General features: G+C 39.5%; 117 protein-coding genes, 1 tRNA gene, 15 pseudogenes and 1 riboswitch (2 of these 134 running past the window's edge). Of the genes and pseudogenes, 25 read left to right on the forward strand and 108 right to left on the reverse strand.

Features of this window, described 5'->3' with window-relative positions; genetic code table 11:
• On the forward strand, positions 1 to 2,104 hold the 3' portion of the coding sequence (locus MFLO_RS00580; RefSeq protein WP_036095587.1) for a CDP-glycerol glycerophosphotransferase family protein. 233 nt of this gene lie to the left of the window's left edge; only the last 2,104 of its 2,337 coding nucleotides appear in the window; its start codon lies beyond the left edge, outside the window; it ends in the stop codon at positions 2,102 to 2,104.
• 15 nt (positions 2,105 to 2,119) lie between these two features.
• A complete protein-coding gene (locus MFLO_RS00585) occupies positions 2,120 to 3,124 on the forward strand; it encodes an XcbB/CpsF family capsular polysaccharide biosynthesis protein (RefSeq protein WP_036095590.1) in 1,005 nt (334 codons plus the stop codon).
• 652 nt (positions 3,125 to 3,776) lie between these two features.
• Here the strand turns inward: MFLO_RS00585 and MFLO_RS00590 are convergent.
• The 21 genes from MFLO_RS00590 to MFLO_RS00685 form a co-directional block, all read right to left on the reverse strand.
• Positions 3,777 to 4,346, reverse strand: coding sequence for a GNAT family N-acetyltransferase (locus MFLO_RS00590; RefSeq protein WP_241433500.1), 570 nt, complete (start codon positions 4,344 to 4,346; stop codon positions 3,777 to 3,779).
• Between the two features lie 20 nt (positions 4,347 to 4,366).
• Positions 4,367 to 4,849: a LysR substrate-binding domain-containing protein gene (locus MFLO_RS00595; RefSeq protein ID WP_077913106.1), complete on the reverse strand. Its 483-nt coding sequence runs from the start codon at positions 4,847 to 4,849 to the stop codon at positions 4,367 to 4,369.
• Positions 4,833 to 5,264 carry a LysR family transcriptional regulator gene (locus tag MFLO_RS00600; RefSeq protein WP_162148127.1) on the reverse strand — a complete coding sequence of 144 codons (432 nt, stop codon included), beginning with the start codon at positions 5,262 to 5,264 and terminating at the stop codon, positions 4,833 to 4,835. The genes MFLO_RS00595 and MFLO_RS00600 overlap by 17 nt, the downstream gene beginning before the upstream one ends.
• 91 nt (positions 5,265 to 5,355) lie before the next feature.
• Complete coding sequence (locus tag MFLO_RS00605; protein ID WP_036095600.1) at positions 5,356 to 6,465, reverse strand: alpha/beta fold hydrolase; 1,110 nt, start codon at positions 6,463 to 6,465, stop codon at positions 5,356 to 5,358.
• 1 nt (position 6,466) lies between these two features.
• Positions 6,467 to 7,669, reverse strand: coding sequence for an MFS transporter (locus tag MFLO_RS00610; RefSeq protein WP_036095602.1), 1,203 nt, complete (start codon positions 7,667 to 7,669; stop codon positions 6,467 to 6,469).
• On the reverse strand, positions 7,670 to 7,876 hold the full coding sequence (locus MFLO_RS16120) for a hypothetical protein (RefSeq protein WP_241433480.1): 207 nt from the start codon (positions 7,874 to 7,876) through the stop codon (positions 7,670 to 7,672).
• Between the two features lie 56 nt (positions 7,877 to 7,932).
• Positions 7,933 to 9,288, reverse strand: coding sequence for a CoA-transferase (locus MFLO_RS00615; RefSeq protein ID WP_241433481.1), 1,356 nt, complete (start codon positions 9,286 to 9,288; stop codon positions 7,933 to 7,935).
• Positions 9,289 to 9,303: 15 nt separating this feature from the next.
• Complete coding sequence (locus MFLO_RS00620; RefSeq protein ID WP_036095605.1) at positions 9,304 to 10,512, reverse strand: thiolase family protein; 1,209 nt, start codon at positions 10,510 to 10,512, stop codon at positions 9,304 to 9,306.
• A gap of 11 nt (positions 10,513 to 10,523) precedes the next feature.
• Positions 10,524 to 11,246, reverse strand: a complete 723-nt coding sequence (gene fabG / locus MFLO_RS00625; protein ID WP_036095608.1) for a 3-oxoacyl-ACP reductase FabG — start codon at positions 11,244 to 11,246, stop codon at positions 10,524 to 10,526.
• Positions 11,247 to 11,427: 181 nt separating this feature from the next.
• On the reverse strand, positions 11,428 to 11,754 hold the full coding sequence (locus tag MFLO_RS00630; RefSeq protein WP_051993354.1) for a hypothetical protein: 327 nt from the start codon (positions 11,752 to 11,754) through the stop codon (positions 11,428 to 11,430).
• A 214-nt stretch (positions 11,755 to 11,968) separates the two neighbouring features.
• The gene (locus MFLO_RS00635) at positions 11,969 to 13,030 is read right to left on the reverse strand and encodes a threonine aldolase family protein (RefSeq protein WP_036095977.1); all 1,062 of its coding nucleotides are present in this window, start codon (positions 13,028 to 13,030) and stop codon (positions 11,969 to 11,971) included.
• A 14-nt stretch (positions 13,031 to 13,044) separates the two neighbouring features.
• Positions 13,045 to 13,383, reverse strand: coding sequence for a nucleotide pyrophosphohydrolase (locus tag MFLO_RS00640; protein ID WP_206538289.1), 339 nt, complete (start codon positions 13,381 to 13,383; stop codon positions 13,045 to 13,047).
• A gap of 116 nt (positions 13,384 to 13,499) precedes the next feature.
• On the reverse strand, positions 13,500 to 14,051 hold the full coding sequence (locus tag MFLO_RS00645; RefSeq protein WP_036095609.1) for an NADPH-dependent FMN reductase: 552 nt from the start codon (positions 14,049 to 14,051) through the stop codon (positions 13,500 to 13,502).
• Between the two features lie 77 nt (positions 14,052 to 14,128).
• Positions 14,129 to 14,896, reverse strand: coding sequence for an alpha/beta fold hydrolase (locus MFLO_RS00650; RefSeq protein WP_036095611.1), 768 nt, complete (start codon positions 14,894 to 14,896; stop codon positions 14,129 to 14,131).
• Positions 14,897 to 15,015: 119 nt separating this feature from the next.
• Positions 15,016 to 15,471: a hypothetical protein gene (locus MFLO_RS00655; RefSeq protein WP_036095613.1), complete on the reverse strand. Its 456-nt coding sequence runs from the start codon at positions 15,469 to 15,471 to the stop codon at positions 15,016 to 15,018.
• Positions 15,472 to 15,689: 218 nt separating this feature from the next.
• Complete coding sequence (locus MFLO_RS00660) at positions 15,690 to 16,310, reverse strand: hydrolase (protein ID WP_036095615.1); 621 nt, start codon at positions 16,308 to 16,310, stop codon at positions 15,690 to 15,692.
• 13 nt (positions 16,311 to 16,323) lie between these two features.
• Positions 16,324 to 16,533 carry a hypothetical protein gene (locus tag MFLO_RS15885; protein WP_036095616.1) on the reverse strand — a complete coding sequence of 70 codons (210 nt, stop codon included), beginning with the start codon at positions 16,531 to 16,533 and terminating at the stop codon, positions 16,324 to 16,326.
• Positions 16,502 to 16,669 (reverse strand): hypothetical protein, encoded by a 168-nt coding sequence (locus MFLO_RS15500; protein ID WP_156065798.1) that lies wholly within the window; start codon positions 16,667 to 16,669, stop codon positions 16,502 to 16,504. Before MFLO_RS15500 ends, MFLO_RS15885 begins: the two co-directional genes overlap by 32 nt.
• Positions 16,670 to 17,043: 374 nt before the next feature.
• Positions 17,044 to 17,418: a (deoxy)nucleoside triphosphate pyrophosphohydrolase gene (locus MFLO_RS00675; protein ID WP_036095618.1), complete on the reverse strand. Its 375-nt coding sequence runs from the start codon at positions 17,416 to 17,418 to the stop codon at positions 17,044 to 17,046.
• Between the two features lie 40 nt (positions 17,419 to 17,458).
• Positions 17,459 to 18,454, reverse strand: coding sequence for an HNH endonuclease (locus MFLO_RS00680; RefSeq protein ID WP_051993356.1), 996 nt, complete (start codon positions 18,452 to 18,454; stop codon positions 17,459 to 17,461).
• 194 nt (positions 18,455 to 18,648) lie between these two features.
• Positions 18,649 to 19,008: an iron chaperone gene (locus tag MFLO_RS00685; protein WP_036095620.1), complete on the reverse strand. Its 360-nt coding sequence runs from the start codon at positions 19,006 to 19,008 to the stop codon at positions 18,649 to 18,651.
• A gap of 211 nt (positions 19,009 to 19,219) precedes the next feature.
• Here MFLO_RS00685 and MFLO_RS00690 point away from each other — a divergent pair.
• The 6 genes and pseudogenes from MFLO_RS00690 (at position 19,220) to MFLO_RS00715 (ending at position 24,679) form a co-directional block, all read left to right on the forward strand.
• Positions 19,220 to 19,520 (forward strand): annotated as a pseudogene (locus MFLO_RS00690) (PTS sugar transporter subunit IIB).
• A gap of 61 nt (positions 19,521 to 19,581) precedes the next feature.
• The gene (locus tag MFLO_RS00695; protein WP_036095622.1) at positions 19,582 to 20,817 is read left to right on the forward strand and encodes a PTS sugar transporter subunit IIC; all 1,236 of its coding nucleotides are present in this window, start codon (positions 19,582 to 19,584) and stop codon (positions 20,815 to 20,817) included.
• Between the two features lie 32 nt (positions 20,818 to 20,849).
• On the forward strand, positions 20,850 to 21,185 hold the full coding sequence (locus MFLO_RS00700; protein ID WP_036095623.1) for a PTS lactose/cellobiose transporter subunit IIA: 336 nt from the start codon (positions 20,850 to 20,852) through the stop codon (positions 21,183 to 21,185).
• Positions 21,182 to 22,632: pseudogene (locus MFLO_RS00705) on the forward strand (glycoside hydrolase family 1 protein). The gene MFLO_RS00700 and the pseudogene MFLO_RS00705 overlap by 4 nt, the downstream one beginning before the upstream one ends.
• 105 nt (positions 22,633 to 22,737) lie before the next feature.
• Positions 22,738 to 22,959, forward strand: a complete 222-nt coding sequence (locus MFLO_RS00710; RefSeq protein WP_036095624.1) for an HTH domain-containing protein — start codon at positions 22,738 to 22,740, stop codon at positions 22,957 to 22,959.
• Positions 22,928 to 24,679, forward strand: a complete 1,752-nt coding sequence (locus tag MFLO_RS00715) for a BglG family transcription antiterminator (protein WP_077913107.1) — start codon at positions 22,928 to 22,930, stop codon at positions 24,677 to 24,679. Before MFLO_RS00710 ends, MFLO_RS00715 begins: the two co-directional genes overlap by 32 nt.
• Before the next feature lie 26 nt (positions 24,680 to 24,705).
• On the opposite strand, the gene MFLO_RS14380 is transcribed toward MFLO_RS00715, so the two are convergent.
• From MFLO_RS14380 to MFLO_RS16125, 6 genes are all read right to left on the reverse strand, one after another.
• The gene (locus tag MFLO_RS14380; protein ID WP_051993357.1) at positions 24,706 to 24,957 is read right to left on the reverse strand and encodes a hypothetical protein; all 252 of its coding nucleotides are present in this window, start codon (positions 24,955 to 24,957) and stop codon (positions 24,706 to 24,708) included.
• Positions 24,944 to 25,261, reverse strand: a complete 318-nt coding sequence (locus tag MFLO_RS14385) for a hypothetical protein (protein ID WP_051993359.1) — start codon at positions 25,259 to 25,261, stop codon at positions 24,944 to 24,946. Before MFLO_RS14385 ends, MFLO_RS14380 begins: the two co-directional genes overlap by 14 nt.
• Positions 25,255 to 25,965, reverse strand: coding sequence for an MFS transporter (locus MFLO_RS14390; protein ID WP_051993360.1), 711 nt, complete (start codon positions 25,963 to 25,965; stop codon positions 25,255 to 25,257). The genes MFLO_RS14385 and MFLO_RS14390 overlap by 7 nt, the downstream gene beginning before the upstream one ends.
• A gap of 670 nt (positions 25,966 to 26,635) precedes the next feature.
• Positions 26,636 to 26,923: a DUF1905 domain-containing protein gene (locus tag MFLO_RS00725; protein WP_036095982.1), complete on the reverse strand. Its 288-nt coding sequence runs from the start codon at positions 26,921 to 26,923 to the stop codon at positions 26,636 to 26,638.
• Positions 26,924 to 26,953: 30 nt separating this feature from the next.
• Positions 26,954 to 27,352, reverse strand: a complete 399-nt coding sequence (locus tag MFLO_RS00730) for a hypothetical protein (protein WP_241433482.1) — start codon at positions 27,350 to 27,352, stop codon at positions 26,954 to 26,956.
• Positions 27,306 to 27,560, reverse strand: a complete 255-nt coding sequence (locus MFLO_RS16125; protein WP_241433483.1) for a TetR/AcrR family transcriptional regulator — start codon at positions 27,558 to 27,560, stop codon at positions 27,306 to 27,308. Before MFLO_RS16125 ends, MFLO_RS00730 begins: the two co-directional genes overlap by 47 nt.
• 255 nt (positions 27,561 to 27,815) lie before the next feature.
• Between MFLO_RS16125 and MFLO_RS00735 the strand changes: the two are divergent.
• Together MFLO_RS00735 and MFLO_RS00740 are read left to right on the forward strand one after the other, a co-directional pair.
• Positions 27,816 to 28,698, forward strand: a pseudogene (locus MFLO_RS00735) (ABC transporter ATP-binding protein).
• A 23-nt stretch (positions 28,699 to 28,721) separates the two neighbouring features.
• Positions 28,722 to 30,335, forward strand: a complete 1,614-nt coding sequence (locus MFLO_RS00740) for an ABC transporter permease (protein WP_036095628.1) — start codon at positions 28,722 to 28,724, stop codon at positions 30,333 to 30,335.
• Positions 30,336 to 30,476: 141 nt separating this feature from the next.
• Here the strand turns inward: MFLO_RS00740 and MFLO_RS00745 are convergent.
• The 4 genes and pseudogenes from MFLO_RS00745 to MFLO_RS00760 form a co-directional block, all read right to left on the reverse strand.
• Positions 30,477 to 30,860: pseudogene (locus tag MFLO_RS00745) on the reverse strand (hypothetical protein); the annotation flags it as partial.
• Positions 30,861 to 30,976: 116 nt separating this feature from the next.
• The gene (locus MFLO_RS00750; RefSeq protein ID WP_036095632.1) at positions 30,977 to 31,699 is read right to left on the reverse strand and encodes a hypothetical protein; all 723 of its coding nucleotides are present in this window, start codon (positions 31,697 to 31,699) and stop codon (positions 30,977 to 30,979) included.
• 20 nt (positions 31,700 to 31,719) lie between these two features.
• The gene (locus tag MFLO_RS14395) at positions 31,720 to 32,394 is read right to left on the reverse strand and encodes a TIR domain-containing protein (RefSeq protein WP_051993361.1); all 675 of its coding nucleotides are present in this window, start codon (positions 32,392 to 32,394) and stop codon (positions 31,720 to 31,722) included.
• Between the two features lie 76 nt (positions 32,395 to 32,470).
• Positions 32,471 to 32,710 carry a cyclophilin-like fold protein gene (locus MFLO_RS00760; protein WP_036095635.1) on the reverse strand — a complete coding sequence of 80 codons (240 nt, stop codon included), beginning with the start codon at positions 32,708 to 32,710 and terminating at the stop codon, positions 32,471 to 32,473.
• Positions 32,711 to 32,769: 59 nt separating this feature from the next.
• On the opposite strand from MFLO_RS00760, the gene MFLO_RS15505 reads away from it, so the two are divergent.
• The gene (locus MFLO_RS15505; protein WP_156065801.1) at positions 32,770 to 32,907 is read left to right on the forward strand and encodes a hypothetical protein; all 138 of its coding nucleotides are present in this window, start codon (positions 32,770 to 32,772) and stop codon (positions 32,905 to 32,907) included.
• 80 nt (positions 32,908 to 32,987) lie between these two features.
• On the opposite strand, the pseudogene MFLO_RS00765 reads toward MFLO_RS15505, so the two are convergent.
• From MFLO_RS00765 to rlmH, 12 genes and pseudogenes are all read right to left on the reverse strand, one after another.
• Positions 32,988 to 33,648: pseudogene (locus MFLO_RS00765) on the reverse strand (DUF998 domain-containing protein).
• A 93-nt stretch (positions 33,649 to 33,741) separates the two neighbouring features.
• A complete protein-coding gene (locus MFLO_RS00770) occupies positions 33,742 to 35,124 on the reverse strand; it encodes an MATE family efflux transporter (RefSeq protein ID WP_036095640.1) in 1,383 nt (460 codons plus the stop codon).
• Positions 35,125 to 35,304: 180 nt separating this feature from the next.
• Positions 35,305 to 35,637, reverse strand: a complete 333-nt coding sequence (locus MFLO_RS16130; protein WP_241433484.1) for a MarR family winged helix-turn-helix transcriptional regulator — start codon at positions 35,635 to 35,637, stop codon at positions 35,305 to 35,307.
• A 639-nt stretch (positions 35,638 to 36,276) separates the two neighbouring features.
• On the reverse strand, positions 36,277 to 36,420 hold the full coding sequence (locus MFLO_RS17320) for a hypothetical protein (RefSeq protein ID WP_479481399.1): 144 nt from the start codon (positions 36,418 to 36,420) through the stop codon (positions 36,277 to 36,279).
• 166 nt (positions 36,421 to 36,586) lie between these two features.
• Positions 36,587 to 36,736: a GIY-YIG nuclease family protein gene (locus MFLO_RS17090; RefSeq protein WP_077913123.1), complete on the reverse strand. Its 150-nt coding sequence runs from the start codon at positions 36,734 to 36,736 to the stop codon at positions 36,587 to 36,589.
• A 44-nt stretch (positions 36,737 to 36,780) separates the two neighbouring features.
• Positions 36,781 to 37,248, reverse strand: coding sequence for a hypothetical protein (locus tag MFLO_RS00780; RefSeq protein WP_162148129.1), 468 nt, complete (start codon positions 37,246 to 37,248; stop codon positions 36,781 to 36,783).
• Between the two features lie 287 nt (positions 37,249 to 37,535).
• Positions 37,536 to 38,360, reverse strand: a complete 825-nt coding sequence (locus tag MFLO_RS00790; protein ID WP_206538290.1) for a hypothetical protein — start codon at positions 38,358 to 38,360, stop codon at positions 37,536 to 37,538.
• Between the two features lie 200 nt (positions 38,361 to 38,560).
• The gene (locus MFLO_RS15895) at positions 38,561 to 38,986 is read right to left on the reverse strand and encodes an ATP-binding protein (RefSeq protein WP_206538291.1); all 426 of its coding nucleotides are present in this window, start codon (positions 38,984 to 38,986) and stop codon (positions 38,561 to 38,563) included.
• Between the two features lie 100 nt (positions 38,987 to 39,086).
• A complete protein-coding gene (locus tag MFLO_RS00795; protein ID WP_206538292.1) occupies positions 39,087 to 40,163 on the reverse strand; it encodes a helicase HerA domain-containing protein in 1,077 nt (358 codons plus the stop codon).
• A complete protein-coding gene (locus MFLO_RS15900) occupies positions 40,153 to 40,779 on the reverse strand; it encodes an SIR2 family protein (protein ID WP_051993362.1) in 627 nt (208 codons plus the stop codon). The genes MFLO_RS00795 and MFLO_RS15900 overlap by 11 nt, the downstream gene beginning before the upstream one ends.
• A 93-nt stretch (positions 40,780 to 40,872) precedes the next feature.
• Entirely contained in the window at positions 40,873 to 41,394 is a 522-nt protein-coding gene (locus MFLO_RS15905; RefSeq protein ID WP_206538293.1) for a hypothetical protein, read from the reverse strand.
• Positions 41,395 to 41,726: 332 nt separating this feature from the next.
• Entirely contained in the window at positions 41,727 to 42,206 is a 480-nt protein-coding gene (gene rlmH, locus MFLO_RS00805; protein ID WP_036095985.1) for a 23S rRNA (pseudouridine(1915)-N(3))-methyltransferase RlmH, read from the reverse strand.
• A gap of 801 nt (positions 42,207 to 43,007) precedes the next feature.
• Between rlmH and MFLO_RS00810 the strand changes: the two genes are divergently transcribed.
• The gene (locus tag MFLO_RS00810; protein ID WP_036095649.1) at positions 43,008 to 44,783 is read left to right on the forward strand and encodes a DUF2075 domain-containing protein; all 1,776 of its coding nucleotides are present in this window, start codon (positions 43,008 to 43,010) and stop codon (positions 44,781 to 44,783) included.
• 127 nt (positions 44,784 to 44,910) lie between these two features.
• Here MFLO_RS00810 and MFLO_RS00815 read toward each other — a convergent pair.
• The 8 genes and pseudogenes from MFLO_RS00815 to MFLO_RS00850 form a co-directional block, all read right to left on the reverse strand.
• Positions 44,911 to 46,453 (reverse strand): annotated as a pseudogene (locus tag MFLO_RS00815) (S1C family serine protease).
• A gap of 148 nt (positions 46,454 to 46,601) precedes the next feature.
• Positions 46,602 to 47,432 carry an MBL fold metallo-hydrolase gene (locus MFLO_RS00820; RefSeq protein WP_036095652.1) on the reverse strand — a complete coding sequence of 277 codons (831 nt, stop codon included), beginning with the start codon at positions 47,430 to 47,432 and terminating at the stop codon, positions 46,602 to 46,604.
• A gap of 137 nt (positions 47,433 to 47,569) precedes the next feature.
• Positions 47,570 to 48,430: a two-component system regulatory protein YycI gene (locus MFLO_RS00825; RefSeq protein WP_036095653.1), complete on the reverse strand. Its 861-nt coding sequence runs from the start codon at positions 48,428 to 48,430 to the stop codon at positions 47,570 to 47,572.
• A gap of 2 nt (positions 48,431 to 48,432) precedes the next feature.
• Complete coding sequence (gene yycH / locus MFLO_RS00830) at positions 48,433 to 49,746, reverse strand: two-component system activity regulator YycH (RefSeq protein ID WP_036095656.1); 1,314 nt, start codon at positions 49,744 to 49,746, stop codon at positions 48,433 to 48,435.
• Positions 49,743 to 51,576: pseudogene (walK, locus tag MFLO_RS00835) on the reverse strand (cell wall metabolism sensor histidine kinase WalK). Before walK ends, yycH begins: the two are co-directional and overlap by 4 nt.
• A gap of 182 nt (positions 51,577 to 51,758) precedes the next feature.
• Positions 51,759 to 52,472, reverse strand: a complete 714-nt coding sequence (gene yycF / locus MFLO_RS00840) for a response regulator YycF (protein ID WP_036095658.1) — start codon at positions 52,470 to 52,472, stop codon at positions 51,759 to 51,761.
• Positions 52,473 to 52,691: 219 nt separating this feature from the next.
• Positions 52,692 to 52,764: transfer RNA gene (locus tag MFLO_RS00845), tRNA-Asp, on the reverse strand.
• A 76-nt stretch (positions 52,765 to 52,840) separates the two neighbouring features.
• A pseudogene (locus tag MFLO_RS00850) lies at positions 52,841 to 54,023 on the reverse strand (aminotransferase class I/II-fold pyridoxal phosphate-dependent enzyme).
• A gap of 136 nt (positions 54,024 to 54,159) precedes the next feature.
• Positions 54,160 to 54,275, forward strand: a riboswitch (SAM riboswitch).
• Positions 54,276 to 54,364: 89 nt separating this feature from the next.
• Between MFLO_RS00850 and MFLO_RS00855 the strand changes: the two are divergent.
• The 4 genes and pseudogenes from MFLO_RS00855 (at position 54,365) to MFLO_RS00870 (ending at position 57,678) form a co-directional block, all read left to right on the forward strand.
• A complete protein-coding gene (locus tag MFLO_RS00855; RefSeq protein WP_036095661.1) occupies positions 54,365 to 55,183 on the forward strand; it encodes a MetQ/NlpA family ABC transporter substrate-binding protein in 819 nt (272 codons plus the stop codon).
• 11 nt (positions 55,184 to 55,194) lie between these two features.
• Positions 55,195 to 56,209 (forward strand): annotated as a pseudogene (locus MFLO_RS00860) (methionine ABC transporter ATP-binding protein).
• A gap of 63 nt (positions 56,210 to 56,272) precedes the next feature.
• Positions 56,273 to 56,867 (forward strand): annotated as a pseudogene (locus MFLO_RS00865) (methionine ABC transporter permease); the annotation flags it as partial.
• A gap of 31 nt (positions 56,868 to 56,898) precedes the next feature.
• Positions 56,899 to 57,678 carry a carbon-nitrogen family hydrolase gene (locus MFLO_RS00870; protein ID WP_036095663.1) on the forward strand — a complete coding sequence of 260 codons (780 nt, stop codon included), beginning with the start codon at positions 56,899 to 56,901 and terminating at the stop codon, positions 57,676 to 57,678.
• A 324-nt stretch (positions 57,679 to 58,002) separates the two neighbouring features.
• On the opposite strand, the gene MFLO_RS16690 is transcribed toward MFLO_RS00870, so the two are convergent.
• The 33 genes and pseudogenes from MFLO_RS16690 to nrdD form a co-directional block, all read right to left on the reverse strand.
• Positions 58,003 to 58,125 carry a hypothetical protein gene (locus MFLO_RS16690; protein WP_277619753.1) on the reverse strand — a complete coding sequence of 41 codons (123 nt, stop codon included), beginning with the start codon at positions 58,123 to 58,125 and terminating at the stop codon, positions 58,003 to 58,005.
• Between the two features lie 22 nt (positions 58,126 to 58,147).
• Complete coding sequence (locus MFLO_RS15910; RefSeq protein ID WP_206538294.1) at positions 58,148 to 58,333, reverse strand: hypothetical protein; 186 nt, start codon at positions 58,331 to 58,333, stop codon at positions 58,148 to 58,150.
• A gap of 695 nt (positions 58,334 to 59,028) precedes the next feature.
• Positions 59,029 to 59,316 carry a hypothetical protein gene (locus tag MFLO_RS00885; RefSeq protein WP_036095669.1) on the reverse strand — a complete coding sequence of 96 codons (288 nt, stop codon included), beginning with the start codon at positions 59,314 to 59,316 and terminating at the stop codon, positions 59,029 to 59,031.
• 32 nt (positions 59,317 to 59,348) lie between these two features.
• Entirely contained in the window at positions 59,349 to 59,828 is a 480-nt protein-coding gene (locus tag MFLO_RS00890; protein WP_036095672.1) for an Imm63 family immunity protein, read from the reverse strand.
• 11 nt (positions 59,829 to 59,839) lie between these two features.
• Positions 59,840 to 59,968 (reverse strand): glycohydrolase toxin TNT-related protein, encoded by a 129-nt coding sequence (locus MFLO_RS17095; RefSeq protein ID WP_077913109.1) that lies wholly within the window; start codon positions 59,966 to 59,968, stop codon positions 59,840 to 59,842.
• Positions 59,969 to 60,136: 168 nt separating this feature from the next.
• Positions 60,137 to 60,313 carry a hypothetical protein gene (locus MFLO_RS16135; RefSeq protein ID WP_241433485.1) on the reverse strand — a complete coding sequence of 59 codons (177 nt, stop codon included), beginning with the start codon at positions 60,311 to 60,313 and terminating at the stop codon, positions 60,137 to 60,139.
• A 125-nt stretch (positions 60,314 to 60,438) separates the two neighbouring features.
• Entirely contained in the window at positions 60,439 to 60,564 is a 126-nt protein-coding gene (locus MFLO_RS16140) for an SMI1/KNR4 family protein (RefSeq protein WP_241433486.1), read from the reverse strand.
• 6 nt (positions 60,565 to 60,570) lie between these two features.
• A complete protein-coding gene (locus tag MFLO_RS00900; protein WP_051993369.1) occupies positions 60,571 to 62,046 on the reverse strand; it encodes a T7SS effector LXG polymorphic toxin in 1,476 nt (491 codons plus the stop codon).
• Positions 62,043 to 62,411: a hypothetical protein gene (locus MFLO_RS00905; protein ID WP_036095677.1), complete on the reverse strand. Its 369-nt coding sequence runs from the start codon at positions 62,409 to 62,411 to the stop codon at positions 62,043 to 62,045. The genes MFLO_RS00900 and MFLO_RS00905 overlap by 4 nt, the downstream gene beginning before the upstream one ends.
• Positions 62,411 to 62,695, reverse strand: coding sequence for a DUF3130 family protein (locus MFLO_RS00910; RefSeq protein WP_051993372.1), 285 nt, complete (start codon positions 62,693 to 62,695; stop codon positions 62,411 to 62,413). Before MFLO_RS00910 ends, MFLO_RS00905 begins: the two co-directional genes overlap by 1 nt.
• Positions 62,696 to 62,932: 237 nt before the next feature.
• Positions 62,933 to 63,233: pseudogene (locus MFLO_RS00915) on the reverse strand (DUF4176 domain-containing protein).
• Positions 63,234 to 63,881 (reverse strand): DUF443 family protein, encoded by a 648-nt coding sequence (locus tag MFLO_RS00920; protein WP_241433487.1) that lies wholly within the window; start codon positions 63,879 to 63,881, stop codon positions 63,234 to 63,236.
• Positions 63,878 to 65,299 carry a T7SS effector LXG polymorphic toxin gene (locus MFLO_RS00925; protein ID WP_036095682.1) on the reverse strand — a complete coding sequence of 474 codons (1,422 nt, stop codon included), beginning with the start codon at positions 65,297 to 65,299 and terminating at the stop codon, positions 63,878 to 63,880. The genes MFLO_RS00920 and MFLO_RS00925 overlap by 4 nt, the downstream gene beginning before the upstream one ends.
• Positions 65,296 to 65,589 carry a DUF3958 family protein gene (locus MFLO_RS15635; RefSeq protein WP_241433502.1) on the reverse strand — a complete coding sequence of 98 codons (294 nt, stop codon included), beginning with the start codon at positions 65,587 to 65,589 and terminating at the stop codon, positions 65,296 to 65,298. The genes MFLO_RS00925 and MFLO_RS15635 overlap by 4 nt, the downstream gene beginning before the upstream one ends.
• Before the next feature lie 57 nt (positions 65,590 to 65,646).
• Entirely contained in the window at positions 65,647 to 65,940 is a 294-nt protein-coding gene (locus MFLO_RS00935; RefSeq protein WP_036095685.1) for a TIGR04197 family type VII secretion effector, read from the reverse strand.
• Positions 65,941 to 66,019: 79 nt separating this feature from the next.
• Positions 66,020 to 66,313, reverse strand: a complete 294-nt coding sequence (locus MFLO_RS00940; protein ID WP_036095687.1) for a WXG100 family type VII secretion target — start codon at positions 66,311 to 66,313, stop codon at positions 66,020 to 66,022.
• A gap of 383 nt (positions 66,314 to 66,696) precedes the next feature.
• Positions 66,697 to 67,233 carry a GNAT family N-acetyltransferase gene (locus MFLO_RS00945; protein ID WP_036095689.1) on the reverse strand — a complete coding sequence of 179 codons (537 nt, stop codon included), beginning with the start codon at positions 67,231 to 67,233 and terminating at the stop codon, positions 66,697 to 66,699.
• Positions 67,234 to 67,253: 20 nt separating this feature from the next.
• The gene (locus MFLO_RS00950; RefSeq protein ID WP_149022933.1) at positions 67,254 to 67,664 is read right to left on the reverse strand and encodes a hypothetical protein; all 411 of its coding nucleotides are present in this window, start codon (positions 67,662 to 67,664) and stop codon (positions 67,254 to 67,256) included.
• A gap of 19 nt (positions 67,665 to 67,683) precedes the next feature.
• A complete protein-coding gene (locus tag MFLO_RS00955) occupies positions 67,684 to 68,700 on the reverse strand; it encodes a hypothetical protein (protein ID WP_036095692.1) in 1,017 nt (338 codons plus the stop codon).
• Between the two features lie 11 nt (positions 68,701 to 68,711).
• Positions 68,712 to 69,182, reverse strand: a complete 471-nt coding sequence (locus MFLO_RS00960; RefSeq protein WP_036095693.1) for a hypothetical protein — start codon at positions 69,180 to 69,182, stop codon at positions 68,712 to 68,714.
• A gap of 113 nt (positions 69,183 to 69,295) precedes the next feature.
• Positions 69,296 to 69,610, reverse strand: coding sequence for a hypothetical protein (locus tag MFLO_RS00965; RefSeq protein WP_036095694.1), 315 nt, complete (start codon positions 69,608 to 69,610; stop codon positions 69,296 to 69,298).
• A 16-nt stretch (positions 69,611 to 69,626) separates the two neighbouring features.
• On the reverse strand, positions 69,627 to 69,857 hold the full coding sequence (locus tag MFLO_RS00970; protein ID WP_036095695.1) for a hypothetical protein: 231 nt from the start codon (positions 69,855 to 69,857) through the stop codon (positions 69,627 to 69,629).
• An 84-nt stretch (positions 69,858 to 69,941) separates the two neighbouring features.
• Positions 69,942 to 70,412, reverse strand: coding sequence for a DUF3267 domain-containing protein (locus MFLO_RS00975; protein ID WP_206538295.1), 471 nt, complete (start codon positions 70,410 to 70,412; stop codon positions 69,942 to 69,944).
• Between the two features lie 295 nt (positions 70,413 to 70,707).
• On the reverse strand, positions 70,708 to 71,214 hold the full coding sequence (locus tag MFLO_RS14415) for a hypothetical protein (protein WP_193786552.1): 507 nt from the start codon (positions 71,212 to 71,214) through the stop codon (positions 70,708 to 70,710).
• A 517-nt stretch (positions 71,215 to 71,731) separates the two neighbouring features.
• Positions 71,732 to 72,665 (reverse strand): annotated as a pseudogene (locus MFLO_RS16145) (RHS repeat domain-containing protein); the annotation flags it as partial.
• 416 nt (positions 72,666 to 73,081) lie between these two features.
• Positions 73,082 to 79,558, reverse strand: a complete 6,477-nt coding sequence (locus MFLO_RS01000) for a DNRLRE domain-containing protein (protein ID WP_051993377.1) — start codon at positions 79,556 to 79,558, stop codon at positions 73,082 to 73,084.
• A 386-nt stretch (positions 79,559 to 79,944) separates the two neighbouring features.
• Positions 79,945 to 80,100, reverse strand: coding sequence for a hypothetical protein (locus MFLO_RS15515; protein WP_156065807.1), 156 nt, complete (start codon positions 80,098 to 80,100; stop codon positions 79,945 to 79,947).
• Between the two features lie 4 nt (positions 80,101 to 80,104).
• On the reverse strand, positions 80,105 to 80,464 hold the full coding sequence (locus MFLO_RS01010) for a hypothetical protein (RefSeq protein ID WP_036095699.1): 360 nt from the start codon (positions 80,462 to 80,464) through the stop codon (positions 80,105 to 80,107).
• Between the two features lie 4 nt (positions 80,465 to 80,468).
• Positions 80,469 to 80,882 (reverse strand): hypothetical protein, encoded by a 414-nt coding sequence (locus MFLO_RS14420; protein ID WP_051993378.1) that lies wholly within the window; start codon positions 80,880 to 80,882, stop codon positions 80,469 to 80,471.
• Positions 80,879 to 81,733, reverse strand: coding sequence for an Mbeg1-like protein (locus MFLO_RS01015; protein WP_051993380.1), 855 nt, complete (start codon positions 81,731 to 81,733; stop codon positions 80,879 to 80,881). The genes MFLO_RS14420 and MFLO_RS01015 overlap by 4 nt, the downstream gene beginning before the upstream one ends.
• Before the next feature lies 1 nt (position 81,734).
• Positions 81,735 to 82,106, reverse strand: coding sequence for a DUF1310 family protein (locus tag MFLO_RS01020; protein ID WP_036095995.1), 372 nt, complete (start codon positions 82,104 to 82,106; stop codon positions 81,735 to 81,737).
• A 311-nt stretch (positions 82,107 to 82,417) separates the two neighbouring features.
• The gene (gene nrdG / locus MFLO_RS01025) at positions 82,418 to 82,969 is read right to left on the reverse strand and encodes an anaerobic ribonucleoside-triphosphate reductase activating protein (protein ID WP_036095701.1); all 552 of its coding nucleotides are present in this window, start codon (positions 82,967 to 82,969) and stop codon (positions 82,418 to 82,420) included.
• Positions 82,962 to 85,112: an anaerobic ribonucleoside-triphosphate reductase gene (gene nrdD / locus MFLO_RS01030; protein ID WP_036095703.1), complete on the reverse strand. Its 2,151-nt coding sequence runs from the start codon at positions 85,110 to 85,112 to the stop codon at positions 82,962 to 82,964. The genes nrdG and nrdD overlap by 8 nt, the downstream gene beginning before the upstream one ends.
• A gap of 302 nt (positions 85,113 to 85,414) precedes the next feature.
• Between nrdD and MFLO_RS01035 the strand changes: the two genes are divergently transcribed.
• The gene (locus tag MFLO_RS01035) at positions 85,415 to 86,518 is read left to right on the forward strand and encodes an ABC transporter ATP-binding protein (protein WP_036095705.1); all 1,104 of its coding nucleotides are present in this window, start codon (positions 85,415 to 85,417) and stop codon (positions 86,516 to 86,518) included.
• Between the two features lie 184 nt (positions 86,519 to 86,702).
• Here MFLO_RS01035 and MFLO_RS01040 read toward each other — a convergent pair whose 3' ends face one another.
• The 14 genes and pseudogenes from MFLO_RS01040 to MFLO_RS01095 form a co-directional block, all read right to left on the reverse strand.
• Positions 86,703 to 86,870 carry a DNA-binding protein gene (locus MFLO_RS01040; protein ID WP_241433488.1) on the reverse strand — a complete coding sequence of 56 codons (168 nt, stop codon included), beginning with the start codon at positions 86,868 to 86,870 and terminating at the stop codon, positions 86,703 to 86,705.
• A gap of 83 nt (positions 86,871 to 86,953) precedes the next feature.
• Positions 86,954 to 88,403 (reverse strand): annotated as a pseudogene (locus tag MFLO_RS17325) (lipopolysaccharide biosynthesis protein).
• A gap of 21 nt (positions 88,404 to 88,424) precedes the next feature.
• The gene (locus MFLO_RS01050) at positions 88,425 to 89,507 is read right to left on the reverse strand and encodes a glycosyltransferase family 4 protein (protein WP_051993383.1); all 1,083 of its coding nucleotides are present in this window, start codon (positions 89,505 to 89,507) and stop codon (positions 88,425 to 88,427) included.
• 110 nt (positions 89,508 to 89,617) lie between these two features.
• A complete protein-coding gene (locus MFLO_RS15915; RefSeq protein WP_206538296.1) occupies positions 89,618 to 90,295 on the reverse strand; it encodes a glycosyltransferase family 4 protein in 678 nt (225 codons plus the stop codon).
• Positions 90,234 to 90,599 carry a glycosyltransferase gene (locus MFLO_RS15920; RefSeq protein WP_206538297.1) on the reverse strand — a complete coding sequence of 122 codons (366 nt, stop codon included), beginning with the start codon at positions 90,597 to 90,599 and terminating at the stop codon, positions 90,234 to 90,236. The genes MFLO_RS15915 and MFLO_RS15920 overlap by 62 nt, the downstream gene beginning before the upstream one ends.
• A complete protein-coding gene (locus MFLO_RS01060) occupies positions 90,568 to 91,899 on the reverse strand; it encodes an O-antigen ligase family protein (RefSeq protein ID WP_051993384.1) in 1,332 nt (443 codons plus the stop codon). The genes MFLO_RS15920 and MFLO_RS01060 overlap by 32 nt, the downstream gene beginning before the upstream one ends.
• A gap of 18 nt (positions 91,900 to 91,917) precedes the next feature.
• On the reverse strand, positions 91,918 to 93,033 hold the full coding sequence (locus tag MFLO_RS01065) for an acyltransferase family protein (RefSeq protein ID WP_036095708.1): 1,116 nt from the start codon (positions 93,031 to 93,033) through the stop codon (positions 91,918 to 91,920).
• A gap of 21 nt (positions 93,034 to 93,054) precedes the next feature.
• On the reverse strand, positions 93,055 to 93,795 hold the full coding sequence (locus MFLO_RS01070; protein WP_036095999.1) for a WecB/TagA/CpsF family glycosyltransferase: 741 nt from the start codon (positions 93,793 to 93,795) through the stop codon (positions 93,055 to 93,057).
• Between the two features lie 97 nt (positions 93,796 to 93,892).
• Positions 93,893 to 94,570: a CpsD/CapB family tyrosine-protein kinase gene (locus tag MFLO_RS01075; protein WP_036095710.1), complete on the reverse strand. Its 678-nt coding sequence runs from the start codon at positions 94,568 to 94,570 to the stop codon at positions 93,893 to 93,895.
• Positions 94,527 to 95,291 (reverse strand): YveK family protein, encoded by a 765-nt coding sequence (locus tag MFLO_RS01080; protein WP_077913112.1) that lies wholly within the window; start codon positions 95,289 to 95,291, stop codon positions 94,527 to 94,529. The genes MFLO_RS01075 and MFLO_RS01080 overlap by 44 nt, the downstream gene beginning before the upstream one ends.
• A gap of 21 nt (positions 95,292 to 95,312) precedes the next feature.
• Positions 95,313 to 96,594, reverse strand: a pseudogene (locus tag MFLO_RS01085) (nucleotide sugar dehydrogenase).
• Positions 96,595 to 96,617: 23 nt separating this feature from the next.
• Positions 96,618 to 96,944 (reverse strand): DUF4352 domain-containing protein, encoded by a 327-nt coding sequence (locus MFLO_RS01090; RefSeq protein ID WP_149022934.1) that lies wholly within the window; start codon positions 96,942 to 96,944, stop codon positions 96,618 to 96,620.
• 22 nt (positions 96,945 to 96,966) lie between these two features.
• On the reverse strand, positions 96,967 to 97,110 hold the full coding sequence (locus MFLO_RS15520; protein WP_156065810.1) for a hypothetical protein: 144 nt from the start codon (positions 97,108 to 97,110) through the stop codon (positions 96,967 to 96,969).
• Between the two features lie 75 nt (positions 97,111 to 97,185).
• Complete coding sequence (locus MFLO_RS01095) at positions 97,186 to 99,369, reverse strand: immunoglobulin-like domain-containing protein (RefSeq protein ID WP_036095712.1); 2,184 nt, start codon at positions 99,367 to 99,369, stop codon at positions 97,186 to 97,188.
• 372 nt (positions 99,370 to 99,741) lie between these two features.
• Between MFLO_RS01095 and MFLO_RS01100 the strand changes: the two genes are divergently transcribed.
• Positions 99,742 to 101,247: an AcpB/EbpR/MafR family transcriptional regulator gene (locus MFLO_RS01100; RefSeq protein ID WP_051993388.1), complete on the forward strand. Its 1,506-nt coding sequence runs from the start codon at positions 99,742 to 99,744 to the stop codon at positions 101,245 to 101,247.
• Positions 101,248 to 101,635: 388 nt separating this feature from the next.
• Here MFLO_RS01100 and MFLO_RS01110 read toward each other — a convergent pair whose 3' ends face one another.
• Entirely contained in the window at positions 101,636 to 102,343 is a 708-nt protein-coding gene (locus MFLO_RS01110) for an EAL domain-containing protein (RefSeq protein ID WP_036095715.1), read from the reverse strand.
• 164 nt (positions 102,344 to 102,507) lie between these two features.
• Between MFLO_RS01110 and MFLO_RS01115 the strand changes: the two genes are divergently transcribed.
• Positions 102,508 to 103,485: a helix-turn-helix domain-containing protein gene (locus MFLO_RS01115; protein WP_036095717.1), complete on the forward strand. Its 978-nt coding sequence runs from the start codon at positions 102,508 to 102,510 to the stop codon at positions 103,483 to 103,485.
• A gap of 77 nt (positions 103,486 to 103,562) precedes the next feature.
• Positions 103,563 to 104,033, forward strand: a complete 471-nt coding sequence (locus tag MFLO_RS15275) for a hypothetical protein (protein WP_149022935.1) — start codon at positions 103,563 to 103,565, stop codon at positions 104,031 to 104,033.
• Positions 104,034 to 104,088: 55 nt separating this feature from the next.
• Here MFLO_RS15275 and MFLO_RS01120 read toward each other — a convergent pair whose 3' ends face one another.
• Positions 104,089 to 105,060 carry a Gfo/Idh/MocA family protein gene (locus MFLO_RS01120; protein ID WP_036095720.1) on the reverse strand — a complete coding sequence of 324 codons (972 nt, stop codon included), beginning with the start codon at positions 105,058 to 105,060 and terminating at the stop codon, positions 104,089 to 104,091.
• Between the two features lie 146 nt (positions 105,061 to 105,206).
• On the opposite strand from MFLO_RS01120, the gene MFLO_RS01125 reads away from it, so the two are divergent.
• The 3 genes from MFLO_RS01125 (at position 105,207) to MFLO_RS01135 (ending at position 106,385) form a co-directional block, all read left to right on the forward strand.
• Positions 105,207 to 105,641, forward strand: a complete 435-nt coding sequence (locus tag MFLO_RS01125) for a PadR family transcriptional regulator (RefSeq protein ID WP_036095722.1) — start codon at positions 105,207 to 105,209, stop codon at positions 105,639 to 105,641.
• Positions 105,642 to 105,888: 247 nt separating this feature from the next.
• Positions 105,889 to 106,143: a GlsB/YeaQ/YmgE family stress response membrane protein gene (locus tag MFLO_RS01130; protein WP_036095724.1), complete on the forward strand. Its 255-nt coding sequence runs from the start codon at positions 105,889 to 105,891 to the stop codon at positions 106,141 to 106,143.
• Positions 106,144 to 106,202: 59 nt separating this feature from the next.
• Complete coding sequence (locus tag MFLO_RS01135; RefSeq protein WP_036095727.1) at positions 106,203 to 106,385, forward strand: CsbD family protein; 183 nt, start codon at positions 106,203 to 106,205, stop codon at positions 106,383 to 106,385.
• Positions 106,386 to 106,455: 70 nt separating this feature from the next.
• Here MFLO_RS01135 and MFLO_RS01140 read toward each other — a convergent pair whose 3' ends face one another.
• Positions 106,456 to 106,956 carry a GNAT family N-acetyltransferase gene (locus MFLO_RS01140; RefSeq protein ID WP_036096004.1) on the reverse strand — a complete coding sequence of 167 codons (501 nt, stop codon included), beginning with the start codon at positions 106,954 to 106,956 and terminating at the stop codon, positions 106,456 to 106,458.
• 122 nt (positions 106,957 to 107,078) lie between these two features.
• Between MFLO_RS01140 and yidA the strand changes: the two genes are divergently transcribed.
• Positions 107,079 to 107,894, forward strand: coding sequence for a sugar-phosphatase (gene yidA / locus MFLO_RS01145; protein WP_036095729.1), 816 nt, complete (start codon positions 107,079 to 107,081; stop codon positions 107,892 to 107,894).
• Positions 107,895 to 107,937: 43 nt separating this feature from the next.
• On the opposite strand, the gene MFLO_RS01150 is transcribed toward yidA, so the two are convergent.
• The gene (locus tag MFLO_RS01150) at positions 107,938 to 108,366 is read right to left on the reverse strand and encodes a DUF805 domain-containing protein (RefSeq protein WP_036095733.1); all 429 of its coding nucleotides are present in this window, start codon (positions 108,364 to 108,366) and stop codon (positions 107,938 to 107,940) included.
• Positions 108,367 to 108,549: 183 nt separating this feature from the next.
• Here MFLO_RS01150 and MFLO_RS01155 point away from each other — a divergent pair, with 183 nt between their 5' ends.
• Positions 108,550 to 109,986, forward strand: a complete 1,437-nt coding sequence (locus tag MFLO_RS01155) for a glycoside hydrolase family 1 protein (RefSeq protein WP_036095734.1) — start codon at positions 108,550 to 108,552, stop codon at positions 109,984 to 109,986.
• 53 nt (positions 109,987 to 110,039) lie between these two features.
• Here MFLO_RS01155 and MFLO_RS01160 read toward each other — a convergent pair whose 3' ends face one another.
• The 6 genes and pseudogenes from MFLO_RS01160 to MFLO_RS01185 all read right to left on the reverse strand — a co-directional run.
• Positions 110,040 to 111,821: a MucBP domain-containing protein gene (locus MFLO_RS01160; protein WP_206538298.1), complete on the reverse strand. Its 1,782-nt coding sequence runs from the start codon at positions 111,819 to 111,821 to the stop codon at positions 110,040 to 110,042.
• A gap of 262 nt (positions 111,822 to 112,083) precedes the next feature.
• Positions 112,084 to 112,983 carry a helix-turn-helix domain-containing protein gene (locus MFLO_RS01165; protein ID WP_149022936.1) on the reverse strand — a complete coding sequence of 300 codons (900 nt, stop codon included), beginning with the start codon at positions 112,981 to 112,983 and terminating at the stop codon, positions 112,084 to 112,086.
• Between the two features lie 374 nt (positions 112,984 to 113,357).
• Positions 113,358 to 113,723 (reverse strand): DUF1304 domain-containing protein, encoded by a 366-nt coding sequence (locus MFLO_RS01170; RefSeq protein WP_036095737.1) that lies wholly within the window; start codon positions 113,721 to 113,723, stop codon positions 113,358 to 113,360.
• Positions 113,724 to 113,739: 16 nt separating this feature from the next.
• Positions 113,740 to 114,369 (reverse strand): nitroreductase family protein, encoded by a 630-nt coding sequence (locus tag MFLO_RS01175; protein WP_036095740.1) that lies wholly within the window; start codon positions 114,367 to 114,369, stop codon positions 113,740 to 113,742.
• 122 nt (positions 114,370 to 114,491) lie between these two features.
• A pseudogene (locus MFLO_RS01180) lies at positions 114,492 to 114,695 on the reverse strand (FAD-binding protein); the annotation flags it as partial.
• 70 nt (positions 114,696 to 114,765) lie between these two features.
• Positions 114,766 to 115,343 carry the 3' portion of a MarR family winged helix-turn-helix transcriptional regulator gene (locus tag MFLO_RS01185; RefSeq protein ID WP_077913114.1) on the reverse strand. 52 nt of this gene lie beyond the right edge of the window, so the window shows 578 of its 630 coding nt (coding positions 53-630); its start codon lies beyond the right edge, outside the window; it ends in the stop codon at positions 114,766 to 114,768.

Below are 115,343 nucleotides of genomic sequence, written 5' to 3' on the forward strand. Positions count from 1 at the left end.
TGTCATCACTCGAGAATCACTTTTCCCCGTCTCAAAAATCATCAAACACTTTTCACCTCAAGCGATGGTCATCGGTGAGATCCATGCACCGCTCGATTTGCTAGACGAAAGTATCGACCTTAGCTTAGACAGTATTGATTTGATTCGCGTAAGCACGCCTTCCATTGAAGAGGAGTTTAAAAAGCGCTATCAATTCAAGCATGTGGTGAATCATACCGTAAGCGTAAGGCACTTAAAAATTGATTCACGCATTATCTCCCCTAAAACCAGCAATCTATCTGTTTTCTCACGTTTTGAGGACAACGTTAAAGATATATCATACAGCATTAAACTGATGGATTACCTCGTCAATTACCTAGGAGCGGTCGAGCTTAATCTATACATCAACGGCTACGGACCTTCCGAAACCTTATTCAAAAACCTCATCAATTATTATCAGCTACAAAGATACGTTTTTTTGAACGAACGCGTTCCTGAAGAGAGTATCTACCTTTCCACATCACGTTTTGAAACTTTTGGTTATTCAATCGTGGAGGCGCTGGCTAAAGGCCAAAAGGCACTACTTTTTCCGGGCGAGGACGGCGCACTTAAGGAAATCTTTCCAAAAACAGAAAGTATTGAATGGCTTTGTAAAGACTTAGAAATTGATGCGCGCAATGTTCTTCAGTTCACTCAGGCTGAGCCGAATAAAGCACATTACAACGAATTAAACAGCCTGTTCGATAAAGACGGCTACATTGATTTGTTTGAAAACCAGTATCGCTTATTCCGTTTACGCCGCAGACATTCTAAAAACAATTTCAAGTTAAAAGAACAGGAAATCGAAGCTATCTATAGCAACATTTCACATACAAAACAAGCGAGACAGTTTGACTGGGCCTACTCGTTTTATACAACACTGAAAAAATGGCCAATCACAAGAGGTATCGTAACAAATACTCGCGTTAAAAAGACGAGTATTGCAATGCTTGAATCGTTTGAAAAACTGTTTGCTAAGAAAAAAGAAGAACTGCCGCTTTATGCCAATCATTTTTTTGTTGAATCGTTTCACGGAAAAGCTTTTTCAGGCGATCCGAAATATATGGCACTTCTCATTAAAGAACAGCTTCCAGATGCTAAAATTTTTGTCAGCTCGGTCAATCAACTTGTTGATATGGAAATTCGCTACTTCGGATTTGAACCTCTTCGACTTGGAAGTAGAGCTTATCTCGATAAGTTCAAAGAATCCAAGTATGTTATCGTTAACGGCAACACTCTTGATAAAGCCGGAAAAAGAGAAGGTCAAATTGTGATTCAAACTTGGCACGGCTTTCCGCTTAAAAAAATGGTAGCTGATCTTGAAGATGTCAAACAGCGTGAGAAGGAGCTTCAGCAATTTCTGCCGCGTATGAAAAAATGGGATTACTTGCTTTCGTCGTCTGATTTTAATACCGAGCTGTTTCGTTCAGCTTTTAAATTGGAAGAAAATCCCCAATTAAAAATCATCGAAAACGGTGCACCACGCAACAAGTACTTAATTGCTAACCGCAATAACCTTGCCGAAAAAGAAAAACTGCATTTGAAGTACTTTAACCGTCCACTTTCTGATAAACGCTATATTCTGTTTTGCCCGACATGGCGCAAAGACGACCGAAAAGACATCACAAGTATTGACTTGAAAACATTGATTCGCAGATTGCCGGATGACATGGAAATTATCGTGAAACTGCATCCACTCGAGGCCTCACTTAGAAAATACTATAAGTCGTTAGATAAACGGATTCATTGTTTTTTTAACGAACTTGTAGATATACAAGAATTATTTATTCTCGCCGACGTATTAATTTCAGATTATTCTTCAGCAATTTTTGATTTTGCTCATCTTAATAAAAAAATTATTATCCTTCAAGAAGATGCCGGTACCTACCAGAAGAAAATAGGTTGGTACTTCGACATTGAAAAAGTCTGCGCCATTGCAGGAAAAGCATATGATTCATTTGCACTTGCAAAAGCAATCATTCTGACTGATAGACGCGTTGATACTTATTGTCATGCCATTCAAACTAATTTGATGAGCCGTGACAGTCTACTGACAGAGCAACGCTTATTAAACGAACTTTTTTAAGAAAGGCTGGTATCCATGGAACACCCTGAACTGGAATTCTCAGATATTTATTCATTTCAACCAAAATTCGACCGCACAAAGTTGATGGTCAAAACTTTCTCAGATCGCAATTTAATTGATCTTGCGCGCGAAAATACGCAATTGATGGAGATGTATGTTTCTATTTTAGCGAAAGATTATATGCTTTATATGCACACAAATCAAGCCTCTTACTTTATCCGCCGCAAAAATATTCATACCATTTGGCAGCGTAAAGACTTGATTCAATATAACGATTTATTTTATTCATTGACTGACGTTCCAGTAGAAAAGCGTAATCCTTTGGCACCAAAACGTTTAATTGTTATTTTCTCACCAATGCCGCCCATTGAAAAGTATTCTAGTGCGAATCTTGGCGAACGCTGCTTCGTCCCTTCTTTCCCGAGTATCCAAAAACACTTGCTGAAAGATACAATGGTAATGCGGATTATGGATTTAAACTTATCACACGGAAGCCATTACATTAACTCAACAACCTATCCGACCATGGAAAGCGACATCCAAGGTGCGATTCAAAACGTGATCGCAAACCACGAAATCCATAAGGATGACGTTGTGCTTTACGGCGGATCGAAAGGCGGAACCGGAGCGCTTTATCACAGCCTGCTCGGCAATTACCATTCAGTATCTGTAGACCCGATCATTAGCCTTCAGCAATACAATGAAGAAAACGACTTGCACTTTTTAAAGAATTTCCGCCAGACCAATCTTTTAAATCGGATGCAAGCGCTCGTTAAAAAAGACGATTTGCGCAAACAGTATATTTTAGGCACGCCAACCGTGCCGTTCAACTATGATCTTTACAAGCAGCTCGCTTCACCGTCGATCGAGATTATCGACATCTTTGACTCCGCGATTAAAAAGCACGCTGATATCTCAAAAAACTCAGTGGTTGAGCAAGTTACGTATATGAACGAGATTTTCCTAAGCTCTGAAAACTACAAGAAAGAACTTGAACAGCTGCGGGAAATTGCTGGATGAAATGAAAAAAAACCGTCACAACACTCTTTTTTAAATGAGTCGTGTGACGGTCTTTTTATGTGCTCACTACATTTGCAATGAGATTATGAGCTATTAAAACTTTCCTACAAAATATGGAGAGTATCTGGTTTAAAAAAACTTTTTATCCCATACTTCAAAAGTACATATCTTTTCATCAATTACTTTCAACTTGACCCCTTGCTAATAGAAAAAAAACGATTCATCTTGCTTTGCCCGAACAGAACTTGGAATTGATTTTATCATTACAAGTAAAACGGTTAAAAAACACATACCTATTATCACTATTTTTTCATTATCAGTCTCCCTCTATGGTGTTTTAGTTATGTACAGATGCAACCCCTATTAGCATAGCTACAGTAGTAGAAAACTTACAACAGTTTCTCTAAACCTATTAGACGTTGCTTTTAATAAAAAATCAATCCTCTTTTTTCCGTGAATTGATTCTATCACAATCTCTCTCACCGAAACCAAAAAGATCATCAAAAGCCAGATTTTAGTCACGAATAACCATTTCAGCTTATTTATCGCATAATTTACTAAGAACTTGAGTTACAAGAAACCATTCGAACACTAACAAAAAAGCCTCATTTTCTGGGACTTTTCCTATTTGACTTTATTGTTTTCAGCCAAATCAATCCGTCAAAATTTCCGGTTTAAACAGCCAAAACAGCCATTTCCCGAGAAAAACTTTCATCAGCTCCGTATATTCATCAGACGTCACAAATCCACCTTTCGCGAGCATTTCATACACAATTCCACGCTCACACAAACGATAATCGCACTCGGTAAACCCGTGTTTGAAGTAAAACTGCTTTCGCTTCTCGCGCTGCTCATTGTTCGCCGCGGTTGGATTCACTTCCTCGATAGTCAAAATTAATCTTTTTTCGGGAAAAAGCTCGCTAAGTTTTGCGAGTATCCTTCCCCCGTATCCGCTTGACTGAAATTTGTGATCAATCGCAAAATAAAAAATAAATGTGATATCCTTGTGGTGCACCAAGTAAAGCAGCCCAATCCAGCTTTTATCCTCATACAAACTATAGAAATCCACATTTCCATCCCGAGCTTTCCACAGCAAGAACCAAAAAGGAGCTCGTTCTTCCGCAGGAAAAGCCCCCATATAAAGCCGTTTCAGCTCAGCAAGTTTTGAATCATCCCGCTCAACAAATTTGAATTTAATCTCCTTTTCAAGCTCTACATTCATCAACTATTGGATTTCCTCTTTCATTTCAGCTCATGAAACCAGGCACTGACAAATGAAATAAATTTTTGATTGGCTTCCGTCGGTTTCATACTGTTACGCTCAACCAGCATAATTTTCCATTCCGTATCAAGTTCAACCGGAATCGAAACCAAATTATCACGCTGATACATTGCAACAATTGGACTCGGCAAAATGCTGATCGAGTTCGGATTATGCGCCACCATGTTAATCAAAAGATCCCACTGCTTGCTTTTAAAAACAATATTTGGTTCAATCTCACGTTTCTTATACGAATCCAAAATAATATCATACAGTTGAAATTCCTCATTCAACAAAATCAAACGTTCATCGGCAACTTCTTCCAAAGACAATCGCTTAGCCTTGCTAAGCGGGTTTTCCTGATTGACAACTACCGAAAACCCGTTTGTCACAAGGAGTTGTTTTGAACAATTCGGATGATCGAATGGCTCAATTAAAATCGCAAGTTCAATTTCCCCTTGAATTAGCCGTTTTTTTTAGTTCATTGGCTCCAAGTTCCAAAATTTCCAAATCAACAAGCGGATTTTTGCTCATAAAACTTGAAATAATATCATAAAAGTACACCGTCAAAATCACAGGCGGAATTCCAACCGTAATCTTCCCCGAACTTTTCTGCGCAATATCGAGTAGCCGTTCCTCAAAATCGCGAATTGCAAGGAGCAAAACCGCTAGTTCCTTATGAATCTCTTCCCCTTCAGGCGTGATGTTAAGCCGCCCGCCGCGCCGCTCAAATAAAAGCACCTTATTCTCCTCTTCAAACTCACGTAAGCACTGCGTCATTGCGGGTTGCGAAATAAAACACTTTTTCGCCGCACGACTCACATTTTCTGTTGTCAAAACCTGATAAATATACTCTAATTGCTTAATCGTAAACCGCACGACTTCCGCCTCCAATTCCCTTCTCTTCTATTTTACCGAGAAAGACGGCAAAAGAACAGCCTGTAAATAAATTTACAGACTGTTCGCTTCTTTACGCCAAGAACTCCTTGAGATTTTGTGCGAATAAATTCCCTTCAAGAACACCCGCCATATGTCCCTTATCACTTGTAATTTTAACAAGCTCTACCTTCTTACCAATCTTCTCCATCATTTCAACCATCTCTACATTAAATACCGTCGGCTGAAGCTGATCTTGTGTGCAGGAAACAAGCATTAAATCTGCCTTGATCTTATCAAGCGCTTCTTCCAGGCTACCATTTCCATGAGCCAAATCGTGCATCATCGTCGCTCTGCACGTATAATACCAGTGGCTCGCATCAATGCTGTCAAACGTCGCCGAAACCGCCTCATCGAGCTTACGTTCATACGAAGTCGCTTCAAACACATCCGCATAAGGGCGTTCTTCCGCGCTGTCGCGCACATACGTCTCCTCATAAAACTTCGGTGAAAATGCTCCGGCATTCATCATCTGAATCGCCATTTTAAGCCCTTCCTTCGGTCCATTTCCCGTTTCATAATCTCCACCATTCCAATTTGGATCGAGCGCAATTGCACGCATAGCATGTTGCAGCACACTAAATGAAGTCATCACCGGATTTTGCGGATTCGTGATCACACCGATCACCTTCTCCATTCTTTCCGGAAATTCGACCGCCCAGTTCAACGAAATAAAGCCACCCGCCGACGCTCCCATAACCGCGTAAAGCTTTTCGATACCGAGCTGTTTGGTAATGAACTCATGCTGAATACCCGCTACATCCTTAAAAGTAAACGCTGGGAAACTTGATCCAAAAATCTTGCCCGTCTTAGGATTGATACTGCGCGGCCCAGTCGTAATCACCGTTGGGTTGTTGAACTGAACGTTCGCTAAATTATCCGTGCTGATAACAAAATACTTATCCGTATCAACAGCCTTCCCCGGCCCAATCAGCGCATCCCAGTAACCCGGCGCGGCATCATCTTCACTATATTTACCTGCCGCATGACTTGAAGCACTAAAATAATGAGCCACTAAAATGGCATTGCTTTTATCCGCGTTCAGCGTACCATACGTTTCGTATCCAAGCGTGACAGGAATTTCTGCCCCATTTTCAAGCTTATAGTTTTCAATTTGAAACGATTTTTTTTCAACAATCATGATTTTACGCTCCTTTTTTTCCAGTTTCTGGCATCAAAAATGACCCAATAAAGAATGACAAACTAAGAATAACCGCTAGTAAAAGTCCTGCCCTAAAGTCAGCAACGTCGATAACAATTCCGATAATATAGTAGAATACCGTTTCAAAAATATACGAGAAGGACCAGAAAACCCCCATGATAAGCGTTAGTTTTGAAGCCGTCATTCCCGGAAGTTCTTGCGGAATCGTGACAAGTGCTGTCATTGGAAGGAACATCAAGAATCCAACAAGTGCTGCCGCGATAATCGCGATAGTTCCCGATCCCGTAAGTACCATTAACAAAGCAAACAATGTCATGAAAAGACCTGAAAAACGGATAACCGGCAAGCGCTTCGGAGTTTTTTTAGCAATTCCAATCCCAAAAACCGAACCGATAACCCCAGAAATTGCCACAACCGTTGTCAATACTTTCGGATCGACTGCTGCACTGTTTGAAATCGGAAAGATCGTTAAGATAACAATATAAAGCGTCAAAAGTCCGGCATATGTAAATGGAAATGCATAAGAAAATTTCTCTTTTAAAGCATCCTTTAACTTGTAGCTTTCTACTTCTTCACCCGTTCCAGATTTTTTATTTAACTCAAAATCTTCACCAAATAATAGCCACATGACAAGTAAGACTAAACTACATCCTGCAAAGAACAACATGCTGTTTTGCCAAGTCACAAGCCAGATGCTGATCGGTGTAACTACTACCATCGCAATAATACTTCCGACATTGTAAGCAGCCGCATTAATTCCGTTTACTGCTGCACGGCGGCTTGGCGAAAAGTAATTTAAAACGATCGGTCCAAAATAAACAACAAATAATGCACCGCCGAAGCCCATAATGAAGCGAGCAACAACGAAAATCCAATATGCTGGAGCAAAGACACCGAGCAAGCTTCCGCCAACAATCAGCACCGATGCGAGCGTAATCGCTTTTTTTGGATAGAGCTTCACGAGTATTGAAGCTGCCATTAAGTTTCCGATAATCTTAGCAACCGTAATCGCGTTCGAGATAAAAGTTGCCGAAGAAAACTTAGTAATATCGAAATGCTCCATGATTTGCGGCGTTAAAGTTGTTCCGGCAATCCAGTTGACCGCAAAGAACGCGTAGCTTAAAAACATGATGGTTTCAATAATATAAGCCCTTACTGCACGTTTATTTTCCACAACATTTTCCATTTACCTTACCTCACTTTTTTGTTTGTTAAAATCAAGGTTCATGCGTTCTGTTCGAAAGATTTCACTCGGCATCAGCATAAGCGATTCAGAGATTAGTGGTCGAAAAGCCATGTGTTGTAAAATATCGCGTTCAAGGTCAAGCCCCGGTGCGACTTCAATCAGCATCAGCCCTGCTTCCGTGAGCTCAAAAACCGCTCGCTCTGTCACGTAATAAACCGTTTGCTGCTCTTTTCTCGCATAGTTGCCGCTAAAGGTAATTTGTTCTACTTGATCAACGAATTTTTTGTTTTTTTACCTTCTTGTAAAATGTGAATTCGTTCTTGATCAATTTGATATTCCACCCCTTTTGCCATGAATGTCCCTGTGAAAATAATTTTTTTAGCTGTTTGTGTAATATCAATAAATCCGCCGGCACCAGCGACTTTCGGTCCAAATTTCGAGACATTGACATTCCCGAATTGATCAACCTCCGCAAGTCCTAGGAAAGCCGCATCAATTCCGCCGCCGTTATAAAAACAAAACATATCGCTTTGCTGAATAATCGCTTCGGGATAAAGCGAGCATCCAAAATCGAGATCTCCTTGCGGTGTCCCGCCGAATACACCAGGTTCAACCGTTGGAATAAAATATTTTTCCTGACCTTCTTCACTCAAAATCGAAGCCACCATTTCTGGCATTCCAATCCCGTAGTTGACGACATAATCGCTTTCACGGTCAAGAAAAGCTGCCGCCCGCCGTGCAATCACTTTACGGACAGAAAGCGGAATAAGCGGCTTCTCGCTTGCCTCATCCATCTTTTCTCCCTCGTTCCGCGCCGTAATAAACGCCGGATTAAAACTCGTACTAAACGTTTGCTTATGATGCTCCAAGTCTTCGACCACGACCACGTAATCTACGAATACACCCGGAATACCAACCATTTTCGGATCAATCGTGCCATTTTCGACACGTTCTTTCACCTGCACAATCACCTTTCCGCCGTTATTCTTCGCCGCCATCGCCATCGAAACAGCCTCAAGAAGAAGCGGCTCATCCGCAAACGAAATATTGCCCTTCTCATCCGCACTTGTTCCCTTCAAAATCGCAATATCTGGAAAAATCGTTTTATAGGCTAAAAGCGGCTCCTCCCCGATTTTCACTTTCTCAACCAGATTTTCCCTTGCCAATTTGTTCAACTTTCCGCCTTCTACATCTGGGTCAACAAACGTTTCGAGTCCGATGCGCGAAAAGTGCCAAGGTCGTTTTGCTGCCGCATCACGAAAAATCTGCGACATAACCCCCTGAGGAAAATTATACCCTTCCACCAAGTTTTGTTCTACAAGCGGTTGAAACTTAGGAACAAGTCCCCAGTGCCCGCCGATGATTCGTTTCAGAAGTCCGGGCGCCGCATAATGATTGAGCCCTCGGTCGCACCGGTCCCCGATTCCGCCTGCATAGCTAATCGTGAGATCCCGCGGGTGCCCCGTCTTCGCAAACCGCTCTTCTACCGCAATATGAATTTCCTCCGCAACACCGCTGCCGATAAAGCCGCCGATAACAACCGAATCGCCATCTTGAATCAGCTGTGCTGCCGCATTCGCATCCAGAAACTGCGCTTTTCCCCTTTCCTTTTGTCCCATCTCAATTCAACCTTTCTATACATTTTTCACGAGCATCGCGATACCCATTCCGCCGCCAATACACAGCGCTGCGATCCCGTATTTCTTTTCCTTTTGACGCGCCATTTGATGAACCAGTGTCGTTGCAACACGTGCTCCGGATGCCCCGAGCGGATGGCCAAGCGCAATCGCGCCGCCAAGCAAGTTGGTTTTTTCTGCCAAACTGTCATAAGATACATCAAACGTGGCCGCCAGTTCTTTTAAAACGCCAATTGATTGAGCAGCAAACGCTTCATTCAGCTCAAACAAATCAATATCAGAAAGCCCCACTCCCGTTTTCTCCAAAAGCTTTTGAATCGCCGGAGCGGGCCCAAGCCCCATCACAGCCGGGTCAACACCCGCAAGCCCAAATCCGACAATTTCCACAAGCGGCTTCAAACCGTTCTCCTCCACAAATTTTTCCGAAGCGACAAGAAGAACACTTGCGCCGTCATTGATTCCCGATGCATTTCCCGCCGTCACCGTACCGCCTTCTTTAAAAGCAGGTCTGAGATGCGCCAGTTTTTCAGGAGTTGACGCCGCATTCGGATGCTCATCGACAGAAATCGTGATTTTCTTTTTGCGCGCCTTGTAACTCACAGGCACAATTTCGGTTTCAAATACTCCCGCTTCAATTGCCGCAAGCGCTTTTTGCTGCGACGCGTACGCGAACTTGTCTTGCTCTTCGCGCGAAATCTGGTATTTGTCAGCAATATTTTCCGCCGTAATTCCCATATGATAGCCACCGAGCCCGTCCGTAAGTCCATCCAAAAGCAGCGTGTCCGTAATGCGCGCATCACCTAGCCCAAGCCCCGCTCGGCTCTTAAAGTTCGGCAAAATTTGCGCAGCCTGACTCATTGATTCTACTCCGCCAGTAAGAATGGCTTCCGCTTCACCCAGACGAATTTCATTGTAGGCCTGTTCGACCGTCTTTAAGCCGCTGCCGCATAAAATGTTGACCAAATAGGCTATTTTCGTATCCGGAAGCCCCGCCTTAAGACTCACCTGCCGCGCAATATTTTGACCGTGACCAGCCGCAAGCACATTTCCGAGCACGAGCTGATCAATCTTTTCCGCCGCCAGATTTTGATTTTGAAGTACAGCTTCCACAACCGGAACCGTCAAATCAACCGGGTTGACCGCTGCGAGCCCGCCTAAAAACTTTCCTACCGCCGTTCGTTTTGCATCTACAATATATACTTTCATCGGTCTCCTCCTTAAATTCGCATTCCGCCGTCAACCGACAGCACATGCCCGTTCACGTAAGAAGATTCATCACTTGCCAGAAAAGCAACCGCATTCGCAATCTCAATCGGCTCAGCCAATCTCTTCAGCGGATTTTTCGCTTTCAAATCATCCAAAATATGTTCCGGCACCGATTGAATCATTTCCGTATTCACATAACCCGGTGCAACCGCATTTGTCCGGATTGCTGCTCCCTTGCGCGTAAACTCCTTCGCCCACGTATAAGTCAGCCCGATCAGCCCCGCTTTCGTTGCCGCGTAATTGCTTTGCCCGATATTGCCATAAACACCGACAACCGAAGAGATATTAATAATCGAACCGCTGTTTTGTTCAATCATCGCCGGAAGTATCGCTTGAGTGACATGAAATGCCCCTGACAAATTGACTTTCATAACCTGCTCCCAGTCAGCTTCTTCAAGCTTTGTCATCAAGCGATCCTTTGTAATGCCCGCGTTATTAATCAAAATATCAATCCGGCCGCTTTCCGCGTTCATCTGTTCCGCCGCACTTCTTACTTCGTCTCGATTCGTAATATCCACATGCAGTTGCTTGAATCCGTCAAGCTCTGCCCCCGTCGTAATATCCAGCGAATAAACTTGTTTCGCACCTTGCGCAAGCAACAGCTTGGCTATTTCGTAACCAATCCCATTTGCGCCTCCGGTTATAACCGCCACTTTTCCATCAAAACGTCCCATCGTATTCCCTCCTAATTATGTATCCGCTTACAACTTAATTATATAAACGAGTCCAGATTACGAAAAATACATTTTTTTTATCTAACTATAAGCTCCTCTTATAGTTAGATTCAGCAAACAAAAAAGGCGATTCTAGCAGAATCGCCTTTACTATAAAATGCCGCTTTCTCAGCTCGCAAAATCACTTCGTCTCTCTAGTCGTAAATTTCGCTGTGTTTTCACTAAACCTAAACGTTTCTTCCACAAATAAAACCCCCCGTCTTGAAACGCCTAAACTTTGATAAATTTCTTGGTCATTCTCCCTTTTTCGACGAACCAAGTATTCTTCCTTTGTGAACAGCAGCAGCTTTTGCTCGGCGGAAAGCGGTAATCCTTTTAAAGAATCACCTATTGCTTCAAAATACTCAAGCTCCCCGAGTAAAACCTTTCGCTCCGTCTGACATTCTGTCTGCTCAAGCTTTCGGAGCAGCCCCGTTTGAATTTTTCTTATCTGTTGCCTTGTAACCAACATCATCCCTCCATTTCCGCTCCGTTCCAAATCGGAGCTGTAAAACTACCTTATTTCCCCATTTTTCTATTGCTTATTTGTCTACTTTATAAGTATAGCACCATTTTGGTTACATGTAAATTTAAGTATCCATTCCAAAATTTGAAAATTGCCTGTAAAAAAAAGTGAAGAATTTCTTCTTCACTCAAGTTTTTGCATTCTCTTATTTAACCCTTCAAAAAAACCGCTCCATTCGCTTTGGATCGACCTCTAGCGTTGCATCGCCAATCGACAATTCAAACGAACAGCTGCCCGCATCTTTTTCTAGCAAATAACCGGTTATCCCCAAATCGCATTCATCCATTAGATCCGCTAAAATATCGCTAACTGCTTCGCTTGCACCTTCAAAATAAACATGAAACATATTAGAAACCGGAATTTCCGGCTGCGTCGTCACCTTTTCGGTACCATTCCATCGTTTCGCGAGTTCACGACTTTTTGTAAAATACTGCGCCATTTTCGGCATTCGTTTTTCAAAATAATAATCTGCGCTCAAAATATATGGGTATAAACTGATCAAGTCTCCTCCGTAACGACGTTTCCAAATTTCCGCTTCCGTGCAGAAGTCGGCTGTCCCTGCCAAAATTGCCCCAGCAATGCCGCCAATTCCTTTATAAAACGAAAGATAAACACTATCAAATAACTCTGCCACCTCAGCAGCCGATTTTTGATAATACGGTAAAACCTCAAAAAGCCGCGCCCCATCCAGATGCAGTGCAATATGCTTTTCGCGGCAATAAGCTGAAATTTCCTTAAGCTCAGCAAAACTCGGTAATTTGCCGCCGATTTCCCGTTGTGGTAGTTCGATCAAGATAGCAGCCACCGGTTCCGGCAAAGCTTTGATATCCGCTAAATTCAACAACCGATCTTCCTCACCGAGCAAAAAAGTTTTCATTTGATGCAGCTTCTTTAATCCATCTTGTTCGTGAATTTCGAGATGGGCAAGTGGATGATACGCCACATTTCGATTGTTTGCACGGTCCGACCAAATGCGCAGCGCAATTTGCTGCGCCATCGTTCCGCTTGGAAAAAAAACAGCCGCTTCTTTGCCGAGAAGCCTTGCAAATTTCGCCTCGAAGTCTTCGATCAGCGAGCCAGAACCATACATATCGCTTTCCGTCAAAGAATCGACTTTACTAAGCGCTTCCTGTAAAACCCCGACATTCCTAGCCCCATTTCCGCCGATTTTATACTGCGTCTTTTGAAAGCATTGTTTTAAACGATCTTGATTCGTCAACATGATCCCTTCCTTTACAGTTCCGTATATTTGGCGTTATTTCCCTTACTTTTTTCAACAGGGTATTTCCGTGCATTCTTCTCGAGCTTTTCTTCGATAATTGTGCCGATGTCGAGCTTCAAATCATCCGCCAGCATGATGCTGTAAATCAAGACGTCCGCGATCTCTTCCTTGATATTTTCAAAGTTCGCTTCGACTGCTTCCTCGCTCGTCTTCCACTGAAAATCCTCAAGCAGTTCCGCCGCTTCAATACTAACCGAAATCGCTAAATCTTTTGCTTTGTGAAACTGCCGCCAATTTCGTTCTTCTCTGAACTGATTAACCTTGGAAACTAGTTGTTCGATCTCATTCACATTATCCACTTCTTTCTCGCATAATTGATCTACTCACAGCTAGTATTCCCTAGCCCGCCGCATTTGTCAAAACAAAAGCCGCAAGCAAAACCCGCTTGCGGCTCAAAAAAGTATCCTTATTTACTATTCTTCTCAAAAAACTCCACATATTTATCCGTGATCATTTGGAAGAATTTCATCGTATCTGGAATAATAGTACCATTTTCATCAATCAATTTCGTCACATTGCCGATGTAAGCCTCTGGTTGCTGTAACGTTGGAATATTAAGAAATACAAGCGATTGACGTAAATGATGGTTGGCTCCGAAGCCGCCGATTCCACCTGGCGAAACCGATACAACAAGACCTGGTTTACCGTCCCAAACACTCTTACCAAACGGACGTGAACCGACATCAAGTGCATTTTTAATGACCGCAGGAACCGAACGATTATATTCAGGCGTCACAAACACAACCCCATCCAAACCCTTCACTTCTTCACGGAACGTATTATAAACTTCTGGAGCAGGACCGACATCATCGAAATCCTGATTATAAAATGGCAACGAATCAATCTTCACGAAAACAGCTTCATATCCGTCTGGAAGAAGACTTGCGAATGCTTCCGCTACCTTTTTGCTAAACGAATCTTTTCTTAAACTACCCACAAAAAACCCAATTTTTTTCATCTGTACTCAAACCTCCTGTTTAGTTATAAACGTTAACAATTTTACTTTACACCTAATTATCATAACTTCGCAAGTTTTTAGAATGAAACCCAAGTATCCTTATGCTGCTCAAAAAACTCCGCCGCCTTCTCCATCGTATCCGTGTGAACGAGATGGCCTTTCCCTTCTCCAATTTCAAACACAATCCCGCGCCCATGTTCCGTATTTTGATTATCCGCCACAAAGCGCTTCACAGAATCAATCGGAATCTTCGGATCTTCCGTTCCATGCCAAAAGTAGATTGGCCGGCCGCGCAGAAGTTCCGGCTTATGGCTCAGATCAAACTTCTCCTGCCAACTGAGAAGATCCGGATAGCTGTCTGAAAAATCGACATGAAACTCCCTTGCCCGCTCAATCCCGCGATTCCGATAATCGACCATCGCCGGTTCCCCCATCAAGCAAACCGCTACCTGAATATCCGGGTAATGCGTCAGGAGTGCACACGTTGTGATGCCCCCCATCGAAAGCCCACCAACACCAACCCAGCCATTTGAAAGTTTATTCGCTTCAAAGTAGTTGCGCAGTGTTTCAAATTCAAATAAGTTTCCTTGAATACTGTTCCAAAATGTGACAGAAGGAATCGGTGATAGCGTCTGTTTTCGTTCCCCGTGATTTGGTGCATCCGGCAGACAAACCCGAAAGCCTCGTGCTGCAAGCTTCCTGCCTTGCGTCAGTACTAAATCTTTACTGATTTGCCAGCCGTGATAAAAAATTACAAGCGGAAGCATTTCATCCATTCGATTCGCATCTACAACTTCGATAATTGGAATCGTATTGATTTCTTTTTTGATTACTTTCGTTGCCATTATGTTCTCCCCCACTATTTGTTGTTTATTTAAATACGAGATAGAGAATTACCGTTTGATCCGCCTGCTTCAAATTTTCTGGATCAAGTAATTCTTTTTGACTATTAAACGAGCGCGTATTAGTACTCCAATATTGCACAACATTTTTTTTCATTTAACGTAACCTTACCGTTTTTAAACAAATCCGTGCTTGAACCTAAGCCATCTTTGTTATCTAATATACCCTGCGGAAACTCCTTCGTCATCGTCGAGTAAGCTCCGTGTGCCGTTCGGATAAAAGCTCTAACTTCATCTGGCTGCATTGGATCTGTACCAGTAAGCCCCCATACAACCTGCCCGCTATACATGCTCTTTTTTGATTGCCCGATTTCTGCAATGTTCACATGTTTCTTTACTGTTGTTTTCTGATATACATCGAGAACTAGACTCACAGATTTCGCTTTGACATTAAATCCGATTGTTCCGTAAGAAGAAAACAGCAATCCCAGCGCATCTGATTGTTTCTCCTCAATCATCTTTACTTGATTATCCGGAATTCCTGCTTCTTTATTCCCTTGAAACGGCCAGAAATTCATATACGCCAAATAGATTCCGAAGGCAAGTATCAGAAGTACTGGAATTAAACTAGACAGAATTTATTTTTTTTTCGTTTTTGATTCATCTTTGCTGCCTCATTTCCCGTTCATTTATGTAGTCCATACAAATTTATTATAGCACAATCCCGTGACAGTTCTTTCCAAAAAAACATCAAAAAAGAACAACAGCCGAGCGACTGTTGTTCTTTTAACACCCTTTAGCGCAAGTTTGAAAACGCACCGAACTCCGTCATAATATGATCGAATTCCGGCACCGTTTCCTTGCGGTTCCAATCGCGCTGAAGCTCACATCCGAGTTGAGCGATCGAAGTTAAATGCGCGCCCGCCTGTTCCACGCGTTTCAGCGCTGCTTCGTGAGCGAGAGATGAAGTTCCGCCGACCGCATCGACGACAGGATAAACGTCAAATCCTTCACTGATTGCATCAATCGTTGGAAACGTCAGACAAGCTTCCGTCCAAAGTGCGAGCATAATAATTTTCTTACGCCCCGTAGCCTTAATCGCTTCTTGATATTCCTTATCTTCCCAAGCATTGATAGAAGTGCGGTCATACGAAGGGAAATCCTTACCTAAAAGCCGCTTGATCCCTGGAATCGTGTCATCATTTCCGCCAGTACCAACATTTACCGTGGATAAAACGACAGGAAGATCATACAGTTTTGCGAGCCGAATCACCTTTTCCGTATTTTGTACGAGCTCCGATCGATTCATCGAGTTGACTGAATTAATTTGCATAGGCTGATAATCAATCACCGTTAAAACCGCATTTTCTGAAGAAAGTAAAATATCATCTTTTCCTCGTTTCGGATAACTTGTCACACCGAATCACTCCTTACAATGAATTTACGTTCAGCATAGCACCAAATTCCGTTTGAAACAAAGAAAAGCACTCGTTAATCTTCCGTTCAACATCCACTTGTTCTCTAGCCTTAAGCTTTGCGATGGACTCAAGTAGACTTTGCTGTATCGACCCATCAAAATCACTTTTTTGAATACTAATATAGTCCGTTTTATTCCAATAATAAACCAGCTGCGTATCCAATTTCCTCTTCCATACTAAGCGCTTCTTTCGTTGTAATCGTTGAATTGAGATAAGCAGGTGCACCAAAATCTTGAAAATGAACAAAAATGATAGAAATCTTCGTATCCTGTAGTAATTTAGTTCGTATCTGAACCAAATTTTCGTCGCCCAAACCCCCCGCAAATGACAATAGCATCATAATCTAGAAGCTTGGCATCTTCGAATTCCGCTAAACTTTGGATAGCATCAAAAAATCTGATAGCTCTCAGGGACAGTTTCACTCAAAAACAGCATTGCTACTTTTCCGTATTACCTACCCAATCCTTTTTTACTCATTTCTTGATTACAACCTGCTAATAATCCCCGAAAGCTTAATAACGCAAGCAAACCTATAAAATGTTTCATGGCTAAATCCTCTCGAATTATTAATTACCTTACCCAAAGCCCTATCCAAACTAAGCTAATATTCCTTTTTAAAAATAGCCAAAGAACAATTTATCGAAATTTCACCTTAAGTTGAAAAGCTACTTTTTATTTTATCTTCTCCAATATTGGAAAATCAGCTGGAGCCCAATCTAAAGTATGTAAGCTTTCTTTACTTAGCCACTTACTAGCTTGATGTTCGATTAAATAATAGTTTTTTGAAATTATTTTACACATATAAAACCTAATTTGAACACAACCAAAGTCATGAATTGAATTAGTTTCCCCAACAAAGTTTTCAATTTTAATCTTACAATTTAACTCCTCAGCAATTTCACGATGCAGCGCTTCCTCGTATGACTCATCCGTCTTTACCTTTCCACCCGGAAATTCCCAAAATCCTGCTAACTCCTTATTTTCAGGACGTTGGCAACATAAAAATTCTTGGTTTTCATTTTCTATAATAGCAGCTACAACTTGCATTTTTTCACCTTCTCAATTCAGTTCATTCGATTACATGTTTCTACTTTCTTTCCCGAACTTTCATTAATAGTTTATCCTTATCCCTTTTATCTTCAAGCTCGTGAATTCTAGCATGGCAATTTGGACAAAGAGCTATACAATTATCTATACTATCTGCTCCTCCTTGAGCTAAATATTCGATATGATGCGCATGCAAAAAAGGTTTTCCTCTTGTTTCAAAAGGAGCATTTTTTTCGCAAAGCTGACATACACCTTGAGCAATATCCTTCACATATTCTGCAATTAATGGATCCCTAAAAAATTCACGTTTCCTAACTAATCGATAAGCATCTCGTTTATCATCTAATTGATCTTGTTTATTTCTTTCACTCAATGCCTTCGCTTTCTGTTCTAAATTCGTACTATCTAACCTTTTCACCACTTTTTCACGAACAATAGTTGCTCGTTTCCAATCATCCTCTGGGATTGCATAAAACTTGTCTTTTAAAAGTAGTGGAAATTTATATACTTTTCTCATGTTCCCCTTTGCATCAGCCTCCAATTTTACATACGGTTCACCTGCTAACGTGACTTCCCCAGCGTAGACATAATGCTTTTCTTTGTAAACCTCGAACAAAAATACCCGTATATCTGTTTCATTTGATGTAGCTAGTGTTTTATTCTGGCTTTTATCTAGTTGTTGGTCTCCTTCTTGTCCCATTCCTGTGTAATGGAGTTCATCTCCAATCCATCTATCTTCATACAATGCTTTTCCAGTGTGATCTGAAATAAGCACTAAGGCATTTTTCATGCGCGATCGGCGCATTCCTCCTTGAGGAGAGCACTTGAAAGCATTCACAACTTCATGATTAGAATATGTAGCTCCAACAAGTAATTGATCAATACCAAGACGTACATATTCCTTTCTCCACTTCATAACTTCATCATAATCGAAATTCATTGCTATTTCATCTCTACTTGGTAATCCTTCTGCCAGTAATTTTTCTAGCACTTCCCCATTTATTCCTAAAGCTGCTATCAATTCTCTACGATTCATTAAGTTTCCCCCTACTAATAGCCTTCAAAACTCTATAAACACACATCAATAATAACATTTTTAAGTATAAAGTTTCATAAAATAGACAAAAACTCAATGAAGAAAATCAGGTTTTTCTCAGCAAAAAAGGCATTTAAAGTCATTAGTCAACTTTTAAACGCCTTTCTTTTTTAATTCTCTTAAAAACGGACTCTTTATTTCTCCTCATTCACCCTCGCCTTCAACCGCAGCATTTCTATGATTTCATCACGCGGAACCTCCTGATCGAATCTAATTTGCATCGTTCCCTTTCCAAGCTTATACCCCTTCGATTCAAGTCTTTCACGCATCTCGTCGCTAAACCCGTCAACTCCCAAACCAAAACTAACATGCTTTTTATAAGCGGCATATCCACCTAATTCCCCGTAATATTTATAAAATGGAACATTATAACTGATTTTTTCTTCTGCATCTGGAAGTGTACTAGTAAACAGCGTTCTAATTTCACTTAGAATCGGACGTGCTTCTTCCGCCGCATTTTGAATATAAGCATCGACAGTCTCTATCTTTCCCATTTATTTAACCTCATTCCATTTTTAGTTTTACCTATTATCTTCTAAGGCCGATCCTTATGCAAGAGTTTAGCCGATTTATTAAGAAAAGTCATCTTTGAACAAGTTTTTGATCAACCCCTGACAAAAAAGTTCCTCCCTCGCGGAACTAAAAAGCTCCCCGCGAAAAAGAAAGCGGTGTCATAATGTAGATATAATGATTAGGGAGGTAACAATAATGAACATTTTACTAATTTGTGGTGGCGGTGCATCAAGTGGATTTATGGCAGCCAATATGAGAAAAGCAGCAAAGAAAAAAAGGCGAGGAACTCACAATAGCTGCACGAAGTGAATCAGAACTTGCAGATCATCTTGACAATACCGATATCCTCTTAATCGGTCCGCATCTCAGTTACATGGAAAATGAAATCAAACAACAAATCCAAGACCGCCCCATCAAAGTAGCGGTTATTCCGCAAAATATCTACGGCCCGCTTGATGGAAATAAAGCTATTGAGCTTGCACTTGGTCTGTAGCAGCACATACCTATAAAAATGGCTCTGATTCTAGACAACACCAAAAAAGGAGGAAACAACCATGCAAAAATTGATGACTTTCATGCAGCAGCGCTTTGCTCCAAAGGTAAATAAAATCACCAAAAATGTATGGATCGCTTCAATTCAAGACGCGGTAATGGGCGTACTGCCTTTCATTCTAGTCGGCTCGCTCATTACGTTACTATCACTTATCAATGAAATAAAACTGATTTTACCCGACTTAACCCTCATCAATTCATTTTCTTTCGGACTTCTTGGGTTATTTGTAGCCTTTTTAATCCCATATAACGTCCTTGATAAAAATAAAATTCACGACAAGAAAGTTATCGCAGGACTCGCTTCGATTGCCCTCTATCTAATGGTCATCATGCCGGTCATTAACGAAAATGGTCAGTTTGTTGTCGCATTTGATCGTTTCGGGGCTGGAGGCATGTTCGTTTCGATCATCGTTGGGCTCTTTGTAGGAATTATCATGCTATTATTCTCCAAGTTTTCGTTTTTCAGCAAAGAATCTTCACTTCCAGATTTCATCATTGTTTGGTTTGACACACTTATCCCAATCGCACTTTTACTTGCAGTTGGATGGATTTTCATGAAGTTCAATATTGATTTCTTTGATATTATCGTTACTTTATTAGACCCGCTACAAAATATCGGTCAAAGCTTCATCGGATTTGTTTTGATTTGCTTCTTGATGGCTTTCCTTTACTCATTCGGTATCAGTACTTGGGTGCTCAATCCAATCATTTTCCCCATCATGGTAAAAGGAATTGCCGATAATGCCGCGTTAGCATCCCAAGGTCTTGATCCCGTTAATATCAATACGCAAGAAGTCGTATACACTGGCTGGGTTGCCTTCGGAGGAATTGGATACACTTTACCGCTTGGTATCCTGCTGCTGTTTGCCGCATCATCGCGGTTAAAAGCAATTGGGCGTGCCACCATTGTTCCGTCGATCTTTAACATCAATGAACCCATCGTATTTGGAGCTCCAATCGTATTTAACCCGATGTTAATGATTCCATTTTGGATTAACGGACTTGTCATGCCGATCATCACTTACCTTGTCCTCCATCTCGGCTGGGTCTCCATCCCAGCAAAAGCATTCCAGTTATGGTATCTGCCTTATCCGATTTCTACCTATCTTGTAAACGGTGATTGGCGTGGTATCATCTTATTCCTTGCGATGGCGGCATTGTCCTTTTTGATTTGGTATCCGTTCTTCAAAGTCTATGATAATCAAGAATTAAAACAAGAAAAAGAAGCTTCCCTATAAATAAAAAAACGTTCGAATGAGGAGAATGAATTATGACCGATCATATTAACGAAATTTCAATGAAAATTATTTTACACGCCGGCGATGCTCGCAAATTAATCATGGATGCGCTGAGAGAGGTTGAGGGAGGTCAATTTACCGACGCCGAACAAAAACTTGTCCAAGCTAAACAAGACATCGTTTTAGCCCATAAAGCTCAAACCGAAACCATTCAAAAAGAAGCATCGGGTGAAAGGCAAGAGTTTTCCCTTCTCTTCGCTCACGCTCAGGACACGCTGATGACAGTTTCGAGCGAACACAATATCGCTAGCCAATTAATTCAGCTTTTTAAAAGCTTTAACGCCAGATTGGAGGAACTCGAAAAATGATGAAGGAATTTCCAAAAGATTTTTTATGGGGCGGCGCTGTTGCCGCCAACCAATTTGAAGGTGCATGGAATATAGATGGGAAAGGAATTTCCCAAGATGATGTCGTTCCTTATGTCGATCTAAAAAAAGCCACAGATATTCCGCTATTCGACAGCCGAGCGATGATTGAAAAAGGGCTAACAGATACCGCAGAAATCTATCCAAAACGCTTCGGCATCGACTTTTATCATACATATCAAGAGGACATAAAGCTCTTCCGCGAACTCGGGATGAATTCTTTCCGCACTTCGATTGCCTGGACGCGTATTTTCCCAACCGGAGAAGAAGAAACGCCTAATGAAGCAGGACTTGCTTTCTATGACGCGCTGTTCGACGAGTGCCTCAAAAATGGGTTAGAGCCTATTGTGACGCTGTCGCATTATGAAATGCCGCTAAACTTGATTTTGCATCATGGCGGCTGGTCAAATCGCAAAACAATCGATGCTTTCGTCAAATTTTCCGAAACCGTGCTGCGCCGCTATCAAGATAAAGTAAAATACTGGATTATTTTCAACCAAATTAACTCAGGTTTAACCGATGCCTATTTATCACTTGGATTAATTAAAGATGAGCATCCAAATATTGAACAAAGCAAGTTTCAAAGCTTGCATCACCAACTAGTTGCAAATGCCAAAGTAGTAAAACTTGGCAAAGAAATCAATCCGTCCATGCAAATGGGTTCGATGAATTATGATATGACAGCTTACCCGGCTACGCCAAAACCGGAAGACGTACTTGGAACAATTGAAAATGACGATGCACAGCTGTATTTATCGGATGTCATGATTTTTGGTGAATACAGCAAAACGATGCAGCGCTATTTTGCTGAACATGATCTAGCACTCGAAATAACAGATGAAGACCGCGAAGTACTGCAGAAAAACACGATTGACTTTCTTGCAATCAGCTATTACTTAACGACGGTACGGAGCAGTGAAATGCCAAATATTTTAGATCAAATCGCTTGGAATATGAACGAAACATCACGCAATCCCTATCTTGAAACATCAGAGTGGGGCTGGCAGATTGACCCAGTGGGACTGAGAATTGCACTCCGGAAACTGAACTTGCGCTATCGCAATTTTCCAATTTTGATTGCTGAAAACGGCATCGGCTACCGCGATCAACTGGAAAACGGCAAAATCCAAGATGATTATCGGATTGATTATTTGCGCAACCATTTGAACCAGCTGCGCGAAGCCATAAATGACGGTGTTCAAGTAATCGGATATCAGCCATGGTCACCAATTGACATTATCAGTGCTGGAACATCCGAAATGGAAAAGCGCTATGGCTTCATTTATGTGGATCAAGATAATCATGGGGTCGGGTCAAAAAAAACGGATCAAAAAAGGCAAGCTTTGATTGGTATAAAAAAGTGATTGAAAGCGACGGCAAGTTATTATAAGCTTAACAAAGTCGGCCCGAGAACTCACTTCAGTCAAACTGAGGGAATAAAGTATTCCCTCAGTTTGATCCTACCCGCAAATGCTCTACAAGGAGAGAACATATCATGGCAAATGAGAACAAAAAACGCTTGATGGAATTTCTTGCAAGTCAAGAAAACTGGGTAAAGGCTCTCGAAATCGGGGCCTATTTAGGCATATCAGAACGAATGGTAAGAAAGTACATCAAATTGATTAATGAAGAATCTGGCCACTCAATTCTTTCTTCGCATTTAGGTTATAAATTAGCCACAGCACTTGTTCTCCCCAAAAAAAGAAAACGTTCCTGAAACACCACTCGAGCGCGTTCACTTTATTTTGTATCAACTTCTCATTCAAGAAAAAGAAGAACTGCATCTGACTTTCTTTTCGGAACGGCTATTTGTTTCAGAACTTACGCTGAAAAAAGATATGAAGGAAGCACAAAACTTGCTTCTCAGCTACGATCTCAAAATTGTTCAGCACAAAAACTTCTATACGATTACTGGAAACGAAAAAAACAAGCGTTCGTTAATGAGCCAATTGCTGTTTGAAGAAACTCAAAAGAGATCATTTGATGTAGCAGCAATCAGCGAACTTACTGCACAACTCGGTATCAGTCTTGAAACCATTCAAAAACTGGTACTTGATGAAATCGATGATAGTAATGTATTTATCAACGAGATTTCTCTCAATAATATTTATTTGCATCTTCTAGTGGCAATATATCGCCAGCGCAAAAAACATACTATTTCAATGCCCTTTCATGAAGACAAAATCGCTCAAACAGCAGAGTACCGTATCTCAGAAAACTTGGCGCGTTCGCTTGAAAATGAATTTGAAATTCAGGTGAGTGCTGCGGAAGTATACTATTTAGCTCTTGTTTTTATCGGCAATAATATTCTCATGCAATCGGCTGATTTGTCATTATCCGAATTAAAAAGCTATATTGAGCCCGAATATATTGAGTTAGTGCGTAAAATTATCCGAGACGTTTACAATTTGTATTACATTGATTTTTCCGACGAAGAATTTCTTGTACGTTTCATTGTCCATTTGAAGAACTTAACCATTCGCACTGAATATGACCATTTCACGAAAAACCCGTTGGCTCCTGAAATCAAACACTCCTATCCGCTCATTTATGATATCTCCGTTTTTATTGCAAGTGAAATTGCAGCACACACAGATGCCTTTATCCCCGAAGGTGAAATTGCATTTATCGCGCTTCATCTTGGTTCTTATTTGGAAAGCAAAACCAAGCAGAAAAAGCGACTCAATGCGATGCTAATTGCTCCAAATTATCAAGGTATTGATTATCTATTATCCAAGAAAATCACAGAACAATTCGGCGATCGTCTGCTGATTCGCCGAGTTGTCCAAAGCCTCTCAAGCACAGAATATTTGAAGGAGAATATTGATTTTGTCATCACAACAGCTGACTTGCTTATTCAGCCGCATTCACCGGTGATAAAGATTCATCCGTTCATCAAAAATGAAGATTATAAAAAGATTGAACAAACCGTATCGCGTCTTCTGAAAGAAAGACAGCGCACACACTTAAAAAGCTACCTTGACTGGTATTTTCCAAAAGATTTATTTTTTTACAATACAGGTTTGACTAAACAAGATGAACTTATTCATTTTTTGGTAGAAAGACTGGTTAAAAAAGGTTACGCAGAGCCGAATTTTGAGCAACAAATTTGGGAGCGCGAAAAGCTATCTTCAACAGCTTTCGGAAACCGTGTCGCGATGCCTCATACGTTAAAACACAGCGCAAACAAAACCCGAATCGCTATCATCGTTGAGCCAAAACCAATCAATTGGGATGTTTCCCGCGTCCAGTTTATTTGTTTAATTGCAACGCACGAAAAGGATAAACAAACATTCGGACCCCTTTTCCAAGCCTTTATTTCTGTTTTAAGCGATGCTGAAAATGTCGCCGAACTCGTTCAAATGAAAACTTATGATGCTTTTAGCGAAACACTGCTCAAGCTCTTAGACAACGAAGCCGATATGTATTTGGAGTAAAAAAACCGGGCAGCCGCCCGGTTTTTTTATAAATCATTGGTTTGGAGATTTACTTTGAATACGAGCGGGTAAAATAGAGCAATCAGCAGAATACAAATTCCCGCTGCTCCGAAAAGAAGATAGCTACTAAGGACATCGAACAAGCCAGAAAAACATAAGATGCCGATCGGTGCTAGTAATTGTGCGCCAGTATTCATAATATGAAAAACCCGACCTTGATACTGACTTGGAATTTCTTGCGTCAGCCAAACGGTTACAGGAACATTAATGTGCGTCATCAAGATACCTGCTAAAAAAATTAAAAGCCGCAATCCCGATCACAAAATAAAGTTTTGCAAGCGGAAATGCTAATAATAATCCGAGTAGGAATAGCAAGATTCCCATTATATTTATCATTTTCCATGAATGGAAAAGCGGAAATTGGATCGACTTTCTGACTGATAGCCAAATAGCGGATGCAATCATCCCAACAGAAAAGATGGCTTCTGTCATTCCATAGACATTATTTGAAAAGTGCAGTATTTGAATTTGAACAAATGGTAGTCCGACGATGATAATGCCAAAAACGAAATTAATCAGCATGGAGAAAAATAAAGCAAAAACAAGTTTGCTACTCTTTTTAATAAAAACAAGCCCTTCACTGAACATTTTTTAAAAACAGACTGCGGCTCATCATTCGTATAATCTGCGTCAGGCACGCCGGTCAGGCGAAAATCTATATTAAGAATAATGGCAACTGTCAGCAGCTCAATTCCGATTTCGAGTAGTACTAAGATGGTAAGCGGCAAGATATCAAATAACACTGCACCTAAAAGCGGCGCAAAAATTGCAGCAAGCGAACTGATCATCTGCTGAAATGATTTGAGCTTTTGTATATCATCCTCAACCACAATATGAACAACAGAGGCTGTAAAAGCAGTTGTCAAAAACTGGTCAGAAATACGCAAACAGATGAGAAGTAAATACGTATAAATCAAGTGGCTAAATCCTTGATAATAAAGCACAAATACATACACCGTCAAACTAAAAACACTGAGGAGTTGTGCATAAACTACAATTTTTTTACGCTCAAATCGATCAATGATACTACCGGTAATCGGCAGTAAAACAAGCGCGACCACAGGGCCAATTACCTGCGAAATTCCAAAACTAAATGCCGAATTCGTCTCCCGCAAAATGAGAAGTCCAATAATAAACGTAAGAACCCCACTGCCTAAATTTCCCGTTATTCCACTGAGTATCACCTTGAAAATTTGTTTTTTCGACTCTTGTGCTAGACTATTCATGCTGGTTATCCTCCTGTTGTTTATCTCTGAATATCTGTATTGCCATTATTTTCTAAAAATTTACCTTATTATATACCAATCAGTATTTTTCAGCAAGCGTGTTCTTAGCTATCTCGCCCACTCCTAAGCCCTTAATTATTGTATGGAATTAGTTAAAAACTGGTATTCTGAAAATTTTTTTTATTGGGCTATAAACTTCCGAATCAGTTATAAACTTTCAATTTGATTGTCAGCTTCATGAAAATCAATACGCGATTTCTACTTTTCAAACCTTATTTCGTAGTTTTTATCGCCTTTTCGAGGCACTCTGCTGATGATATTAATTGCGAGTGTCGTCTACCTTTTCAGCAGCGTTATCGTAGCTCGCGAGAGGAGGTGTATCAAATGACACTATTATTTTCTTATATCGTAGCTCCCATCATAACAGGATGTCCAGCAGTTCTTTTCAAGTATCTACTGAACAGACGGTGGTCTTAATAAGCCGCACAACTTGAAGTTACAAAAAATCCCCCCTTTTGGTATCGACAAAAGGGGGGAAATTGGGTGTTCAAATGCCACTATTTTCTTACCCTGAAATTGCCACATCCCCCCCCCTCTCGTCAACTAAAACCATTCTTCTCAAAAAAACAGCTTGATGAGCACTTTTGCCCGCCAAGCTGCCCTAGCAAATTTATTCCCGCTCCTCAAGCTCCACATGAACTGAATCACCAATCTCCTTGTGAATTTGATCCCGAATCTTCTTTCGGATACCCAAAATATAGCAAACGGATCCATCAGCATTTTTTACATCCATATTCACAATGCTGCCTTCATACAGAATACCATCAAAAGAAGCTATGACTTTCACGCGCCCCTTGCCGAATTCTTCCCTAAGATCATAAGGAAAAATCACATACGCACCGCCTTTTCCAATTTCAGCTGCATAAATTTTCGAGTCAAACTCATACGTTTTAGCCATTTCTTGGCCGTCCTTTCTTCCCAAATTACCTTATCCATCTTGACGGCTTGGTGCAATACCTTTGATCATGACGTCCGTCCATTCTGCTGTATATGGTAAAATTTTGTCGTAGATTTGTGGATTTGAAATTCCTTCAATTAGTGCTTGGAAAAACAGCATTAAAAACTCATCTGAATACTTTAAGTCCACTTTGCCTTCTTTTCTTCCGCGATGAAAAATATCTAGCATAATACTGAAACTTTCCTTGGTATATTGTTCCATCAGCCGTGATAAATGCTGATCGTCTTTTCTCGTGTAATAACTCATCAAATCCATGTAAAACTGCTGGTTTGTTCGCTCTAAAAAATTGATTTTGTTTTGACTCATCGCAATCAATGTCTCTTCAAATGGTAGATTTCTTGCCATAATTGCTTTCGTTGACTCGCCCATTTCTTCCATAAAGCCTAAAAAAAACGGCTCGAATCAAATTTTCTTTGCTACCAAAATATTTAAAGATGGTCGCTTTGCTAATGCCTGATTCGCGTACAACTGCATCAACTGTAAGTCCATCCGCTCCTTCTGCCGAATTCATGATATCAAAAGCTGCAGCCAGAATCTGCTTTTTCTTCTCCAAACTGCGTTTTTCAAATCCATTCATTTCAATTCAACCTTTCGCTATCAAAAATAAACTATTGATATAAAAATAGTTCAAATTCGTTTCTTTTTTCATTATAGCGGGTATTTTATGAACTATCAAGCGGAATTACGCATTTTAAATTCCATTGACAAACGAATCTGGATGTTCTATTATTGACCTGAAATATAAAAAAGAGTTTATAAAATAGATATTTGACTTACTTTTGAACTATATACAATTAATAATTCTATTTTATACCAAAGGAGTATCGAAATCATGACTGAGATCGTAAAAGTGGAGCATTTACAAAAGAAGTTTGGCAAATTTCAAGCTTTATCCGATGTTTCCTTTACCGTGCGCTCGGGAGAAGTCCTTGGTTTCATCGGTCCAAACGGCGCCGGCAAATCAACCACCATCCGCGCCCTTCTTGGTATCATTCACAGCGATGGCGGCGAGGCTGAAATCTTCGGAAAAGATGTTTGGAAAGACAGTCTTGAAATCCATAAGCGGATTTCTTATGTACCTGGCGATGTTGCTCTTTGGGGTAGTTTAACCGGCGGAGAGATCATTGATTTGTTTATGAAACTTCACGGCAGCGGAGATAAGGCAAAGCGGGATGAACTTATCCAAAAATTTGAACTTGATCCGAAGAAAAAAAGCGAAAAATTATTCGAAAGGAAATCGGCAGAAAGTCGGTCTAATCGCTGCGCTTTCAGTTGAATCTGATCTCTATATTTTCGACGAACCAACTTCTGGGCTTGATCCGCTCATGGAAGCCGTTTTCCAAGCGGAAGTGGAAAAAATCAAGCAAGACGGAAAAGCCGTCATTTTATCCTCGCATATTTTGAGCGAAGTGGAGCGGCTGGCGGACACGATTGCGATCATTCGCCAAGGGAAGGTTGTGGAAACTGGTACGCTTGCTGAACTGCAACATTTAACGCGTTCGACAATTACTGTTGAAACGAAGGAAAATGTTGCTCCGCTCGCAAATCTCAGCGGCATTCATGATTTTGTTCAAAAAGACAACCAAGCCACTTTTTCTGCTGACAACGAAGTAATGAATGAGGTTTTGGCAGCTGCATCGAAGCTTGATGTAGTCAAATTTGAATCCGTTCCACCGACGCTCGAAGATTTATTTATGCGGCACTATGAATCGTAAGTACGGCAGGAGGAGGGGTTATCATGAATGAACGTACGGCACGTTGGAATATTTTATTTTTACAATATCTGAAACGCGACTGGAAAAAAATTATTTTTTGGATCGCAGGACTTGGATTGTTTTCGGGCGCTTTTGTTCCAGCTTTTAAGGAAATCGCAAAGGGTTCCGGCTTAATCGGTATGTTTGAAACGATGCGTAATCCAGCAATGATTGCGATGGTCGGTCCAACTTCGATCACTCATGCAGCAGATTACACGATTGGTGCGATGTACGCACAAGAAATGCTACTATTTTGCGGCTTATTTGCCGCGATTATTTCAAGTTTACACGTTATTGGTCACACGCGAAAAGAAGAAGATTTAGGCTTGACGGAACTTGTACGTTCTTTTAGCGTTGGTCGCCAAGCAAACTCAATTGCCGTTATGCTTGAAACCTTGCTGATTAACATCTTGTTAGGACTTGTAATCGGCGGGATTATGACAAGTTTTCAAGTTGATACAATTACCGCGGAAGGCGCCTTTCTGTTCGGTCTTTCAATCGCAGGAGCTGGCATACTCGGTGCTGTAATTGCCTTATTTTGTGCACAAATTATGCCTTCTTCATCTGGCGCAACTGGGGCGGCTCTTTCGCTTTTAGGGTTGCTGTACATTTTGCGTGCAAGTACCGATACGACTAATGTGGATTTATCCACATTTAATCCCATGAGTTGGACGTATCTTACCTACCCTTTTACTGAAAATCACTGGTTCTTGCTTATTTTTCAGTTGATTTTTGGGCTTGTGATCGTGTTGTTGTCATTTTGGCTTGAAGGAAAGCGCGACATGGGGGACGGTTATTTGCCGCAAAGAGAAGGCCGTGCACACGCGAAACGCTTTCTTCTTTCAGTTCCTGGGCTATTATTTAAACTAAATAAAGGAACCATTTTCGGCTGGCTCGTCGGTTTTATCGTGATGGGCGCTGCTTACGGTTCCATATATGGTGATATGCAGTCCTTTCTTAAAGGAAACGACCTTATCAAGCAAATGTTCAGCCACTCGCACGTCTCGCTCGAAGAATCCTTTACGAGCACCATTATCATTGTGATGATTTCACTTTCGGCGATTTTACCCATAGCGATCGTCAACAAATTGTATAGCGAAGAAGTACACAGACGGTTCAGTCAACTGTTCTCGACCAAAGTAACCCGCGCCAAAATTTACTGGACAGGGATGATATTAGCGACTTTAGCTGGGACGACGGCGATTTTGTTCAGCTCAGCCAGTCTTGGTGGGGCGGCTATTTCCTCGATGGGTGGAAGCTCTAAGATGGCATTTCCCGACTTTTTCGCAGCCGGATTCAACTTCTTTCCTGCCGTTTTATTCTTCATTGGACTTGCGGGCTTTTTCCTCGGCTGGCTTCCAAAATTCGGGAAAATCGGTTACATCTATCTGGGGTATTCCTTTATGCTGAACTATTTCGGTGGCATCCTTAATTTACCTAACTGGTTCGCCAAAACCGCAATCCAAACCTGGTTCCCGCGCTTACCAGTTGATCAATTTGACTTGGCGACTTTTCTTACGATCACAGCGATAAGTGTTGCCTTGCTAATCCTCGGCTATTTCGGCTATAAACGTCGCGATTTATCAGAAGGCGCATAAAAAACCCGTTTCTTTTTCTTATTCTAGAAAAAGAAACAGGTTTTTAATTATTTTTCTAAATTTCTAGTGAACTTCAAAATACAGTTAGCGGTGCAGTACGGATTATACGATCTTATTGCCATATTGTTAAATATCATTCACTTAATCGATATTTATGTCTATCTCCTTGAGTTTCTTTATAATCTGGAGTTGCTCAATAGTTGATGAACGTTCGAACTTAGTAGGTGAATAGGCATCTGCCTCAGACATGATTTTCCTAAAATTTTCTTCCTCATCAAAACTAAAATATACCTCTGCTAGCGTTGCACAAATCCAGTAACAATCATTTCTTTTATCAAAATCTATTTCGTTCCTCAGATTTATACATACCTCTTTAGTTTTATTTCTTACTTTAATCGCAACCTGACTATTTAACTCATAATCCTCAATCTGCGCAAGAAAATCGAGCAACAATGCTAGATTAATACCCATATAATAATCCTCACCCAACACATAGCCTTTCAAATAAAATTTGATAGCATTTACTAAGTACTTTTTTTTCCTGCGTTAATTTGAATAGTCGCTTCTGTATGCTCCCGGCAATCCCCAATGTTTCAATGTTTGTATTTTCTTTAAGAACTAGAGATTTATTTAGAAAACTACTAGCTTTTTTTATATCGTTTTAGTTCATCTATTGTTGCATTTTTATAGATAGACAAGCACATTTTTTGAACTAAAAACTCATTTTTCTCAATTTTGATAGCTTCTGCAAATTCTTTTTCCGCTGTAGCATAGTCTTCATTTTCCAAGGCGCGATTCCCAGTATCAATTCTCGTTTTTAAAGATACCCTTCCATCCATATCACTATTCTCTTTTTCGATAATTCTATCATACTTCGGGGGAGTAACTCGTAATAGGGAATAAAAAGGACTATCCACTCTTTTAGTTTGTCTCACTTCTATAACAATATCTTTTAACTTTTCGATCAATTCTTCCACTAACTCTTTCTTGTAGTGTAGGGAAAGGTTTTTATAAGAAAAGAATGCAACATGATTAACATCAAAAGGATAATCAAAATCATCATTTGCAATCAAAATAGTTGAAAATTGCTTGACAGCGTGACGAACTCCAAGTTCATAGATGGCATTCGGATTGCTAGTTGATAAATCAGCAATAACAAGGTCAGCACCTAACAAATGCTCATACATAGGAACATCAATCAAGCTCGAATGTTTAATTTCATCAGCTCGCACGCACTTCAAACCCGCCCTTGTAACAGCAGGTTTGATTAAGTAATTATATACATAATCTAAATCAACTTTTTTTCCAGTATGTAAGTCAGTCTTTACCCCGAACCCCATAATTACAAAACATGTATTCTGCATACCTCTGTCCCCCCCTAAAGTTATATCATCTCGCTCAATTTTTCAAAAACTTCATCCACTTTTTTCTCATAGACTAAATTAGATAATCCATTCATATCAGAAGGCTTTTCAAGGCCTTGTTTAGAGATACAAATAACCTTTTCACGCCCTATTTTCCCAAAAAAATAACCAATTTCAAAAATCACATTTTGACGAGCTCTTTCCTCAAAACTTAATAACCCGCTGCCTTTTATCTCTGTTCCCCAATCATCCGCCGTTAATAACGCTATAGCTTTATTGACCCCTGAATAATATTCGACTTTTTCTATAAACGAAAGATTATTGTTATCAATATCTTTAATTAAAATAGGAATTTTTTTAATCATCTTCATCATTCGGACTAATTGCTCAACGTCAGGACTATGTCCATGAATAATGAAAACATATCGCTCTAACTCTTCTTGGCACTTCTCCTTTGCATGTTCAACATCTCGAATAAAGTCTTTAAAACGGACTTCAAACATTCTTCCATCATTTTTTCCATTTGAGATAAAAAACTTATTTCCCTCAATACCCGCTTTTTGTTTCGCTTCATTTAGATCTGCTACCTTTTGAAATATGTAATTACGTCTCTCTTTAACAAGAGTATCTTTTCCAAGAATAATCTCTGCGCAACTGATATTAAACTCCATTAAGCTTTCAATTTTCTCTCTCATTTTTATTCCTCCCGCACTTTACTTTTCAAAAACTATAAGCCGATTTCTACAATAGATTCTCTCATCCCATTATATTTCAGATCGAAAATTCAGTCAATAAATAGTCTATTACAATGTGGCATTCGACTACGAGCACTTCCATCCGGCAAATCGGCAAGTGATTAATTACAGAGTTCATTTCCCTTCCAATATAAACTAACTGCTCCGAAAACGCTTGTTCTAAGTAAAAAATCTTTTCTGATTGATGAAACTTCTCTATTTTCAAACTAAACGGCAATCTCTGCATGAAACTGCGACTGACTTCATTCCTCTCCAATCAAGCTTTGTTACCACATGCACCTTGTCCTCCTGCTCCGCGCTCGGATTGTGAATACAATGGGAACAGAGTTGCGTTTTATTCCACTTGATCCGCCTCTTTCGACAAGTCTCAATTTGATTTGGAAGAAGAATCAAGTGCATTCAAATGCGGCGAGCGCGTTTTTACGCCAGTTGCGAAAGAAGATCAAAAGCTAAAATTCATGTATGCATAGAAAAAAAAAGCAGGAATCAAATAAAATTTGGAACTCCTGCTTTTTACTTAGCCAATCTTTCTTCTAATTCTCATTCAATCTCCGCCGCACTCTTCTTAGTTGCCTAATCGCAAACACAGCTATTGGAATATAATTAAACAAAAAGCTGACTCGTTGCCAAAACCCAAGCGCGGAAAGGGCTTCGAGATTGCGTACACCTGGGATACGCGCAAGGCCATAAACAGCCGCAAAAATTAAGCTTGCTATCAGCAATCTGAGATATATTTTACTTTCTGTTTCATTTCCACTTGTTCGATAAAGTAAGAATAAAATGAGCGGAAATAGTAAAAAGCCAGCATAACCTAAGCCCGATCCAATGTTATGCACCCAAGTTGATAAATTCCATCCGGCTTGTTCAGTATCCACACTGAAAAGTCCTGTAAAAATACAGTCGCCAATTCCGTAAAAGCCGATTGCCCAAACTGTCATCCATGCCCAGAACCGCGAAAATGGCTTGAGTGAACAAAAAATTGCCGGAAGGGACAAACAGTAAAACACTCCGGCAATAACCGACCAAATTAGAAAGGCACTGCGAACTGGACTTCCGACATCGCCAAACAGGCTGATAACGCTCTTCATTTGGTTCAGTTCCGGATAAAATAGACCTAATACATATGGCGTTAAAAAGTCGCCAATCACTGCGATTAATAAAAAAAGAAAAACCGTATTTTCGTAAAATCTTCAATGTATCCATCCCCACTTTTTCATGTATCATTCACCATGACTTATTGTAATTGATTCTACTACTTCTACGGTCTTGCTGTCTAGCGCAGACAAATTATGCGGTTTGAGAGGATGAATCGCTCGGATTTTCAACGATCAACCGATTATTATTTAGCTTCACAAGATACGGGATCATCATCAGGATACCCGCTACGAAGGCAATGCCTTCTGTAATTGTCATCGACCAAATCAAGCCGGTCAAACCGAAATAATAATGGAGTACGATCACAACAGGAATGAATAAAACCCCTTGAATGATGGCCATCACTCCCGTTTGAGCGCCTTGTCCGGATGCTTCAAAAATTCCGGTAAATAAACCTGAAAAGCCGTTAAAAACCGAAGAAATTAATTGTGCGGTTAAGATCATCAGCCCAGCTTGAATCACCGCCTGATCGTTCGTAAACAAATTTAATACGGGTACACGGAACAAATAAACAAGAACGGCAAACACGATGGAAATCCCGCCAATCCAAAGCGTTAGCTCTTTCAAAGCAGCCTTTAAACGCGTTGTATTCTTTGAAGCAAAACTATAGGCAAAAAGTGGAATTGCACCTAAAAATAAACCCATCGTTAAAAATTCAGGCAACTGGGTAATCCGCAGTGCTATCCCAAAGCTAGCTACTACATTATTACCATATTCAACGGCAAAATTATTCAGCAAAAGCGTTGTAACAATCATAAAGCCAGATTTGAAAATTTCCGCGATACCAATTTTATAGATCTCAAATTGATCTTTTATTTTTAATTGAAAGTGTTTCATAAAACCTCTAAGCGATTCGCTTCTTGTCTCCAAAAACCACACATAGTAAATAATCGAAGCTATATTCGCAATCACAATCGAAAGTGCCGCCCCAATAACATGAAGATTCAAAACTAAAATCAATAGAATATCGAACATAATACTTACCGCAACGCTGATAAACATTCCATACATCGATTCTTTTGAGGCTCCTTCAGAACGAACCAGCTGTTCGAGAGCAAAATTCAAAATCAAACTAAAACCGCCGAGAAATAATACCGCCGAATATTGTTTCGTATATAAAATCGTGCCGGCATCAGCCCCAAGCAAGTGAACAAACGGCGTTAAAAAGAAACACATGACAATTCCAAGCAAAATACCGATAATGATGCTCATGTAAAACGAGTATCCAGCCACATTTTTTCCTTTCTCCTGCTCGCCACTTCCTAGCAATCTAGTGATAAACGTTCCGCCTCCGACTCCAAATAGATTTCCAACGGCCATAAGAATAATCGTGATTGGAAGTCCCAAAGTAATCGCTGACATCATATTTGTATCATGAATTAAACCGATAAAAAAAGCATTAATCAGATTGTAAATCGTCGTCGCAGAAATCCCAATCATCATCGGAATCGATAAATGCGCAATCGCCTTTCGTATCGGAGCTTCTTTTAAATAATAAATATTTGATTTTCCCATCCTCGTAACCTTCTTTTCTATTAATAAGATACCGTACAATTAGACATCTAACATTAAAAGTAGACGAAGCCAAAACTGGCTGTCCTACCTCACAAACTCTGATCGATTTTTTTTTTAGAAGCCGCATAAATTCTGTGCGTTCATCCTCAGTCAAGCCTTGTAAAAGTTGCTTTTCCGAGTCTACAAAAACCTGATTAATCTGATCGACAATCTCCCTGCCTTTTTGCAGTGCATAAATTCTTTTTTTTGCCGTTCATTATTTGCAGGAATGCGGCGCTCGATATAGCCTCTACTTTCCAGTCCCTGTAACAAACTTGTGATGCTCGCACCTCTGCGCTGAAAGGCATCTGCTAAGTCCTTTTGAATCAACCCCCGTTCCTCGTGATCAATAATATAGGCAATCGCACGTGCTTGTTGAGGCGTGACCTCCAATTCTTTCAGTTTCCGCTCCGAATCCCATCTCGCTTTATTCATGATCGAGCGAAAAAGATTGGATACCGGTGTTTCATCCATTTGCTCCACTTCCTTTTAAGTTAGAGTTCTAATTGTTCGCTATCAATATACTACTTTTATTTTCGTCTGTCAACCAAAATCCTGCATTTAACCAGCAAAAAAGCTGTACAAATTTTCAAGTATAGCTTGGCGTATCTAATAAAATTCTCGCACTTCTTTTATTTATGATAGGGTTCTCCATATCGTAAGTGAATGATATTTGGGTAATCCTATAGCAACTATCATTTCTTCGATTTTTTACTCTGAGTTCTTATCACCAAAAAACACATATACGATAAAGTAATAATAACCTCAGATTATTTCTTTACCACTAGTTACTGTTCTTCCTGTAGTCCGCATAAAATTATTGAATTCATACCCCAACTATTCCTCTGAAAAAAAAATAATTAAAATCCTGACTGCTGCTTCTTTTTTGAAATAGTTCATATGCTTTTATATCATTCATCACTATTAACTCTCCACCCCTTACTTTTTAACATCCAACAGTTTCATTAAATTAATAGTGCTTGCATAAGAATCTGTCTCAATTGTCCCTTGTTTATATATTGTACTTTTTCATAACAAAGCAGTTGTTTAGCTTTATAAGTTTTTAATATACACTGCTACTTTTTTAGGATTACAGTGTTGTCTATATTTTCTCTATGGATTCTTGCTAATTCCTAAATAGTATCGATACTGTTCCAACAGTATACAATAAAGAAACTTGTCTTCCAAGTTCATCAGATAATAGGTATCTAAAGAGGCTATTATCTGCTTTAGTATGTTTTTTAAAATTTTAATAATTTAGTTCGTATTATATCAGGGTCACAGTCAGAGAAAAAACCACTCCGTACATGTTGTCAATCATATTTTTTCATACAATCTATCGTTAGTTTATTTTCAACAATTTCAGCTTCATAATATTCTAGTTGTCCATTTTCTATTGTTTTTATCAACTCTATAGGCCTATTTAATTGTGTCCAATCAGAACCTTTTCCTTTAAAAAATGTTTTTTCAATCTATTATCTAATTGTATTGTCTGACCGATATAATAACTGTTGTTTTCCTGTTTTAATACGTAAAGCGTTCTAACTCTGTTATCTAAAATTTTTTCCCAAATCTTTGAATGTCCTCGTTGATAAACATGTTATTTGCACAGTTTTTCTATTCCCAAATATATATATTTATATCTTTCCCCTTCAAATCCTTGAAATTAAACTCTAATTTATCTGGATCGCTATCTATCAAACTAAACATCTTTATTTTCACTTTATTATCTACACTCAACGATTTTACTAACCTTAATAATTCCTGACTTATACCTATGATTTTTAGATTTCCACTTTCATCTAGCAAGATTGTTTCAAGATATTTTTCCGCAAAGTATTTACTTTCAAAAAGATAAATTCTCTTTCCGAAAAGTTGTTCTGCGGTATTGACCTGTTTTTTATTAACAGTGATACCCCAAAAAGGTTCCCCTATAGTCTTAGAATTCGGAACCAAAAACTCTTCATTTACTCCAGAAATATATCCATCTAAATCATCCAAGCCCAAAATCTTTATTCCAACATCATTAGCTGCAGTTTGTGCACCACTTTGAAAATTTTGCATTTTTCGAGATAAATATTCCATTGAGCTTTCCAACATTCTTTATTTTCTTTTCAAATACATACATCTCTGCTTTTTCAATAGCTTTACTAGCGTAATTCTTACACTCAATAGCTACTCTATATCTATAACCAAAGTATTCATATTCATATACAACATCAAATTGTTCATCAAGCCCATTGCGTCCCCTCAGTTTTACATCTCTAGTAATAGAAGCATTTATTCGCTCATTTTTTGCTATCATCTCAAAAATTTTTTTTGATTATTTATTTCAAACTCTTGTCCTTTTATATGTGCTTTACTCAAAATTTTCATCCTCTCCAATAAAACTTAATTATATCCTCGTTTGAAATAGGATAATAATTATTAGAAATTCTATTAGCTTCCATAAACTCCGGAAACACAATTAAGAAATTTGAACTTATATTACTCATTGTTTTTGTTATTCTCGATAACACTATCAGATGTTCTTGGGACACTCCAAAAACACACCATTTTTTGCTCAATAATTCCTCAACACGTTTTTGAGCTTGTTTTTTTGATAAAAACAAAACAAGTTTATTATTTTGTTGATAGTAATTACCAGTAGTTCTTCCGTCCTCAATAATCTCCATAATAGTCCAAAACGGATCCCCCACTGTAGTTTTTTCTACTTTTGGACCATTGGGAAGTAATGTTTTAAGCTGCATGACAACATACATACTTACTTCTTTAAAATAATCAAAATATTTCAACTCTACATTTATTTTTTTGGACAATAGTAATGCTTCCTCTGATACCGAACCATTATAATATATAATCGCTTTTGAAAAATGATATAAATCATTCCTTATATTCGCTAGTTTTTCTATATCATCTCCTATTACTTCCCGATTTGAAACAGTCTCTACAATCGTTCTTTCCTTATTTCCCATTTGCTCAAACTCAAAGTATATTTCGATAATGCGTGGTCTTGATTTCCCTTCAACCTTATAATTTTCTTCTAACACAAATGTTCCTAGCCTTTCTATATTTGCAGTTGCTCTTAAACTTGAAACAACATTTGTATGTAATCCAGGATTGTCCGGATCATTTTCAAGTTCTTGTCTCATACGATTCTCAAAATTTCTCAAAAACTCATTATTATCCTTACTCATTTTTCTCCCTTCAATGCTCAAATAATTTGTTTGAATACAAAATACACTAATCATTCTCCTTAATGATTAGTCTTCATAAGGGTCCTTATAATTTGACCTATGATGTTTAGCCAATAATTCAAGCCTATTACTACATTAAACACTAACAATCTACCATTCTATTTCATCTTATAGTAGTATCAATTCTGTGTTCGATCCTACTATAAGATTGGAGTGCTATTCTTGTGATTTCTATTGCTTTTTATAAATCTAACATGAATATCTTGAATTAAGTTAATACTTGTCAATATTGCTTCTCCCTGATTTAAATTCTGAACCTGAGAAAGAGTATGGGGTTTCACTTGATTCTGTATTGCCTTCAACTCTTCAGAATGTGTTAATCTATGAACAATCAATGTGCCTACTTGACCAAGTAAAATCTCAGGCACGTCTTTAGGATTCTGTGTAGTCAAAAATAGAAATACTCCTTTTTTTCTACCTTCACGTGCAATTATTGTTAGTCCTGTTTGATATTCCTGATTAGATTTCATATATCGATGCACTTCATCAATGTACATGACAAAAGGCTTGGTTATTTCTTTTATATCTTTATTAATTAAATAATTACAAATTAAATCAATAATCATTGAGCCTATTCCATCTGATGTTGCAATTTTTGAAGCATCTATATAGAGAGAACGCTCGTCTGATAAAAAAGTATCAATTCTTGCCAGTAAATCTGTATCTTCATTTGCTACAAAAAAAATTTTCTAGCGTTGAATTTTCCAGTACATGCTGAACTTTCTCAAGTAACCAATTATTTGTATTGACATTGAATGAACTTGATGTGTATGTAGTTCCATTTTTACTCAGTTGCACCGCCTCTGCATGAATCTGATTAGGCAACAGTGTCAAATCAAAGTCAACATCTTGGGGAGTTACAGTTGAAATTTTATCATCTATTTCAACTACTGACTGATTATCTTTAACCAGAATACAAGTCTGATTTTCCTTTTTTTGATAACGAAGGGAACGTATCGCCTTGCTTAAGGTTGCTCCTTGTGTGTTTTCGTTGGTTTCAAAAATTTTCTCCCATTGACTCATTAGGACTTTACCAACTGACAAGGTAGCATCCACTCCAAGCGTTAATTTCTTTACGTTTTCTTCCGTAAAGCAACCTTTATATTCTCCTGTTGGATCTATCAACAATACTTTTTTCCCAGAAGTTATAAGTTTATCCAAAATAGACAAAGCTGAAGTTGATTTACCAGAGTTGGTTGTACCAACCGCCATCAGATGCCTATCAAATAGAGTATTAGCTTGTAGATTAAGATATTCAGCATCAAAATTCCCTATCTCTGCTAAACTTTCTAATAATTCTTGTCCCTCATAGTTATTAACTTCAATAGAGGTAAGATATATTTGAATCAATTCTCTATTAGCTATATATACTTTATCAGTAATCCCAGCCGTTTTAAATCCAGGTAACTTAAATTTTTCATCACTACCTAGTAAACCTACAATATCAATACTTATCTCTGGAAAAACTTGTTCCTTCTTTTCATCACTTTTTGATTTATGAAGGCTATCTGTTCCTAAAACTTTTGATTGATAGATCTCACCTAGAAATAATCCATAAGCTGAATCAATCACTACAAAAAAATTAATAGTATTCGGAACTAAAAACTCATGTTTTATTTTACGATTACTCAAAAGAGAAAGATTTTCGACTTGCAGAACTATACTACTTCTGTAAACTTGACTTATCATACCAAGATAAAAATTATTTTTGTCTATATTAGGATAATAGCTATCAATGTTCATTGTCTCCTCCTAAATAATCTGTCAGTCTGTCATTCATTGTTGCTTGTAAAAAGGCAATTTGATAAGCTTTTGCTTGCATTCTTACTAATTCATTCCAATTTTCATTAGGATTTTCAGGTTCAATATCATAATCAGTAGCAAGAACATGTAAGCTACCATTTGATTTAATAGCTTGTAAAATCATCCTTGAAATATGGTTATCTGCGAAAGAAAATCCTGAGGTAATTAGCAAAGTATTACTTCTTTTTAAGAGCTCTTGAAATTTTGTAAACAGTTCAAAATAGGGTTCTTGATATGATTGAGCATATTTATCGGAACTTGGAAATACCATTACTGGATTCTTAACGATATTCTTTGGTTTGCGGATGATATTTTTTTCAGTTGAACTTAATTCCCATGTAAGCGATCCATGCATTTTTAAGAGATTAATAACTTTAGACATATACTCAACTTCTTGGGTTCTAATATTTGGCACATCTTTAATGAGATGCCAATCAAACATTGAAGCATCAAATATAGCGGATTGAGCAAACTTGAAACCATCTAAGACAGTAAAACCTTCTTTATTTGCAGAGTCTTCTATCAAAATATCATAGTTTGTAGTAATTATATTCAACTTTTGTTCTTTTTTTTGTCAACTTAGAAAGTATATTCAAGAACTTATCATGCTTAAACTTTTCAGTATCATAATCGTAGCTAGTTGCTTTAATTATTTCTTGAAATATAGCTCTTTTGGAATTATCAAACTTTTTTTTTTGTCACACTCTGGAACAAATTTTTCATAGGACAGAAGATTTGACAAGAAATCTTCTAGATTAAAGTTATCTGTTACTTTTTCATCAGTTACAGATTCACTAGGGTATTGTACCATTTCCACTAGATCTTTGAGGGAAAGAACTATAGACTCTCTTCCATCTAACTTATAGCTCCCACTTTTCAATGAAAAAAGTATTTCCTCTGCAATCATCTGTACAGTATGACCATAGTTCTTATCTGGTTTCCCATCGGCTCCTGTTATGACAGAGGCTCCTGCACCAATAAGACAAACAATATTATCAAACCGATTATTTACCCACCCTGATACAGCTGACTTAATTTCTCTATCAAATTGTAGATCGTCATAGCCTTCTTTACCATCCTCAGATTTCAGCTCTTCCTCATTTTTATAATATGTATTTTCTTCTTTAGATAAAGTTATATTTCCAGACTTAAAATAATTCTTCCTACTCATCATCCATACCCCACTTTAGATTTCTATTCTGCTAACATGAGTACTTAGTAAATTTAATTAGTCTCTTAAATGTTATTTATCTACACTTCTTAAATAATTGACCTACATATTCATAAAGTAAAAGTTCCCTCTACAAAATAAAAAGACTATATTTATATCATACCATATATTTTTAGCTGTTACACACCTCCATAACAATCACCTCAGCCATTTGCAATATGAGCAAAAATGTGGCATGCCAAGCCATATAAAATGCTATTAATTCATTTCTTCTTACCTCACAACAAAAAGGAATCATCCCCGATGAGATTAGATACATTCCTTTTATTTCTCTATTTATGATAGGGTTCTCCTCGCATAATTCGAAATGCACGATACACTTGCTCCATTAAAACAAGCCGCATCAACTGGTGCGGCAACGTCATCCGGCCAAACGATAGTTTTTCATCTGCACGTTTTAAGACGTCGTTGCTCAGCCCAAGCGATCCCCCGATCACAAAGGCCACTTTGCTCTTGCCATAAGTCATCAAGCGGTCCAGACCTTCCGCAAACTCTTCGCTCGATTTTTCCTTCCCGTCAATCGCGAGTGCAATCACATGTGTATCATCCGTAAGTTTCGCGAGAATTCGCTGCCCTTCCTTCTCCTTCACAATCAGCATCTCTGCTTCGCTCAATACCTCAGGGGCTTTTTCGTCGGAAACTTCAACCATCTCAACCTTCGCATAGGCACCAAGTCGCTTTTGATATTCTGCTATGCCTTGAACCAAATATTTTTCTTTCAATTTTCCTACGCTAATCACTTGAATTCTCAATTTTTCCACCCCAAAACATTTCTTTCTTCTATCATACACTAAAAATGAGCCTGATATTCTAGAAATTACTCCCAGATTTTCCATTTTACCCCCAAATGACCTAAATTTCCAAACAAATTAGTATAATTTGGTTTTCCACATTCTTTCTTGACTTATACACAATACTTATCCACAAAATTCATCCACATATCCACAACCCCGCCTATATTTAGTGCAAGAAAATGTGTTCTCCACCATATCTATTTCCAACAAAATTTGTTATCCACAATTTATCCACAAGCTGAATTTCATTTTCCGTTATTACTAAAAAGCGCATTAATACTGGGTTTCAAGCTCCAATCATCTTTTTTCTCAATGTCCAATTCTTCTAAAATTGTGGATAAATGCTAGTTTACAACTAGACCATTCACAATAAGGTAATTTGAACTATCAAAACTTACATGTCCACCATTTCATTATAAGAATTATTACGTTTTCAGTATTTTCACTTTCTCACAGGTTACACACAACTTATCCCCAGTTTTTGTCCACATATCCACAGGTAAATTCCATATTTTGTGTCCGAATATCCGTTCCCACTATATAAGCCAGTCATTCTTAATTTGTTATCCACAGTTTATCCACAGGTTCAAGAAAGTATAGTTTCTTTGTAATTAACTAGACTCGCAATCTATAGGTATTGTTTCAAATTCAATGGCAAAAATTAAAATGCACTGATATAATGTATAAATAAAGGCAATTATCGCTTTTTAACACCCGTATTTAGAGATTTTACAACTCTTATTAAGTGGAGGAAGTACTATGGATGAGATTAATGCACCCATCATAAAAAAAATCGATTACTCATTAAGAGCCATTACTGCTATAAGTAGTCATCTTCCAATAGAAGATAAATTAGCAAGTAAATTATTGCTAATTTATCCAACTGTATACATCATTAATGATAAACAAAAGAAAGAGCACTTAGTTTATGTTGGAGAAACGACTGATATCAATCGTCGAACAAAGGAGCATATGGATCGAGATATTAAAAAGAATGCCAACACAAGATGGAATAGTTTTTTAGAATCAGATACTTCTACGATGTATATTATTGGACACTCATACTTTAATAAATCTTTGACTTTAGATATTGAAAATAAACTAATGTCTTATATGCTTGGATCAGAAAAAGTAACAGGTATTCTAAATAAGCGCCGAAATGGTCAAAATCAATACTATACCTCTGATATTTTTGATGATGTCTTCCGCCAAATTTGGTCTGGTTTAGAGCAACTGGACAACCAGCTTTTTCCAAAAGAGCCTGTAATTCGTGATTCTGCTCTTTTTAAAGCTTCTCCGTTTCATAAATTATCTGAAGAACAATATGCAGCCAAAGAACTTATTTTACAAAAGATAGAATCCGCCCTACTGAAGGATGATAATAATCAAGTTATTTTTGTATCTGGTGATGCCGGTACTGGCAAAACAGTATTAATCAGTAGCCTATTTTATGATTTATCAATGTTTTCAAAGCAAGCAATTGATAGCGCCATATTCGAGGAGACAAATAATTATCTCCTAGTAAATCATGATGAGCAGTTAACAGTCTATCATCAAATTGCTGAAAAACTAGGTCTATTGGATAATAATAAAAGTTGCGTCAGCAAGCCTACAAAGTTCATTAAAAACCATGATCCTTCCACTCCGATAGATGTTGCTTTAGTTGATGAAGGCCATTTACTATGGACACAGGGAAAACAGGCTTATCAAGGTAAAAATCAATTACTAGATATTATCAAACGAGCTAAAATTACCATTGTAGTTTTTGATCGAAAGCAGATTTTACGATCGGAGCAGTACTGGGAAGATGAGCAGTTACGCCAAATAGAAAATATAGCTAGAGATACGAATAATTATATTTCGTTAGTCAATCAATTCAGAATTGATGCAGGTGAGGAGACCGTTCAATGGATTCGCAGCTTGATTGACTATCAAACTATTGAAGAAATTCCAAATGACAAAAAATATGACTTGCGAATATTCGCTTCTCCGAGTGCTATGTTCAATTCCATTAAGAAAAAAATGGAACAATCTGGACTTGCCCGAATGTTAGCTACATTTGATTGGCCTTACATTGATAAAAAGAAGCCTCTTGATGAAGAATACTGGAATGTCAAGATTGGAAATTGGTCAATGCCTTGGAATCTTCAATTGCCGAAACTAAAAAATGAAGCAAAGAATTTGGCGTGGGCAGAACAATCGCAAACCATTGATGAAGTAGGCTCAACTTTCACTATTCAAGGATTTGATCTTAACTACGCTGGAGTAATTATTGGTCCATCTGTAAAATATCGAAATGGTCGCATTGTCTTTGATAAATCTTTAAGTAAAAATAAGAAAGCAACCCAATTTCGGACATTGAGCGATGGAACAAAAGGAGATTTTTCCGAAGAATTTCTTCGTAATGAGTTAAATGTTCTTTTAACGCGCGGCATTAGAGGTTTATATCTTTACGCAGTAGATGAAGAACTTCGAATAGCTTTATTGAATGCACAAAACGAAAAAAAGAAAAAAAGGACACCAACAGACTTATAAAATAGGATCGATCTTCAATCAAAAAATGAATCTATTTAAATTCTCTAATAGAAAACATGTATTATTTTTTTGTCTAAATCCATCTAAACAAAAAAGCAATCCCTCCACGGGATTGCTTTTTTTAAAATCATTGAGTCGACGTTTTAACTTCTTCAAGCGTCAATGTTGTGGAACGTTCTTTACCATCACGATAGTATTTAATCGTAATTTTCTTACCAATTTGCAAGTCACCGTTATAGAGAATCTTTCGTAGCGACATTGCATCCGTAATCTTTTGACCATTCATTTCTACAATAACATCATATTGTTTCAAGCCTGCTTTAGAGGCAGCTGAGTTGCTAGTTACTTGTTGAACCATTGTCCCGTAATTTACACCATCAGGCAGTTTCAAAATACTTTGCTGCTGTTGTTCTGGGATAGTATCCACATCGCGCAATGTTACGCCAAGTGAAGGTCGCGATACTTCGCCGTTTTTCTCAAGTTGTTCAATGATTGGCTCCGCCTCATTAATCGGAATAGAGAAGCCGATGCCTTCAACATTTTCTGTCGAAATCTTCATCGAATTGATACCGATAACTTGGCCTTCTAAGTTGATTAAAGCTCCGCCGCTGTTCCCAGGGTTGATTGCCGCATCAGTTTGAATAACTTCCGCTTCCCAGTCTTCTTGACCGTCGCCATTAATGTCAACAGGCACTGTACGGTTAAGTCCGGAAACAATTCCTTGTGTCACTGTTCCAGAAAATTCTGTGCCAAGTGGACTTCCGATCGCAATAACCGTTTCTCCGACTTTTAGTGAATCCGAATTACCGAACGTCGCAACTGAGGTAACGTTTTTATCTGAGATTTCGAGAACAGCCAAATCATTCCATTCATCTGTTCCTATAAGTTTTGCAGTTGATTTCTTCCCATTTGAAAATGTCACTTCTAATTTATTTGCTCCGCTGACTACATGATTATTCGTCACAACGTAAGCTTTGCCATTTGCTTTTTTATAGATAACGCCAGAACCTGATGATGCTTCATTCTCTGAAGAGGAAGAACCATTTGATCCATCACCGCTTCCAAAGCCGCCGATACCGCTATCAAGCGAATTTGAAGATTGATAGTTCAGCACACTGACAACAGCATCTTGAGCTTTGTCTACTGCTTTCGTAATGTCTGTAGAATTTTCATAAGATACTTTTTCAACTTTACTGCTCTTAGTCGATGTCGTGTTGCTGATTGAATTTGTATTTGTATCGGCATCGTTATTTAAACCGCCGATGGTAAAGAAAACAATAATTGCTCCTACAATAACGCCAAGAATACCTGTTAGAAAATAGCCTAAAAAGCTTCGACCGCCGCTTTTTTTTCGGCGGTTCTCCGCCTCCGTCGCCACCGCTTGAACGTGTTGGGGGAACAACTGGTGGAACAGGAGGTACAGTGCCGTCTTCTTTTGGAACCACTTCTTTTTCCGCAGATTCTTCAAAGAAGGCATTGCTCATTCCTGCCTCAGCTTGCTCGCGCGTTGCACCCGCAAACTTTTCGCCTTCTTCCGTTATACCTTCCGCTGTTGGAGTCATTTGGGGATCTTCTTGGTGCGGCTTAAAAATTGTTTCCTCAGATGCAGCACCTTTTGCAGCTTCTTGTTGCTCATTTGTATTTTCAAACTCGTTTCGTTCTTTTTCCAAATTTTTTCATCCCTTCCTCAGCAAATTCAAGTCTATATACCTATCCTACAAGACAAATATGAAAAATTCATGAAATTATTTTAAAAAAAATACGTTGAAATCTTTTTTTATAAAAAGAGACGCCAAAATAGCCGCCTCCAAAATCAACTTATATGGTAAAGAGTGTTGTCGGTACTTCTGGGTCTGTGTCGAACAATTCGATTTGCTCGCCGACAATAATTCCTTCCTGTCCTAATGTTTGTGCTACGCTCATTCGCGCCAAATCCTTCATGTTATTATCCTTGCTTAAATGCCCCAAATAGATACGCTTTGTTCGGTCACCGATGACCTCACTCATCGCAATTCCAGCATCTTCATTTGAAACGTGACCTTCGTCGCCTAAAATCCGCCGCTTCACGTTCCACGGATAGCGACCCATTCGTAGCATCTCGACATCATGATTGCTCTCAAATAAATACGCATCCGCATTTTTGATATGTCCCTTCATCCGATCGCTCACATAGCCTGTGTCCGTAATCATCACAAATTTTTTATTCCCATTATGGAATATGTAAAACATTGGCTCGGCCGCATCATGAGAAACACCAAACGATTCTACGCTCAAACTGCCGAACTCCTTCACGGTTTCCATGGCAAAATCAAATTTTTGGTCAAGCGCGACTTCTCCGATCATACCGTCCATCGCTTTCCATGTTTTTTGATTGGCATAGATTGGTAATTTATATTTACGCGCTAAAACGCCCAGTCCTTTAATATGATCGGAATGCTCATGCGTAATTAAAATCGCATCCACATCCGCAATCGTCCGCCCAATTTCATTAAAAAGACCTTCCATCTTCTTTCCGCTAAGACCACAATCTACAAGAATTTTTTGGTCACCTGTTTCAACAAGTGTTGCATTTCCCGAGCTTCCGCTTGCAAGTATACTAAACCGAATTTGCTCGGTTTCTTTTCCAGTTAAAATTTGACTTTTCATCATCGCTTTTTTGTACCCCCCGAGCAGATTTTCTTCTGCATCTATTTTACCCTTATTGCGGCAAAAAGAAAACCAAAATTAACTTATTGCCTAGAGAAAAACCGCTTTTCGTTGTTTGAAAAGCAGCTTCTCAGGTTATTTTACTGATCAAATTGCGCCAATTCGAAATCAGTTTGCGGTACGCTCGCCGCAGCTTTTTCAGCTTCCTGCTTCTTCGTTTCCGTCAAATTGATCACTTGCTCATCTTTGGCGTTTACAAGGAAGTAACTAGTTGTCTTTTTGTGCACAACTTCAAAACACCAGACAGGGAAATAGACATCTCCGCTTGATAATTGAACCGTCGTATAGTAACCGAATACAGCTTGCGTAATCTCACTGTCCGGTTTTAGATCACCATGCTGGTACACTGCTTCAAGTGCATCCATTGATGACAGCAAGTTTTTCTTTTCCTGCAAGTCATCTTGCTTGCCTAAATAGGTCTGTCTATAAGAAATCACTTCTTCATCATTATTCAACTTAAAAACGATGCGCCCTGCGTTATCAAACAATACCATATCGTCTTTGATTACTTGGTTGTATATGAGTTCATGTGTGGTTTCATCATATTTCCAAAATTCATAAGTGCTGCCCTTATAAACATTTTCCTGTAAGAACTTGATGAACTCAGGATTTTCCCCCTTTTTCCCCGTTTTAACCGGATTTTGCAGGGTCGACACAATCTCAGTTGAATTATTATAAAGCGCGATCGATTGGTCTTTCAAATCCACCAAATCTTTTGAAGCGAATGCAACTTTATTCGCAGTAAAAATTTCACCATATACAGATTTTGATGATAAATCTGGATACGTAATATTATCCGTTTTCAGATGATCTTGAAGCGTATCATTTCCAAGCTTATCAGGATCATTTGTGACTTGCTTATTTAAAAACATGATCCCAAGAAAGATATCTAGCAAAAGGAAAGCTACAATAAAGATAATTTCTGTTTTTTTCCAATCCATCTTTATTCACTCTCCTTCACGCCGGCATCAAACCACTTGCCGCGATATTTGAAGATCCAAGTTGGCTCAAGCTCAACAATGCGCTTCAAGCCTTTGTCTTCTACCCAGCTCATTTTGTATCCAAGCGTAATCATCTGCACAGCAGTAATGTCGATATTTGAATTATTTTTCAAGGATTCGTATACGGTTGCAGATGAAGGCAGCTTCACTTCATCGCTTTCACGCGGAATGGAGTAATCGAGTTTGAAGAATGGGCGACTGTATTTGTAAACCGCTTCTTGGCCTTCAGTGACACTAATCTGGGACATTCCGTTTCCGCTAATAACCTGCAAGTTATCGACGAACATGCCAAAATTGGCACTTCCTGTCGTCGAATCATAGCCGGTAAAGTAATATTCATCGGTCCAACCTGCATGCTCATTGATGAAGTTGAAACTGTCTTGGATCATGCTCGCCCGTTTAACTTCGGTTTGCGTTTCGGGATTGGCATTTTCTTGTGCTGGATTGATATATTCTAATACTTTGTTGTCTGTATCAAGTACGATTTTACTCGAACCGTCTGTATAGGAATTCTCTTCGTTTTTTACCGAGCTGACATCAGGAAACAGCGCTTTTGTGAATAAACTGATATCCATCGTATCAATGATGTATTTTTTACTTTTTATATCAGGTGGTGTTTTTGATAGGAACAAGGAATGTTTGCTCGTACCTACAGCATCAAGCAGTACCATATCGCCATCATCTTTTGAAGCAGCTACCAGATTTTTGATCACAGCTACATCTTTTTGTGGCAAAGAGCTTTGGTAGATGGTATCTTCGCGGTCATTAGTAAAATAAACCGTATAAAGTCCAGCTTCTGTGGTATTTGTATCAAAAACAATCCGGTTGAACGATGCATTCTCCAGTTCCTTCCCAGTCAGTTCATAAATTTGTGAAAAGATCGAGAAGGGAATGTTATTAGGATAAATCAGTTCGACAGTTCCGTTTTGGTGGATTAAGCGGTCATACTCGCTGCTGGTCTTTTTCCCAGATGAAACGACTTCTGAGAAGGTGAAGTTGCGACCCTGTGCAGCTATTCGGTTCACGAAATTGGCGGCGTTTGTTTGATAATGCTCTCCATCTTGGTTTATTTGGCCTAAAATCGGCTTGAAAACTTGTGCGGCTGTTTTTTGTTTATCAATCGCTGTTTTTTCTACTTCTTTTACGTCAATCGACTCGTAATTGGGCTGTCCTTTCCAGATCGAATAACTTAGAATAATGCTTATTATTACGAGAACAGTGAGAAGCAGGCCTCTTAAATATGAAATTTTTTTCATTCCCAATCATCCTCCGGAAGTTCACTATACGGCAGGGTAAACTTCACTGTAGTTCCTTTGCCGCGATTACTTTCGGCCCAAATCTCGCCGCCGTGCGCCCGAATAACTTCGCGCGCAATCGCAAGGCCGAGCCCTGTTCCTCCCATTTCCCTTGAGCGCGCTTTATCCACGCGGAAAAATCGGTCAAAGACTTTATCCAAGTCTTCTTTTGGTATTCCAAGTCCTTCGTCACTAATAGCAACTTCGATTTTATTGTCAAATTTTTTTAGGAAGAAAGAAATTTGACCACCATCTGGCGAATATTTATTGGCATTCGAGATAATATTATCAAGCACTTGCATGATTTTATCTTCATCAATTTCAATAATAACCGGCTCTTTCGAGATAAAGCGTTTAAATTTAATCGAATCTTTTTTCATCATCTCGAAACGATCAATAATATGGTTGAAGAAGTCTGTAAAGTTTACAAAGCTCTTATCCAAATGTTCTCTGCCACCGTCCATACGCGATAGTTTAAGCAAATCATTGACAAGTCGAATCATTCGTTCGGTTTCGTTTTGCGTGACTTCAAGGAATTTCGGTGCAAGGTCAGGATCTTGCCACGCCCCGTCGCTAAGCGCTTCTAAGTAGCTGTGCATACTCGTAAGCGGTGTCCGCAGTTCATGAGAAACATTCGATACGAAATCACGCCGCTCTTGATCGACTTTTTCTTGATCGGTAATATCATGTAAAACGGCAATAACCCCGTTAACAAATCCAGTTTCGCGCTGAATGACTGAGAAGTTGACACGCAAAATATAACGTTCGTTTACGGTACTGCGATCGAGCGTGATTGGTGCTTCCTGCCCCATCAGATTATCAAATTGGTAGTCGTCAGCAATATCCAATACGTCAATAATCGCTTTTCCATTCACACTTTCATGAGGAACACGAAGCATCTTTTCTGCTGGCGAGTTGATCAAGATGACTTTCCCGCGCCGGTCAGTTGCAATAACACCATCTGTCATGTAGGACAGTACAGAAGAAAGCTTGCGGCGCTCGCCTTCTGTCATGGCTTGCGCTTCTTGAACTTTTTTTCGTCAGCGAGTTAAAGCTTTCTGCAAGTTGCCCAATTTCATCGTAGCCGTACACTTTTACTTTCCGGGTATAATTTCCGCGAGCCATTGCATAGGCTTGACGTTTCATATCAATCAGCGGTTTCGTAATCGTGCGTGAGAGCAAAATCCCAAGCACCGCTGTAATCACCATTGCAATCAATGTTCCCGTGATAAAAATATTGGTAATCGAATCCACTTGTTTGTAGACAGATTCAATATCCGCAACAAGATAGATCACGCCAATCACTTTATCTTTATTTTTAATGGGGGAGATGTTGACCCAAACACGCTGGTTATTATGGGATTCATCCATATAAATTTTGTCTTCAGATCCTCCAAGTGAGATGGCTCGTTTAATAGATGTCGTGGTTGATTTTTGTCCAACTACGCCCTGATTGTCCATATCCGACGTTCCGAGTATTTTACTTTTATCATCTACGATTCGAACTTCAGTCAAGCTGTTGTTATTGCGAGCAAAATCGACGAGCAATTCACGGATATCCGTTTGTAGCTGAGCGCTGTTATCGCCATTTTTTAAGATTTCCTCCCGCACATTGTAATCGAGTAACTTGGTGCTGTTTTTAATGGAATCTTGAAAGTTCTTTTCGAGCTGGCCTTCTAGTTCACGCACAAAGTAAGCGCCGATAACTTGCATCGCCACTAAGATCAGTAATAAGTAAATCATAACAAGTCGGAACTGAACCGACTGGAAAAATTTCTTTGTTTTTTGCATAATCAGCTTCTACTCCTGTTCAGGATTCAACTAGCCCTTCAATGTCAGCCTTCTTTCTCTGAAACTAGTTTATTTAACTTAGTATAGCATAATTTAGAATCTGATAAAAACGGATTGGAAAGAATCTGCTCTCCGATTGAGCAATATAAAAAGCAGGTTCGCGTCCGCGAACCTGCTTTTGCTTATTCTTGCTCTGGATTCCTTAAATAGTAGCCAACGCCGCGTCTTGTGACTAGCCATGCTGGATGGCTCGGATTGTCTTCAATTTTTTCACGCAATCTGCGGACTGTAACGTCTACCGTTCTGACATCGCCGAAATAATCATAGCCCCACACGGTTTGAAGCAAGTGCTCCCGTGTCATAACCTGTCCCATATGTTTGGCAAGATAATGGAGCAATTCAAATTCACGGTGAGTGAGTTCAATCGTCTCGCCGCGTTTTGAAGCCACATAAGCATCTGGATGGATAACAAGCGAACCGATTTCAAGCTCGCTGTTTTCGTTTTCCTCAGCTGCTTGTGAGCTGATTTGGCTGTGCCGGCGCAGGTTTGCTTTTACACGCGCAATAAGCTCCCGATTACTGAATGGTTTTGTCACATAATCATCAGCGCCAAGTTCAAGTCCAAGCACCTTATCAATTTCAGAATCTTTCGCAGTTACCATAATGATCGGCATATCATATTTCTTACGTACTTCACGGCATACTTCGATCCCGTCTCTTCCAGGAAGCATAATGTCCAACAAAATTAAATCCGGCTGTACTTCTTCAACGAGTTCAAGGGCTTCGTCCCCATCATAAGCACAGTACACATCGAATCCTTCTTTATTTAAATTAAATTTAACTATATCCGCAATCGGTTTTTCGTCATCAACGACTAGAATTTTTTTCTCTGGCATCTTAACACAATCCTCCTAATATGGAATTTGTAGTATTCCAAAATAAAATGGCGTTACCCCTGCCTGAAGAAGTTCTTCAATCGGGGTTGTTGGGCTCTAGCTCAACTCACCTTTTATCATTATAACACAAGCTATAAATTTTCTGAATTATTACAGGCTTGTCTGCATCATAAAGCGAAAAAAAAAGACGTAAATCTGCAGATTTACGTCTTTTTAAAACGGTTCCGACGGGATTTGAACCCGCGATCTCCTGCGTGACAGGCAGGCATGTTAACCCCTACACCACGGAACCTTTAATGTACCAAAAACAGGCACCTCCTCATTAAATCATGTTTTACAGACAGCGTCAATAGTTTTTCAGAAAGTTTTCAGCATTTTTTTTGAAAAATAGGCAGATTTCCAATGCGATTGACAGCTTCAACAAGTCTTTCTTCACTCACCAAAAGACCTATCCTTACATATCCTTCGCCAAACTCACCAAAACCGCTCCCATCTGCAACTGCCACGCCCGCTTCATCAAGCAAAAGTCTAGCAAAGCGACTGCTCGTATACCCATCGGGAACTTTCATCCACGCAAAAAACGAACCATCTGGTACGCTTCCATTCCAGCCAATTCGCTTGGCCGCTTGAAAGAATGCATCTTTACGCGCACGATAACGTTCATTTTGTGTTTGAACTGTTTCTTGCGACTCAATAAGTGCCGCAGCGGCTGCATCTTGGATTGCAGGAAATAAGCTGACATACAGGTGATCTTGAAGCAGATTAAGCGCTTCGATCATTTCTGCATTTCCGGCCGCAAACGCGACACGCCAACCTGCCATATTGTAAGTTTTTGACAGTGTATAAAGTTCAATTCCTACTTCTTTCGCTCCTTTTTCTGCAAGAAAACTACGCGGTTTTTCTTTGGCAAAACCGATTGCACCGTAGGCAAAATCATGTACCACAGCAATTTGATTGTGCTTAGCAAAATCGATCGTTTCTTCAAAAAAAAGCTTGGCTTGCAGCAGCTCCAGTTGGATTGTTCGGGTAATTAAGATACATAAGTTTGGCTTGGCTTCTTTGTTCCTCCGTCAATGTCGTGTAATCAGGCAAGAAACCATTTTCTTCAAGTAAGGGCATAGTATCGAAACTTGCTCCAGCTAGAGCAACCCCAGATAAATAATCGGGATAGCCGGGATCTGGTAGCAACATCTTGTCGCCTGGATTAAGAAAGCAAAGCGGCAACTCTACAAGACCCGCTTTTGAACCGAATAAGACAGCTATTTCTGTTTCCGGGTCAAGCTCGACATCGTATTCCCGCTTATAAAATGTCGCGACAGCTTCCTTAAGCTCCTTTTTCCCGCGAAAGAGCGAATACTTGTGGTTCGTTGTATCAGCTGATGCTTGCTGCATCGCTTCGACGATATGTACCGGTGTTGGCTGATCAGGATTTCCTTGACCAAGATTAATCACATCTACACCTTCTGCTATTTTGGCGTTTACGTCTTGTACGAGTTTTGAAAAAAATTGTTTCGGCAAATTTTTGAGCCGTTCTGCTTGTTTCATTGTCATCCCCACTTTCGTTTGATAAACATCTTAAAGTTTTCCGGCAATTTTGTCTAGTGCGTTTATAAAAAATATTAAAAACGATTGACAAATAAAACTAAAATTGATATATTGTTACGCAACAGGTTTTAATAATTAAATTCTCTTATCAAGAGTGGCAGAGGGACTGGCCCTATGAAGCCCGGCAACCCAACTTTTTTTTAAAAGTGAAGGTGCTAATTCCAGCAAATCAGTTTTAATTGATTTGAAAGATAAGAGAAGTCGAATTCGCTTTTGCATTCACTTCTCTTTATCAAAAAAAGAGAAGTTTTTTTAATGCCTGAAATTTGGGTTTGGAGGAAGATAGAATGAAAAAGTGGAGAAAAAGTTTAGCAAGCATCTTAGCGGGAGCAACACTTCTTGTACTGGCAGCATGCGGCAGTGACAAAGACGCTGCACTATCGAAAGAGGATATCGTCATTGGAGTTACAGGCGGGCCACACCAGCAAATTGCCGAGAAAGTTAAAAAGCTGGCTGAAAAAGACGGCATACATATTACACTCAAAACATTTGATGATTATAATACACCAAATACGGCTTTAAATGACGGCGACATTAGCGCCAACAACTACCAAACGATTCCGTTCCTTGAAGCTCAAGAAAAAGATAAAGGTTATAAATTCGCAATTGCGTTTAAGACAGTGGCCTTTCCAATGGGTATTTATTCGGAACAATTAAAATCAATCAAAGATTTGAAAAAGGGTGACAAAATCGCAGTTCCGAATGATCCATCGAATGAATACCGCGGTCTCAAGCTGTTTGAAGCGGCTGGTGTTTTGAAATTAAAAGATGGCGTGGAAGAAAAAGCGACGAAAAAAGATGTTGCCGAAAATCCGCTTGACCTGGAAATTATCGAGCTTGAAGCTTCGCAAATTCCGGCTCAGCTTAAGGAAGTTCAAGCAGCTGCAATCAATACCAACTATGCGATGGGCGCAGGGCTCACCATTAATAAAGATGCCATTTTCCATGAGCCGACCAAAAACAATCCGTATCCCAATGTTTTTGTGGTACGTGAAAGCAATAAAGACGACGAAGTGGTTAAACAACTGAAGAAGTATTATCAATCGGATGAGATTAAAGATTTTATTGCAAAAGAATTTAAAGGTTCTGTTGCTACGGCATTTTAGGGGGTATCTGAATGATTGAACTGGCAGGTGTATCGAAAAACTTCACGACAAACAAGCAGATGGTTGAAGCTGTCAAAGATGTCTCGCTTGAGGTTCAAAAGGGAGAAATATATGGCGTAGTCGGCTATAGCGGAGCAAGGAAAAAGCACGCTCATCCGCTGTATTAATTTTTTAGAAAGACCAAGTTCGGGGAGCGTAAAAATTGCTGGGCAGGATCTTGCGAAATTAAATTCCAAGGAGCTTCGGGCAGCAAGACGCAAAATCGGGATGATTTTTCAAGGCTATAATCTGCTGAAAACAGCAACGGTTTATGAAAATGTCGCGCTGCCGCTGAAACTGGAAGGTCTTAGTAGCAAACTGATTCGCGAGCGCGCTGATAAGTATCTTGAGATTGTTGGGCTAAGCGATAAGAAGGAGCATTTTCCGGCACAGCTTTCCGGCGGGCAGAAACAGCGGGTTGCGATTGCTCGTGCGCTTGCGCACGAGCCGGAGATTCTCCTTAGCGACGAAGCAACTAGTGCTCTCGATCCAGAAACAACGGACTCAATTTTAAAGTTGCTTCTTGAGATCAATCACACACTCGGCATTACGATCTTCTTAATCACCCACGAACTCGATGTGATTGAGCGGATTTGTGACCGAGTGGCGGTCATGGAACAAGGGCGCGTCGTTGAGGAAGGTACGGTGCTCGATATTTTTACGAACCCGAAGCAGGAAACAACGAAACGTTTTGTCGGCTCGGAAGCAGGTTTTGACATTCCGCAAGATTTGCTTGAGGAGTATAAAAAGACTGGCAAACTTGTGTCGCTTTATTTTGTCGGTCAAAGTTCGGAGGAACCGGCGCTTGCGCTTGTTTCGCGTCAGTTTGACTGTTTGCCAAGTATTCTTGCCGGCGGGATTGAGCATTTGAAAAATGATACGCTCGGAAAGCTGCTTGTGCATTTGAAGGGCGAGGAAGACGCATACAACGATGCGATTCGGTTTTTGACTGAGCAAGGGGTTACGGTTCGGGAGGTGACGAAGTAATGGCTGATTTTTTTTGCTGAATGGGGCGAAACACTTTGGACTGGTTTTCTCGAAACGATTCAGATGACAGCGATCACGCTCGTGATCGCTGTCATCATCGGACTACCGCTTGGAATTCTGCTTGTTCTTACGCGTTCAGGCGGGCAAGCGGAGAATAAATTTACCTATACACTCCTCAACTGGGTCATCAATATTTTGCGTTCTCTTCCCTTTATCATCTTGCTTTTTTTTAATTCTGCCATTTACAAAACTCGTCGTTGGCACTACAATTGGCGTTAAGGGTGTAATTTTGCCGCTGGTATTTTTCACTGCGCCTTACATTGCTCGGCTGATGGAGTCTGCGCTCCTTGAAGTTGATCGCGGCGTAATTGAAGCTTATCAAGCGATGGGGATTTCAACCACGAAAATTATTTGGCATGTAGTGATTCGCGAAGCCCGCTCAGGGATTGTTCTTGGGCTGACGATTGCGACGATCGGATTGATCGGCGCAACGGCGATGGCGGGTCTTGTAGGGGCAGGTGGCCTTGGAACGATTGCTTATCAATACGGGTTCCAGCGTTTTGAGCCGACTGTCATGTATGCTACGATTATCATTTTGATTATTATGGTTCAAATCCTGCAATCTCTTGGCAATTTTTTAGCACGGCGTTTAAAAAAAAGACTAGATAAACACTGGGGGAATTTGGGACATGTGGAAAATTGCTCTTTGTCAGCTAGATATCACTTTTGGCGACCCAGATGCGAATTTCAAACGAGTTCGACAAGCCTTATCCGAGGCAGCAGAAAAGGGAGCTTCGGTCGCGGTTTTACCAGAAATGTGGAACACTGGATATGCGTTATCAGAACTCGAAAGTTTGGCAGACAAACACGGCGAGCGCACGAAAAAGTTTTTATCGGAAATGGCGGCGGAACACAAGCTCACGATTATCGGCGGCTCTGTTTCAGCTAAAATCGACGGAAAATTTTCAAACATCATGTACGCGTTCGACGAGCACGGCGACTTCCTTTCTTCTTATAAAAAGGTGCATCTTTTCAAGTTAATGGAAGAACATCTTTTTTTGGAAGCGGGAAATGATACGAATTTGTTTATTCTTGGAGAGCGAAAAGCGGCGGGATTTATCTGCTATGATTTGCGTTTTCCGGAATGGTTCAGACATCATGCAGCACGTGGCGCCGAAGTATTATTTGTTGCGGCAGAGTGGCCGGCTGTGCGAATCGATGCTTGGAAAAAGCTTGCGGTTGCACGGGCAATTGAAAATCAAGCTTTCATCGTAGCAGTAAACCGCGTCGGAAAAGATCCGAAAAATGTGTTCGGTGGACACTCGCTTGTTGTGAATCCGCATGGCGAAATTTTGTTTGAAGCAGATGACACGGAAGGAAATTTCTATGTGTCGATTGATCCAAGCGAGGTTAAGCAAGTTCGAAGCGAGATTCCGGTGCTTGATGACCGGAGACCAGAACTTTATTAGCTGGACGAAAAAAAGTGTGCGCCGCTAACGCGGGGCACACTTTTTTGTTTGAAAATGGAAATTCCTGAATGAAAAAAAGGGATTGTCGTTTTTTAGTAGTCTGGAATAAGAAAAAGCGATCATGGTGCCTCTATCCAAGAACTATCTTAGTTGCTACATAGAACATTCCATACCTTCTTAGCGCCAATCAAGATGGATGTACTGGAACTTTAACAAATAACATTGACTGGCGGTGATAAAATATTTCCCGGCAATAAAAATCTAATTCCCTGAATCTTCAAACGGGAGTGGGATTTTATTAGGTGACTCAAAATTTTTTAGAAATCAAAATATATCAATTCTTGAAACATCAACCTCTATATGCTCATTTTGTTCAATATCCTTAGGAATATCACCATCTGATATATCTATTTTAAATTCTCCTACCTGTAAAAATTCTTTATCCACAAGTTGACCTCGGATATGGTATCTATCTACTTTTTTTGTCTATTCCATAATCTGTATTGAAATCTTTAATAACATTTTTAACGGTAAATCCATGAAGGATACCCGAAAACACATCATCTTCTGATAACTCGCAATTACTACAAAAACTTTCTATAGAATAGTTTCCATCAGTTAACTTAACATATGCTTCTTTTGAATCTTCATCCATCCAGATAACTTTTTTACACTAATCATTCTTTTCCCCTCCTATGGATTGATACCCAAGCTTGGCGATTTTTTTCAATCCCTTCAATGTGCTTATCATTCAAGCTTCCAAAGCCATTGATTTTCACTTTTATTTACCCCATTCATAGCAATACTTTCAAACTAAAAGTTTAACTCAATTTATGAATAGCCTGTCCCACAGCTGATCTAATTTTTTTCTTCATTTTTCACTAGTTTTTTATGATTTTTTCTATGATCTTACTCTTTTAACTCTTTTTTCAGAACATCGTCTAGAATTTTAAAATTATGCAATAGATTGTCCTCTTTATAACTTTGTAAACCTCGAAAAACTTTATCATCTGTAAGTTTACTTAAAATAATGTATTGATTTCCATTTCCTTCTTGTAAGCTAATACCAAGAGTCGATCTCTCATACTCCATCAGCACATTATGTTTGTTATACAACTTAACTTGTAAAAAAAAACAAGCCAAAAAGGGCATTATCTGGAATTTCAGTTTTAATGTCTGAAGCTTCCTTTCCCCAAAAGTCCACGATATACTTGGCCAAACGTTGACTCTCAATTTCCATCTCACTTTTGTACATGCCAGAAACCGTCCTTTTGAACCAAATTTTTATCTGTTACGTGTAGCTTACCTTTAATGTATTCCCATTCATCAACTATAAACCCTTTATCATATTTAATTAAGCATTTCCCAAGTTATTTGTTTCGCATTATCTATAGGCGCATTCAATTCTAATCGTTTATCAAAATCGTCATCCCAAATAAAGAAATCGTTAATGCCACCATGGGGAGGATATAAAGAATGGTTTAAATCTTCTATTACTTTGATATCCGGAAATTCCTTTTCTAGTTCCATCAATAATTGTTCAAGAGTTCTAAGTTGAGGATTATTTGTTGCATCCCCATATTTTTTAACAGCAGCGTATAAAATTAAAAATTGTTTTTTTAGTTCTACAAAATTCATCAGTAGATATTCCCCCTATCTTAAGTAGTTTTTCAGAAATCACTTAAATTCGTAAAACCTATTCCAACTATTAAGTATAGGTCATTTTTCATAGAATTGGATTGGTTTTTAAAAATCTCATTTTGCTCTATTTCTCCACGCTTGAACAAATTATGATCTATTTCTTTTAGTAGAGCAAGTTGTTTAGGAAAAACTACTAGTCTTGGATCATTATCTTGGCTTTTTTCTTCTGAAAAATCGTAAGATATAGTGACAACTATGGGATAAATCGCCCAAAACTTAATATCAAATAAGTCATCAGTAACTTTATTTACGATCTTCTGACCTCTCTCACTAACGATATAATGATAACCTTGACTATCTGCAAATATATAGCACCCATCTTCGCTTCCTAATACCACATCCGTAAAGTTTAATTCTTTTTCCAAGTTTTCTCGCTCTTTGATCTTTTTTAAATCTTCTATAATTATTTCTTGAAGTTCGTTTGTTGTTAAAAACTCTAATGGTCTCATGAATTATTCCCTCATTTCTTTAGTTCTCTAATATATCCGCCTTGTAATAAATCATTTATACTATATGGCAATAACATTTGCTTCCCCCCACCCGGTTTTCCAAGCCAAGGTGTCACTTCAGATGATTCAACTATGTTTATAGGAAAACTCTAGGTTCTTTTGGAATTTCCATGGTTTAGATTGCTATCTCCTAATAAAAAACCATGTTACAGCTATAGTACATTCCCAAAGTTAGGTTTATTAATCTAACTTTAGAGGTTGTAGTACAAACTTTGCATGGTTTTTATCATATTGTCGTAGAATTGTTTTTAAATGTTTTCGACTAGCTCGGTAAATGAACGGTTCACATAAAATGTATTTTCTTCATCTGTAGACTCTTCAAATACATAAGAATCATCCCAATAGTAAATTCCTTCATATTCATTCGTTCCTAAGATGATAAATCCATGTTCTTGACTATCTCCAATGATTAACATCCCGTCCATTATTTCATCGCCATATTGATCCATCCATGTAGATATGTTTGCATTCTCTTCTACATCCCATCCAAATAAAACATCTAAAGAAAATTGCTCGCCGATCGATGAGATTTTTAAGGCGTGCTCCCCCGTTACAATACCGCCATTTGTCTTTTTTTAAAAAATGTTTTGTAGTCTGCAGGTAAAGATAGAGCATATCTACTTTCAATTTCTTCAATGTGCTCATCACTTAAGCTTCCAAAACCATTAATTTTCACTTTTATTTACCTCCTTCTAACCTTTTTTATGGACATGCCACCTCTATGAGTAAATTCTTTATGAATACCCTTATTTACTTCTTCCATGGTCATACCATCTGCTTTATGGTGCCACGTATTATTTACTGGATCTCTTGGCCCATTTGGGGCTAATTCATCTGCCATTTTAAAATCTGTATTATAGTTATTAAATTTACCAATATTTACTTCTTGTTTTACCAAACCTGCACCTTTAAAATCAGGGAAGCCATTTATATACGATACACTTTGATTTTTATTGTTAATATATGTCCATGTCCCAGAATCATTCAGTTTTATCTTCCCACCTTTATTTAACCACTTAGATGGATTAGGAGAATATTTTGGTTTTGTACTTAATACATCAGGAGTCAAATTAGCCAAAGTTATTTCACGTGATGTACTTTTTACTATTGGCTGACGATATCTAATAGCTGCTGTACTAAGTCCCAATCCAAGCACCACATCTGTTAAGCCACTTTCATCAAGCTTCCCTTTCCAATCTTCTACATAGGCGGAAGTCACCAACGTAGCACCCAATGCCCCCTTATAGACCTTGCCATCCATATAGTAAATCCCTTTTTCCCAGGATTTGTTGATTTTCTTATTCAGCTCTTCGTTTGTGATAATTTGATAGACACTTGGATCTAAATATTTCCCCGTCTTCTCCAAGTAGTTTTTAAGCTTCGCATTGTTCACACCTACACCGTTTTGTTCCAATACCCACATCACTTGATCTTTTCCATAAGAATCTCGGTACACAACCGCGTAAACTTGATAATCCATCAATTCTTCTTCTAGTTTCGGATCAATGCCACGCACATCATCTAACCGCCTTTTCAACGCTTGAAGGGATGTTGAAAACCCTTTTGGCAGGTGGTAGGCACCCGTTTTCTCATTAAAGGTCACTTCATGAAGCATTCGCTGCATCATATTTTTAGCCGCCATCACAAGTGTATGTAATTGTTGAAAAAAGTGCCCGTGGCTTTGTTCAAAGTGTAAGTACCGCTCTAAAATCTTTTCTTGTTCCACGGCTTTCACGAAATCAAGGCGCAAGCGCTGCGCTTTTCCTTCATAAAGTCCGGCCGTTGATCCAGACAAAGCTTGTTGGAGCGCCTCTTGCTTGCTTCGAATCGTCTTCACTTTTTCTACGGCAAGCCCTAATAGTTCCGCATCGACTCTTGCCGTCGGGGAGGGATCGACTTGCGCACTGAAATCCTGTAAATAACGCTCTAACAAGTCTTCACTCGTATCTAGGACTTCGATAAGCGTATCACAGATCGTAGGATAGCTCTCTCGAAAATAGGCTTTGGAGGCTTTTACTGCTTGCCCACTGAGCGTAGTTTCCCCTGCGTATGTGAGTGCCACAGTCTTTACTCGTTCTAACTGAGTTCGCATACTGGCATTGGCTCTTTTTAATGCCTGTTGAAAGGTGCGTACTTCTTGGATGTCAATGCGACTCATAACGTCAGCTCCTTCCGTATCTTCGCTTGTTGTTGGTCGATTTCAAGCAACCGCTGTTTCAGTTGGCGGATGTCTTCTTGTCCTTCTTCTTTTTGCGTGTCCAGTTCTCTCTTCCACATCCGTTGTTCGACTTCTTGCTTTTCTTCTATATACTGATGCAAGCCTTGCGCCGTATCCCCTTGCCAACCGTGTTGAAGCATTTCTTTCAGTTCGGTTTGTTGGGAAATCAAGGACTGGTAGTCCAATTCTAGCCACTCAAACGCTTCACGCTTTTTCTGAAAAGTTTGAAGGTCGCGCTCAGCTTGTTGCTGCTGCATATTCAATCCCCGAAGGTGTTGCGCCTGCTTTTCATGGACCACATCCATTAGCGCATCTCCAGTTCCCCGATTTTTTGTCCCGCTATTCGATCTTGTTCCGTGAAGGCTCGTCCCATCTTTTGGAGTCTCTCTGCGTCTTTTTGAGTTAACTGAGTGACCTGATCCATGATCGATATAGATTCCAGCATGGCCGTCCTTAAATCGTTGATGGAATGCGCTCTCGAGTAACTCATATTGCCTGTTGCAAAGGGACGATAAGTAGCCCCTTCTCCGGCTTCCATTAACTCACCGGCAAATTGAACAAAAGTACTTTCTTTCACACGTAGTTTCATTATGGTCATTTCCTCTTAGTTGTCTAGTCTGTTTCATAGATTTTATAAGGCTTTTATTATACCATAAGCTAATACAAGAACGAATTGTATACTAAAAAACCTTCCAAAATAAAGAACAAAATAAATTTTTCATCTCATCAAAACAAAAAGCCTAGAAAAATTCATTTACTAGGCTTTAATCAATCGCTTTTATGGAACCATTCTTTAATGTTTCAAATTCATTTTATATACATAGTTTTATAGAGGCTTATCAACAACGCCTTTCTCAATTCCCGAGGCATTATTTTCTGACCAATCTGAGTATAAAGTTTGGAATCGAGCTTCATCGTCATCATAAAATCCGGCAAATAGTACTTCATCAATATTTTCTTCATTAAAATATAATACCTCGTCCGGTACTAATCCTATAGGATAAACACAACCTGAATAGTCAAACCTATTTGTTTTTCCATCTATCACTATCAAAGGACCTCTATTTAAAACCATGATTTTCTTTGATCCTTTCTTTTAAGAATACTACACTTCCTATAGTTAGCATTTACTTCACCTCTAATATTTTAATTTTATACTCATTTGCATTGTAAGCCAGATAATTTGTTAGTAAAAATAGGAATACCACAATTGTGTAACAAAATGAAAGTATCCAGTATCCTCCTACTACAATAGATAAATAAGCTCCTATTACAACTACTGCCAAAAATAGAACATAGACACATAAAGCTTTAAAAGAATAGATCCATGTTTGCGGCCTTAATTTTATCAAGACCTCTTGATTTAATTCACTATTTTCACACTTAATTTTGTTTCTTTTGCTATAAATTATTCTAATAAGTACACCAAAAACAGATAAAATACATACTCTTAAAATAAGACTACCCTCTAATCGATCTTCAACAAACTTTATCAAAAATGGTGGCAGGGCTAAATTGCCTATGATTATCATGCATAACAATAAAACAACTAAAACCGAATGGTTGGATTCATTATTTTTTTTCATAATTAAATCATCAGCATCTGTTTGAGTAATTAAAATGGCTTTCTTTGGTACTAACCAACTTAAAGCAAAAAGAATAAATCCATAGAAACCTCTATCCATATCTATCAAATAAAATTTTGACTCATATTCTAAAATTCTATAACGTGTATTTTTAAAAATGGGTCTCATTTTTCCAGAATTAATTTTCACCACGCCCAATTCATTGGATTAATTGATTCACCTACATGACTAATAGCCTCACCAGCATCCTTTATTCTATCTTTTGTCCAACTAACACCTTCATCAATTTTATCACTAGCCCAATCAATTCCAGAGTCTATTTTATCCCCAGCCCAATCTAAGCCATCTTGAATATGAAGGCTATTATTATCGTATAAATAATCAAACCCTACACTAACAATAGTACCTACAGCCATACCTCCGAGAATAGCCCATCCACCTGGGTTAGACACAAGTAACCCTACACCAACTGTTCCAAGTATACCAGAACCAATACCTATTCCAGTAGAAACAGTATTGTGGGAAATGGCTTGACCCGCAGTTTTTCCTTTATTGTTTATATCATTATATATTCCTAACCCAAATCCAGCTGCGGCAAAGCCATAACCTAAAGCCTTTCCGGCAGTAGAAATATTCTTCCCATATCTCATCATTTGTGATCCTACACCATTTGGATTAACCATTACAAAGGAATTTCCACCAACAGGTCCTTTAATCCCCTCTAATACATTGATTATACCAGAGAACCTTGTAATACCAACGCCTAATTGTTCGATAAAATTTGATAAAGCATCATTTTTGATATCTGAAATTATATCATTTTTGTTTTCTTTTAAATAATTAATCAGGGAGGCTGGTACTTCATCATCAGGGTGGTTCTTAGCAAATTCTAATACAGATATTAAATCCTCTTGATTCAATTCGGGGATCTTATCTAGGATAGCTTCCATTTTCTTATCCGTGTACATTTTGTTTATTTGTTTCGTCCAAACTAAATCTTCCGCAGATGGAACCACAAAAGTCCCTGTTGAGGGATTCCAAGCCGTTTTCGTTTGGGCAATCCCTTGATCAATCGCCTGTTTCAAACTCGCAATTTCTGAAAAAATACGCGGTGAACTCGCATGAAAAGCGACTAACTTTTGAAGCTTCTCTTCAAGGTCTCTTTTACTCGTTTGGTAAGCCTCAATCAAGGCTTGATTGAGATTCACTTGCATGCGTTGATCCGACTCAGGTAACGGAGATTGTAGGATTTGTCTTTGAAGGGCGTTCGCTTGGTTAATCAAGACGTCTGCTTGTCGTATCTGCTCTTCTAGTTCGGATTGTTTAAGATCTCCGCTGTCCACTTCGCTTTGGTGAGGTTCTGGAAACTTCCGGACAGCTTCTTCTGTCGCTTCTGTTAACAGAATTCCTGCCTGAACCAGGGGCAATAGAACTGCACTATAAAAAGCTTTAGCCGAATCATACGCTTTCCCTTTCAAAAAAGGCTCTGCCGTAAACTGATGAATCGCTTGTTGAAGGGCTGCATACCCCTCCAAATGTTGGCGGCAAACCTGACTCGTACTGGTCGCTTGGGTTTTAGATTTTGACACATACATATTGATACTCATGCTTTCGCCTCCTGTTCATCTAAGTATGCTTTTCTTTTTTCGTAGGCGACTTCATTGAGTTGGTCTTCCAACTTTCTTTTTTCCTGTTGAAAGGCTTCGTCCATCCCTTCAAAATGGGCTTGTGCTGATCGTGAAAGGGAGAAAACCCGTTCTTGCAGGTGTTCATGCAAAAGAGCTCGATCGTTTTTCCGAAACCGCTCATGTACCTCTTCCACAAACCGAAGTCCTTGTTGAAAATGGACGCTATAAGCTTCTTGAAGGTCTTGGACAGCGCGTCTTTTTTTGTTGATTTTCGTCTTCTTTCCCTATCAATTGCCGTTCCTCTTGTTGCCACTCGGTCCATGTCTTCATGGTGCTACCCCTCCAATCAATGAAAGATTGGCCCCCATTTCCGCATCTTTCGCCGCAAAAGCCTCTGCCACACTTTGTAAGTTTGTACTTGCCGTCGTTAAAGCACTTGCAATCCGCGAAACTGCCTCACCTTCTGCTTGAATGGCTGCGTGTGCCTGTATATTTCCTCCAACCGTCGTTGCTTCATCTGTGGTAACTGGTGTTCTTTGCCTCTGAAGGATCGAAACCGCTTGTTGAAGTGCGGTGGCTTTTTCGGAGGCTCGCCCGCTATCACTGGCTACTGTGTACATGGATGGCTCTCTCCTCTCCATTTTTTAAGAAAAAACGCCGCTTACGAGAAACTCATAAGGGGCGTGTTCGACATTCACTTTAAAAGCCAAAGTTTTGAGAGAGTTGTTGATCTTGTTCTTCCACCGCAGTGGCCGTTTTCGTCAATTGCGCTTCAATTTGATCCATCAAATGCGCAAACTCGGTTACTTTGGGTTTTAACTGATTAAATTGATCATCAAAGCGCTGGAAAGCTTGTCCTTCCCATTCACTTCTTAGCTGTTCTTGTAATTGCGTTAACCGTTGTAGCAACTGTTCAATTTCCCGACTACTTTGACCATAGGTTTTCGCACGTGAACGAAGTTCTTCCGGACTCATTCTGATTTGACCTGCCATTTGCTCATCTCCTGTTTGTTTTATTTTTCTACACGTACACAATACCATAAAAATACTTGTTTTGTCTGTGACATTTTTGTGAATCTTTATGCATGTACCTATTTTTGATAAATTAGCGAATAAACTATCTCTCTTGGCAAATCATGTAAGAAAAGAAGAGAGATCATCTCACCCTCTTCTTCTTATTTTCTGTCCTATTAATCATAAACTCTAGACTCTCTTTTTGCTTAACCTTTCGCTGTAATAATCAGTTCAAGATAAGGATTCGCTATTTTTCAACTCTTCGTCTACTTTTACACGAAAACTTCCTTCCACTTCATTTATATAACCTGTAAAATATATTTCCTCAATATCTTCTTGGCTAAAAAAGTAAGAAGTTTGATCTATCTATCCATCTCCAAGTAATAATAGATATCCGCCTTACCTTTTTGACTTGTAAACTGATAATCCTGCGTGTTCAAACCACCAATTTTGAAGCCATACTTTAAATAAAAACGGTTCGCCGCGAGATTATTATCTTGAGCAATTGTCGAAAGTCCAGAATAGCCGTTTTTATGGGCGATTTGACGAGCTAAGTCGAGCATCTCGCGAGCAATACCTTGTTTACGAGATGCTCGACTAACTTTTAAATCACTAAGATACGCATACTTATTCCAGCGGTACTCAAACACCGCAAGTCCAACTGGCTTTTCATTTAAAAATGCCCCAACCGCAAAACCCTGTTTTTCTATGACGTCAAACAAATATTCTTCATCTGGAAAAACCATTTCTGTTATTTCATCAAACAGTTCTTCTTGATGGTGCCACTCGGATGCCGTTTTCGTTACGATCAGCTTGCCAAATAGTTTAAATTTTTCATTCGGCATGCGAAGGGCTGACGCGGTTTCTGCCGTAATTTGTTTAATTTCTGCTCTTCCCACTCAACCTTCCCCCAGAAAACTTATTTAAAGTCTAAAATATCACTGAATATGAAACAAATGAGTAAAACAACGAGAATAATGGCCGCAAGCATACGTAAACTGATATATTCAACCCCGGAAAATCCAGCAATAATAATCGCCGTCGGGACAGCAAGAATCAGTGCCATCACAATCGAATAAGTCATTTTCCCACGGCGCCTATAAAAATTTTCATCACGCCGCTCACGCTCCTCTTGATAGTCACGCTGCAGTTTCCTGCCCAAAGTCAATATTCCGAAAATGGCACCAATCGTTACGGCAATAAGTGTCGCTGAAGAATCGGAAAAATCCATTTTTGAAAGTTTTTCTCCTTGAATCAACAAACTTAGAAAATAAATGAACACAAAAATGATAAGGGTGCTAAAAAAACGCTTGATGACATACTTTTTCATTTTCTCTCCGCCTTCGCTGTTAGTTTTCGTATAAAATTGCCATTTCCCCATCAAGCGACAAAACAATACATTTGGCCCCTGATTTCAACCGAAAATCAACTTTTGCGGCCGGTGTAAAAATTTTGCTGAAGAACGTCGTGCCTTGTTGCTTCACAAACTCAAGCTCCGGCTCCTCGACATAAAACAGATAAACCGGGTCGATCAGACTTGCTTTGTGGAGTTTTTCGAAAAGTTCGGTGCGCAGTTCTTGCTCGATCGGCGCCGAAATGACCATTTTCGAATCTGTGCGGTATTCGATTTCAAGATCATCGAACTCATCTTCGTGATCACTTGAAACGACGACCATGACAAGCGGTTCCTCAAATATCCGATCGATTTTCTCACCTTCATCCGAGCGTTTAAGAAACGGCGGCGTTGCGAGGGCGCGGCCGGATACGCTTACAAAATGATCACTCAAAGGCAAACTATGATCCGCCAAATACGCATCCGAAACTTCCATCCGTTCAGGCGCAGCGCCAATCCGGTCGATCACAGAAACCCTTTCTCCGTCAAGGCGTTTATCCATCACTTCTACAAAAGCATCCGCTTCTCTTTCACTACGCGCAGAAATAAACAAATCCGATTGATTTTTGACGAGCGTCAGTGCAATCGCATCTTCTTGCAAATAATAGCCGATATTCCATTCCGGTTTCTTTCTGAAAACCACTTGATCGAGCTTAAACTCGCATTCCTTAAACAGAAACAGCACCATGTATTTATCCCCATGATATTCGCAGTACTCCGTAATCAAAAGCTCGGCATGATAAAGCGTTGGGCGTTCAATGAAAAGCTCACCGCGATAGCGTTCAAACGGAATATTCATTTCATTAAGATAGGCCTCCATTTTTTTACTGTGGCCTAAGATAATAGTTGCGACATCATTGGCAACCATTTTCCGAACTGTGTCGACCGCATGTTCCGCTTCTTCCCAGTCGAATTCAACGAGCGTGACGTATTGTTCATTTTGAATCGTGAGAAATTCTTGTGTATCTGACATTTTTACTCCCCCTATTTATGCAAGTAATTAAATTCCTGAAGTTTTCGCCTGATAAAGCGGTGTGACTCCCCAAAAGCCACCGCCATTTTCAATTTTTTATTGTCTTTTAGCGTAAAATTCACGTGATAGTCATAATTAGACAGCACCTTTTTAAAATCCGGTTTCTCCGTCATTTCCAGTTCAGCGAGCTCCCTTTTCTTCACCTGGAAACAATCCTTATCTGCCGCAAGCCCTTGAACCCCTTTTTCTTGAAAGAGCTTTTCCACGTATTCCGTTCGTTTTTCCTGACGCGCCTGTGCAAATTTGTACGGCAAATAAAAAATTGGAATCATGAGCCCAGATTGAAAAAGCGCATTTCTGTGGTGAAACTGCCCTCCGAGCTTAATAAAAGTGAGCGTATCTTTTCCCAAATAGACACGATAATAACCGTCGCTTGTGATAGCACGGCGAAAAACCAAATGAATATAATCTTGATCGAACATCCGAATACTCCCTTTCGGTTTATTTAGTTTAGCAGAATGAAACCATCCTGACTAGATTATTTTTTTTACTTATCTCTATTTTATAAAATTTAGTCACAAAAATTTATTGCGTGTCATAAAAGATCATTTCGATAGTTGTTTTGAATTTGTTGTTCAAATTTTTCACTAAAGTTGTTATAAAGCGTAGTCGACCGCACTTGAAAAACTTTTTCTGTCAGATACCACTTTGTCTCGATCTCTAACGATTGGTCAAGTGCTAAGATGGCCATTTCATATGCATCATCGGAAAAAATAAAGCATTTCTTTGAAGGAAAATAATAATAGTATTCCCAAAAGAATTGACTTCGTTCCTGCTCCTTATTTCTTTCTGCTTGTTGAACAAATTCCGTTTGGCTTGCAAAGAAATTTAATTTTGTGATGCCTTCCAAATGAATGATTCTCTTTTTAAAAAAACTTCTTTTTTTCAATTCGATGTATAACATATATCTCACGATCGCCTGTTTCCGCACAGATCTCATGCAGCATCTCGTAGAAATCTGTGGTATCAATATAGAGAGCAGCCGTTTCTTCAAAGAAAAAGCGATATTGTTGTGGCTCCCAAAAAAGCATCTCAGGAAAGTCAGCTTCGATATCGACAACTTTCTTTACTTCTGTAAAAACACGTGATGGATTCACCTTGTCGTTTCCCCCTAATTTCAAACCGAAATTTTGTATTTAAAATGCCGAAAAAATTTCATGTTTTTATCTAAAAAAATGTTTTCACTCTGCTTTTATGTAAATATTAAATCCACTTTCTGTATCCTCCACTTCAATATTTTCAGGTTCTTCGGAGAGAAGGTACGTCCAGTAAAAATCGCCGACACAACCGCCTCCATGTATCGCCGCTAAAAACACAAACACCATGCGCGGTAAAATCCCTAGGACTAGAAGCACCGTTAAAACAATTGTGATGACGACAAAAGGTGCTAAAGAAATGCAAAGAAACTGTTTTTTGGAAAAACGGGAGTTGGGACTTGTCGCGTAAAGCATGCCGTTCTTGAAGCCGAATCTTACTTTAGAATTTGTTCCCCCAAATACCTTGAAAAAAATGCCGTGAATCCCTTCATGGATGATAAAAATTAAAAACAGAAGCACAAATAAAACGGGCAACAAAATGGGGATGCTTAAATTCCAAGACCCTTTTGAAGGTAGAAACATAGTCATCAGCAGAAACGCGACAAAAAAAAGCAACCGTCAAACCAGCGCTTGCCCAATTCAATTTTCTAATCAAGTTTTCGTTTTCGATCAAGTTTACTTCTTTTTTCAAAATCATATTGTTCACCTTCTTTCAAGTACTTATGCTAAACTCTTCTTCCCCTAGCAATTAAAATTGATGCTCTACAAGCTCGATTTTCTCTGATTATTTAAAAGCGTTAAAACCTTCTATTTATTAAATAAAACTGGTTTCCCCTGTGCGAAACAAGGTCTTTAAAAATTTAATAGAAAAGACTAGAGTTTTCATTACTACCCCAGCCTTTTCTTCTGTCTACTTTTCTATCATTAGTTCAATCGCTCTCATCTTGTTTTTTTTTGTACAGTTTGAAAACCTTTCTTTCAAAAAATTCTCCTTGTAAAAAGAAAGGTATTCTTGTGTAAGCTCTTCTGCACCGTATTCCGCTTCCTCTTCATCTAACTCTTCATCATCCAGCCACTGATAATAATGTTGTATTTCATGGGAAAGCGTATTAAGTGTATTAAACAGCATTTGAAAAACTCCATATTTTTGTTTCCCTTTGATAAAATCTCCTGTTGCGACTTTTATATAGGGTTCCTCCCTTTTTTCAAAAGGCGCAAAAAAAGTACCTGAAACCAGATTCCCATTTAGCGCAGTAATATATTCATCTGCTTTCACATAAACTCTTACCCTTTGCGGAAAATTATAATAGCTTCTCAACCATTCTCCATATTTTACAAATTCTTCTTTTAAAAACGGATCCACTTCTTTTTGGTTTGAGATTCTTATTCCTGACCTAGCAAATTGATTTCCGTTCATTGAATTATTTTATCCCTTCTTTATGCATCTTGCTCGGAGCATTCTTGTTCAAGAGAATATAAAAGAAATCTATTATTAAAAAGACTAGTACCTATCCACAAATTTCTTTTACTTGCTATTGTTTATCGTATACTTAAAAACATGAAACATATCTCTAAAACTAGCATAATTACCGTCCAACAAGTCATCATCACATACCAAAAAAAAAATTCTCACTTCTACGAAATCTTCTCAGAAAATAAAGCAATACAAGGCTGAAGAAAATGGGTATGCTAATACTAATAATTAAAAACAAGCTAACTTTTCCGTACCAATATGTGGCTGCGGGATAAAAAATCAATACACTCACAATTAACATTGCATAGTTCATCCATATAAAGAAAGAAGGGACTTTTTTTCTCTATTTTCTTCTTATCCGCAATTAGCACGGTTGCCCCTGCAATTAGTATTGTAATGAATGAAAATATAAACATTAATATGGTCATCCAAAATCTCATAATTTAGTATCTCCTTCAAGTCATTTCCTAAATCTCTTCTTAATTTTAGATACTTGCCTTTTAATTATCTTTCTATAACTTTTTCCAGCTTTCCAATCTAAAGTTCTTTTTAAATGCTTTTTAGGATTTCTCTTCAAAGATTTATAATTACTGGATACAGTAAACTTCATTGTTTTTACATTTTTCTTTACTCTTTTAGAAAATGTTAGTTTCCCATACTTTTTCTTTGAAAAAATCTTTTTCCCTAATTTATAAGCATTAGCACCACCAAAACCAAATACTCGACCTACTCCTGTTTTGAACACACCCATAACAGCTCCCTTTGCAGCTGCTCGTACCACTCCTTTTGTACTTATTTTTCCTTTGCTAAATAAAATATATTTTCCCGTTTCGTAAGCAGCTCCACCGATAGCTGCCGCTGCCCACCAAGCTACATGTCCATCCGGATCCACATACATCACTGGATTATTATTCGCATAGTTATACCCATTCATCGTCTGAGGATCATCTTCATCCCCTGGATCTGGGTCATATGCCGTAAACACTCCCTGCTCTGGCTCATAATAACGCGTACTGGCCAAGCTCCTTATCATACGTATAGCCTGCATATCCATAAGGATTCGCCTTCGCTTCCGCGGTCGTTGCCGTATCCGAAAGCACATTGCCCCACGCATCATACGTATACTCCACCACCAGCTTACCCGCTTCATTCGTCAGCGCCACGACGTCACCATGCGCATTATAGTGGTAGTAAAGCGTCTTCTCATTCATCTTCATCGCAAGACGAACATTATCATCCGAATACACATACTGTCGTGTCACTTTTCCAGCCGCATCTGTCTCATACAAGACATCGATACTATCGCCATCATAATGATAATTCGTGACAACCCCGTCAACGTATGTATATGCCATTTTTACATTTGGCGAGTCCACTTGTAAATAGCTAATAAATCTTACTCATTCGCTGACTTTCATAATCCAGTTTGCATCATTTCAAAGGCTGTTTGATTCACTATTCTATTCTTAGCTAGTAGAAAAGAGCTTCCTATAAAAAAGAGCTCTTTTCTACTGATAAGAATCTGTTTAAATACACATCATTTTTATAAAAAAATAACTCATTAAAATATCTCTTTAGCAAAATTTATAGCTGCAAAAAAACTATGGACACCCATTCCTATAACAACAAAAAATAATAAATACTTATTTGTTTTTTTTATAGGAAGATCAAGAACCACCCCGCACAAATAGACACATAGTATGCTCATTAATGAATAGAATAGAAGTATGGCTATCAAATAAAAATCCTCCTTTATTTACGTTTTAAATACCTTTTATTTAGTTTTTTTTCTTTTGGTTGTTTTTTTGATTTAGTTTTTTTTCTTTGGTGGCTTTTTCGAAGATTGCTTTTTCTTCTTGGGATGTTTTTTGCTTGTAAATTTATTTGTTATCTTTTTATAGATTTTAGTCTTTGAAATTGCTTTACGAGCATATTTTAACGCTCTTCCTGTACCACCAGAAATGCCCCCCCAGACAGCACCGTTTAAAGCCATTTTCCCAGCCTTTTTCCACGAAAACTTGCCTTTGTGTGTAACAGCGTATTCTATAAACCCCCATGCAGCCCCACCTGCTGCACCTGCAAGAATTCCATATATTATAAAGCCATCTGGATCAGTATACATCACCGGATTATTATTCGTATAATTATACCCATTCATCGTCTGAGGATCATCCTCATTCCCTGGATCTGGGTCATATGCCGTAAACACACCTTGCTCTGGCTCATAATACCTCGCCATCAAGTAATACTGACCAAGCTCCTTATCATACGTATATCCTGCATACCCATACGGATTCACCTTCGCTTCCGCGGTCGTTGCCGTATCCGAAAGCACATTCCCCCAAGCATCATACGCATATTCCGCAACGACCTTACCCGCTTCATTCGTCAGCGCGATCACGTCACCATGCGCATTGTAGTGATAATAAAGCGTCTTTCCATTCATCTTCATCGCAAGACGAACATTGTCATCCGAATACACATACTGCCGTGTTACTTTTCCAGACGCATCTGTCTCATACAAGACATCAATACTATCGCCATCATAATGATAATTCGTGACAACCCCATCAACCGTCTTCGAGATTCGGCGGTTATCATCATCATATGCATACGTCGCAAACGGCGAACTCGCGCCTTTCTTCGTCACCGCAACTAACCGGTCACCCGTATCCCACGTATAACTGAACTTCCCATCACTCGTCCGATTTCCATTCACATCATACGTGAGTGCCGCGCCGTTCCAAGAAACCAACTGATTACCTTTATTATACGATGCCGCGATCGTTTTTGTCTCGCTTCCACTGATTGAAACGTGCGTCCGGTTTCCAAATCCGTCGTACGTATACGACTTCACCGTTCCATTCGGCAACGTTTCCTTCGTCAGCTGGTTCACCGCATCATATTCATAAAATGTCTTCCCGGTTTTCTTGTTCTCAATACTCGTCCGGTTGCTCGCCGCATCATACGTATAGCTTTCGTCGAGAATGGCTTCCCCATCTTTATTCCCGATCGAAACATTCGTCACCTTCTGCGTGCTGTCATAGACATAATTCGCAGCCGTCTCATTTCCAGCCGTATACACCCCAACATTCCCAAACTCATCAAACTCAAAATACGCATTCTTACTGCCGTCATTCACTCGCGTATTTTGATCGAGATCATTGTAGGTATAAGCCGTTTTTGCACTAAAACCATTATGACTAATGGAAACATCCGCAACCTTGTCCGTCTTTCCTTTATTGTTTGCACTTGGCGAATCTTTGTAGCTGTAACTGACCGAGCCACCCCGTTCACTCACCTTCGTAATCCGATTCGCATCATCATACACCTTGTCCGTCACAATTCCGTTGATCTCATCCGTGACCTTCGTTTGATTCCCGTTTGGATCATATTGGAACTTAAACGCGCTTTCATCGTTCCATTTCACACCGCTGACACGGTCGGCCGAATCATACGTGCTTTCCGTCACGCGGCCATTTGGCATAATCGCTTTGGTTTCATTTCCAGCCGCATCATATTCATAAACAATTTTACGACCAAGAGCATCTACAAATTCCGTGTTTTTATTATCCACATCGTAGACAAACTTGTTCTCTTGTGTCACTCCACCTGCCGTCACAAGCTTCGCTGTCGTATTTCCATTGTCATCGTACTGGTAAGAAACCGAAGTCCCATTTGCGAGTGTCGTTTTGGTCAAGGCATTATCCGCGTCATACGTCAACGATTTAGTGTTCCCTTTTTCGTCCGTTTCCGAGAGTTTATTCCCGTACTTGTCATACGTAAAACTGATCTTTCTACCTTCCTCATCGTAACTTGCCGTAACATAATTCCCATCCGCATCATACTCATCGCGAGTCAGCACTTCGCCTTCCATGATCCGAATATCATCAAACCAGACTTTCCCCGTAAGCGCCCCGCGGAACATCACATTCAGTTTAATCTCTTTGATCGGCTTTGTCGGCTTCACCACTACGGCGCTACGATTCCAATCATTTGTACCAAGCGGAAGCGGTGCCTGCACATATTCCTTCGTGCCATCTTGATAAAGCACATCGCCCCAAATCGAATAGTCATTGACAAGCCCAGTACTTGACCCATTCGCCTTCGCATTTTCCGATTTTGACATCCCGGTAATCGTAACCGGTTTCGCCTGCTTCTGATTTAACGCAACAAACTGCCCCAAATATGCCGGAGAATCCGCCGCACTCTTGCGCTCCATTTGAACCGCACTGTCGCCGCTGAATGATTCTCCATCAACAATACTTAACGCTGCCGCTGCACTATTTCCCGTCCGAACCCAGCTTGCCGCTGTTTGAATCGAATGATCTTCAAAACTATTATTCTCAGCCGGATTATAGCTTGATGCTACACTACCCTTTTCTAATTGGACATTATCGTACCAAACCGCACCTTTTCCGTTACCTCCTGCGGCTTGCTCATTGTCCAAATACAAATACAATTTGCGTGTCTCTTTCGTCGTCTTAAACGTGAGCTGCTTGCGAACCCAACCGCTGTTATATTTCAGCGAAGTGGGGCGGTTAGCCTGCCACGCATTGCCATCCGTAATATCCTTTCCGTTTGCATCTTGCAAACGGGCAATCAAAATCCCATCCGACTTCGTCATGCCCTCGGCTTTCGTCCACGCGCTAAACGTATACGTTGTTTCCGGCTCCACATCCACGCGCTGAATCGCTGCAATGTAGCCTCGGTCCGCGCCAGATGCTTGACTAGTCACCTTAATCGACCCGCTGCCGCCAAGCGCTCCGTTCATTTGCTGCGTGCTATCAAAACCAATTCCGCCAGTCGCATTCACCCGCGTCATTGCCCATCCAGTAAGCGCCGTTCCTTTTTCAAACCCACTATTTTGAACGAGATTCTCCGCCGCAGCTAGCTCTCCACTACCACGAATGGCATTGCCATAAGCATCATATTGCGTCACAGAAGAACGATTCGATTCTGTCTTCAGCGTTTCCGAAACCGCATCTGCACCATCGTACGCAATCGTTGTTTTGCGCCCTTCCGTATCCGTAGCAGAAGTCACATCATTGTTGTCGTTATACGTGAAACTTTCCGTTCCGTATGCATCTGTCACTTCCGTAACGTTTCCATCCGCATCATACTTATACGTTTCTGACTGCCCTTTTGGATTCACTTCTTTAATCAAATTATTCGATTCATACGTATAACTTGTCGTCAGTTTCAGCCCATCGGCATCGACAATTTCCTTTTTCGGATTGCCGGCATCATTATACTCATAAACCGTCTTTTTCTTCTTCTCATTCGTAAGCGTTGCCGTTTGCGCATCTTGATCATAACTAAGCGTCGTCTTCTTCCCAACCGGGTCCGTAATCTCAACTAATTTTTCATCCTGATACACAAACTTCGTCTCATAAGGCTTTTCTTCCGTGTGCTTTGGATCATAAATCGCTGTAAGAAGCCCATCCGTGTAGCCATAACGATAAAGCTTGCCGCGTGCCGTCGAAGAAGCCGTCAGCTCACCGAGATCATTATACGTATACGTGATCGTCCGTCCTTCCGGTCCAACCAGTTTCGTCACCAGATCGCCCGTGTACGTGATCGTCACCGTCCGCCCCGAAGCGTCCTTAATCGTCACAAGCTTGCCGCCCGAATAGCCGTACGTCAGCTGATTGCCGCTTGTATCCTTTTCAGAAGCCAACCGACCATCTGTTAAATACCGAGTTTCTGATTTATCCTCTTCCACTTTCAAATAGCCGTCCGCTGACTTTGTAATCTCCGAGTAAATTCCTGGCGGCGCTTCGTACTTATCCGCTTTTTTCTTAAAGCGATGTACCTTCTTGTCAGATTCCACCCATAGCAAATCCCCATTTGCTTCTTCAATCAGTCTCTCTTCAAGTGTACTCGACCAACCTTTTCCAAATAGTCCCGTTCCGTCGTCCTGACTATTAAACGTCCGGTCAATATTGATACTTGGACCGCGGCCTTCTAAATTAAAGTCTGTTTCATGGAACAAGAAATTCCCGTTCGTGGCATTCACTTCACCGCCGCGTACATCGATACTTGTCCAGTAATCGACCATTCCGAGCTGTTTGTTCAAGTTTTCTGGAATCGTTGGCGTTGCCGGCTCTGATTGACTACTTGCCGCGTGATTATTCGCCTTTTGATACGCGATCACACGGAACCAGTAATTTGTCCGATCCTTATAATTCCCGCCAGAATTCGTGTACACCGGTGAAGGATCGCGCGCAAGTTCCGCCCCGTTCCCATCCGAGTGCAGCGCAAACTTGCCCTCTGCGATTTCTGCCTTTGTCGGCCAAATCCCTTTATGTTGCGTCGTCCATTTCGTCACATTCCCAACATCATAACTTTCATACGATTTCCCATTGAAGACAAGCACCTTGTAGCCGTCGGCAATCGGACTCGCATCCCAGTTCAACTCCACATAACCCGTTTCCTTATGCGACAGATTCGCGTAAGCTTTTGCCTGAGGTGCTTTCGGCTTCTCAAGCGGCAAATACGCATTCACAATGTCCGAATATGGACTTTCCCCACCAGGATAAATGGCGCGGATACGGACAGTATAACGTGTTTGATTGCGGAACCAAGAAAATCCTAGCGCCTGATACGTATTTTCATACAACTGACGCGGATCGAGCATCAACTCTTGACCTTTAGCATCTTCATGGTACTCAAATTCGCCAGCATCGAGCTCGGCTTGCGTCGGGAAAATTTTCTTGCCTTTTGAAGTCCAACTCGTGTTCTTCCCCGCAGAAAAGAAGTAATCATCATTTCCGTTGTTCAAAATCACTTCATATTCTGTTGCACCTGCTACCGCCGGCCATGACACATCTAAATAACCCGTGCCTGTCCCTTCGCCGTTCGAGTGTGCACTCACGGTCGGTTTCGTCGGCGCATTATACGAATACGTTACTTCAAGATACGGATAACTCGTATTATTTTCTGCAGCTACGAGCTTTTTCCAATAAGTCTGATCAATATTCGTTCCAAGTCGGAATCCATAGTTTGGGCGCGCTCCGCTTGCCCAAGCCTGCACGGTATTGGCCACATCAACCGTTGCCCACTGTGCCCGTCCGACATTAACCGTCCCAATCCGATTTACACCCGGCTGATTGTTCCACGTAACCTGCCACGGCGACCAGCTTCCCGCAACCTCGTAAACCCAAATATCATTTTTCAGCGTTGGCGACATATGCCAGATGTTATACATTTTAAGCTTCGCGCTCGAGATAGTCGCTTTTTGGAGCGTTGACGTATCCATTCGCAGGAATGCCGCGTTATTTCCCGTGCTCTCGTCCCACTTTCCAAGCTTGAGCGTATAAGCATTCTGCCCCGAATCCCAGAGCGAACTGCCGATATTCGTTTGATTCGGATAAGCCGAGTTTATATTCGTGTTGTAAATGTCGTCTATCCGAATGGATGGGTCGACATAGACCGGATACACCCGTTCCGCGTCATTCAGCCAGTCCGTATCCACCTTCAGTTCAAGTTGATAAACCGTCTTCGTGAGCGTTTTCAGTTCAAAGTGGACATCATCAGAACGCTTGGCGTCACCCGTGCCTTCGTCCACATTTGAATCCGTCATATAAGGCTTAGGCAGCGTGTAAATGACCTCGCCCGCCTTATCTTTAAAAACAATATCGCCGTTTTCAGCTTGCATTGGCGTTAATTTCGTTTCAATTTGATACACATACGTATCTATTTCATTTTTTTCATGCAGAACAATATCTTCTTTCACAGAACGGTTAAACGTAAAGTGACGCAAATCCGTTGCCGCAAAAATATCTTTGTAGAGAATTTGATTCTCCTCATATTCAGCCGCTTGATCCGTCACATCAATTTCCGTTTCACCTTGCTTGGCTCCCTTTAAGGCAAACGAAACTTCCGCTCCTTCTTGCGTTAATTTCTGATATTGCCCTTTTTCCATTTTTTCTAAAAATTCTATTTGCAATTCTGTTTGTTTCGGTTGAACAATTTGTTTAGGTTGATCTTGTTCCAAATTTGGATCAACCGGTTCTAGCTCCCCGTCAACATCCACATGAACGGGTTCCGAATAAATCTGCTTCGTAAAAGTGCCATCATGATTATCAAAAACCACTTCATTTTCAGTCCGTTCAGAGACAACTTCCGTAGGTTTTTGCTCTTTCGTCGTTGCTGTTTTTTCTGTTGCAGCGCTATCATTTGGCGTATTTTCTCTTGCGGCGCTTCCGTCGTAAGCTGGAAGGAGTGAAAATACAAGACTCGCTGCCATTAAGCTAAGAAATCCCTTTTTTAATCTTTTCTTCATGGCTTTTCTCCCTTTTTCTATGTATTTATTCACCGCGATTTCCTTATAAAGCGGCTTATTCTTAACGTAACAAACATATAACAATGTGTCAATTATGTAAATAATTACATAGGTACGAAACATTCACTTAATAAAACAGAAAAATCATTCTTTTTTAATTTAAGATCGCTTCGAAGTAATATTTTACACACCCCGTTTCCCTTGGCCAAACTGATTTTCAGACAAAAAAAATAGAAGAGCTAGACTAGACCTTCCCTTCCATAGCTCTTTCCATTCAAAGTTTTTTAAAGTTATTCTCCGCTTTTTCAACAGCTTTCTTGGCTGATTTGCTCCATTTTCCTTTAACCACCTCTGAAAATTTTTCCAAATATTTTTCATTGGACTGCTTAAACGTCTGAATCGCTTCTTTTTTTTCGTTCTTTACAAATCAATTTTCGATTTTCCGAAGTTGTCCTTGCGTGACTTGCTGTATAAGTGCTAATCAGCATTTTGTCGAGTTTCTTTTCTGCATCCTCAAGTAAATCTGCTAATAGGTTACTCATTTCATTACTCCTCTCTATTTTCCTTAGAGTTCAAGAGTTCATCTTCATAGCGTTCCAAATCTTTCCGATATTGTCGTTTTGCCTCATCTTGCTTTTCCATCACATCACCCATCTGATCCCGAACATAAAAAGCGCCTTCATCGTGCGTCTCTGTAATCCAATTAAACCCTTGCGAAAGCGGAGGAATCGTATTTGAATCATAATCTGCCACACTGTACCTCAAACGTTCAGCGGTTGCTTCCAGTTTTTTAGAAAACTGCCTGCCTAAATACTGCATATCTTCGAGTTCTTCTTCAAATGCTCGATTTTGTTTCGTTTGTTCATCTTTTAGATCTTCTATTCGTTGTAAAGTCATTTTCTTCATGAATTTATCCCTCACTGATTTGTTTGGCTAATTCTTGGTCTTTCTCGATCATTTCCTGGATGGCTTTTTGGGTCGTTTGAATCGTTTCGTCAAATTCTTGCTCAATCGCTTTTAATTCTGCCACCGTTTTTTCATACTCTGCTTTAGGTTTCAAGCGAATTTCAGCTTCGGTTGCGCCGCCGTCCGCCAGCGCTTGGATGATTTCGTTGTCAGAAAGGATTTCTCCGATGAAACGGGCATCTTTCAGGGTATCTTGCCAGAGATCATCGGCTTTTTCGATTTCTTTTTGATACATTTCTTTTAGTTCGGAAATATGCTTCTGGGCGTTTAGTTTCATACCTTGCGTAAAGACGAGCGCGTTCGCGGCATCGAGATAGACTTCTTCCGCCGAGGAAAGCCCGCCGCCACTTTTTTTCAAATTTCTTTTTTTAAGCGTTTCAAATTGGCAAGACCGGTTTCGGTGACAATAAGTGAAAGCTTGGCATATCCCTCCCCCGTAAGCATGAGGTTTCCGTCTTTATCAAACTCATACCCTTGCCACATGTGCTGGGCGGTAATGCCACCGGTTGGGCTCCCGTCGACGTAAAGCACATTGCCAACGCCTAGCGCGCCCTCACCGTAAGCGAGCGCAATAATATCACGCTGATCCACATAAAGAAAGCCTTTATTCGTCGCCGTGAACGCATCCGCGACTTTTTTCTGTTCAGGAGTTAAGGTGGTATAAATGTTCGGCCCTTGGTACAAGTAAGCGCTTTCAATTCGATTCAACTGCTGTTTCGAGAGATCGGCGATGGCATATTGACCGTTCATGCTGCCGAGGGAATGCCCGTAAATGTAGACTTTGGCGTTGGGATAGGTTTTTAGAGTCTCTTTGAGTGAGCTTGCGGCACTTTTAAATTGCGGCGGAGCAATTGTGCCTTTTTGCCCAGCAACTTGAGCGGCAGCGGGCGCGTCATTCAAGATCCAATCTTGAAAAACATCCAGACTTTTCATCGAATCGAAAGCAAGTAACTGATCGACCCCAGTTGAGCCGCGGTACAGCACCGTGACTTCTTTGACTTTTTCACGTTCGGAAAGCGGAGCATTCGCTGGGACATAGTCTTTTGTGATGACATAAGATTGTTCGCCGGTTTTTAGGTTGTTGTTTATCTGGGATACTTCTCCAATCTTCTTTTTACCTTTCGACACAGAAACTGTTGAATTAATTTTCAAATTATCATACTCTCTGTTGGCCAGTTCGACATGTTCCTTATCGCTAAGGCTAATCATTTTAATCGCCTCCTTTCAATAGTTGATTTAAATCTGAAGAATAACTAACGCCACCCGCTTCTATTTTCTCTTCATATTTATTCAAAGTCGTTTCGAGAATCATATTGTTGCTCCCATTAATTTCTAAAGTAACATTAATTCCTCCCATCGGATTATGCTTGATACTATTGTCATTAATTTTATACGTTTTTATCACTCCTTTATCAGTTAGTGCGTTTTTGTCTAAATTTCTTAAAATATCCACATATTCCTTCTTTGCTTCCTCGCTCTTCACGACTTTCAGCATCTCTTGTTTATCCATATAATATTTCACTCCGATTCCAAGTCCGATTATCACAACGATTCCTAGCACAATTAACCAAAATTTCTTCACTTCATCACCTGACATTCTTCCATGTTTTTTCGTCTCGAATCTCCCGGAAACTGTAACTGTATTCATATGTATTATTTTCTCACAATTTTAATATAGCACAGCCCCTTTTATTTGTCTGTGACTAATTTGTGAAAACTTTTAGGGATAAAGGCAATCTAAACTAATGAAACTAGTTCGCTTAGGTCTTGCTTGGCAACAAGAAGTTTCACAATCGCCGCTCTTTTTTCAACCTGTGTATTTACGATTTTCTTCCATTTAAAAGTACAAAAAACCGGCTTTCCTCTCCGAGTGAGAATGAAAACCGGTCACTTTTATTCCAAGTACAAAACCACTTTTTCTGCTGCAAGTGATTTCTTAACGTCTATAATCCGCTGGTTGCTTGAACCGCGAAACGCTAAGTTCGGGTCAAACAGCGATTCCTCGAAACGTCCATCTACAAGCACATCCACTTCCGAAAGAAGCTCAAGCTTATCTTCTGTTTCAAGCAGCATCTCTTCAAAGGTATAGCCTGTCCATGACCAAATATCCTTTGAATCACCATAAACGGCGCGCAGTTTTCGCACAACCGCAAGGCACGTTTCTGTATTCAAAAACGGTTCCCCGCCAAGTAGTGTCAGTCCCTGCACACTTTCATGCCCGATGTCCGTTACAATTTGATCAAGTAGTTCATCCGTGAACGGCTTCCCGTAGCTGAACGATTGTGCCGCTTTATTGTAACAGCCTTCGCAGTGAAACGGACATCCCGATACATAAAGACTGCATCTGACTCCTTCTCCGTCCACAAAATTAAATGCTTTATAATCGGCAATGTAACCGCGACTTAGGCGGCTTGATTGCCATTCTTTCGGAGCTGGGTTATTCATCGCCAAGCTCCATGTGTTTCACGCGTTTCGAAATTTCTACATGGCGACCGTGCACCATCGGGCGTTTCATTGGATTGCCGAGATAGCCACAAGTTCGTTTCACCACATCAGCCTTTTCTGGATCAGTATTTCCGCAGTGCGGGCACTTAAATCCTTCCGCAGTCGGCGCAAACTCCCCTTCAAAGCCGCATTCATAACATTTATCGATCGGCGTATTCGTCCCTAAGTAGGCCACTCTGTCATACGCATAGTCCCAAACGGCTTCAAGTGCTTTCGTATTATGCACAAGTTTCGGATATTCACAGTAGTGGATAAATCCGCCCGAGCAGAATTCTGGATAATCCTTTTCGAAATCGATTTTCTCAAACGGCGTGATTTTTTTACGCACATCATAATGGAACGAGTTCTGATAATATTCCTTATCCGTAATGTCTTTTACTACCCCGAATTTATCCTTATCCAAACGATTAAAACGATCCGTCAAACTCTCACTCGGTGTCGAGTAAACACTGAACCAGTATCCATATTCTGCTTTCCATTCATCGGCATATTCCTTAAGCGCCTTAACAATGTCGAGCGTGAATTCTTTCGCCTCCGCATTTGTTTCCCATTCGCCGCCGTAAAATACTGTTGCTGCTTCATACAAGCCGATGTAGCCAATCGAAATCGTCGAACGTTCCTTGTTAAAAAGCTGATCGACATGATCCCCATCTTGCAGTCGCTTGCCGAATGCCCCGTATTTATAAAGAATTGGTGCATTTTCAGGACGCGCATCCCGAACCCGCTCTAAGCGGAACAAAAGGGCATCTTTGACCGTTTTCATTCGTTCATGAAAAATTTCCCAAAACTTCGATTGGTCCCCACCGCTTTGAAGCGCAATCCGCGGTACATTCAGCGTTACAACACCAAGGTTGTTTCGACCGGCATTCACATTTTCGCCTGCTTCATTTTTCCAAGCCGGGAGGAACGAGCGGCAGCCCATTGGGACTTTAAAGTCGCCTGTCAGTTTCGTAAGTGTATCATAACTTAGTACATCGGGATACATACGTTTCGCGGAGCATTTTAATGCGAGCTGTTTAATATCATAATTCGGATCTGTTTCTGCAAGGTTCGTACCGCGTTTTAATGAGAAAACCAGTTTCGGGAAGATCGCAGTATGTTTATCTTTGCCGACACCGCCAAGTCGCACATTTAGAATCGCTTTTTGAATTTCACGCGCAAACCAGTCCTCGCCAAGTCCGAATCCGAGTGTGACGAACGGGGTTTGTCCATTGCTCGTATAAAGGGTATTAATTTCGTACTCCAAGCTTTGCATGGCATCGTAAATATCCTTTTGCGTCCGTGTTTCTACATATTCTTGCTGTTTATCCGGAACGACCCAGTCGCTCGCTTCTTTTTCATGCTTCGTATAGTTGAGCTTCGCGTAATCCGATAAAATTTCATCAATCCGGTCAACGGAACAGCCGCCATATTGCGAGCTCGCCACATTGGCAATGATTTGCGCAATTTGAGCGGTCGCTGTTTGAATCGATTTTGGACTTTCTACATTGGCATTCCCAATCGTAAAGCCATTTTTCAGCATCCCGCGAATGTCAATCAAGCAGCAGTTTGTCATCGCATGATACGGGCTGTAATCAAGATCATGAAAGTGAATGTCTCCCTTTAAATGTGCATTGGCCACATGCTTTGGCAGCATATATTTCAGCGCATAACTTTTAGCAACTGCTCCTGCCGTTAAATCGCGCTGTGTATTGAAAACAGTCGCATCCTTATTGGCATTTTCGTTCACAACTGCTTCGTCTTTTTCCAACAGTTTTTGGACGCTTTTTGTCATGTCTGTCAAGTTTGCTCGTTTCGCATCGCGATCATGACGGTATTCTATGTAGCTTCTTGCAACATCTGGATAGCTTGACTTCATCAGTTCATTCTCGACTGTTTGCTGAATCGCATCAATCGTCAGCTCTTCTTCGTTTGGTAAAGCATTCACAATCGAAATGATACTATTCTCCAAAAAGATATCATCCTCGACACCAATACTTTTCATTGATGCCTCCACCGCATTACGGATTTTGATCAGATCAAAGCTGGTTTTCCGGCCATCGCGTTTCACCACTTGCTGGTCTGTCATTTGTTTGATATACATCACCAATTCCCCCGGTTTCTCTATATATTGTATCTGCCTATATAATATAGCACAATATAATGGAGTTTTAAAAGTGATAGTGTGCACATTCACAAAAATGGGTCTTTAGTTCTTAAAAGCAAAATCGAAAGCGCATTCTTACGTCAAACCTTTTTTAGAAAATAATACTTTCGCCCTTCATTTGGACAATTTGTACAATCTGTCCAAAAAAGCCTAACAAATTTGTGCAGGTTGTCTCTAGTTTGAATAAAACGTTTTCATTTACAATAAAGACAAGATCAAATGAAAGAGGCGAGCAAATAATGGCACAACTATCTCTCGAACATGTTTATAAAATTTATGATAATAAAGTAACGGCTGTGAACGATTTCAATTTAGAAATTGCCGATAAAGAGTTTATCGTTTTTGTCGGTCCATCTGGATGCGGAAAATCGACAACGCTTCGGATGATTGCCGGTCTTGAAGAAATATCAAAAGGCGAATTTAAAATCGACGGCAAAGTAATGAATAATGTCGCTCCGAAAGACCGAGATATCGCGATGGTGTTCCAAAACTACGCGCTTTATCCGCATATGACCGTGTTTGACAACATGGCATTCGGTTTGAAGCTCCGCAAAATGCCAAAGGCTGAAATTGCTAAAAGAGTCGAACACGCGGCGAATATTCTTGGATTAACGGATTATTTAAAACGGAAGCCAAGCGCTCTTTCTGGCGGACAGCGTCAGCGGGTAGCGTTGGGACGCGCCATTGTACGTGATGCGAAAGTATTCCTGATGGATGAGCCACTCTCAAACCTTGATGCGAAACTGCGGGTGCAAATGCGCGCTGAGATCACAAAACTGCATCAACAGCTTGATACGACGATGATTTACGTTACTCATGACCAAACGGAAGCGATGACAATGGCGACGCGAATTGTCATTATGAAAGACGGCGTAATTCAGCAAGTCGGCAGTCCGAAAGAAGTGTACGACCGCCCTGTGAATATGTTTGTGGCTGGATTTATCGGAAGCCCAGCGATGAACTTCTTTGAAGGACGTCTGGAAAACGGCAGCTTCGTGAGTGAGGCTTTCTCGATCGCGGTTCCTGAAGGCAAACTGAAGGTGCTTAAGGAAAAAGGCTACGACGGAAAAGAAATCGTATTTGGCATCCGCCCAGAAGATATCCACGATGAGCCGCTTGTCATTGAAGCCAATCCAGGATACACATTCGAAGCGAAGACGGTTGTGGCTGAGCTGACTGGAGCTGAATTTATGCTTCACAGCCAAGTTGGCAATCAAAGCTTCGTCGCTCGTGTTGATTCGCGCTCGGAACATGAAAGCGGCGAAACGATTAAACTTGCTTTTGAAATGAGTAAAGGACACTTCTTCGATAAGGATACGGAAATGTCGCTAACTGAATGGTAATCCTCCCATATTGATATGAAATAAGCCTCGCTGATGCGAGGCTTATTTGTTTTGCGAACTGGATATTTATTCTTTGTTCGTTACTTAACCAAAACAAAAACATCCAACCGGTAACTTTGCTAGAAAGTCCCATCAGTTGAATGTTTTTAGTGTCAAATTTATTCACAGGCTTCTCCTTGGCTTTTTAGTAGTCAAACGGCCGGTATTTTTTTCGTAAATCTTCTTGTTCCCGCGCCCGCTCTAGAATGCCTTCACGAAAATAAAGAACTGCGCTCCCCTTTTTGATTCGAGCGATTTTTTCGCGGTTGACGAGTGAATAAAAACTTTGTTTTGAGATTTGTAGTAAATTCAATGCTTCTACTGTAGAAACAAAGTAACGATCCAGTAATTCTAATTGTTCTTCTTGTGATAGATTTTTTTTCCATGTTACACCTCTTATTTAATTCCTTTATTGGTTATTGCTTTTTTTAATGATTGAACATTTATTCGCTGCCATGCCTCTAGAAGCAGCTTATGATACAGGCCTAGAATTGCCGCTAGCGCGATAAGTGCCGCCGCATACTGAAACCCGTTGTCTGGTCCAAATGTATTATAAAGTGCCAGCACATATAAAATAACTGTAACCAGCATGTGTTTTCTTACTGAAAATCCTTCCCAAATCCGCATTGAAATGACGGTTCGGGCAATGAAAAATGCAATGTAGGCTGTTCCTGTTGCGATTGCTGCTCCGATTGAGCCGTAAAGCGGAACTAGCCAAAAATTGAGAATAAGCGATACTAAAAGTGCGAAGCACGATACGATGATATTGAGATAGCTTTTTCTTAAAAAAACAATGCCTAAATTGGTCGTCTCGCTCATCGTCATCATCAGCGGATAGAAACAGAGAAACGGAAAGATATATTTTGCTTCTTCATATTCTGGCGAAAGGATGTAAATGATCAAACCTTTGGCAAGTAGCAAGAAAATGAATAGGATTGAAATGAGCAACATCATGATATGACTGACCAGTTCATAATAGCGTACCGGCTTTTTCTTTTGATACCATTCATAGGCTGTCGGTACCCAGAAGTTAGAGAAACTAATTTGCAAGATTAATAAGGCACTCGCAATTTTAAATGCGGCTGTGTATAATCCCAGTTGTGTGAAGTCTGCATAATAACGTAAAAATACTTTATCAATGACAACAAACAAACTATAAATGAAAGTGGCAACAACAACGGGTAAGCCAAACCGCGCAAGCCGCTTCACCAAGCCTCTATCGAGAACAAAAGCTTGTTTTTTGAATAATCTTAAGTGAGTGAGCAGTAAAATAAGATCCCCGATCATCTGGCCTAGGATTGTACTATAAACTACTGTAATGAAAACGGGTTTGAAGATCAGCAAAAATACGATGGTGACCACCAGAATCATGAATTTGATCAGAATATTGTAAAGCGAAAAGGATAGGGCTTTATTTTCCATTCTGATGAAAAGCAGGATAAAACGTTCAAAGATTAGGAATATCGTTGAAACAGCAAGCAGATAAACGGCTCCGATATATTTGGAATCGGCAAACAGCCAGTAAGAGACATTGTCCGCAAAGTAACACATCAAACTGATGAGCGGTATTGTCATAAGCATTGGGACAAGAAGCGCATTTACAAGCAGTTTTTTTATTGTTCTTGTATTCGTAAAACTCTCGTGTAAACGCTTGGTCAAATCCTAGATAGATCACATAAATCAAAAGCGTCTGTGCAAGCAGAAACATGCTTGTTTTTCCGTATTCTTCCGGGCTTAGGAAGTAGGTTGTTACTGGAATTAAGATTAAATTCAGCAAGGCTGCTCCGATTGATCCAATCGAAAATTGCAGCAGACGTACGATTAACTGCTTCACTTTTTTCTCCACACTTTCTTTTAAATAAAATTCTTAACGCGATCTCTTAATAAGTCTGAAATAGAGTTTCTTTCGTGCTTTGCCTATGCCTGTATATAGGTTCAGCAAAGGATGATGATTTTCGTCGATTAAGCCGATAAATTCTACAGCAATTTCAATTAACAGAAGTAGTACGATGATTAGAATGATTGAACCCCACGTTGTTGAAAAGTAAAGCAGAAAACTAATTCCGGAAAATACGGCTGCAATTAGGTAAAGCAAAAGTACGGTTTGTCGATTCGTTAAACCAAGGGCTAAAAGTCTGTGGTGAATGTGGGAACGATCGGCTGTAGAAATGGATGTTCTTTGTTTGATTCGGCGAATAATCGCGAAAAATGTATCTGTAAATGGTACGCCCAAAATGATAATCGGGATGAGAAGTGATATCAGGGTTACATTTTTGAACTCTAAAAGCGACAGAATTGCTATCATAAAGCCGACGAACATCGCTCCGGTATCTCCCATGAAAATCGATGCCGGCGGAAAGTTGAAGACAAGAAAAGCGAGCAACGCGCCGACAAGCAAGAATGCTGTAAAGGCACTGCCTGTGTTGCCGAGAAGAAGCGCCATACCGCCAATTGTTACGAGTGCAATGGTTGATACTCCACCCGCAAGGCCGTCAATTCCATCAATCAAGTTGATCGCATTTACGATTGCTAAAATCCAGAAAATCGAAATCGGGATTGCAAAGTAGCCGAATTCAACACGACCGAGAAACGGCAAGTAAATATGATGAACCATAATACCGCCCCAAATGGTGACGCAAAGCGAGGCCGCCACTTGTCCTGCTAATTTTAATTTTGGCGAAAGCTCTTTTACATCGTCAATTACTCCTGTTACAACGATGATTAACGTACCAACTAGTAACGGAATTGTATTTTCGTGATTGATCGGTGATAAAAAGAATACGGTTATAAAACTGATAAAAATACCAAGTCCGCCAAGTGTTGCTGTCGGCTTAATATGTGCATGTCTGTCACGTGGCGCATCTACGGCTCCGACTAGAAATGCTAATTTGCGGATGAGCGGCATAAGTAAAATTCCAAATACGAAGGTAATAACTGTCCATACTAACAATCTATATTCAGCTCCATTCTTTTGTACTGCTTGCTTGAGCTTCTTTAGAGCAAGAGTATTTTTCTTCCATTAATTTTTCGTAGTAGCGATTCCATCTTTCAAAGAAATGATCAAGTGAAAAATCTGCTTTTACTTTTTTTATAGGCAGCACTTGAAAACTCTTCTCGCAGTTTTTTATCATTTAAAAAGGCTCTCAGTTTTTCTGTCATCTCTGTGATATCTCCCGGTTTAACCATCATGCCGTTTTGATTGTCTTGTATAACTTGTGGAATCCCACCAACGTCTGATGCTAAGTTTGGAATTCCTTCTGCCATTGTTTCTAAAATCGACATTGGCAGTCCTTCTTGGTAAGAAGGAAGTAAATGCAGCACTGTACTCGCCATGACTTTTTCCCGTTCTTCTTTTAAAAGCCACCCGCCTAAGCTGACGTTTTGACTAGCGAGTGCTTCCATTTCTTGTTCCACTTCTTCGATTTCTCCATCCCCAAACAAAGTAAAGTGGATATCTGGAAATTCTGCTTCAATTTGTTTAGCCATATGCAAGATATCATAGCTCCCTTTGCGTTTTCCTAGGCGCCCAAGTGTAATAATTTCTGTCGCACGTGAATTGTAACTTGGTTTATCTGGTACTATAACAGCATTTTCGATAATTTCGATTGGTGTTATCGTAAGCTGCTGATAAAATTCTGCCCATTCCTCACTTAAAACTACTAATCCGTCTAAGTGGTCAAGCTCGCGTTGAATGCGTTTTTTTTGTTCGCTTGCTTGAGGTTTTAAAAAATGTATCAAACTGCGAGGCATGCATATGGAAAACCACCTGGACATTCCGCGGAACAAGTCTAGCTAAAATCGCTTTCCTGTAAAAACTGCTTTTATGAGCAACATGGAAATGTACCACATCAATTTTTTCTTGTTTGATTTTTTGACGAAGCGTAAAAAGCGCTTTGATTCCTGCATAATATTTATGCTTTTCTTCCCAAGTAGCGAGATAAAAGATTTTATTCTTTCCTTGATAATATTCTTTAAAGTTTGAAATAACGGTTGCGATGCCGCCTTTGGAATCAGACTCTGGTCCAACCATCAATATATTCACTTTGCTTCACTTCCTTCGAAACATCTTCTATCACCTGCATGGAAGAATGCTTATATTTTTGTAAAATAATTCCGCCGCACACGAGTCCGAGCATCGTTGATGATAGCGCTGAGAACATGACGTGCCCCGCGGAAATGCTGTAAAACATGAACACCATAAAGGCTAATGTATAGATACTGCGATTTTGTTTTTTTAGTGATACAAAGAAGAAATAGCCAAGCATCACAGTTGTAAGCACAACACCTATAAAACCAAGTGCGTAAAGCCCGTCAACTGGATCCATTTCAATTAGCCCAAGTCGTTCAAAATGGATTAATCGGTATTCAAAGCCAAAACCAATCAGCGGGATAAGAAAATTGTTATTATTGTCTACAAATAATTCATATCCACCCGCCATGTAATCACTGCGCGAACTGGTTAACAGCCGAACAAGGTTCCCGTTATAAAGCCGGTAAAAATAAGTAATTCGGTCAACTGTTCCTGATGTTGCAGAAATGATAAAGTCCCAGCCGGCGATTATCAGGCCAATCAGCGCTGCAACTGCAATCATAAATGTTACGATACGGTAAATCGGTTTGAACTCTTTCTGGCAAAAAAGAAAATGAATCAAAATTCCTACTGTAAACACAATGCCATAGACAATACCGGTTTTAGTACTGATTAAAATAAGAGAAACAATGATTCCTAGATAAAGTAGCAGCAAAAACAGCGATTGTTTCACGGCTTTTCTTCGCAGTGCTTTTGTAAAGAGCCAGCCAACAAACGTCGCGTTAATCATGAAAGCGATCGTTAAATCATTACTCGCATAGAAAAAACTTTTATAACCTGCATTGCTGTTTACATAGGCTTGATTGCCGACATTCAAAAAGTACGGAATTAACATACCAAGGGTAAAGAAAATACTGATTGCAAGAAAAACTTTGCTATAATTCATTTGCAAAAAGATTTCTTTGCGCTGATAGACGAAATAGGCGATAACAACCCATAAGAAAAATTTGGTAAAAACGGTTAGGTCAGCAAATAAAATTGATATTGAATTCTGCAGAACAATCGCTTGTATAACCAGAAGCATGAGCGATCCGATAATAAATGTAACGGTAATAAATGTATAAAGATTTTTTCTTAAACCTGCGTGAATAATACAGCAAACAAGGTAGATAAAGCAGAAGAAGCGATAGGCTGTTCCCACTGGAATTGGGATATGAGAGCTGATGAAAAGCCCGTTCATAAAGTCGATTAACGGAAATACCGACATGATAATGAAAAAGAAATAAATATTAAGCGGTTTTTTTTGCGTCAATGACATCGTCCTCCTTTTTTATCCATTCATCCTTTCCTTGCCTGTATCAGCAAGATTTAAATGAAAATGATTGATTGTTTTTTCAAGCTTTCGCCCAAGTTGCAATGCTGATTTCTCGATCAGCACGTATGACAGATAGGCCGCTGCAAAAATAAGCGGCAAGCTTAGCAGTTCAATTACAAAAATAGATGGAATCGTATCGTACAGTAAGTAAATCCACGGAATGAAGACTACACAATGCACGAGATAGATGCTAAATGAAATTTTTCCTAAAAACAGATAGATAGGCTGTACCAAAAAGTTCTGTGCTTTTTTTGATTGGAAACAAACGAGGAGTATACCTACACAGCCGATACTGATTACAACGTCTGAAAATACCTGAGGCAAATTTATGCCCACTAGATGCAGCACAATCACATGCAGATAGAGCACCATTGAAAAAGCAGTGACCGCTATTTTTTGATTCCTGCTGAACGCCCAAACCGCATCCCAGTGCAGCGCCAGCACAATTCCGATGATAAAAAAGCCAAGATGGAAAATCGTTTGTCCAAGCATAAATTGTTGATCAATCGCAAACAGCACTACTGTTCCAAGGCCGAATGCTAGAATGACAAACCCAGCCGCCCATTTTATGCCTTTATTTTTTATGAAATAATAGAATAGCGGAAAGACAATCGAAATTCGTAGTTCAACGATCAGCGACCAAATGACTGGGTCAATCCGGTCCACGTCATTACCAACCATGAAAATATTTTCAAAGAAAACATGCCACTGAAGGGTTGTTCCTTCTGCATTAAACCATGATGAAAGACCCGCAATTCCTGTTGGTTCAAACCCTAAAAACAAACACTCTGCTAAAATAATCACTGCAAGAAATGGGAGATAAATTCGGCAAAATCGTTTGACTAAAAACGCTCCGTATTCTTGCCACGAAAAATTAGATTTGTTTTTCAGTGCCAGACTAAGTGCAATTCCACTGAGCAAGAAGAAGAAAATAACAGCACTTCTTCCAAGCGGTTGAAATATTTCTTTTGCTAATGATTCCTCTTGAAAAGTTTCAGCAAAATGTGTAGCGATCACAGTAACTGCTGCAATTCCTCTTAGTGAATCCAAAAAGTAGATTCGTTTTGGCATTCCTTTTTTGCCCCCTGTTTCTTAATTACGGTTCATTTTCGCCTTGCCGACCTTAAAGAGAAACGATGCGTTCCCTGTAACACTGCGGCTGAACATCCGACGCGGTTCTTGAATAAAGCGATAAAACCACTCAAGACCTGACTTTTGCATCCATACGGGTGCACGTTTTGTTTTTCCGGCAATGACATCAAAACTTCCGCCGACGCCCATCGAAAATGGAACTTTCATGACATTTTTATACTCATTAATCCAAAATTCTTTTTGCGGGCTGGAAAAAGCGACAAACAAAATATCCGCTTTACTGTCCCGAATTTGTTCAGCAATTTGAAGCGATTCCGATTCATCGAAGTATCCATTACGATATCCTGCAATTTCAAGGTTTGGATATTCCGTTTGATGCTTCGCTACAACTTCTTGAACGACTTCTTCCGTTGCGCCAAAATAAAATGGGCGCCAGTTCTTCTCAGCTGCAAGGGCAACTAATTCCGAAAACAAGTCAATCCCCGTTACTCGTTCCGGCACATTATAACCAAGCAATCTGCCTGCCCAAACAATCGATTGCCCATCCGCATTAATTAGCGGACAATCATTGACAATTTCTTTAAGTTCAAGATTTTTTGCCATCAAATTAATCTTGTGCGCATTGATCACCACATGTTGCGTCGGAATTCTGCTTTCAATGATGCGCTCCACTTCTTCAATCGTCTCATTCATTGTCAAACAATCAAGTTGACTTCCCAAAAGTTCTACACGTTTACTCATACTTCCCTCTGCCACATACATCTCTGATAAATCACCCTTCATTTCTGAAAATTAATCAAAATTTTCATTTTATTATTTTTACATTCAATTTTCCGAACTATTTATAGGCATAATAATAGTAATTGCTTTTCTTCTCCGTAACGCCATTTAAGACAGCTCCTATAATCGGTGCTCTAGTCATGCGGATTTGTTCTGCCGCTTGCTTCGTACGTTCTTTCAGCGAAGACCCAAAACGTGTGACTAGAATAACTCCATCCGATTGTGGTGCAAGAACAAGCGCATCAGAAACGATTGTAATCGGCGAAGTATCAATAATGATCAAGTCAAATTGCTGCTGTAATTCCTCTAGCACACTCGACATTTTCTTTGAACTGAGCATTTCGTTAGGATTCGGAGGAATTGCTCCGCTTGTAAGCACAAATAAGTTTTCCACTTCTGTCGGCTGATAGCTTTCTTCCAAACTAATTTCATCTGTTAAAACGGCTGAAAGACCTGTATATAAATTTTTGGAAAAAGTTTTGTGAATCGTTGGCTTGCGCAAATCTGCATCAATTAACAAGGTTTTCTTGCCTTGTTGCGCATAAACAATGGCGAGGTTGGCTGATATAGTTGATTTTCCGCTGCCCGCTTCCGGTGAAGTAATTAAAATCGTTTTAAAAGTGGAATCAATACTTGAAAAATCAATTCCAGCTCGAATTGTCTTGAACTGTTCACTCACTGGTGAATTAGGGTCATTGAATGCGACTAATTGCTTCCGATCTGTTTTTTTCTTCATTTATTATCTTCCTCCTTTCAAAACTTTTCTCCGTCTCCATCTGATCCGGCTCAAAAGCATTTACCGTACCAAGAACAGTAAGTCCAAGTGCTTCTTGCAAGTCATCCACATTTTTTATCGTACGATCGAAAATCGTTTGAACAAATATAATCATCGCTCCGATTAATGCTCCGACAACAAATGACAATCCTAACATCAAGCTTTTATGCGGCTTCACAGGTGCTTGTGTCTTCGAATACTGTGCTTCAGATAATATCGTAACATTATCAACTTTCATAATATTCGGTATTTGTCTTTCGAATACTTGCGCTGTTTTATTCGCAATTGCCGTTGCATCCTTTGCATTGGTGTATTCCGCAGCAATTTCTATGATTTGCGAATTGGAATTATTGCTAACTTGAATCGCATTAGCAAGCTCTGTTTGCGAATATTTATTACTGAGTTCTTTTTCAACTTCCTTGAGAATCCGCGGACTCGTCACAATTGCACTATACGTATCAACAAGTTGCAGGTTTGCTTGAACATCTTGCGCTTGAATGCTACTATCTTTTGAATCCACTTGATTGACCAGCACTTGCGTTTTACTTTGATAAATCGGTGTAGCACCAAACCAAAGATAAATGCTCATGATGCACACACATAACCCAATCGCTCCAAGGATATACCATTTGCCGCGATTAATAGCACCAAAGATTCTTTTTAAATCGATTAATTCCTCCATTGCACTCTCCTACTCCATTTATTAAAACGAAGGGACTTTTTCAATGCGCTTCAGCGAGGCAATATTGCCGAGAGAAAGATAATGATCTTTCACCGTTTCGCTTGGAAATATATTTTTCGTATCAAAAACATAATTCTGCTTCATTTCACTTAAATCCGCTTCAGTTAATGTCTTAAATTCATTGTGGTCTGTTAAAACAAGTAACAAATCGCTATCCAAAGTTGCTTTCTTAAAGTCTTTTTCAATCCATGGCTGTTCAACATGTGGATCAAAAATACTCACTTCATAGCTTTCGTCATCCAACAATTTTTGTGTAATTTCAAGTGCTGGACTTTCCCGAATATCATCAACATTTCCTTTATACGTTACACCGAGAACAGTAATTTTCTTACCATCTATTTGTTCCATCAACATCTTTGTTCTTGAAAAAACAAAGTCCGGCATTGATGTATTAATTCCACGTGCAGTTTGAATAAGAGGCGTTGTTTCCGGTGTGCTCGCGACAATAAAGTAAGGATCAACCGCTAAGCAATGTCCACCAACACCAGGGCCTGGTGAATGGATATTAACACGCGGATGTTTATTGGCCATTTGAATCACTTCAAGTGCATCGATATCCAAATCTTCGCCAATTTTAACGAGCTCATTCGCAAGCGCAATGTTTACATCTCGGTAGGTATTTTCCATTAGTTTAGAAAGTTCTGCTGCCGATGCGGATGAAGTAATTAATTCTCCTTCAACAAAAATACTGTAGATTTTTTTTTCCAGCATCCGTGCATGCATCGGTCACACCGCCAATAATTCGATTATTAAATTTAAGTTCATGTAAAATCTTACCTGGTAGCACACGTTCTGGGCAGTGTACCAGATAAATATCCTTCCCAATTTCAAATCCAGCTGCTTCAATTAGCGGCTTTACAAAGTCTTCCGTTGTACGAGGAGCAATTGTCGATTCAATAATCACCGTGTTTCCTTTTTCAAGATGGGGGATAAGCGACTTCACTGCATCAAGTACATACGTTAAATCACAACTTTTATACTGATCATCTTTATTCGGCGTTGGAACAGCAACAATAAATGCATCCGCAGCTTCTACATTAAGCTGTGCTTTAAAGTTCCCAGACTCTATCGCTTTTTTCAGTTCTGCTTCAAGTCCAGGTTCCTCTAAATGCACATGCCCGTTATTTAATAGTTTTACTACATCTTCTTTAACATCTACTCCAATAACTTTCTGATCATGGTTAGCAAACATAATCGCTGTCGGTAATCCAATGTAACCTAAGCCGATCGTAACAATCTTCATTCTGACACCTTCTCATATCTTTTCTATTTTTCTTTTACTTCCCAAGTCGCTGCAACATCATCAGCAGGTTTGTATTGCAATTCTGTTGGTTTAATATCTTTCTTTAGTACAAAATAAACTGTTCCAGTAAGCGATTCGCCTTTTTCAAAAGAATCTCCAAACGATGCATAGCTGTAATCTGGTGCTACCGTTTTCCCATCACTTGTTTTTAAAACAAAGTCGGTTGTTCCAAGACCTTTTTGATCATTGCTGACATTTTCGCCCTTCACTTTAAAGCTGTAGACTTTTTCGCCAGAATCATTTTTATTAGAAACTTTACTTACATCACTGTTTTCTAAAGTAATTTTCATATTATCTACTGTAACTGTATGATCATTTGCAGATACTGTTACACTTTTGTTTTCGTTTGTTTCTTTTTTTATCTTTACTATCTGATTTATCTGTTGCAGCACCACTTGAACATGCTGTTAAAAAAGCAACAAACAAAGCGCTGAGAATCAATAAAATCTTCTTCATTTTTAAGTCCTCCATAAAATTGAATTCATTGAGATGCCTGATTTAGGCACCTCAATGAATCGTGATTCACTTGTCTTATGCAGTAAATGTATAAGTTGCAAGTTCTTTGTGTGCAGTTGTCTTGTTGTATCCGTAGATTTTAACTTTCGAACCAAGGTTGATTGCTTTTGTCCAGTAAGTGAACGAACCGTTAGAGTTGAATGTTCCACCCCAAGGTTGAACAACGCCGTCAACTTCGATATAAGCTACTTCGATGTCGCCAGTGAAGTGACCTTCGATGTTAGCAGTATTCCAGTTATATTTAGCATCTACAAACGAACCTTTTAGGTTAGAACCAGCTACAGATTGAACTGTGATCGTTTTTCTATCTAATTCTTTACGAGTATTTGGTTTTGCTGCATCATAAGCAACTAATTCTACTTTTTGTCCTGCTTTAAGCGCTCCAGCATAGTAAGAGAAGTTTCCGTTTGAGAACGTACCACCACTGCTTTTATATGCACCGTCGATATACATATCAACTTGCTTCACATCGCCAGAATACGAACCTGTAACACTAGAATCGCCATCATAAACTGCGCTTGGATTGATTGTTCCAGAAGTTACAACTGCTGGTGCTTGAACGATAAAGCTCTTTCTGTCTAGCTCTTTACGCTCGTTTGGTTTTGTTGCATCATAAGCAACTAGTTCTACTTTTTGTCCTGCTTTAAGTGAACCTGCATAGTAAGAGAAGTTTCCGTTCGAGAACGTACCGCCGCTGCTCTTATATACGCCGTCAATATACATATCAACTTGTTTCACATCGCCAGTATACGTACCAGTGATTGTTGTTTCGCCTGCAGAAGCAGTTTTAGGATTAATAGTTCCAGAAGTAGCAACTACTTGATCTTTGATGTTTACTTGTTTGCGATCTAATTCATTACCGTCTTTGTCATAAGCAACGATTACAGCATTATCAGTCTTGCTAGTGATCGTGTTTACGCCAATCCAGAATGAATAGCTTCCATCTTTACTGAACGTTCCGCCTTTGTTTCCAAGCTCAGTGTTGTTAACGATTAGTTTAGCGTGGTCAATATCGCCAGTAAATGCACCAGTGATGTTTGCTTCGCCAAGCGTATAGTCAGCCGTTTTAAGCGTTCCCTCAGTGTTTCCACCTGGGTTCCCTCCATTGCCGTCTCCTTCAACAACTTTAACTTGTCCAACTTTTTCAGTAGCAAGACCTGTGCTGTTTACAACACGGTAAGTGACATTGTATGTTCCCGGAGTACGTGTATCAACTTGGCTGTCTTTCACTTGTAGTTTGTTTGTGATCATACCGTCTTTTGCATCTGTTGCGATTACACCTTTAAGCGCAATCTCGTTCGTGTAGTCTGAACCAACTTTTACTTCTGTAACGCGATTTTCAGTGAATTCGATTTCTGGTTTTTCAACACCATAACCAGGATCAAGTTTTTGAACGTTCAAATCAGCTTTATCGCTAAGTTTACCGATGAGGTTGATTCCACCATGTTGTTTACCATTGAATGTATATTTTCCATTTACTGCGTCAGGAATGCGTACTCCTGATTTTTGAACAGCCGCTCCTAGATCAATATCCACATAAGTGACTACTCCATTTACCGGTTGAACAATTGTCCCTGTAAATCTAGGGTTAATAACTTCTAAACGATGTTTCGAAGCGTTATATGTGATCTTTCCAGAGTTAACTGGTTCTGGTTGACGGTCAACGCCCCAGATCATGTGACCAGTTTTTGCGGATACACTTTCAACAAATTCTTTAGTGTTTGCAAGTTCTTTAAGCTCATCTGGCAAATAGATATATGCAGTAGTTTGAGCTGCAATGCTTCCTTCTACTAAAGTGCTACGTTGTACGCTGATTTGTAAGTGTCCTGTTGTTTCTCCGTCAATGATCGACAAACCATTTTTCACTACAGATGTATCACCTGTAATTGTAGTTTTTGTTGTGAAACCAACTGAAATACCTGCTGCTGGATCAATTTCGTCGTTCCCAGCAACCGCAGTTGTGTCAGTTGCTCCTTCTGTAGTTGCTGCTTCGTTGTTTCCTTCTGTAGATTCAGCAACTGTAGTATTCTCAGCTGCTTCGTTGTTTTGTTCTTGTTCAGTAACAATCGCACCCTCTACCGTGCTAATTTCTTCAGCGTCTGCCGCCCATGCTGTAATTGGTGTTACTAAAACATTTCCCATAAGTGTAAGCGTTGCTGCAATTGTTAATACCTTTTTTCCTGTACTTTTCTTAGACATTATTCGTCTCCTTTATTTTTGAATTTTGGGTGAAACAATTATTGATAACACTTGCTGTATTTACGTAACAAATTGAAAACTTGATTGCGCAATTCTGATTCGTGTTTTGTTCAATTGATCGCCCCAACGAGATTTAGTATAGTGCGAAATCACCCTTCTAAAAAATCAAAAATACGTTTATAAAAATTTTCATTTTGCTTGAAAACAACAAAATAAACCGCTTCTCTTTCAGAAAGCGGTTACACATTACCATAATTCTTTTCTAAAAAAAATCAAAAACTGCAGTTTCATGCTTGGTTTTATGCTCATTCACCCCTTTATTATGTGCTTTAATAAATAAGATTTAAGGGAAATACCTAGGAGGGAAACCTAATGAGATTAGATTTAGATATACTGGATACAAACGTAGAGCTTGAATGGTCGATATTAAATTTACTTCGAAAAGAAGATCGCTGGTTTTCTACAGAAGAACTCGCAAGACGCTTAAACAAAACATCCTCATTAATACTAAAAGCCATTGCATCCTTAAGAGATAACCTAGAAGAGTTTAACAGTAATCAAATGATGCTTCATATTTCAAAAGGAAAAGGTGTTTACTTAGAAATTAAATGCAGTGACATTGATATCGGCTTATTTTTGATTTTTCTTATATCAAATACAAGCACATATAAGCTCTTCTATAGTATAGTGACTGAAAACTTTGTTTCTGCTAAAAAATTTGCTTTTGAAAACTTTTTAAGCGAAACAACTGTACGTAGACACATCAATAAACTGAAAGAAGCCATTGCACCATATGAGCTGACACTCAATCGTAGCACAGCCATTCTTACTGGCAAAGAAACACAAGTCCGTTTATTCTTAAATGCTGCTTTTTGGCGTTTGTTTGCTGGAAAAGTTTGGCCTTTTTCAAACATTGATGAGCATCATCTTCAAATCATCACAAAAAAAATCGCCGCAGACGCCGCTCTTGAACTTAATGATGTGCAAGAACGTCAAATAATGTACTTCCTTGCTATTGGAACAATTAGGCGCCGAAACAACCATTACATTACACCTGATGAATCTTGGCAGGAATTACTTGATGAAAATCACAGTTTCCATACTTTTAAAGAACAAATCAAAGCACATACACCAATCACTCGACGCTTTCCAGGAGAAATGGCATTTTTGTTTTTTATTACCATTATTCAAAGCGAAACAACTCAAATAACACCTCTTTTATTGAGCAACTTTCGACATAACCGCTCCAAAAATACAACTTTATACGAAGCTACTGAACTTTTTATGAATAGATTTGAAGACAAGTTTGTTCCTGTACCTCGCAGACAAAAAAGGCAATTCATGTTGACTGCTTTTTCCGAGCATTTATTTGCACACCTTTCCCATAATTTCTCAACCAGCATCAGTGGCAATGAATTCGCTCCCTATACAAGGCACCAACTACCCGTACTAAAAGAAATGCTGCATCAATTTATCGATGAGCTGTATCAAGAAACGGGCAATCCGATTTTCTTAAAAAAGAGCTTCCTAGCGCCTCGTTATTCACTTTTACTTAGCCTAGTTGCTCCGCTCCACACCTTTGAAAAGCGAATTAAAGTACGCTTAGAAACCGATTTATCTGCGATCGCTAACAAATCCGTTATGAATCAAGTAAAAGAATACTTTACGAATGACTACAATATTGCGTTTATAGATAGCGAAAGCAACGAGAATCCAGATGTAATTCTAACCAACATTCCGTCACAAACATCTATTGACGCAAAGATCGTATCAATTCACCGTATCCTTGCGCCACGCGACTTTAAACTGATCCAAAATACACTTGATCAAATAACCTCTGCCAAGCAAGATGAGCAAAAACTTCATAAATCTAGTTAATATATTACTTTTTTAGGCGTTCATAACTACATTTCCCTTTTATAATGAAAAACGGAAGATAGAATAAAATAAAGGAGAATGAAAATGACATTTATTAACCCTTGGGATGAGCGGTTTATCTACACGATCAAATTTGTACTTCCTGAACAGCCTAGAAAAATCTTAACCAGAACCATTATCGAAAAACAATTCTTAAAAAAAAGAAAAAAGTCATTGAGAATTGGCTCACGATCTTTCCGCAAACCATTATAAAAGACGTAGAATTTTCTCTCGAAGCCATGGAGCGCAACGAACGTAAATTTAAAGCCTTCCAGCAGTATCAGGGCTAAACAAAAAGTGAGCATCCTTCCGCGGAAGGATGCTCACTTTTTCAATTCCCGTTAATTTTTTAAGATACCTTTTTGTTTATAAGTTCATCGAGCCAGCAACCCTGCTGCAAGTTAATGCCCATCTTTTTAAGAACAGCAGAATCCAGCTCATCTCTTACATTCTCTAAAACCATCATTTTTTTATGTTGATCAGCAAAACTTTTCCACGCAGCAATAAATGCATCAAACACAGGTAGTTCGAACGCGTCAAGCGAAATTTTAAAACCTTTAAGAAGTGGCAAATAATAGACCGTTCGCTCTAAACTATTAATCCCGCATCCAACATCATCCAGCATAACATCATAACCAAAAGCTTGGAGAGTACGAATTTTCCCGAATAAAAACGCATCTAATTCCGTTGGTGTAAAATGACTTTTCTCCGCTGGCAGCTGTACTAAATCTTCTGTAACTTCAATTATAACCCTATCATTAAAAATTCTCAGTTTTTCAAACATTTTCATTGTCTCTGCATAAAAAAATTGACTCGAACGGATGTTAATTGCAACCTTCGTATAAACCTGATTGGTCAAAATTTTCAGCAATTCTTTTTGCATCCAATTAATAAACTCCGAATAGTTGTCTTCAAAAAAATCTTGCATGCTGTCGTCATCTTTTTGTATCGAATTCTCACTGTCTTGCATCTCTTCGATAACAAGTTCATGCATCAAAATCTTCTCACTTCTAACATCATATACAGGCTTTGCAAATAATCGATAGTTTTTGAACATCTTCCCAGTCCTTTCTTTTTCTTGCTCTCATCTTACTTGATTTTCAAGCTGCTCGTTAATCAGATTTCGCTTTTTTATAAGACGCTTTTCGCTTTTTTTCGTGCACGTTAAGTTTATTACTACACAAGAATGGCTAAAGTAATACAAGATGAGGGGGAAACATAATGAAGATTGGACTTGAGTTATTTGATACCACATTAAAAAAAGAATGGGATTTGCTCATCATTCTTCGCACCGTAGATCGCTGGTTTTCAACCGAAGAATTGCGAGAAAAGTTAGATGTCACACCTGCTTTTTTGCAAAAATTAATTAGTTCACTCACTGAAAGTATGGATGCTTTTGGGAAAGACGAACTAGAGTTAATTGTTTCTAAAGGCCGAGGTATCCGCTTACAAACGAAATCCCCTAACGCTGATCCGCGGAATTTGCTTATCTTTCTAACTGAAGAAACCATGGGATTTATGCTTTTCAAAGCCATCTTAAACGAAAACTTTGGTTCCACACAGAAATTCGCATACGAACACTTTATAAGCGACGCAACAGTCCGCCGCCTATTGAATAAATTTCGTGACGCTATTAAACCATATGGCATCAAAATTTCGCGTAGCAATGCTGCGATTGAAGGAAAAGAAAGCCAAGTACGATTATTTATCAATACTGCGTTATGGAAAATTTATGCCGGAAAAGGCTGGCCGTTTGAAGGTATAAATGAACAATACATTGAGTTTCTAGCTAAATCACTAATCAAAGAAGGAAATTTACGTTTGACCGCACTCCAAACTAGACAACTAATGTATCAACTTGCCGTTGCAATGCTCCGGCGCCGCAATCACCGTTATGTCGAATTTGATCCAGCCTGGTCAGAAATCTTAGATAACAATAAAGCCTTTTTGCTTTTTAAGAAAAAAAACAGCCCCGTTCTCCACAACATTCAGTCAATCAGCTCCAGGCGAAATTGCTTTCCTTTATCTTTTACTCATCATTCAAAACGAAAATTTACAAACTTGGCCACTGCTTCAAACCAATTTTTTAGAGAACAAAAAAAAATAATAGTTCCGTGTATCAAGCTACAGAAGCACTCTATCAAAAAATCCATCACACGATCAAACCAATTCCTGAGGACAAACAGAAATTATTTTTAATAAATGCCTTTTCTTTTCATTTATTCGCATTCGTTTTCGACTATTTCTCTACAGATATAAATGGTTATGATTATGAAGTGACTTTTGATCCGAGCTTGCCGCCTCCTATCATCACAAGTTTAAAAGTCAACATCGAGCAACTCATTGCTAAACTCTATACACAGACAAAAAATAATATTTTTCTAAAAAGCGATTATTTAGCTCCCAAGTATTCACTATTATTTGCATTTATCGGCGCACATCTTTACTATGAACCGATCGTTACTCTAACAATTTCAACCGATTTGCCTTATCTCGCTTACCTAAGAATTCGTGAACAAGTCTGCAACATTTACAGCAATAGCTACAACATTCGTTTCATAGATGAGACTTCACCCGAAAAAAGCGATATCCTGTTAACAAATATTCCTTTAGAACAACATATAACAAATCACGTAAGCGATCATATCATTTTCATCAATCGCAAGATGACCACAAGAAACCTACTCGCCCTTGGCCGTACCCTGCATGACATCACTTTAGAAAAACAGCAGGCAAAAAATCACTAGTTCTTCCAAAAAAAAGCTTCGCAAGCCCTCTTTCGGCCAGCGAAGCTTTTTTCATTTATTTTGTTTCAAACGGGAACTTAATGCCCCATTCCGAACGTACCTGCGTCATTACATCTATCACATCTTCCGTTAACTCGCTAAGCGGATTCTCCCCCGCCTTAATACTTTTTTCCATATCACGGATTTCATATTGCAAGGCCATCTTCGTATCTCCAGCCGTAATCTCTTCCGTTTCGCCGTTTGTGAATGTAAGCGTCGCTTGATCCGCCCTAGGAAACTCTTCAACCGTAATAAAGCCGTTTTCATAGGCTACAATCCCACGTTTTGGCATTTTCGAGCGGAAAGTCAGGCTGACCACTGCCATTTCATCCTGATCATTTCGCAAAATAATTCCCGATTGTTCATCGACACCCGTCTCAAATTTTTTCGCCGTCGAAAGTACCTCACTCGGCTTCTCATTTAAGAAAAATCGTGCAAACGAAAGGGCATATGTTCCGATATCAAGCAACGCTCCGCCCGCAAGATCCATACTGAAAAAACGATTAGTCGGATCAGCCGGCTTCGCACTTCCAAACGACACTTGAATCATTTTCAGCGCGCCAAGTTCTCGCTCTTCCGCAATTTCCTTCAATTTCGCGTACAGTGGCATGTGGAAAATTGTCATGGCTTCCATCACGATTAAACCTTTTTCTTTAGCAAGAAGAAGAATATCCTTCAGCTCACCCGAGCTAACCGTGATGGCTTTTTCGGCCATGACATGCTTGCCATTTTGTAACGCCTTCATCATGAATTCATAGTGATTGGAATGCGGTGTCGATATGTAAACAACATCAATTTCCGGGTCCGCGAACAGCGCATCAAAGTCATCATAAACTTTGCCAATCCCATATTCGGCCGCGAAAGCTTCACCCTTAGTTTTATTTCTTGCCCCAACCACCTCGATTTTTCTTCCTTCTGCCTGCATCGCGCTAGCAAATTGATGCGCAATCTCACCCGGTCCAACTACCGCCCATTTCAACTCTTCCATTTCATTCATCCTCTCCTGACAATGTGTTGATTTAATTATACTTTCTTAGAAATCTAATGTCAAAAGTATATACTTTTGTTTTCGTTAACTTTTTCTCCTATTAAATGTTATAGTATAGACAAGTTCTAAGAAAGAGGTGCTTCACTATGTCATTAAAACTAGTTATCCTTGGCGTACTTGACCATAAAAATGTCCATCCTTACGATGTTAAACGATTTTTAAAACACTATAAATGGGACTATTTATTCCAAATTAGCGATGCAAAAATCTATTATGCCTTTGAATCTTTGCAAAAAGGCGGTTTCGTTCGTGTCGATCAAGTAGTTGAAAATGAAAAAACACCGACAAAAACAGTCTATGCGATTACAGAAAAAGGACGCGATCAAATTAAAAAGGAGCTTTACAAGATCTTCAAAAAAGATGTTTTATCTTATAAAGCGATTTATCCAGCATTATTATTTGTCGATTATGCCGAAAAAGACCTATTGCTTTCTTTTTTGGATGAACGTAAAGAAAAAGTAAAAAAAAGAGCTCGCTTCAAGCCGCGAACAAGCTGCCGATACCGTCACGAATCCACCTGAAAGCGTGACCGCACTCATTATTGACAATGCGATTCAACATTTGGCAATTGAAGTAAATTGGCTCGAAGACCTAGGTGAAAAACTAAATGCCAATCAGCTTCGTTCCCACGTTTCTGCAGAAATTAAACAGTTTTTTTCAAACCAATCATCATAAGTTTTAATAAAAATAAAATTATTAGTAACATAAATCACGTTTAAACATATCCGTTTTAGGTAATACTGTTACTATAAAGCGGAGGTGTATACTATGCTTCATTTAATTTGGGTACTCATTATAGGAGCCGTGATCGGAATTATCGCTGGTGCTATCACCAGCCGTAAATTGCCGCTCGGTTGGGTTGGAAATATTTTAGCTGGTTTAATCGGTTCTTGGCTTGGCGAAAAAATCTTCGGCAGTTGGGGACCTCATGTCGCTGGGATGGCTATTTTCCCATCCATTATCGGTGCCATCATCTTGGTTGCTATCGTTTCATTCTTTATTGGATTAAGGAAGAAAGATTAAACAGTTTGGTACAATCATAAGAATCATATCTTAATGTAAATTTTTTAGGAGGGATACAGATGACTGAAGATAAAGGCAAACTTGATCAATTGAAAGGCGAAGCGAAAGATCGCATTGGCGGAGCAACGGGAGATAAAGAAAAACAAGCAGAAGGCCTTAAAGACAAAGCAACAGGAAAAGCGAAAGAATTCGCGGCAGATGTAAAAGATAAAGCCGAAGAATTAAAAAGACAAATGGGGTAAAAAAGAATAAAGAAACGCCTGCTGGAATTTGATCCAGCAGGCGTTTTTTGTGTGTATTAAAGTCCGAAGTTTAAATAGCGAGCGTTAAAACATCCACAAGATGCTTTTTCCCTCCGACAATTGTTTCTTTTTCCGAATCAAACTGATAACCAAGGTGCTCCCAGAATTCACGAGCATTGCTATTCTCTTTCAAAACACCAATCCGAAGCGAGTCTGCCCCGCCATCTTCTGCCCATTCTTTGATGACCTGATGCAACACACGCCCCATCCCAGTTTGACGTACTTCTGGCACAAGCAACAAGAGTCCAATCATCCACTGACCCTTCCGCGGAAAGTCTGCAAGCACGTCCACAAGACCAATCGCTTCCTCATTGTCATCCAGAATAGCGATCACAAATTTGTCAAACCGCGTTTTTCCTTCTGGCAAATCTGAAATAATGCCTTCTGCGTCAGCAAGAGTAGCCGCACGCCCTTGTTCCATCAAAAAATAGTCTTCGCTTTTCTGACACACTTCTTCAGCAAGTGCCGCATCTTTTTTCGTTAAAAATTTCACGTGATAACTTTTCTTCATCGTTTCACTCTTTTCTCGAAGTTTCTTCATCCTCAGTTTGCCACATTTTGAGCCAAGTTTCAATCTTCAGCAGTGTTGTGCTATACTGAACGTGTATGTTATTTAGATGGAGGAACTTGTAAATGATTAAACTAGTAGCAATTGATATTGATGGCACTCTGCTGAATGACCATCATGAAGTCACACCGAAAGTAAATGAAGCCATTCAAAAAGCGAAGCAAATGGGCGTAAAAGTAGTACTTTGCACCGGTCGCCCGCTTGTCGGGGTAGAACAATATCTATCCGAACTCAAACTGCGCGAAGAAGGCGATTATGTCATCAGCTTTAATGGTGCGCTTGTTCAAGATACTCACAGCAAAGAAGTTGTCTCACATTTGACACTAACGCAAGGGGATCTAGTTGAAATTGCTGAAGCCGCTGATCGCGCTTCTCTTCATATGCATTTCTTTGATGAGAAGACGCTTTATACTCCTAATCGCAACATTGGAAAATATACGGTTGTCGAAGCTTATTTGACAAATAGCCCGCTTGTTTTTGAAGAAATCCAAAATATACCTTTCGATTTCAAAGTTTCAAAAGCAATGATGATTGATGAGCAAGACATACTTGAAGCCGGTATCAAAAAACTGCCAAGTGATTTTTACGATAAATATCACCTTGTACGTAGTGCACCATTTTATTTGGAAATTTTAAATCGCGATGCAAGTAAAGGCAATGCGGTTCATCAACTAGCTGACTTGCTTCACATTGATCAATCCGAAGTGATGTGCATTGGAGATCATGAAAATGATGTAACCATGCTTGAGTACGCAGGAACTGCTGTTGCAATGGGAAATGCGATTCAAAAACTTAAAGATATTGCTGACTTTGTGACAGAAACCAATAATAATGATGGTGTTGCAGCTGCATTTGAGAAATTTATTTTTAACCAAGCTTAAACAAAAGTGCTGAAATCACTCCGTGATTTCAGCACTTTTTTGATTAAAAATCATATGTATCTTGATGCGAACGGTTTGTTTCACTTGGCAAGCAAACAAATATTAAAATAATAAGTCCACCAACTAGCGGAATCAGACCGAGCAAAACGAGCCAAACACTTTTACCCGTATCACGAAAACGGCGAATTAATAAACTTAAGTTCGGGATAAATGTTGCCAGCGAATAGAGCCAAAAAATCAAACTAATGATGAGAAAAGGTCCGACAAATAAAGCGCCTAATGCATCTCCGCCATCTCCCATCGCGGCCGCATCAAAAGCAGTTGATACGCCAAATAAAATCATGAACACGTAATAGACTACTGCAATCAGCATGTTCCATAAAACAACGTACCAATACTCCGATCTTGTTGATCTTCCTGTAAAATTAATGTAGTTTTTCCAATAAGCTATATAAGATTGTAAAAATCCCAAATGAGTTCCTCCTTTTTTTATCGCTCTATTTGATTATAAGGGAGGCTAAATCCCTTGTGTGTGACAAATTGATGAACTTTAACATCATTTTTCCATTTTTGACTTTCGCCCTAAAAAAAGGCTATACTTTATAAGTAAGAAGTTAAATTTTTTTAGCTCGAACTGAAAGTAGGAGGGATAATCATGGAACACAAGACTCGCTCAAGTTTTCCCGCTGATTTTTTGTGGGGTTCCGCATCAGCAGCTTATCAAATTGAAGGAGCATGGGATAAAGACGGCAAAGGACCTTCTGTCTGGGACGAATATGTCCGCATTCCTGGCTCAACGTATAAAGGAACAACAGGTGACGTTGCAGTCGATCACTACAATCGTTATAAAGAAGACGTTAAACTCATGGCTGATGCTGGTTTAAAGGCTTACCGCTTTTCGATCGCTTGGTCGCGTATCTTTCCAACAGGGAAAGGTGAAGTAAACGAAGCAGGGCTTAAATTTTACGATAATTTAATAGATGAACTCTTAAAATATGGTATTGAACCGCTTGTGACAATCTACCACTGGGATATTCCGCAAGCTTTGTTTGATGAATACGGGGGTTGGGAATCCCGCGAAGTTATTCAAGACTTTACGCATTATGCGAAAACATTGTTCAAGCGTTACGGGGATCGCGTGAAATACTGGGTATCTCTGAACGAGCAAAACATTTTCGTTGGAATGGGTTATGGGCAAGCACTGCATCCGCCGAAAGTGTCTGACATGAAGCGTATGTATGCTGTAAATCACATTGCAAACCTTGCCAATGCAAGCGTAATCGAAGCCTTTCATGAACTTGTTCCGGATGGTAAAATTGGACCAAGTTTTGCTTACACGCCGCATTATCCGATTGATACGGACCCTAAAAATGTGCAAGCAGCCGATGACGCGGAAGAGTTGAACAGCTACTTCTGGATGGATGTTTATGCTTACGGGCGCTATCCACGTGCTGTCATGAAATACTTAGAAGAAAACGCACTTACACCAGAAATTCTTCCTGGTGATATGGAACTCTTAGCACGCGCTAAGCCTGATTTTATGGGCGTCAATTACTATCAATCGGCCACAGTAGCTGCAAATCCGCTTGACGGCGTTGGAATGAGTAACGAAATTAACAACACTGGGAAAAAAGGAACAGCAAAGGAAACAGGCGTTCCAGGTATCTATAAAAAAGTAGTCAACCCGTTCGTTTCGACTACAAACTGGGATTGGACAATTGATCCGAAAGGCCTTCAAATTGCCCTTCGGCGAATCACAAGCCGCTATAATCTCCCCGTGCTAATCACCGAGAATGGTCTTGGCGAATTCGATAAGCTTGAAAACGGCGAAGTAAATGATGATTACCGAATTGATTACTTGGCGACACACGTGTCGGCAATCCGCGATGCTATCAGCGACGGCACAGAAGTACTTGGATACTGCACATGGAGCTTCACAGATCTTCTCAGCTGGTTAAACGGCTACCAAAAACGCTATGGTTTCGTCTATGTGGACCGAGATGTTTCTGATGATGATCCAATGACGCGTATTCCAAAGAAAAGTTTCTATTGGTACAAAGATGTGATTAAATCAAATGGTGAAAATTTATAAAAATTAATTTTGAGCTGCTTACAAGAATCTCTCTTGTAAGTAGCTTTTTTGGGTTAAACTGGTGCATTTACCAGGTTAAATTCAATGACACCAGTATATTCACTGCCAGCTTGCACAATTCCTGGAGGGATTTTGAGCCATAGCCCTTCATTCGCAGACCAGTTTACATCTTGATAGTCGGATTTCTCGGCTCCCTGATTTGCTATTCGCACTGGTTCTTCTGCCGTAAGTGGCTTGTCTGGCTGTCCTTTTTCCCTATAAATCATAATGTTTGAAAGCTTGCTCCCAGCAGCATTTGTAAGTGGAACAGCCTCACGTGCTGTTACATACCAATAGTCTTTGTTTACTCGTGTATCTTTAATTTTGATTGTCCAGTCAGCTTGATACCGCCCTAACTCAACTTCTGAGTTGCTCACAATACCAGCTTCAAAAGTCAAATCTGCCGGTATACTATCAAACTTCAATTCTGCTTTTTCATAGATGTAGGTAACTGTTTGGGAGACGTTCGTGAAGTTTCCTGAGGCATTATCGGGTTTTTCTTTTAAACGCCAACCATCTATATCAATAGCTTTACTCGTATATGTCTCACCGACATATCCTAATTTTGAACTTGATGCTAAAATAGGATTTCTTTGTTCATCTACATATTCAATCGTGACTGGTGCTGCAATTTGATTATACACAAAAGTCACTGATTGCGGCTTTGCCTTCATTATTCCTGTAGCTTCCCCCTGTATTTCTTTAAACAAATAGTTTACGATCTTTTTCTTTTCGGTAGTTATATCATAATTTGTACCGATTCTATAAGAGAGTGTTTTGCTATCTGCAATTTTTTTGCCAAAGGTATCTTGATAATTTATTTGAATATCTTGAAAGAGCGTTTCCTTAACTGTTATTTTTTGATTACTGGTCTTCCTTGTCACTTCCCACGTTTCAGTGCCGTCTTCTTCGCTCGGGCTGGTATAATAAAACTCAAAAAATACTTGATCACGCCCAGTATTCCATTTACTCCCTAGTAAAGAAAGCGTCAAACTATGTGTATCTGGATTTAGGACAAGCTCATACTCGCTTGGAGAAATGAGATATTCTGGAAAAGCCGCATTGCCATCTGTTTGCCAATATCTATACACATCAATTTTTCTGTCTGCTGCTGAAATGATTGACCAATTCGATATCGATTCCAGAGCTACATTTTTAGGAAGCTTAAACTCATATACCGCATTTCCAGTTGAATTCTTTATTGTCCCTGGATACACATCCATGAAAATTCCACGTTGTTTTGTATCTGGGTGGCTCTTAATTGGTTCATAACTTCTGCCATATCCATTTACTTCTTCATTTTCAAAGTAAATGGTTCGCTTATTTCCTACATTCGCTTTGCGTGACTGTAGCTGATTGTCTGTATCAGCAATTTTTTCTAATGATGGAACCATTATTTCAAGAGGTTTTGAACTCAGCAACTTATCCCCACGAATTGCACTCGCTGTAAATAAATAATGAACCACATCAGAAGGTGCAAACCTCAAAACGATCTTCTTTTCACCAGAACTCAACCAATCAATTGAAAGCTGTTGTTTGACAGAATCTTTTGTTACAACACCGTTTCCTGCTTTTATTCCAAGGTACTCAGCATCTTTTCCACCGGAAAGAAGAACTTTTGTATCGTCAGCATTATGATCTAAAATAGTTATTTCAAGTTCTGATCCATCCCAGTTCGATGAAAGCATCAAATCATCTGTACGATTATCTTCTGCGAGTAGTTTTGACATGGAAAACCACAAACAAGATCCAATAACTAAGAAAATAAATGTTATAAATATCACATGTTTTTTCACCCTATCCATTCCCTTCACGAACATGTATCCATATAAGCTCTTACACTAACTTTTGTGTTGATGTTTTCATGGTAACAAAGCTTCAAAAGGAATTATTGAAACTTTGTATCTAAATAAAAGACTTTTCCATCTATTTTGTGACAAAAAACATGTAAATACTCATTTTCATTGTTTTTTTCTTACTAATATGTATATAAAAATAGTTTATAAACAACAAAGTAGGTGCAGTTTTTCTACTGCACCTACTTTACTGACTAAATTATTATCTTCTGAATCCGATTTTCGAAGAGGAAGTTAGATCACTCCACTGTTTTTTCTTTTCAGTAAGCAAGTTCTCCTCATCGAGAATATCTAAAGCTAAAAATACTTGTTCAGCTTCTTTTTCAGCACATTCTCGTTCATCTTTAAACCAATGAATTTCAGCAATCAAATACTTGATTTCCAAATAAATCAATACTTGATTTTGCTCTTTCGCAACCGGCAATATTTGAAAAGCACAATTTTGAGCTTCATCAAATTTTTCTTCCGATTTCAAAAATATTACATAATGAAATAAAATTTGTACTTTTAGCATTTGAGCTGCTTCAAACTGCTCATACTTCTTAAGTGAGTTCAGCACTTCATTTATTATACGTTCCGTGCCATTAATTTTAAATGGCAAAATATGTATTAACAACAGAATATCTCGGTAATAAAAAGTACTTTTCCTCGACATCGCATTCCAAAGACTTTGAATAAATTCTTCAAAATCTGCGGGATTTCTATTTTTTTTCAGCCCGACCTTACATTTGAATACACCACTAAGTCGTTCCAGAAAAAGACATTGTTCCGTATCCAAATAGATTTCTATCTTCTTGACTATCGCTTCATACTCTTCTATACTTCGAGCGGCATAACTTTCCAAAATGACTTGATCGACCATTTCAACTTCTTTGCCACGCCTTAGAAATTCAAATTCTTGCAGGGAAATATTTAACCGCTTTAAGACTTGCTTTAATTTCTCGTACGACAAGGCTTGTTGATTATTCTCAATTCGATAAACGTGACCACGGGAGATAATTCCAGCATAAAGCTCTTTTTCAGTTAGATTCATATCCTTGCGAATCATTTTAAGCTGACTGCCAACGTTGTTTAATTCTCGCATTAGTAATCTTCCTTCCAATTAGATGTATTTCATTCACCACTGGTAAAATATGTTAAAATATTCCTTTAGGAGGTGTAGAAGAAGGATGTTATTAAAGAATTTTCACTGAATTTTATTGAATGGATTACTGATAGAAACTCAAGGTACTAACCCGCTATTTATCTATTTCCATCTTCCCTTAATGTCACAGATAAACAGCTTGACAATTCCCGTTGTTTGATTAGTACCTCCTTTTTATTATACTCTATCGCTTAATAAATTCACAATTGAATTATCAAAAAAATGGAAATCTAGCATCTAAAATTCTATACCCCCTTTTTTATACAAACAAAGACTCTCTTCGAATATCGAAGAGAGTCTTTTACGCTTACAACCACATTCGTTTTGCTAACTCAATGAAACACTAGCAAACTAATGAGCGCTAAAATGGCTGGTCCGCCTTGTTTCAATAAAATAGAAGCTGTACTTGTCAAGCTTCCATAAATGGCAGCCATTATAATAAAACTGATGAACAAAATGGCAATCTCAAATCCATTTACTGAAAAGAAAACTGCATAAAGCAATCCTACAGCGAATAAAGCGTTATAAATCCCTTGGTTTTTAAGTAGCGTTTGCACCGTCTTATTTTTCGTAAATTCCTGCGAAACCTTAAAAGTCTCCGCTGTTTTCGCAGAAGCAGGAACAATCGTTTCCAAATACATGATATAAAAATGCTCAAGCGCAACAATCACCACTAAAATACTCGAAATTAGCGACATCCCATTCCCCTTCTTTCTATTTCCACTCAGCTATCTTATCAATCGGAAGACGGACTGATTCAAAACCAGGTTCCTTCATCTTTCCAATTGAAACAATCATTAGCGGCAAATAACGCTTCGGATCTAGTCCAAACGCTTCCGCCAATTTATCTTTCTCAAAGCCGCCGATTGGATTCGTATCGTATCCGTAAGACCGTGCCGTAAGCATCAACTGCATTGCCGCAAGACTTCCGTCAATCGCTACGACTTGACTCATTTCGCTTTTAGTTAAACTCTCATAAAGCGGAACTATCATTTCTAGTTGCTGATTTTTAATTTGTTCAGGCATCTTTCCACTTAAAAAAGCTTGATTATAAATTTCTTCCGCATACACATAACACTCTAAATCGCCGAAAATTAAAATCATCGCCGCCGAAGTATCATTTTGACGCGTATTAAACCGAATTAATGGTCGAAGCTTAGCTTTTGCTTCATCGCTTTCCGCTACCACAAAACGCCAAGGCTGCAAGTTTACCGATGATGGCGCAAGCACTGCTTCCTCTAAGATCGCCGTCATCTCTTCTTTCGAGATTTTAACCGTCTCATCGTAAACACGCACTGAGCGCCGCCCCGTTACAATTTCTTCAAAATCATTATTTTGCCGCATTCCCTACACTTCTTTCCATTATAAAAGTGGTTTAAGTATACAAATTTTATACCGCCTATTTCAACTTTTCTGCTTGAAAAACTCCTTCTTTTATTAGAAAAAAAGGGAACGCTACAATAAATTTATTCAGCTTTCACAAACTCAGCAAATTTAACCCTCGCCTGACGACCAAAAATAATAATCTCAGCAACAGAATTTCCGCCGATATGATTTTCACCATGAAGTCCGCCTGTTACTTCACCAGTAGCATACAATCCCGAAATTACTTTTCCGGCTTTGTTCAGTACTTCCATATTCCTATTAATCTTCACGCCGCCCATCATGTAACATTCGTAAATTCTTGCAAAAAAAATCAGCACCCTAACAAACTAATGGGTACTGATTTCACTTACTTGCTTAAAAGTCCCTTCCTCGCGGGCCGTAACCTCCGCCAAAACCATGATGATTCCGATGATCATGTGGATGATGGGGATGCTTGCCGCCGCGGAAGTCAGTTCCTCCAAAACCTCCGCCAAATGGGGCGCCCCCTTCAAAACCGAATGGAGCTCCGCCGCGTACATCCTCAAGTTCTGGACGTTCGGCGATCATTTCTTCACGAATTTCTTCAAGTCTTGCTGTCACCTTTAGAAGCAATCCACTAAGTTGCTCTTTTTCCTCATCCGTAAGTACATCAAACAGCTCGCCAGAATGTTTATCCGAATGATCCATTTCTTCGGCACGCTCTTTCCCGCTATCTGTCAGCTTGATGTTCATTACACGACGATCTTCTTCTGATGGCTCACGCGTAATCAACTCTTGCTTTTCGAGTTTGGCCAAAAGCTCTCCAAGCGATTGATTCCGCATATCTAGCAAGAATCCTAATTTCTTTTGTGTAATTTCAGGTTGCATTTTAAGAAGCGAAAGTACGCGTCCTTGTCCGCGATAAGGATTTCCCATCGGTCCAAAGTGCTGCATTCGCATTCCTTGATAACGAT

Source organism: Listeria floridensis FSL S10-1187 (genome assembly GCF_000525875.1).
Taxonomy (GTDB): domain Bacteria; phylum Bacillota; class Bacilli; order Lactobacillales; family Listeriaceae; genus Listeria; species Listeria floridensis.

Coding starts and splice junctions, on each gene's coding strand:
- MFLO_RS00585 (WP_036095590.1), top strand. CDS start 2,120: ATGGAACACCCTGAACTGGAATTCTCAGATATTTATTCATTTCAACCA.
- MFLO_RS00590 (WP_241433500.1), bottom strand. CDS start 4,346: ATGAATGTAGAGCTTGAAAAGGAGATTAAATTCAAATTTGTTGAGCGG.
- MFLO_RS00610 (WP_036095602.1), bottom strand. CDS start 7,669: ATGGAAAATGTTGTGGAAAATAAACGTGCAGTAAGGGCTTATATTATT.
- MFLO_RS00615 (WP_241433481.1), bottom strand. CDS start 9,288: ATGGGACAAAAGGAAAGGGGAAAAGCGCAGTTTCTGGATGCGAATGCG.
- MFLO_RS00620 (WP_036095605.1), bottom strand. CDS start 10,512: ATGAAAGTATATATTGTAGATGCAAAACGAACGGCGGTAGGAAAGTTT.
- fabG (WP_036095608.1), bottom strand. CDS start 11,246: ATGGGACGTTTTGATGGAAAAGTGGCGGTTATAACCGGAGGCGCAAAT.
- MFLO_RS00645 (WP_036095609.1), bottom strand. CDS start 14,051: ATGAAAAAAATTGGGTTTTTTGTGGGTAGTTTAAGAAAAGATTCGTTT.
- MFLO_RS00650 (WP_036095611.1), bottom strand. CDS start 14,896: ATGGCAACGAAAGTAATCAAAAAAGAAATCAATACGATTCCAATTATC.
- MFLO_RS00655 (WP_036095613.1), bottom strand. CDS start 15,471: ATGAATTTCTGGCCGTTTCAAGGGAATAAAGAAGCAGGAATTCCGGAT.
- MFLO_RS00675 (WP_036095618.1), bottom strand. CDS start 17,418: ATGCAAGTTGTAGCTGCTATTATAGAAAATGAAAACCAAGAATTTTTA.
- MFLO_RS00680 (WP_051993356.1), bottom strand. CDS start 18,454: ATGAATCGTAGAGAATTGATAGCAGCTTTAGGAATAAATGGGGAAGTG.
- MFLO_RS00685 (WP_036095620.1), bottom strand. CDS start 19,008: ATGGGAAAGATAGAGACTGTCGATGCTTATATTCAAAATGCGGCGGAA.
- MFLO_RS00695 (WP_036095622.1), top strand. CDS start 19,582: ATGCAAAAATTGATGACTTTCATGCAGCAGCGCTTTGCTCCAAAGGTA.
- MFLO_RS00700 (WP_036095623.1), top strand. CDS start 20,850: ATGACCGATCATATTAACGAAATTTCAATGAAAATTATTTTACACGCC.
- MFLO_RS00710 (WP_036095624.1), top strand. CDS start 22,738: ATGGCAAATGAGAACAAAAAACGCTTGATGGAATTTCTTGCAAGTCAA.
- MFLO_RS14380 (WP_051993357.1), bottom strand. CDS start 24,957: ATGACGCACATTAATGTTCCTGTAACCGTTTGGCTGACGCAAGAAATT.
- MFLO_RS14385 (WP_051993359.1), bottom strand. CDS start 25,261: ATGCTGATTAATTTCGTTTTTGGCATTATCATCGTCGGACTACCATTT.
- MFLO_RS14390 (WP_051993360.1), bottom strand. CDS start 25,965: ATGAATAGTCTAGCACAAGAGTCGAAAAAACAAATTTTCAAGGTGATA.
- MFLO_RS00725 (WP_036095982.1), bottom strand. CDS start 26,923: ATGGCTAAAACGTATGAGTTTGACTCGAAAATTTATGCAGCTGAAATT.
- MFLO_RS00730 (WP_241433482.1), bottom strand. CDS start 27,352: ATGGGCGAGTCAACGAAAGCAATTATGGCAAGAAATCTACCATTTGAA.
- MFLO_RS16125 (WP_241433483.1), bottom strand. CDS start 27,560: ATGAATGGATTTGAAAAACGCAGTTTGGAGAAGAAAAAGCAGATTCTG.
- MFLO_RS00740 (WP_036095628.1), top strand. CDS start 28,722: ATGAATGAACGTACGGCACGTTGGAATATTTTATTTTTACAATATCTG.
- MFLO_RS00750 (WP_036095632.1), bottom strand. CDS start 31,699: ATGCAGAATACATGTTTTGTAATTATGGGGTTCGGGGTAAAGACTGAC.
- MFLO_RS14395 (WP_051993361.1), bottom strand. CDS start 32,394: ATGAGAGAGAAAATTGAAAGCTTAATGGAGTTTAATATCAGTTGCGCA.
- MFLO_RS15505 (WP_156065801.1), top strand. CDS start 32,770: ATGGGAACAGAGTTGCGTTTTATTCCACTTGATCCGCCTCTTTCGACA.
- MFLO_RS00770 (WP_036095640.1), bottom strand. CDS start 35,124: ATGGGAAAATCAAATATTTATTATTTAAAAGAAGCTCCGATACGAAAG.
- MFLO_RS16130 (WP_241433484.1), bottom strand. CDS start 35,637: ATGGATGAAACACCGGTATCCAATCTTTTTCGCTCGATCATGAATAAA.
- MFLO_RS00780 (WP_162148129.1), bottom strand. CDS start 37,248: ATGGAATATTTATCTCGAAAAATGCAAAATTTTCAAAGTGGTGCACAA.
- MFLO_RS00790 (WP_206538290.1), bottom strand. CDS start 38,360: ATGAGTAAGGATAATAATGAGTTTTTGAGAAATTTTGAGAATCGTATG.
- MFLO_RS15895 (WP_206538291.1), bottom strand. CDS start 38,986: ATGATTATTGATTTAATTTGTAATTATTTAATTAATAAAGATATAAAA.
- MFLO_RS00795 (WP_206538292.1), bottom strand. CDS start 40,163: ATGAACATTGATAGCTATTATCCTAATATAGACAAAAATAATTTTTAT.
- MFLO_RS15905 (WP_206538293.1), bottom strand. CDS start 41,394: ATGAGTAGGAAGAATTATTTTAAGTCTGGAAATATAACTTTATCTAAA.
- MFLO_RS00810 (WP_036095649.1), top strand. CDS start 43,008: ATGGATGAGATTAATGCACCCATCATAAAAAAAATCGATTACTCATTA.
- MFLO_RS00820 (WP_036095652.1), bottom strand. CDS start 47,432: ATGATGAAAAGTCAAATTTTAACTGGAAAAGAAACCGAGCAAATTCGG.
- MFLO_RS00825 (WP_036095653.1), bottom strand. CDS start 48,430: ATGGATTGGAAAAAAACAGAAATTATCTTTATTGTAGCTTTCCTTTTG.
- yycH (WP_036095656.1), bottom strand. CDS start 49,746: ATGAAAAAAATTTCATATTTAAGAGGCCTGCTTCTCACTGTTCTCGTA.
- yycF (WP_036095658.1), bottom strand. CDS start 52,472: ATGCCAGAGAAAAAAATTCTAGTCGTTGATGACGAAAAACCGATTGCG.
- MFLO_RS00855 (WP_036095661.1), top strand. CDS start 54,365: ATGAAAAAGTGGAGAAAAAGTTTAGCAAGCATCTTAGCGGGAGCAACA.
- MFLO_RS00870 (WP_036095663.1), top strand. CDS start 56,899: ATGTGGAAAATTGCTCTTTGTCAGCTAGATATCACTTTTGGCGACCCA.
- MFLO_RS15910 (WP_206538294.1), bottom strand. CDS start 58,333: ATGGATGAAGATTCAAAAGAAGCATATGTTAAGTTAACTGATGGAAAC.
- MFLO_RS00885 (WP_036095669.1), bottom strand. CDS start 59,316: ATGAATTTTGTAGAACTAAAAAAACAATTTTTAATTTTATACGCTGCT.
- MFLO_RS00890 (WP_036095672.1), bottom strand. CDS start 59,828: ATGAGACCATTAGAGTTTTTAACAACAAACGAACTTCAAGAAATAATT.
- MFLO_RS16135 (WP_241433485.1), bottom strand. CDS start 60,313: ATGGACGGGATGTTAATCATTGGAGATAGTCAAGAACATGGATTTATC.
- MFLO_RS00900 (WP_051993369.1), bottom strand. CDS start 62,046: ATGAGTCGCATTGACATCCAAGAAGTACGCACCTTTCAACAGGCATTA.
- MFLO_RS00905 (WP_036095677.1), bottom strand. CDS start 62,411: ATGGATGTGGTCCATGAAAAGCAGGCGCAACACCTTCGGGGATTGAAT.
- MFLO_RS00910 (WP_051993372.1), bottom strand. CDS start 62,695: ATGAAACTACGTGTGAAAGAAAGTACTTTTGTTCAATTTGCCGGTGAG.
- MFLO_RS00925 (WP_036095682.1), bottom strand. CDS start 65,299: ATGAGTATCAATATGTATGTGTCAAAATCTAAAACCCAAGCGACCAGT.
- MFLO_RS00935 (WP_036095685.1), bottom strand. CDS start 65,940: ATGTACACAGTAGCCAGTGATAGCGGGCGAGCCTCCGAAAAAGCCACC.
- MFLO_RS00940 (WP_036095687.1), bottom strand. CDS start 66,313: ATGGCAGGTCAAATCAGAATGAGTCCGGAAGAACTTCGTTCACGTGCG.
- MFLO_RS00950 (WP_149022933.1), bottom strand. CDS start 67,664: ATGAAAAAGTATGTCATCAAGCGTTTTTTTAGCACCCTTATCATTTTT.
- MFLO_RS00955 (WP_036095692.1), bottom strand. CDS start 68,700: ATGTCAGATACACAAGAATTTCTCACGATTCAAAATGAACAATACGTC.
- MFLO_RS00960 (WP_036095693.1), bottom strand. CDS start 69,182: ATGTTCGATCAAGATTATATTCATTTGGTTTTTCGCCGTGCTATCACA.
- MFLO_RS14415 (WP_193786552.1), bottom strand. CDS start 71,214: ATGAACGGAAATCAATTTGCTAGGTCAGGAATAAGAATCTCAAACCAA.
- MFLO_RS01000 (WP_051993377.1), bottom strand. CDS start 79,558: ATGAAGAAAAGATTAAAAAAGGGATTTCTTAGCTTAATGGCAGCGAGT.
- MFLO_RS15515 (WP_156065807.1), bottom strand. CDS start 80,100: ATGAGTAACCTATTAGCAGATTTACTTGAGGATGCAGAAAAGAAACTC.
- MFLO_RS01010 (WP_036095699.1), bottom strand. CDS start 80,464: ATGAAGAAAATGACTTTACAACGAATAGAAGATCTAAAAGATGAACAA.
- MFLO_RS01015 (WP_051993380.1), bottom strand. CDS start 81,733: ATGATTAGCCTTAGCGATAAGGAACATGTCGAACTGGCCAACAGAGAG.
- nrdG (WP_036095701.1), bottom strand. CDS start 82,969: ATGAATAACCCAGCTCCGAAAGAATGGCAATCAAGCCGCCTAAGTCGC.
- nrdD (WP_036095703.1), bottom strand. CDS start 85,112: ATGTATATCAAACAAATGACAGACCAGCAAGTGGTGAAACGCGATGGC.
- MFLO_RS01035 (WP_036095705.1), top strand. CDS start 85,415: ATGGCACAACTATCTCTCGAACATGTTTATAAAATTTATGATAATAAA.
- MFLO_RS01065 (WP_036095708.1), bottom strand. CDS start 93,033: ATGCCAAAACGAATCTACTTTTTGGATTCACTAAGAGGAATTGCAGCA.
- MFLO_RS01070 (WP_036095999.1), bottom strand. CDS start 93,795: ATGAGTAAACGTGTAGAACTTTTGGGAAGTCAACTTGATTGTTTGACA.
- MFLO_RS01075 (WP_036095710.1), bottom strand. CDS start 94,570: ATGAAGAAAAAAACAGATCGGAAGCAATTAGTCGCATTCAATGACCCT.
- MFLO_RS01080 (WP_077913112.1), bottom strand. CDS start 95,291: ATGGAGGAATTAATCGATTTAAAAAGAATCTTTGGTGCTATTAATCGC.
- MFLO_RS01090 (WP_149022934.1), bottom strand. CDS start 96,944: ATGAAAATTACTTTAGAAAACAGTGATGTAAGTAAAGTTTCTAATAAA.
- MFLO_RS15520 (WP_156065810.1), bottom strand. CDS start 97,110: ATGAAGAAGATTTTATTGATTCTCAGCGCTTTGTTTGTTGCTTTTTTA.
- MFLO_RS01095 (WP_036095712.1), bottom strand. CDS start 99,369: ATGTCTAAGAAAAGTACAGGAAAAAAGGTATTAACAATTGCAGCAACG.
- MFLO_RS01100 (WP_051993388.1), top strand. CDS start 99,742: ATGAGATTAGATTTAGATATACTGGATACAAACGTAGAGCTTGAATGG.
- MFLO_RS01110 (WP_036095715.1), bottom strand. CDS start 102,343: ATGTTCAAAAACTATCGATTATTTGCAAAGCCTGTATATGATGTTAGA.
- MFLO_RS01115 (WP_036095717.1), top strand. CDS start 102,508: ATGAAGATTGGACTTGAGTTATTTGATACCACATTAAAAAAAGAATGG.
- MFLO_RS01120 (WP_036095720.1), bottom strand. CDS start 105,060: ATGGAAGAGTTGAAATGGGCGGTAGTTGGACCGGGTGAGATTGCGCAT.
- MFLO_RS01125 (WP_036095722.1), top strand. CDS start 105,207: ATGTCATTAAAACTAGTTATCCTTGGCGTACTTGACCATAAAAATGTC.
- MFLO_RS01130 (WP_036095724.1), top strand. CDS start 105,889: ATGCTTCATTTAATTTGGGTACTCATTATAGGAGCCGTGATCGGAATT.
- MFLO_RS01135 (WP_036095727.1), top strand. CDS start 106,203: ATGACTGAAGATAAAGGCAAACTTGATCAATTGAAAGGCGAAGCGAAA.
- MFLO_RS01140 (WP_036096004.1), bottom strand. CDS start 106,956: ATGAAGAAAAGTTATCACGTGAAATTTTTAACGAAAAAAGATGCGGCA.
- yidA (WP_036095729.1), top strand. CDS start 107,079: ATGATTAAACTAGTAGCAATTGATATTGATGGCACTCTGCTGAATGAC.
- MFLO_RS01155 (WP_036095734.1), top strand. CDS start 108,550: ATGGAACACAAGACTCGCTCAAGTTTTCCCGCTGATTTTTTGTGGGGT.
- MFLO_RS01170 (WP_036095737.1), bottom strand. CDS start 113,723: ATGTCGCTAATTTCGAGTATTTTAGTGGTGATTGTTGCGCTTGAGCAT.
- MFLO_RS01175 (WP_036095740.1), bottom strand. CDS start 114,369: ATGCGGCAAAATAATGATTTTGAAGAAATTGTAACGGGGCGGCGCTCA.